The 99,119-nt window shown below is 51.2% G+C and carries 90 protein-coding genes and 1 tRNA gene; 24 read left to right on the top strand and 67 right to left on the bottom strand.

Annotated features, from left to right (window positions below; translation table 11 throughout):
- Positions 1–228: 228 nt before the first annotated feature.
- Both DFR60_RS26615 and DFR60_RS26610 read right to left on the bottom strand, forming a co-directional pair.
- Complete coding sequence (locus DFR60_RS26615) at positions 229–795, bottom strand: ATPase (RefSeq protein ID WP_110325948.1); 567 nt, start codon at positions 793–795, stop codon at positions 229–231.
- Positions 796–975 carry a hypothetical protein gene (locus DFR60_RS26610; RefSeq protein WP_002600396.1) on the bottom strand — a complete coding sequence of 60 codons (180 nt, stop codon included), beginning with the start codon at positions 973–975 and terminating at the stop codon, positions 796–798.
- A 580-nt stretch (positions 976–1,555) separates the two neighbouring features.
- Between DFR60_RS26610 and DFR60_RS26605 the strand changes: the two genes are divergently transcribed.
- The 3 genes from DFR60_RS26605 (at position 1,556) to DFR60_RS26595 (ending at position 5,139) form a co-directional block, all read left to right on the top strand.
- Positions 1,556–1,819 (top strand): CD3324 family protein, encoded by a 264-nt coding sequence (locus DFR60_RS26605; RefSeq protein ID WP_110325946.1) that lies wholly within the window; start codon positions 1,556–1,558, stop codon positions 1,817–1,819.
- Positions 1,820–2,004: 185 nt separating this feature from the next.
- Positions 2,005–3,360 (top strand): hypothetical protein, encoded by a 1,356-nt coding sequence (locus DFR60_RS26600; RefSeq protein ID WP_110325944.1) that lies wholly within the window; start codon positions 2,005–2,007, stop codon positions 3,358–3,360.
- 429 nt (positions 3,361–3,789) lie between these two features.
- Positions 3,790–5,139: an MATE family efflux transporter gene (locus DFR60_RS26595; RefSeq protein ID WP_110325942.1), complete on the top strand. Its 1,350-nt coding sequence runs from the start codon at positions 3,790–3,792 to the stop codon at positions 5,137–5,139.
- 28 nt (positions 5,140–5,167) lie between these two features.
- Here DFR60_RS26595 and DFR60_RS26590 read toward each other — a convergent pair whose 3' ends face one another.
- Both DFR60_RS26590 and DFR60_RS26585 read right to left on the bottom strand, forming a co-directional pair.
- Positions 5,168–5,716, bottom strand: a complete 549-nt coding sequence (locus tag DFR60_RS26590) for a CDP-alcohol phosphatidyltransferase family protein (protein ID WP_110325940.1) — start codon at positions 5,714–5,716, stop codon at positions 5,168–5,170.
- The gene (locus DFR60_RS26585; protein ID WP_110325938.1) at positions 5,713–6,300 is read right to left on the bottom strand and encodes a TetR/AcrR family transcriptional regulator; all 588 of its coding nucleotides are present in this window, start codon (positions 6,298–6,300) and stop codon (positions 5,713–5,715) included. The genes DFR60_RS26590 and DFR60_RS26585 overlap by 4 nt, the downstream gene beginning before the upstream one ends.
- A 159-nt stretch (positions 6,301–6,459) precedes the next feature.
- Here DFR60_RS26585 and DFR60_RS26580 point away from each other — a divergent pair, with 159 nt between their 5' ends.
- The gene (locus tag DFR60_RS26580) at positions 6,460–7,422 is read left to right on the top strand and encodes a pentapeptide repeat-containing protein (protein WP_110325936.1); all 963 of its coding nucleotides are present in this window, start codon (positions 6,460–6,462) and stop codon (positions 7,420–7,422) included.
- Between the two features lie 26 nt (positions 7,423–7,448).
- Here DFR60_RS26580 and DFR60_RS26575 read toward each other — a convergent pair whose 3' ends face one another.
- The 5 genes from DFR60_RS26575 to DFR60_RS26555 form a co-directional block, all read right to left on the bottom strand.
- Positions 7,449–7,925 carry an LURP-one-related/scramblase family protein gene (locus tag DFR60_RS26575; protein WP_110325934.1) on the bottom strand — a complete coding sequence of 159 codons (477 nt, stop codon included), beginning with the start codon at positions 7,923–7,925 and terminating at the stop codon, positions 7,449–7,451.
- A 57-nt stretch (positions 7,926–7,982) separates the two neighbouring features.
- Positions 7,983–8,495 carry a GNAT family N-acetyltransferase gene (locus DFR60_RS26570; RefSeq protein ID WP_110325932.1) on the bottom strand — a complete coding sequence of 171 codons (513 nt, stop codon included), beginning with the start codon at positions 8,493–8,495 and terminating at the stop codon, positions 7,983–7,985.
- A gap of 183 nt (positions 8,496–8,678) precedes the next feature.
- Positions 8,679–9,128 carry a peptide deformylase gene (gene def / locus DFR60_RS26565; protein WP_022030196.1) on the bottom strand — a complete coding sequence of 150 codons (450 nt, stop codon included), beginning with the start codon at positions 9,126–9,128 and terminating at the stop codon, positions 8,679–8,681.
- A 145-nt stretch (positions 9,129–9,273) separates the two neighbouring features.
- Positions 9,274–9,684 (bottom strand): hypothetical protein, encoded by a 411-nt coding sequence (locus tag DFR60_RS26560; RefSeq protein WP_110325930.1) that lies wholly within the window; start codon positions 9,682–9,684, stop codon positions 9,274–9,276.
- A 26-nt stretch (positions 9,685–9,710) separates the two neighbouring features.
- Positions 9,711–10,247, bottom strand: a complete 537-nt coding sequence (locus DFR60_RS26555; RefSeq protein WP_110325928.1) for an ECF transporter S component — start codon at positions 10,245–10,247, stop codon at positions 9,711–9,713.
- 272 nt (positions 10,248–10,519) lie between these two features.
- Between DFR60_RS26555 and DFR60_RS26550 the strand changes: the two genes are divergently transcribed.
- On the top strand, positions 10,520–10,996 hold the full coding sequence (locus tag DFR60_RS26550) for an SAM-dependent methyltransferase (RefSeq protein WP_110325926.1): 477 nt from the start codon (positions 10,520–10,522) through the stop codon (positions 10,994–10,996).
- 12 nt (positions 10,997–11,008) lie between these two features.
- On the top strand, positions 11,009–11,578 hold the full coding sequence (locus DFR60_RS26545) for a GNAT family N-acetyltransferase (RefSeq protein ID WP_110325924.1): 570 nt from the start codon (positions 11,009–11,011) through the stop codon (positions 11,576–11,578).
- Between the two features lie 175 nt (positions 11,579–11,753).
- Here DFR60_RS26545 and DFR60_RS26540 read toward each other — a convergent pair whose 3' ends face one another.
- Positions 11,754–12,350, bottom strand: a complete 597-nt coding sequence (locus tag DFR60_RS26540) for a uracil-DNA glycosylase family protein (protein ID WP_110325922.1) — start codon at positions 12,348–12,350, stop codon at positions 11,754–11,756.
- The gene (locus DFR60_RS26535; RefSeq protein WP_341458009.1) at positions 12,347–13,285 is read right to left on the bottom strand and encodes a helix-turn-helix transcriptional regulator; all 939 of its coding nucleotides are present in this window, start codon (positions 13,283–13,285) and stop codon (positions 12,347–12,349) included. The genes DFR60_RS26540 and DFR60_RS26535 overlap by 4 nt, the downstream gene beginning before the upstream one ends.
- 530 nt (positions 13,286–13,815) lie before the next feature.
- Between DFR60_RS26535 and DFR60_RS26530 the strand changes: the two genes are divergently transcribed.
- A complete protein-coding gene (locus tag DFR60_RS26530) occupies positions 13,816–14,616 on the top strand; it encodes a MerR family transcriptional regulator (RefSeq protein WP_110325918.1) in 801 nt (266 codons plus the stop codon).
- A gap of 134 nt (positions 14,617–14,750) precedes the next feature.
- Here the strand turns inward: DFR60_RS26530 and DFR60_RS26525 are convergent, their stop codons facing one another.
- Positions 14,751–16,607 carry an ATP-dependent nuclease gene (locus DFR60_RS26525; RefSeq protein ID WP_110325916.1) on the bottom strand — a complete coding sequence of 619 codons (1,857 nt, stop codon included), beginning with the start codon at positions 16,605–16,607 and terminating at the stop codon, positions 14,751–14,753.
- Between the two features lie 139 nt (positions 16,608–16,746).
- On the opposite strand from DFR60_RS26525, the gene DFR60_RS26520 reads away from it, so the two are divergent.
- The 3 genes from DFR60_RS26520 to DFR60_RS26510 all read left to right on the top strand — a co-directional run bounded on the left by DFR60_RS26520 (position 16,747) and on the right by DFR60_RS26510 (position 20,528).
- On the top strand, positions 16,747–18,117 hold the full coding sequence (locus DFR60_RS26520; RefSeq protein WP_110325914.1) for a citrate transporter: 1,371 nt from the start codon (positions 16,747–16,749) through the stop codon (positions 18,115–18,117).
- Positions 18,118–18,195: 78 nt separating this feature from the next.
- A complete protein-coding gene (gene asnB, locus DFR60_RS26515) occupies positions 18,196–20,046 on the top strand; it encodes an asparagine synthase (glutamine-hydrolyzing) (RefSeq protein WP_110325912.1) in 1,851 nt (616 codons plus the stop codon).
- Between the two features lie 131 nt (positions 20,047–20,177).
- Entirely contained in the window at positions 20,178–20,528 is a 351-nt protein-coding gene (locus DFR60_RS26510) for a hypothetical protein (protein WP_002600418.1), read from the top strand.
- 144 nt (positions 20,529–20,672) lie between these two features.
- Here DFR60_RS26510 and DFR60_RS26505 read toward each other — a convergent pair whose 3' ends face one another.
- The gene (locus DFR60_RS26505; RefSeq protein ID WP_110325910.1) at positions 20,673–21,968 is read right to left on the bottom strand and encodes an FAD-dependent oxidoreductase; all 1,296 of its coding nucleotides are present in this window, start codon (positions 21,966–21,968) and stop codon (positions 20,673–20,675) included.
- A gap of 207 nt (positions 21,969–22,175) precedes the next feature.
- Between DFR60_RS26505 and DFR60_RS26500 the strand changes: the two genes are divergently transcribed.
- From DFR60_RS26500 to msrB, 3 genes are all read left to right on the top strand, one after another.
- On the top strand, positions 22,176–22,970 hold the full coding sequence (locus DFR60_RS26500; protein ID WP_110325908.1) for a MerR family transcriptional regulator: 795 nt from the start codon (positions 22,176–22,178) through the stop codon (positions 22,968–22,970).
- 62 nt (positions 22,971–23,032) lie between these two features.
- Positions 23,033–23,488: a large-conductance mechanosensitive channel protein MscL gene (mscL, locus tag DFR60_RS26495; protein ID WP_110325906.1), complete on the top strand. Its 456-nt coding sequence runs from the start codon at positions 23,033–23,035 to the stop codon at positions 23,486–23,488.
- 72 nt (positions 23,489–23,560) lie between these two features.
- Positions 23,561–24,553: a peptide-methionine (R)-S-oxide reductase MsrB gene (gene msrB / locus DFR60_RS26490; protein WP_110325904.1), complete on the top strand. Its 993-nt coding sequence runs from the start codon at positions 23,561–23,563 to the stop codon at positions 24,551–24,553.
- A 180-nt stretch (positions 24,554–24,733) separates the two neighbouring features.
- On the opposite strand, the gene DFR60_RS26485 is transcribed toward msrB, so the two are convergent.
- Positions 24,734–26,431, bottom strand: a complete 1,698-nt coding sequence (locus tag DFR60_RS26485; protein WP_110325902.1) for a glycoside hydrolase family 13 protein — start codon at positions 26,429–26,431, stop codon at positions 24,734–24,736.
- 269 nt (positions 26,432–26,700) lie between these two features.
- Here DFR60_RS26485 and DFR60_RS26480 point away from each other — a divergent pair, with 269 nt between their 5' ends.
- Positions 26,701–27,900: a coenzyme F420-0:L-glutamate ligase gene (locus DFR60_RS26480; RefSeq protein WP_110325900.1), complete on the top strand. Its 1,200-nt coding sequence runs from the start codon at positions 26,701–26,703 to the stop codon at positions 27,898–27,900.
- A 143-nt stretch (positions 27,901–28,043) separates the two neighbouring features.
- Here the strand turns inward: DFR60_RS26480 and DFR60_RS26475 are convergent, their stop codons facing one another.
- The 14 genes from DFR60_RS26475 to DFR60_RS26410 form a co-directional block, all read right to left on the bottom strand.
- On the bottom strand, positions 28,044–29,177 hold the full coding sequence (locus DFR60_RS26475) for a histidine phosphatase family protein (RefSeq protein WP_110325898.1): 1,134 nt from the start codon (positions 29,175–29,177) through the stop codon (positions 28,044–28,046).
- Positions 29,178–29,251: 74 nt separating this feature from the next.
- Positions 29,252–30,082 (bottom strand): MerR family transcriptional regulator, encoded by an 831-nt coding sequence (locus DFR60_RS26470; RefSeq protein ID WP_110325896.1) that lies wholly within the window; start codon positions 30,080–30,082, stop codon positions 29,252–29,254.
- Between the two features lie 467 nt (positions 30,083–30,549).
- The gene (locus DFR60_RS26465; protein ID WP_110325894.1) at positions 30,550–31,299 is read right to left on the bottom strand and encodes an ABC transporter ATP-binding protein; all 750 of its coding nucleotides are present in this window, start codon (positions 31,297–31,299) and stop codon (positions 30,550–30,552) included.
- Between the two features lie 11 nt (positions 31,300–31,310).
- The gene (locus tag DFR60_RS26460; RefSeq protein WP_110325892.1) at positions 31,311–32,090 is read right to left on the bottom strand and encodes an ABC transporter ATP-binding protein; all 780 of its coding nucleotides are present in this window, start codon (positions 32,088–32,090) and stop codon (positions 31,311–31,313) included.
- The gene (locus DFR60_RS26455) at positions 32,066–32,863 is read right to left on the bottom strand and encodes an ABC transporter permease (protein WP_110325890.1); all 798 of its coding nucleotides are present in this window, start codon (positions 32,861–32,863) and stop codon (positions 32,066–32,068) included. Before DFR60_RS26455 ends, DFR60_RS26460 begins: the two co-directional genes overlap by 25 nt.
- 1 nt (position 32,864) lies before the next feature.
- Positions 32,865–33,650 (bottom strand): ABC transporter permease, encoded by a 786-nt coding sequence (locus DFR60_RS26450; RefSeq protein ID WP_110325889.1) that lies wholly within the window; start codon positions 33,648–33,650, stop codon positions 32,865–32,867.
- Positions 33,651–33,669: 19 nt separating this feature from the next.
- Positions 33,670–34,746, bottom strand: a complete 1,077-nt coding sequence (locus tag DFR60_RS26445; protein ID WP_110325887.1) for an ABC transporter substrate-binding protein — start codon at positions 34,744–34,746, stop codon at positions 33,670–33,672.
- A gap of 344 nt (positions 34,747–35,090) precedes the next feature.
- Entirely contained in the window at positions 35,091–37,493 is a 2,403-nt protein-coding gene (leuS, locus tag DFR60_RS26440; protein WP_110325885.1) for a leucine--tRNA ligase, read from the bottom strand.
- Positions 37,494–37,557: 64 nt separating this feature from the next.
- A complete protein-coding gene (locus DFR60_RS26435; RefSeq protein WP_110325883.1) occupies positions 37,558–39,060 on the bottom strand; it encodes a sulfatase in 1,503 nt (500 codons plus the stop codon).
- Positions 39,035–40,579 (bottom strand): response regulator transcription factor, encoded by a 1,545-nt coding sequence (locus DFR60_RS26430; RefSeq protein ID WP_110325881.1) that lies wholly within the window; start codon positions 40,577–40,579, stop codon positions 39,035–39,037. The genes DFR60_RS26435 and DFR60_RS26430 overlap by 26 nt, the downstream gene beginning before the upstream one ends.
- The gene (locus DFR60_RS26425; protein WP_110325879.1) at positions 40,557–42,392 is read right to left on the bottom strand and encodes a sensor histidine kinase; all 1,836 of its coding nucleotides are present in this window, start codon (positions 42,390–42,392) and stop codon (positions 40,557–40,559) included. Before DFR60_RS26425 ends, DFR60_RS26430 begins: the two co-directional genes overlap by 23 nt.
- 4 nt (positions 42,393–42,396) lie before the next feature.
- Complete coding sequence (locus DFR60_RS26420; protein WP_110325877.1) at positions 42,397–43,824, bottom strand: sulfatase family protein; 1,428 nt, start codon at positions 43,822–43,824, stop codon at positions 42,397–42,399.
- 149 nt (positions 43,825–43,973) lie between these two features.
- Positions 43,974–47,759: a phosphoribosylformylglycinamidine synthase gene (locus DFR60_RS26415; RefSeq protein WP_110325875.1), complete on the bottom strand. Its 3,786-nt coding sequence runs from the start codon at positions 47,757–47,759 to the stop codon at positions 43,974–43,976.
- A gap of 169 nt (positions 47,760–47,928) precedes the next feature.
- Complete coding sequence (locus DFR60_RS26410; RefSeq protein ID WP_243005190.1) at positions 47,929–48,489, bottom strand: DUF2628 domain-containing protein; 561 nt, start codon at positions 48,487–48,489, stop codon at positions 47,929–47,931.
- Between the two features lie 210 nt (positions 48,490–48,699).
- On the opposite strand from DFR60_RS26410, the gene DFR60_RS26405 reads away from it, so the two are divergent.
- Complete coding sequence (locus tag DFR60_RS26405; protein ID WP_110325870.1) at positions 48,700–49,377, top strand: FadR/GntR family transcriptional regulator; 678 nt, start codon at positions 48,700–48,702, stop codon at positions 49,375–49,377.
- Positions 49,378–49,572: 195 nt separating this feature from the next.
- Positions 49,573–50,205 (top strand): CatA-like O-acetyltransferase, encoded by a 633-nt coding sequence (locus DFR60_RS26400; RefSeq protein ID WP_110325957.1) that lies wholly within the window; start codon positions 49,573–49,575, stop codon positions 50,203–50,205.
- Here the strand turns inward: DFR60_RS26400 and DFR60_RS26395 are convergent.
- Both DFR60_RS26395 and DFR60_RS26390 read right to left on the bottom strand, forming a co-directional pair.
- Entirely contained in the window at positions 50,172–51,428 is a 1,257-nt protein-coding gene (locus tag DFR60_RS26395) for a 6-phosphofructokinase (protein ID WP_110325868.1), read from the bottom strand. The genes DFR60_RS26400 and DFR60_RS26395 overlap by 34 nt on opposite strands.
- Positions 51,429–51,612: 184 nt before the next feature.
- A complete protein-coding gene (locus DFR60_RS26390; RefSeq protein WP_002600444.1) occupies positions 51,613–51,864 on the bottom strand; it encodes a hypothetical protein in 252 nt (83 codons plus the stop codon).
- 154 nt (positions 51,865–52,018) lie between these two features.
- On the opposite strand from DFR60_RS26390, the gene DFR60_RS26385 reads away from it, so the two are divergent.
- On the top strand, positions 52,019–52,630 hold the full coding sequence (locus tag DFR60_RS26385) for a hypothetical protein (RefSeq protein ID WP_110325866.1): 612 nt from the start codon (positions 52,019–52,021) through the stop codon (positions 52,628–52,630).
- Entirely contained in the window at positions 52,627–52,800 is a 174-nt protein-coding gene (locus DFR60_RS30575) for a hypothetical protein (protein ID WP_002600446.1), read from the top strand. The genes DFR60_RS26385 and DFR60_RS30575 overlap by 4 nt, the downstream gene beginning before the upstream one ends.
- A gap of 15 nt (positions 52,801–52,815) precedes the next feature.
- On the opposite strand, the gene DFR60_RS26380 is transcribed toward DFR60_RS30575, so the two are convergent.
- Together DFR60_RS26380 and DFR60_RS26375 are read right to left on the bottom strand one after the other, a co-directional pair.
- A complete protein-coding gene (locus DFR60_RS26380; RefSeq protein WP_110325864.1) occupies positions 52,816–53,430 on the bottom strand; it encodes a histidine phosphatase family protein in 615 nt (204 codons plus the stop codon).
- Complete coding sequence (locus tag DFR60_RS26375) at positions 53,427–54,023, bottom strand: sigma-70 domain-containing protein (protein WP_110325862.1); 597 nt, start codon at positions 54,021–54,023, stop codon at positions 53,427–53,429. The genes DFR60_RS26380 and DFR60_RS26375 overlap by 4 nt, the downstream gene beginning before the upstream one ends.
- Before the next feature lie 275 nt (positions 54,024–54,298).
- Here DFR60_RS26375 and DFR60_RS26365 point away from each other — a divergent pair, with 275 nt between their 5' ends.
- Positions 54,299–55,174: a LysR family transcriptional regulator gene (locus tag DFR60_RS26365; protein WP_110325859.1), complete on the top strand. Its 876-nt coding sequence runs from the start codon at positions 54,299–54,301 to the stop codon at positions 55,172–55,174.
- Positions 55,175–55,315: 141 nt separating this feature from the next.
- On the opposite strand, the gene DFR60_RS26360 is transcribed toward DFR60_RS26365, so the two are convergent.
- From DFR60_RS26360 to DFR60_RS26315, 11 genes are all read right to left on the bottom strand, one after another.
- Positions 55,316–55,825 (bottom strand): GNAT family N-acetyltransferase, encoded by a 510-nt coding sequence (locus DFR60_RS26360; protein ID WP_110325857.1) that lies wholly within the window; start codon positions 55,823–55,825, stop codon positions 55,316–55,318.
- The gene (locus DFR60_RS26355; RefSeq protein ID WP_110325855.1) at positions 55,822–58,200 is read right to left on the bottom strand and encodes an ATP-dependent DNA helicase; all 2,379 of its coding nucleotides are present in this window, start codon (positions 58,198–58,200) and stop codon (positions 55,822–55,824) included. Before DFR60_RS26355 ends, DFR60_RS26360 begins: the two co-directional genes overlap by 4 nt.
- Complete coding sequence (locus DFR60_RS30570) at positions 58,176–58,328, bottom strand: hypothetical protein (RefSeq protein ID WP_167437741.1); 153 nt, start codon at positions 58,326–58,328, stop codon at positions 58,176–58,178. The genes DFR60_RS26355 and DFR60_RS30570 overlap by 25 nt, the downstream gene beginning before the upstream one ends.
- A gap of 44 nt (positions 58,329–58,372) precedes the next feature.
- A complete protein-coding gene (locus DFR60_RS26350; protein WP_002600452.1) occupies positions 58,373–58,615 on the bottom strand; it encodes an HPr family phosphocarrier protein in 243 nt (80 codons plus the stop codon).
- A gap of 327 nt (positions 58,616–58,942) precedes the next feature.
- Entirely contained in the window at positions 58,943–59,464 is a 522-nt protein-coding gene (locus DFR60_RS26345) for a metallophosphoesterase (RefSeq protein WP_110325853.1), read from the bottom strand.
- 95 nt (positions 59,465–59,559) lie between these two features.
- Positions 59,560–59,901, bottom strand: a complete 342-nt coding sequence (locus tag DFR60_RS26340; protein ID WP_002600454.1) for a hypothetical protein — start codon at positions 59,899–59,901, stop codon at positions 59,560–59,562.
- A 191-nt stretch (positions 59,902–60,092) separates the two neighbouring features.
- Positions 60,093–60,163, bottom strand: a tRNA-Trp gene (locus DFR60_RS26335).
- Between the two features lie 163 nt (positions 60,164–60,326).
- Entirely contained in the window at positions 60,327–62,387 is a 2,061-nt protein-coding gene (locus DFR60_RS26330; protein WP_110325851.1) for a methyl-accepting chemotaxis protein, read from the bottom strand.
- 121 nt (positions 62,388–62,508) lie between these two features.
- Positions 62,509–64,410, bottom strand: a complete 1,902-nt coding sequence (locus tag DFR60_RS26325; RefSeq protein WP_110325849.1) for an ABC transporter ATP-binding protein — start codon at positions 64,408–64,410, stop codon at positions 62,509–62,511.
- Entirely contained in the window at positions 64,407–66,185 is a 1,779-nt protein-coding gene (locus tag DFR60_RS26320) for an ABC transporter ATP-binding protein (protein WP_110325847.1), read from the bottom strand. Before DFR60_RS26320 ends, DFR60_RS26325 begins: the two co-directional genes overlap by 4 nt.
- Before the next feature lie 2 nt (positions 66,186–66,187).
- The gene (locus DFR60_RS26315; RefSeq protein WP_110325845.1) at positions 66,188–66,631 is read right to left on the bottom strand and encodes a MarR family winged helix-turn-helix transcriptional regulator; all 444 of its coding nucleotides are present in this window, start codon (positions 66,629–66,631) and stop codon (positions 66,188–66,190) included.
- Positions 66,632–66,784: 153 nt separating this feature from the next.
- Between DFR60_RS26315 and DFR60_RS26310 the strand changes: the two genes are divergently transcribed.
- Entirely contained in the window at positions 66,785–67,675 is an 891-nt protein-coding gene (locus DFR60_RS26310; RefSeq protein ID WP_110325843.1) for a LysR family transcriptional regulator, read from the top strand.
- 139 nt (positions 67,676–67,814) lie between these two features.
- Here DFR60_RS26310 and DFR60_RS26305 read toward each other — a convergent pair whose 3' ends face one another.
- From DFR60_RS26305 to DFR60_RS26220, 18 genes are all read right to left on the bottom strand, one after another.
- Entirely contained in the window at positions 67,815–68,255 is a 441-nt protein-coding gene (locus DFR60_RS26305; protein ID WP_110325841.1) for a GNAT family N-acetyltransferase, read from the bottom strand.
- A gap of 15 nt (positions 68,256–68,270) precedes the next feature.
- Positions 68,271–68,843, bottom strand: coding sequence for a DUF6434 domain-containing protein (locus tag DFR60_RS26300; RefSeq protein WP_110325839.1), 573 nt, complete (start codon positions 68,841–68,843; stop codon positions 68,271–68,273).
- Positions 68,840–69,316 carry a metallophosphoesterase family protein gene (locus tag DFR60_RS26295; RefSeq protein ID WP_110325837.1) on the bottom strand — a complete coding sequence of 159 codons (477 nt, stop codon included), beginning with the start codon at positions 69,314–69,316 and terminating at the stop codon, positions 68,840–68,842. Before DFR60_RS26295 ends, DFR60_RS26300 begins: the two co-directional genes overlap by 4 nt.
- Before the next feature lie 94 nt (positions 69,317–69,410).
- Complete coding sequence (gene radA, locus DFR60_RS26290; protein WP_110325835.1) at positions 69,411–70,814, bottom strand: DNA repair protein RadA; 1,404 nt, start codon at positions 70,812–70,814, stop codon at positions 69,411–69,413.
- A 227-nt stretch (positions 70,815–71,041) separates the two neighbouring features.
- The gene (locus tag DFR60_RS26285; protein WP_002600463.1) at positions 71,042–71,455 is read right to left on the bottom strand and encodes a hypothetical protein; all 414 of its coding nucleotides are present in this window, start codon (positions 71,453–71,455) and stop codon (positions 71,042–71,044) included.
- Between the two features lie 99 nt (positions 71,456–71,554).
- Entirely contained in the window at positions 71,555–74,005 is a 2,451-nt protein-coding gene (locus DFR60_RS26280) for an ATP-dependent Clp protease ATP-binding subunit (protein WP_110325833.1), read from the bottom strand.
- Positions 74,006–74,019: 14 nt separating this feature from the next.
- Positions 74,020–75,054 carry an ATP--guanido phosphotransferase gene (locus DFR60_RS26275; RefSeq protein ID WP_110325831.1) on the bottom strand — a complete coding sequence of 345 codons (1,035 nt, stop codon included), beginning with the start codon at positions 75,052–75,054 and terminating at the stop codon, positions 74,020–74,022.
- Positions 75,047–75,622, bottom strand: coding sequence for a UvrB/UvrC motif-containing protein (locus tag DFR60_RS26270; protein ID WP_110325830.1), 576 nt, complete (start codon positions 75,620–75,622; stop codon positions 75,047–75,049). The genes DFR60_RS26275 and DFR60_RS26270 overlap by 8 nt, the downstream gene beginning before the upstream one ends.
- 320 nt (positions 75,623–75,942) lie before the next feature.
- Positions 75,943–76,329, bottom strand: a complete 387-nt coding sequence (locus tag DFR60_RS26265; RefSeq protein WP_038256689.1) for a GntR family transcriptional regulator — start codon at positions 76,327–76,329, stop codon at positions 75,943–75,945.
- 168 nt (positions 76,330–76,497) lie between these two features.
- Positions 76,498–78,663, bottom strand: a complete 2,166-nt coding sequence (locus DFR60_RS26260; RefSeq protein ID WP_110325828.1) for a cadherin-like beta sandwich domain-containing protein — start codon at positions 78,661–78,663, stop codon at positions 76,498–76,500.
- Positions 78,664–78,683: 20 nt separating this feature from the next.
- Positions 78,684–80,798: an SH3 domain-containing protein gene (locus tag DFR60_RS26255; RefSeq protein WP_110325826.1), complete on the bottom strand. Its 2,115-nt coding sequence runs from the start codon at positions 80,796–80,798 to the stop codon at positions 78,684–78,686.
- 251 nt (positions 80,799–81,049) lie between these two features.
- A complete protein-coding gene (locus DFR60_RS26250) occupies positions 81,050–82,462 on the bottom strand; it encodes an oxaloacetate decarboxylase subunit alpha (RefSeq protein ID WP_110325824.1) in 1,413 nt (470 codons plus the stop codon).
- 24 nt (positions 82,463–82,486) lie between these two features.
- Positions 82,487–83,632, bottom strand: a complete 1,146-nt coding sequence (locus DFR60_RS26245) for a sodium ion-translocating decarboxylase subunit beta (protein ID WP_110325822.1) — start codon at positions 83,630–83,632, stop codon at positions 82,487–82,489.
- A 48-nt stretch (positions 83,633–83,680) separates the two neighbouring features.
- Complete coding sequence (locus tag DFR60_RS26240) at positions 83,681–84,058, bottom strand: biotin/lipoyl-containing protein (protein WP_110325820.1); 378 nt, start codon at positions 84,056–84,058, stop codon at positions 83,681–83,683.
- A gap of 20 nt (positions 84,059–84,078) precedes the next feature.
- The gene (locus tag DFR60_RS26235; protein WP_110325818.1) at positions 84,079–84,852 is read right to left on the bottom strand and encodes an OadG family protein; all 774 of its coding nucleotides are present in this window, start codon (positions 84,850–84,852) and stop codon (positions 84,079–84,081) included.
- 17 nt (positions 84,853–84,869) lie between these two features.
- Complete coding sequence (locus DFR60_RS26230) at positions 84,870–86,324, bottom strand: acyl-CoA carboxylase subunit beta (protein WP_110325816.1); 1,455 nt, start codon at positions 86,322–86,324, stop codon at positions 84,870–84,872.
- 272 nt (positions 86,325–86,596) lie between these two features.
- Positions 86,597–87,217: a hypothetical protein gene (locus DFR60_RS26225; protein ID WP_110325814.1), complete on the bottom strand. Its 621-nt coding sequence runs from the start codon at positions 87,215–87,217 to the stop codon at positions 86,597–86,599.
- Positions 87,218–87,329: 112 nt separating this feature from the next.
- A complete protein-coding gene (locus DFR60_RS26220) occupies positions 87,330–88,175 on the bottom strand; it encodes a YitT family protein (protein WP_110325955.1) in 846 nt (281 codons plus the stop codon).
- A gap of 176 nt (positions 88,176–88,351) precedes the next feature.
- Between DFR60_RS26220 and DFR60_RS26215 the strand changes: the two genes are divergently transcribed.
- Positions 88,352–89,983 (top strand): potassium/proton antiporter, encoded by a 1,632-nt coding sequence (locus DFR60_RS26215; RefSeq protein ID WP_110325812.1) that lies wholly within the window; start codon positions 88,352–88,354, stop codon positions 89,981–89,983.
- Positions 89,984–89,994: 11 nt separating this feature from the next.
- Here the strand turns inward: DFR60_RS26215 and DFR60_RS26210 are convergent, their stop codons facing one another.
- Together DFR60_RS26210 and DFR60_RS26205 are read right to left on the bottom strand one after the other, a co-directional pair.
- Positions 89,995–90,846 (bottom strand): tyrosine-protein phosphatase, encoded by an 852-nt coding sequence (locus DFR60_RS26210; protein ID WP_110325810.1) that lies wholly within the window; start codon positions 90,844–90,846, stop codon positions 89,995–89,997.
- Between the two features lie 117 nt (positions 90,847–90,963).
- Positions 90,964–92,235, bottom strand: a complete 1,272-nt coding sequence (locus tag DFR60_RS26205) for a D-alanyl-D-alanine carboxypeptidase family protein (protein WP_110325808.1) — start codon at positions 92,233–92,235, stop codon at positions 90,964–90,966.
- Positions 92,236–92,394: 159 nt separating this feature from the next.
- On the opposite strand from DFR60_RS26205, the gene DFR60_RS26200 reads away from it, so the two are divergent.
- On the top strand, positions 92,395–93,675 hold the full coding sequence (locus DFR60_RS26200; RefSeq protein ID WP_110325806.1) for a DNA polymerase Y family protein: 1,281 nt from the start codon (positions 92,395–92,397) through the stop codon (positions 93,673–93,675).
- A gap of 31 nt (positions 93,676–93,706) precedes the next feature.
- On the opposite strand, the gene DFR60_RS26195 is transcribed toward DFR60_RS26200, so the two are convergent.
- Complete coding sequence (locus DFR60_RS26195; RefSeq protein ID WP_110325804.1) at positions 93,707–94,582, bottom strand: YitT family protein; 876 nt, start codon at positions 94,580–94,582, stop codon at positions 93,707–93,709.
- Positions 94,583–94,630: 48 nt separating this feature from the next.
- On the bottom strand, positions 94,631–94,942 hold the full coding sequence (locus DFR60_RS26190; RefSeq protein ID WP_243005189.1) for a U-box domain-containing protein 56: 312 nt from the start codon (positions 94,940–94,942) through the stop codon (positions 94,631–94,633).
- 48 nt (positions 94,943–94,990) lie between these two features.
- Between DFR60_RS26190 and DFR60_RS26185 the strand changes: the two genes are divergently transcribed.
- Positions 94,991–95,884 carry an RluA family pseudouridine synthase gene (locus DFR60_RS26185; protein ID WP_110325802.1) on the top strand — a complete coding sequence of 298 codons (894 nt, stop codon included), beginning with the start codon at positions 94,991–94,993 and terminating at the stop codon, positions 95,882–95,884.
- Here the strand turns inward: DFR60_RS26185 and DFR60_RS26180 are convergent.
- Positions 95,878–97,305, bottom strand: coding sequence for an RsmF rRNA methyltransferase first C-terminal domain-containing protein (locus DFR60_RS26180; RefSeq protein WP_207659577.1), 1,428 nt, complete (start codon positions 97,303–97,305; stop codon positions 95,878–95,880). The genes DFR60_RS26185 and DFR60_RS26180 overlap by 7 nt on opposite strands.
- A 207-nt stretch (positions 97,306–97,512) precedes the next feature.
- Here DFR60_RS26180 and DFR60_RS26175 point away from each other — a divergent pair, with 207 nt between their 5' ends.
- Positions 97,513–98,091 carry a hypothetical protein gene (locus DFR60_RS26175; RefSeq protein ID WP_110325801.1) on the top strand — a complete coding sequence of 193 codons (579 nt, stop codon included), beginning with the start codon at positions 97,513–97,515 and terminating at the stop codon, positions 98,089–98,091.
- Between the two features lie 132 nt (positions 98,092–98,223).
- Here DFR60_RS26175 and DFR60_RS26170 read toward each other — a convergent pair whose 3' ends face one another.
- Entirely contained in the window at positions 98,224–98,709 is a 486-nt protein-coding gene (locus DFR60_RS26170) for a DUF6465 family protein (protein WP_110325799.1), read from the bottom strand.
- Positions 98,710–99,119 lie beyond the last annotated feature (410 nt).

The following is a 99,119-nucleotide window of genomic DNA, read 5'->3' as shown; positions in this document are numbered from 1 at the left end:
TACCGGATCACAGATATCCAGACAATCTGAAAGAAACAGTGGTAATCTTCCCTGTTTTAGGCTATAATATTTCTCGGTAATGTTATTCATGGTAGTTTAATTTTACCACAAAAAGAAGAACGCCTCCAGGTTTCATACCTGAAAGCGTTCTTTTTTTGGACTTTTTTCACAGCCCCTTTTTACTCTCAATTATACTTAACAGATCACTTAAACCATAATTGCTTCAAGTTAGTGACACCCTTTCTGCCATTTTATATACCAATCAGGGGTATTCTTTGACACTCTGACAATCTCCCCGCTTTTATATATTGCAAACCGGCGAAATTCATTTGTGTTGTCATATAATGCAGCCAAGTCACACAAATCAATTATTTCGTGAAGATTTCTCAAGCTTTCTCCAAATCTCTTCTCAACATCCTTGTCTGGTATCCCATGCCCTCCCATTTTCACTCGCTCTGCAATTCTCTGCTTTGCGATCTCTGGAGAATCAACCCCAACATAGTGTAATTCTATTCCATATCCCAACTGTTTGGCCCTGTGTATTGTACTCAATATAGTATGTCCGCACAGAGTAGTCTCCTGGTTAAACGTAATCCCTTCCTGCAAGTAAGAATTTAATCGTTCAATTGCAATTCTGCCTGCTTTCATTAAATCCACAGTATTTCTCCAATCACCAAAACCTCTCAATATTTCATCCGTATTGATCCGCGGCATCGTATCCTGATAGTGTGTAGTCCTGTATAAAGTTGATTTCCCTGCCCCGTTTACACCAGCATATAAAATGTATTTTTTCATTTAGAACCTCTTTTGAGCTATTACTTTCTTTTGCTTTCTCTGCAAAATAAAATCACTTAACATAGAAAAAAAATCCTGCTCTTCTTCTGTCTCTGCATTTAAAACCAACTCCATAGTTTCGTCTATATCCATATCCTTACATTCCTCGTATAATTTCTTTGCAGCTTCGGCCTTCGACATAAATTTTTCCTCCTTGTTCTAAAAAACAGAAGTAACGCTGAAAGTCAAATTTATCGGCCTTTCAGCCCTTCCATCCACACCATCAAATTTGATGGTGATATCCTCTCGGGTTCTATATTTCACTATATTCACGCCACTGCGCAAGCGGCGAATCGGAAGTATGTCATTACATTACATGTTAATGCACCTGTAATGTTTATTATACAAGAAAAAGTGTTAAAAGAAAAGGCATAAAGTTTTTTCTTCCCCTCTGTTTTCTTTGCATTTCATGCTTAATACCGTACTCACAAGACCCGTTCACCGCTTGTATATCCCCTTCTAAAATGATATACTGGAAACACTTAGCGAAGCATCTTTAAGCTAAGCGCGTATCTTGAAATGGTCTTAAAGGTGTGTTTCGGCAGGAAACACAGCAGTTTTCTGAAAAGGGTGATAATCATGTGCAGAAACAAAAAGAAAAACAACGATGTATTGCTCCATGCAAAGCCGGCAGAATCAGCGACATTTGCATGGAGTAGCTGCAGTCGCTGATCAAGTACGGCTTTGCTGCCTGACAATAAAAAACAGGGAGTGAAGCGCTATGAAATATATCAATGCGGCCGCGGTTCTTCCCGCCTCGCTGGTGGAAGAGCTGCAGAATTACATTCAGTCCGGATATCTCTACGTTCCGGCCAGGGAAGACCAGCACAGGGCCTGGGGCGAACGGAACGGAGGCCGGGAGAAACTGAGAAAACGCAACAAGGATATTCTTGATGCATGGCAGAATGGAGTGTCCATGGAGACGCTGGCGGACCAGTACTGCCTCTCTATACATGCCATACGAAAGATCATTTATCAGAAATAACGATCACTCGCACGCTCTGCGCACGAGTCACCGTGACAATCATGGAAGGACTGCGGAAAACAGTCCTTCTTTTTTTGTACAAAACAGTACAGAAGCGACTGGTAGATTGAGATTTCACGGAATTTCGGGTATCCTTAACAGGAAGGATAAATAGAAAAAAACAGAAAGAAAAGAGGTTGTTACAGATGAACACTTACGAGACTGCACGGATGGGATATGGGGAAGCCGATATCACACCGGATACTGTTGTTGAACTGGTCGGATTTTTCCGTCCGGACAATCACTCAAGGGGCATCCGCGACCCCTTGAAGCTCCAGACCATGGTCTGGGAATACGGGGGAGAAACGGCCTGTCTTATTACCCTGGACAGCCTTGGTTTTACCGTCCATTTGTCCAATGTCCTGCGGGGTCTCATTGCAGACCTGCTTCATACGGGAACCGATCACGTCATGACTGCATTTTCTCATACACATTCCGCCCCGAACGCCGCAGAGGAGCCGGAATACTTTGATTTCGTATGCCGCAGGGCACAGAGTGCTGTAAAAGACGCTCTGAGCAGTCTGTCTCCTGCCTTGGCTTCATGGGGCATCGGAGAAAATACTGTGGGATTGAACCGCAGAACGGATTCCACCGACTTCGACAACCGGCTTGGAATCCTGTCTATCACCGCACCGGAAAATGAATCTCCCAGGGTGCTGCTGCTGCGGGTCACTGCCCATGCCAACATTCTCTCCAGCGACAATTATCTCATATCAGCCGACTACTTTGGCATTACAAGAGAGCGGTTGGAAGCGCGCTTCGGCTGCAAAATCATGATGATGCAGGGCGCCTCCGGAGACGTACGGCCTCGTTTTCATCAGGAAAACACAGAGTATCTGGAGATTCACGGTTACGAGGCGGCGGAGAAGGGATTTTCAGAAGAGTATCAGAAAATATACCGGCTTCAGAGCCAAAAGGCCCTGGAGCAGACGGCTGAGGCTATCTGCCAGGCAGTGTCAGCCGTTCTTCCCACAATGGAAGCAGAGCCTGTCACTCATTTGACCATGAAGTCGGTTTTCAGCCATTTTACAGCGGATGTCCCCTCCCTGACACAGGCGGAGCGGATTGCCGATGAGGCGCTTAAGGAGGCCGGCATCGATGGAACCGACTGGCTCCGGGAAGTGAAACGCCTTGACGGCGAGGGGATTTCACAACAGTTTTCAGAGGTTGAAATACAGTACTTCTCCCTCAATGACGGCTGTCTGTGTGGGATTGCCAATGAAGCCATGTGCAGGATTTCCATTGACGCCATGGAGGCGGCCGAAACGCCGCTGCTCTTTTTAAACGGCTATACCAATGGATGTAACAGTTACTTACCGACGGCTGAGGAGTACGAAAAAGGCGGCTATGAGGTGCTCTGGTCGAATCTCGTGTATTTTCCATACCACGGCCGGGTCATGCCCTTTAACCGCGATACGGCCGGACAGCTTGTTGAGGAGGTGGTTCAAAACTGGAAAACGAAAGTTCCGGAACGGACTGCGGCGGCTGGAAGCGAGGGCTGAACGGTGTTACAGTTCACTCCCCACCAGGGGCACCGCGGTCCGGTTCGGCCGTGCAGGCTTCCTCAGCCTTTCCTGTGACTTTGCAGGGTATTAGAAGTTCTTAACGTGCAAAATTTTTCGTTCAGGTGAAATTCCCACTTGTCTGAGCGCAGCGAGTTTGGGAATTTCACCTGGTTTTTAGAAAAATTCTGCACGTTTAGAACTTCTTATGCCCGAAACCGGAACTGGAAAGGCTGAGGAAGCCTGCACGGCCGAACCGGACCGCGGTGCCCCTGGTGGGGAGTGGACTGTAACCTGAACGGTTACGTATGTGGATAGAAGACGCTAAAAACTGATTCCATTCCCGCTGTTTCTGTAGTAGAATAAAGGATGGCGCCTTGCGCACTACTGATACAAAACATTAATCAATGACTATGGAGCGGATTTACTATGGAAAAAAGCACGTCTTCGACCCTGATGACAGAGGGGTCTATCTGGAAAAAAATTATCGCATTTGCTGTTCCCTTATTTCTCGGGAACCTTTTTCAACAGCTTTACAATACAGCCGATTCCCTGATTGTCGGCAATTTTCTGGGAAGCAATGCCCTCGCTGCCGTCAGCTCTTCCGGCAACTTAATCTTCCTCATGGTCGGTTTCTTCAACGGAATCGCAATCGGAGCCGGTGTGGTCATCGCCCGGTATTACGGTGCCGGGCGGCACGGTGACGTGCAGAAGGCCGTTCACACCACCATTGCCTTCGGCCTTGCCGCAGGGGCGGTGCTGACTGTGATCGGTGTGGTACTGGCGCCGATTATTCTGGTCTGGATGGGAACCCCGGCCGATGTACTTCCGGAATCCACCGTCTATTTCCGCACGTATTTTGCAGGCTCTCTGTCCTTCGTCATGTACAACGTGTTTGTCGGCATCCTGCAGTCCGTGGGTGACAGCCGCCATCCGCTGGTTTATCTCATTATATCGTCTCTCATCAACATCGTGCTGGATCTTGTGCTGGTTGGAATCTTTCATTTTGGAGTGGGAGCCGCGGCGTTTGCCACCATTATCTCCCAGTTTGTCAGCGCGTTTCTCTGTCTGCGCCGGCTCATGAGAAGTCCGGAGGAATACCGGGTCTGCTTAAAGAACATCCGGTTTGACACAGGACTCCTGCGGCAGATCATCGCAAACGGTCTCCCGGCCGGTTTTCAGAACTCCGTTATTTCTCTGGCTAACGTGGTAGTCCAGTCCAATATCAACCGTTTCGGGAAAATGGCGATGGCGGGATGCGGCGCCTATTCGAAGATCGAAGGCTTTGGATTCCTGCCGATCACCTGCTTTGCCATGGCCCTGACCACGTTCGTGAGCCAGAATCTCGGCGCCGGACAGTATGAGCGGGCGAAAAAGGGGGCCAGCTTTGGCATTCTCTGCTCCATCATCACCGCGGAGCTCGTCGGCATTTTCATCTATGCCTTCTCGCCCCTGCTCATCTCCGCCTTTAACAATGATCCGCAGGTTATCATAAATGGAACGGCCCAGGCCCGCACGGTGACCCTGTTCTATTTTCTTCTGGCATTTTCCCACTGTATCGCGGGAATTCTCCGCGGCGCCGGAAAATCCACGGTTCCCATGCTGGTTATGATGGTCTGCTGGTGCATCATCCGGGTGACGTACATCACCGTAACCGTTCACTTTGTTCCGGATATCCGCGTAGTATTCTGGGCCTATCCGCTGACCTGGTTCTTAAGCTCGGTCGTCTTTCTCCGTTATTTCCTGAAGGGCAGCTGGGTGCATGGCTTTGAGCGCTAGTGCCTCCCGGCGCGAATACCAGAGCGTGTCACATTTTTCGAAACACAGGTATGTACAGGATGAGTGTCGCAGCCATGACCACGGCGCAGACAGCAATCAGTGCATTCGCCGCCGCGGCCGGGATATGTGGCACGAGAATGAGTACAAACATGACGACAAACAGCAGCGCCGTGCACACTTTTCCAAACCACATGGCGCCGTCAAGCTTCTTGCCCTCTCTCAGCTTCACCAGGCCCATAACCGCCATGAATCCCTCCTTGAGGACAAAGAGTACCACCAGAACTGCCATATACGGATAGCGGGTCCACAGGCATAAGAGAATGGCCCCGTGCGTCATCTTATCGGCAAACGGGTCCAGAAATTTGCCGAATTCCGTGATCATATTGAATTTTCGGGCAACCAGTCCATCAAACATATCCGTGATGGACGATATTCCCATGACAGCCGCCGCGGCGTAATAGCCGCGGTCCGTCTCCGCATGGAGATAGAGATATACAAAGACCGGGATCATCAGAAGCCGGAAGTATCCCATAAGGTTTGGAATGGATAACAGTTCCTTTCTCGTATATTTTTTCATTTTGCATCACTCCTATCCGGCGATTTCTCATCGCCAGCCAGTAAATTTTGTAGAGACCTTCGAATCATGCGCTCCATCTCACAGGGGCTTCTCTCCGGTTCCTCAAAAAGCCATTTCATCATAATATTCCATAAGCCTCCCATGTTAAAAAACAGACAGTACTCCAGCTCTTCTCCGCTCATGGTTTCTTTCCAGTACGATTGCAGCCGGCCGTAAATTTCGGGCCAGTACGTGTTGGACACCTCGATGAGACAACAGATCTTATCGTCCCTGCATACAGACCGCAGAAATTTCTTATGCTCTTTCCAGAACGAAAAATACACCTCTGTGATGTGCGCCGCAAAATAGGCGGTATCCCGTTCCAGATACCGGACATATTCCCTGCACTGGCTTTCACAGCAGCTTCGAAACAGGTCTTCCTTCGAGGAATAATTTCTATAAAATGTCCGCCTTGATAAATCCGCCCGCCTGCATATTTCCACCACAGTAATCTCTTCGAATTTCTTTTCCTCCATCAGAGCCGCCAGCGCGTCCATCAGCCACGTCCGGGACTGCCAGACAATCGGATTACCCGTTTCCTTCATCTCTCCACCTTCATTTCTCTGATTCTTTTTACCGGACTATTTTCAGGGTGGCACACTGGCCCCCCTGATGTAGCACTTGCCCGCAGGGCCTTGACGCTGTCAGATACCCGCATTATACTATGGAATACTATCCGTTACAAGTACAGGAGGCTGAATGACATGGAACCAATCCACGAAAATTTCTCGTACCGGCACGCGGTATCCGGTGGGGCAGCCCCGGTCCCGGCCCTCATTTCCCACAGGAGGGAACGTCTGGCCGCGGACTGTTCCCGCTGCTGCGGCCTGTGCTGCACGGCACTCTATTTTTCCAAAGCGGAGGGATTCCCTGACGATAAGGAAGCCGGGATTCCCTGCGCCCACTTATGTGAAGATTTCTCCTGCGAGGTTCACAGTTCTCTGTCCGGACGCCGCCTGAAGGGATGCATCAATTACGACTGCTTCGGGGCGGGGCAGACGGCCACAGAAATCGTATTTCAGGGGAAGAGCTGGCGGCAGCTTCCTGATCCGGAGGAAATGTTCCGCGTCTTCTTCCTTGAATTAAAGCTGCACGAGGCCATGTGGTATCTGGAGGAAGCCGCAATACTGCGCCCCGCATCCGCACTGCGCCCCCGTATCCATGCCGCGCTGACCGGCTTAGAGAAGCTGGCAGACGGTTCCCGGCAGGACCTCACGGAAGACGGGATCCACGATAGGATCACTGCGGCCAACGATCTGTTGAAGGAGACGATCCGCCTGACGCTCGATTATGCGGCTTCTCAGAAGCTGCCTTCGAAAAAGGGAGGCATTTCGCGGTCTGCCCGCAGCCACTCCGCCTCTTCCCATAAAACGCCCGGGACGAATGGTGCCGGGCCATTGCGTTTCCTTGGATATCATTTTCAGGGGGCAGACTTAAGTGCCATGGATTTTTCTTCTTCCTTTCTCATTGCGGCCGACTTGAGGGGATGCCGTCTCTTCGGAACGTGCTTTCTGGGAACCGACCTGCGGGATGCCAATCTTAAAGGCGCCGATTTAAGGGATGCCTTTTTCCTTACGCAGATGCAGATAAATGCCGCAAAAGGCAGCCGGGATACCCGTCTGCCTTCCTGGTTAAAGATGCCTGATCACTGGGAATCCGGCAGATAAATTGTGACATTTCCTGTTACAATAAGTCAGTCCTGTCCGCCGGAACATTTCGCCGCGTCAATGGCGAGTACGATCATCAGACAGAGGAGCGCGTCCTCTTCCTTTACAATATCGAGAACATACGTGTCTGAAAAGTGGAGAAATTCTTTACTGGCCGTCATGATCAGACTGCCTGCGCTGTCTTTTACACGATAGTCCCATTCCAGCCAGTCTCCATCCACCGTCCAGCCGTTACAGTCCAGCGTGAATTTGGGCTTTAAAAAGGTCAGTTCCTTGCGGATTTCTCCGATCTCCTGTCCGTTTATGTACATCAGAAATTTAGGCAGAAAGGTGAGCACTCTCTCCTGTACGGTTCCGATATGGTTATCGAAACGGTCATAGATTTCCAGCAAATGGCCCCAGCTTAATTTTCCCTTTACCGTATAGACCGTATTTCCACTCTCGTCATAGATGTCGTAACTGTCAAACCAGGAAAACAGCCGCTGTTTAAATAGTAATTGCATGATCATTCCTCCCTGCTATGAGCACTCAGCGGTTTGACCGCTTCGTGCAGTGCTGTTTTATGCCCCTTCATTTTGGGGGATAAATTTTGCCATGTAATACTCATCCGCGTAGACGCCGCCGACACGCATAGAGTTCTTTCTGAGCCCTTCGATTACAAAACCGCTTTTTTCATAGAGATGGACAGCGGCTTTATTTTCCTTTCTCACGGTCAGCTCCAGGCGGGTGATTTCCTGGGATACGGCCCATGCATCCAGGCGTTTGAACATCTCTGTGCCGATGCCCCGGCCGCGGTATCCGGCCCGGATTCCGACTACCACATATGCCGCGTGGCGGATTCGGCGGTAGCGGCCCCGCTCAGCTGTCAGCACGCCCGCCATCGTCTCCCCTTCCCTGGCAATCAGGAAGAAATCGCCTGCTGCCAGAGACTCCCGGATCATGGCCGCGGCGGCCTCCGGGTCATTTTTCCGTTCCCCAGGTTCCAGCATCATCATATCGGTCTCTAAATCCAGGGACCGCATCATTTCCACATATTCCCGGGCATCCTCCGGTCTGATCTGACGGTATTCCATCGATCCGTCCCCTCCATTTCCGCCATAAAGGCAGTCGTCCAATTCCTGTCTGTTTGTTCCCACAGGCAGTCGTCAGATGGACCCGCTGGCGAGCCATCTGACTCGTTGCCTGCGGATCCATCTGACGACTGCCGCGAGGGTCAAAAAGCCCGCTGCCTGCGGCGCTTTTTGACTTGGCACGGGTCACAGCCACTCCGTCACCTTATCGACGAAGCAGACTCCGTCTAAATGATCCAGCTCGTGGCAGAAACATTTGGCCATCTCATCGATTCCGGTCAGAGTAACCTCTTCTCCATTTTCATCCAGCGCCTTCACGATTACGGTCTGGGGCCGAATGGTCCTTCCGTATTTCTCCGGAAAGCTTAGGCAGCCTTCGATGCAGTCCTGTTCCCCTGTCTGTTCCACAATCACGGGATTTACCAGCTTCATGAGCCCGGTTCCCATATCGATGACGACAAGGCGTTTTAAAATTCCTACCTGGTTCGCTGCAATTGCAGCTCCGTTAGGCGTCGCATGAAGCGTATCTGTCATATCGTTAAGGATTTCCCGGATCCGGTCATCCACCTCTTTCACTTCTTTGCATTTCTTTCTCAGTATCTCGTCTCCGTCGTAACGCATGTTTAATACTGCCATGATTCCACTCTCCTGCATTTATATTTTATTCGCTGCGGTATCACCCATTTCAGGACGGCGCTCCTTTACATACTGAACGGCCGTGGTTTTTCCCACGGCCATACAGCCCTGCAGCGATAGAATTACTGCCATATACCGTTCCTCCCTACAGCCAGATATCTCTTCCGTTCCATGTCACACACTCTGCATCTCCATCGTCGAGGCACCAGCCCAAAAGGCTGGCCACAAATCCAGGCGTAACAGGAAAATCTTCCATAACCGGCTCGTCGGCTTTCTCTGTATCCTGGCCTGCGTCAGGCTTCTTCCCGGCGCCCAGTTTCGGAATCCGGTACCGCTGCCAGCAGCCGCTCGTCGTTCTGTTCTTAAATACTCTTCCGATGGATACCAGATACCGCCGCTCCCCATGCTGTTCCGTGGGATAGAGCACAATCAGTCCTTTATCCTCCGACGCGATATGCAGTACGGGTCTGTCATAATCATCATCCCGCTTTACCCACCAGTAATAGGTACTGTCCCCATAGACTAATGTTCTTTTATGCTTCTTTGCAATTGCCACAAAAAACCTCCCGGAATTTCTCCGCGCTATTCCAGCCGCTTTTCCTCCTGCTCCATCTGGCGGCGGCACACAGCCAGGACGGGATACAGAATGACGGCCAGAATAAGGCCTCCAAGGCCCTGAATCAAATTCGACGGCACGCTGGCCAGGGCCGCTGCCATTCCATAAAAACAGGTTTCATAAAGCCAGTACCCGCAGGCTACAAACACCATGTCAGTCAGCCCTCCGATCACCACACCGGCGGTCCGTTTTCCGGCCGTCGCTGAAAGTCTCTGAAATACAAGGCCGCAGCAAAAAGCGGTCAGCCCCTTAATCAGAAAGGTGGCCGGCACGTACAGCAGATATCCGCCCAGGAAATCCGCCAGCGCGGAACCAATTCCTGCGGCCAGGAGTCCCTGAACCGGTCCAAGAAAGATTCCCGAAAGAATTACCAGCGCATCTCCCGGATGGATATATCCGTTCGTACCTGGTGTCGGAATCCGGATCACCATCGTCGCTGTACATACCAGCGCCATAAACAGCGCCGTCATTACCATTTTTCTGGTATTATTGTTCGTTTTCATACAAAGTCTCCCTTCCGGTTTTCAATGATAATGCACTTACTATAAACCGAAATTGGACTGTTTCAAATATCCAGTTTTTAACTTTTTAGCAATACCAGTTTTATTTTCCAGCCACACGCCTGCTCCACCACCGTTTTATTGTATCATAAACACAAAATTCGTGAAAGACCTCTGCGAATTTTATAATTTTTTTAAAAGGGGTTGAAGTATAAAAAACACTTGCTACAATTAAGATAACGGCGCCGTAATAAAACGAAAAAGGACAAAAAAGCATGAACAATCTCATAGTAAAGCCTGTCGGCAAAGTTGTATTTCAGAATGAAATGCCACTCATTTTATTGGAAAAGCCTTATCGTTCCGCCCTGGAGGGACTGGATGGCTTCAGCCATATTCAGATCTTCTGGTGGTTCGACGCCTGTGACAATGAAGCTTCCCGCAGTGTGCTTAAGGTCAGCTCTCCCTACCGCAATTCGCCGGAGACGCTGGGCACCTTTGCCACCCGCTCCCCGGAACGCCCTAACCCTGTCGCGCTCTCAACGGCGCAGATTCTTCGAATCGATCCGGCGGCCGGCATCATCGGACTCAGCCATATCGACGCACGTGACAACACACCGGTCATCGACTTGAAGCCCTATACTCCCAGCCTCGATCGGGTGACACAGCCCTGTGTGCCCGACTGGTGCGCTTCCTGGCCGAAAAGCCTGGAGGAATCGGCTGATTTCGACTGGTCTGGCGTATTTACATTCTGAGAGGAGGCGGCCATGAGTTTAAAAGACTATCTGATCAAAAAACCGGTTTTTGAAACAGAACGGCTGATTTTAAGGGAACTCAGGCCGGAGGATACTGACGATTTGCGGGAGTGGATGAGCGATCCCGGCCTGTACCTCTATTGGGGAAAGCGACCCGGCAGACACGATTTAAATCCGGAACTGCTTTTCACAGCCGCCAATCAGAAACCAACGAAAAGCTTCCACTGGGGCACCGCGAACAAGAAAGACAATAAGGTAATTGGGGAATTCTGGGTCTACTTAATCGAGAACGACCGGATGGCCAAGGTCTCCTACCGCCTCTCGCCTGCCTGTCAGGGAAATGGCCTCATGACGGAAGCCCTGAAAAGCGTGGTGGATTTCTGCTTCACGCGCACGGAACTTCAGAGGCTCTGGACCGATGTGGACGTAAGAAACACCGCCTCCTGCAAAACGCTGGAAAAGGCCGGCTTCACACGGGAGGGCTGCATCCGGCAGGGAAAAATGGTCTCTTCCTGGTGCGATTACTATTTATACGGTCTGCTGAAAACGGACCTTCTCCCGGAACACGCCAGTCAGGCGTAACCCGATCTAATCCGATTACCGGACTCGCGCGCCGGGGCATGGCCGCTTCAGCAGCCATATTCCCTTAGGGCGTGGATTGAAACAACTAACAGTACGGGCTTTCCTGTCAAACAACCAATGCCTGCGTCATACCTCCGCGTTTTAACTCTGCGGTACGGTATGATGCAGGCATATCCTATTCTTTGATTATGGAAAGCATGACAGAAATATCTTCAGCCGCCATTTCGGCTTTTGACTTTTCAATTAAAATATTTTGCCCGGTCATAATGTAGGAAGGCATAATCCGGATACCCTGATACCATATTTCACTCTTTCGTATCTTATAGGTAGATACCGACGGAATCACATTTTTCCCAGTGGCCTTTTTACTTATCATGTTAAAGGCCTTTTTCGCCACATCCCCCATCAGCATGATCACTTTCACATGAGGAAAGAGAGACAGCTCCCACTCCAGATACGGCAGACTTTTTTCGATGGTGCTTCTCTCAATGGCCGGGGCCGTCTTGGGCATTTTCACTGCATTTGTAAGGTAAATCCCCTGCTCCAGCAGTTCTCCCGCACCATTCACCTGTGCTCCGGCCTTCTGAAACAGCGGAATTGCCGTCGATAAATAGGACGCCCCGTCACCGCCGTAAAAGTCATCCGCCGGGTTTGGTGGCACCACCTCATTAATCAAAACCGCCCGGATTTGCTCGGGCTTCACCTCTAAATCCTGAAATACAAATGCCTCTTGATTACCATTTCTTTTTTCCATTTCTTCTCTGATATTCATCGATTCTCCTCATAGTGCTGCAGTGCAGACTTCAGTCTCTTTTCCACCTCTCGCTTCAAAGAAAGCGGACTCAACACGGTAACTTTATCTCCAAAGGACATCAGGAAGCCGTACAACCACTCATTGTCCGGCATAACCGCCCGGACAGTAAGTTCCCCGTCACATTCCGTAACCACCCGGTCATCGAACACGTCATACACTCTGGAGGCCGCTTCCTTCGGAAAACGCAGAACCACAGAGACAGGCTCTCTTTCCTTCTCCCATCGTGTCAGATCCGGCTCTGTTCCTTCCGGTATGCGATCAAACAGGATCCCCGTCAGCACAATCTCCTTGATCCGCGATAAACGGAACAGCCGGAAATCTTCTCTGACCAGGCACCACGCATACAGATACCACGCCTTGTCCTTATAGATCAGCCTGTACGGATGGCAGTCCCGTTCACTGGCTATTCCATTGGAGCCATAGTACTTAAAATGGATCTGCCGTCTCGCCATAACCGCCTGTTTCAGCACGTTAAAATCCATCCGTTCCCTCTCCGGGTCGCTTCCCCAGCGGGAAACATCCACTTCGATCCAGCTCGTATCCGCCATCTGAAACGCAGCCCTCAGTTTCGATAAGACCGTCTCCATATCAGAATTCTGAACCGCCGCCAGACTCTGCAGGCCGAACAGAATATCCCTCATCTCCTCTTCCGAAAGCAGCGATTTCTCCAGCACAAATCGGTCCAGCAAACGAATTCCCCCGCTTCGCCCCGCCACCGAATAGACAGGCACCCCCGCCCCGCTGATCCTATCAATATCCCGGTAAATCGTCCGCACCGACACCTCAAACTTCTCCGCCAGCTCCAGCGCAGTGGCCTGTCCCTTTTCCATCAGGTAGTATATAATTTTGAACAGCCGGCTCTCTATCATTGCTATCACCTCGTTTTTCATCATATCAGATAAAACCTGACATGCTTTGTCAGCAATATTATGATTGTACACTTTTGATTAATTATTTTATCTTTTGCTTTTATCTTTTGCTTTTATCTTTTGTTTTTTATCTTTTGCTTTTTATCTCTTGTTTTTTATCTTTTGCTTTTTATCTTTTCTAAATTCAAGATTTTTCTTAATCCGCGGTGTGTCCGTTCTGCCCCGGCAGACTCCGTTTTCTGTGACGTTTGCAGGCTGTTAGAAGCTGTTAATGCGTGGGGTTTTTCGTTCTGCCGCAAAGTGCGGTTGTCTGAGCGCAGCGAGTTCCGAACTTTGCGGCAGGCTTTTAGAAAAATCCCACACATTTACAGCTTCTTACTGCCGAAACAGGAACAGAAAGCGGAGTCTGCCGGGGCGGAACGGACACACTGCGGATTAAGAAAAATTTCCCCTTGACCTTATCACAGTGGGAAGGTGTACAATACACTCAGAACCGGTTTTGCACCTGACAACGCGATATCAGCACAACACCATTTCACTTTTGGGAGGTCCCTATGTTTACCATTGGAGAATTTTCAAAATTCTGCTGCATTTCCACAAGGATGCTGCGCCATTATGACCGCATCGGCCTGCTGCATCCGGCCGCCACGGACGCACAGAACGGGTACCGCTATTATGACAGCAGCCAGATTCCCACATTTCAGCGAATCGAGACGCTGAAGCGATACGGCTTCTCACTGGCCGAAATCAAACGGCTGCTGACGCTTACGGAGGCAGAGTTGAATATCCAGATTCTGCTTCAGTACGAGCGCGTAAAAGAGCAGACGGCCAGCCTGACAGAGACGCTCACCTGCATGGAACGGGATATCTCCCATTTTAAGGAGGGCATAACCATGAATCGGAACTACAACATCATTGTCATGAACGCACCGGAGCAGCGCGTCTTCTCCGTTAAACGCACCATTGCCATCAAGGCCCAGGACATTCACGGGCTCATCTCTGACCTCATGGCCCAGGCTAAGGTACGCGGCCTGCACCGCGCGGGTCCCTGTCAGCTGGTCTACATGGGAAATGAATTCAACGAAGACAGGATGGAGGTGGAAGCACAGCTTCAGGTAGCGGAAGCGCATCCGGACACGAAGCTTCTGCCGGAATCCCTCTGTGTCGCCGCGATCCACCAGGGGCCGCTGGAGGAGGTACACACCGGGTATCAGGCGATCTGTCAATATCTGGATGAGCATCCGGAATACCAGCTTACCGGAATCAGCATTGAGCGGTATCTAAAGGACGAGAATATGGTCTCTTCTGCAGAAGAACTGGAGACTGCTATCCTGTTTCCGGTAGAAAAAGCGTAGTCCGTTTCCATCATCAATATCAAAAAATGCGGGCCGGAAAATCCTGTCATATTTTCCGGCCCGCTTTCTTTAAATTTTTCCTAACTTTTATCGGTTGTCAGTTCTTATTTCCATGGTGGCCCGGGCCTCGTGCCTTAAGCGTCCACTTTCCTGCTGTCAAAATAGACAAACCGGTCGATGGCCTCCAAAATGTCCTTAAAATCCTCTCTCGGCGCCAGCTCCATGTACTTTCTCAGAATCTCCGTCTCCCGTTTCTTATACGGGCCATAGAAGATATCATAGAGGTTGTGGCCTCTCATATAGATCTTAAACTCTTCCATATGCGCCTTCAGTTCTTCCACAGATGAGAGCGTCCCTCCCAGCACCTCTGTCAGATGGCGGCCTGACTGCAGGCGGTATAAATACTCCTGCCATTTGGAAAAGAGCGTCTCATAGAATGCCTCCTCGCTCTTCACAATTCCAAGCTCTGCCATAATCTTTGGATTTAAGAAGTAATTTTCAAAGGAATAGTACTTAAGAATCAGCACATTTCTCCTCGTAACCTTCGGCAGCTTATCGACATCCTCCAGGCTCCGCTCGTCGTAGTACCGGCAGAGCTGGCCCGCCAGTTCCTCCGGGTTCTTTCCGTCGCCGTCGCGGATCATCAGAAACTGATCCCGCAAATACACCTGATTCATGTATTTTAAGTTGGCGTACGTCTTGATATTGGTACAGCTGTTGGTGGTGATAATCGAAATCCGGGACAGATTGCCGTTAGCATCATGAATCTCCGAATAATACTTTTCCAGCAATAGCGGCAGCCGGCTCTTATCCTGTTTTCCCTCCACGATAAAGACGAAGCTCACGTTCAGGAAATCATTGGCCCCATAACCGAGATCGTCTAAAATGGCGTCGATATCCGTGCGTTTGCGCACCACGGAATAGTCTTCCTCGTCCAGGACCACCTGGCGAATCTGGCGGCTGGTAAAGTTAAACAGCATATTCGGCGAATGGGTCGTGAAGATCACCTGATTCTTCTTCGACAGCTGGTACAGGATCTCACTGGATATCTTCTGCAAATGAGGATGAAGGAAAATCTCGGGATCTTCCACAATGATCACGCTGGGGATCCGCTTCTCATCGTCCGTGTACGTCTGAAGCAGCGACAGCATATAGATGCTCTTCATGCCCCCGCTGAGATTTTCGATGGGATTCAGCCGCCCGTGTTCTTCGTGGTACGTCTCCGCCGTCACATGAAACATCTCATCCGGATTGCAGTTCAAGGTGAACTTGATTTCCTCGAATCCGCCGTTCTTTCTGTAATTGGCGTTGACCTTTTCCGTAAACTCTTTTAAATTAAGCTGATACATCTTATATTCCAGAAGCTTGGACGTCTCGTAAAGCTTTAATTCTTCCGGTTTTTTCTGATTGATCAGACCGATGCATTTGAAACACTGGTTGCACTCCTTTGCCGCATCGAACATGCAGACGTGGGCGCGCAGTCTGATCAGCTGCTCATCCTCCTGAAACATGAACAGATCATCCTGAAACTGTTTTAGCTGACGCTCGGTATCGATATAATAAATCCTGGGAAATACCTCCTGGATATACCGGTTGTTCTTCTTATATCCATCGAAAAGGCGTGACTCCCCCTTCCAGTTTACCACAAATGTAAATGACAGGGCTTCCTCCTCATACGACGGCAGCTTTGCACAGAAATCCCGGCGCCACGCATCATACCGCTTGTACTGACTCACAATTCCCGCCCGGTGGAACATATGAAGATCTTCCTCTGTAAAACTCAGGGTGATGGATATCTCAATATTCTGTTTTCTTTCATTAAAGTCGCTCTCCCGTATCTGGTAAGAACCGGCCACCGCACGGATGGCATCCAGCACCGAGGTCTTCCCCGTGTTGTTCTTTCCCACCAGAATCAGGGCATTTTCGATACCATGAATCTCCATCTCACGGATGGATTTAAAATTCCTGATGTGGACTGATGTGATCTGCATATGTGTTCTCCTTTAGGTTTAAGTATAGGAGATGCCAGGGCAAATTTCAAGCTTCCGCTGAAAATTTCGCAACTATTGAGCACTGGCTCTTCCCACGCTTCATACTATGGATTATATTCTAAATTCAGGAGTGGTTCTTATGTTCGATTCTGCCGTAGTGCTGACCCCTCTGCACTATGTTTATCTAATCGGTGTTCTTGTAATTCTCGCTGTCATGGTCCTGCGAAAAGACACTCCCGCCGTCTGTATCGCCTTTTTATTTCTCCTCGGAACCATCGGTCTTGGTTCCATAACAGGCGGAATCATGACCGTATTTAATTCTATTCTGTTCGCAGCGAAAGAATTCATGGAAGTCATAGCCACCATCGCCCTGGTAACGGCTCTGTCCAAATGCTTAAAAGACTTAGGCAGCGACTACCTGATGATGGTACCCATGTCGAAAATCATGAAGACCCCCTCCGTCACATGGTGGATTCTCGGAATCACCATGCTGCTCTTCTCCCTCTTCCTCTGGCCGTCACCTTCTGTGGCTTTAGTCGGCGCGATTATGCTGCCATTTGCAGTCAAGGCCGGTTTAAAACCGCTCGCCGCGGCCATGGCTATGAACCTTTTCGGTCACGGAATTGCTTTAAGCTATGATTTCGTCATCCAGGGTGCGCCTGCCGTTTCCGCCGGCGCCGCCGGAATCTCCACTTCCGATATTCTCACTCAGGGGCGTCCCGTTTTCTGGGTCATGGGAATTGTCACCGTAACCGCCGCATATCTTTTAAACCGTAAGAGTATGGCAGCCACCGAGACCGTGTCCGCAGAGGCCCTGCCTGAGGAGCGGAAGAAAGTGACGAAAGCGGCCATCGCCATCGCGGTCCTCACTCCCGCGGCCTTTCTCGCCGATATTCTTCTGATGCTGGCCTTCGACTTAAAGGGCGGAGACGCCACCAGCATGGTTTCCGGCACCGCCGTACTGGTGATGTGTGCCGGCGCAGTCGCCGGATTTGGCAGACAGTCGCTGGAAAAGGTGACCGATTACGTGACAGGCGGCTTCCTCTTCGCCATTAAGATCTTCGCCCCCGTCATTATCATCGGCGCCTTCTTCTTCCTTGGCGGCAGCGGCATTACCACGATCATGGGCGATCAGTACCAGAGCGGCATCATGAATGACTGGGCTGTCTGGCTGGCTCACAATGCGCCCTTAAACAAATATATGGCAGCCCTTATCCAGATGGTCGTAGGAAGTCTGACCGGTCTCGACGGTTCCGGTTTCTCCGGCCTTCCCTTAACAGGCTCCCTGGCCCATACCTTCGGCACCGCCGTCGGCGCTTCGGTACCGGTACTGGCTTCTCTCGGGCAGATCTCCGCGATCTTCGTGGGAGGCGGTACCATCGTTCCCTGGGGACTTATCCCTGTGGCCGCCATCTGCAACGTCAGCCCCTTAGATCTGGCCCGTAAGAATCTTCCGCCGGTCTTAATCGGCTTTCTCTTTGCCTTTTTAACCGGCTGCCTTCTGCTGTAGCAGTAACAGTAACGGAAATACGTATCCTGAATCATGCACTTTTGAATCACGCATCTTAATGAAATGGAGGAATCTGCCATGTGTGGAATTGCAGGCTTTTATAACCCGCATCACAATTACTTAGAAGAGGAGGCCCGTTACCGGGATATCTTAAAAGGCATGGCCGCGGTGCAAAGACACCGCGGCCCCGACGATTCCGGTGTCTGCCTGAGCAAACATGCCGGTCTCTCCCACGCCCGTCTGTCCATCATAGACCTAGTCAGCGGGCATCAGCCCATGGAAAAGGAGGTCGGAGGCCGCACATATTCCATCGCCTACAACGGGGAGCTTTATAACACGGAGGAGCTGCGGACAGAACTGCGCGCGCAGGGACACTCTTTCGCCACCACCAGTGACACAGAGGTGATTCTCACCGGATGTATCGAATACGGCCCCGACTTTGTCAAGCGGCTGAACGGCATCTTTGCCATCGCCTTTTACGACGCCTTACACGATCGTGTCATCCTGTTCCGCGACCGGGCGGGTGTAAAGCCGCTCTTCTACACGGTCCGCGGCGACGAGATTCTGTTCGCATCGGAACTGAAAGGAATCCTGGCCGTTCCCGGCATCCGACCGGAACTGGACCGGAAGGGACTGAATGAGGTCTTCTCCATCGGTCCCGCCAGAACTTATGGCTGTGGTGTATTTGCCGGTATGGAGGAAGTTCTCCCCGGCCATTTTCTCATCTGTTCCCCAGAGGGCGTCTCTTCCCACTGTTACTGGAAATTAGTGAGCCTTCCTCATGAGGACAGCTATGAAAAGACCATTGAGAAGACGGCCTTTCTCGTTCAGGACTCTATCAAACGCCAGATGGTGTCCGATGTTCCCATCTGTACCTTTCTCTCCGGTGGAGTGGATTCCAGCCTGGTTTCCGCCGTCTGCGCCGCGGAACTTAAAAAGCAGGGAAAAAAACTGACCACGTTTTCCTTTGATTTTGTGAACAATGATAAGTATTTCAAGGCCAATTCCTTCCAGCCATCTCAAGACCGCCCGTTTGTGGACCGGATGGTGGAATTTCTGGACTCCGACCACCACTATCTGGAATGCGGCAACACCGATCAGGCTGACCGTCTCTGTGATTCGGTGCTGGCCCACGATCTGCCCGCCATGGGGGACATCGATTCGTCCATGCTGCATTTCTGCTCTCTGGTCAAGGAGTATAACAAGGTCGCCCTGACCGGCGAATGCGCCGATGAAATATTCGGCGGCTATCCCTGGTTCCACAAGGAGGAATGCTTCCGAGCCCACACCTTCCCATGGACGATGGACTTAGAGGCGAGAAAAATCCTTCTGAAAGATGATTTTCTCGATTACCTGCAGATGGACGAATACGTCAAAGAAACGTATGAGAGGTCTGTCGCGGAGACTCCCACCCTGTCCGAAGACTCGCCCACAGAGGCGCGCCGCCGGGAGATCTCTTACTTAAATCTTCGCTGGTTCATGCAGACTCTTTTAAACCGTATGGACCGCGCCAGCATGTATTCCAGTCTGGAAGCCAGGGTGCCGTTTGCCGACCACAGGATTATGGAATACGTCTGGAATGTACCCTGGGACATGAAGACAAGGGATGGCCTGGTCAAAAACCTTCTGCGTCAGTCCGGGAAAGGCCTTCTGCCCGACGATATCCTGTTCCGCAGGAAATCGCCCTATCCGAAGACTTACGACACGAATTACGAAAAACTCCTCACCAGCCGTGTCCGCGAAGTCATGAACGATTCGTCCTCGCCTGTCATGCAGTTTCTGGACAGAAAAAAACTGGAAACGTTTCTTAAAAATCCTTCCGATTACGGAAAACCATGGTACGGCCAGCTGATGGCGGGTCCGCAGATGCTGGCCTATATACTTCAGATCGATTACTGGATGAATATCTATAAGATTTCCCTGGTTTAAGATTCTGGCCGCATACAGTTTATATACATTTAATAACTTTGGTGATTATTTTCCGACAAATTATATTGTAAAATGAAATATTCATGTTATAATATTTTTAGATGTTTTTACACTTAGAAAAGGGGAATAATATGTTTGGTTCATCAAAAGGAGCAACAACAGAAGCATTAGAAAAACTGGTTCAGAAGGGCAAATGGGATAAGATTAAGAAAAGTTATTTAAATTCTGATTCAGAGACAAAGGTACATTTAGCAGAAGCATGTGCTTCAGCCGTGGGCGACGATTCCAGCAATGTATTGATGGCACTCCTCGACTCACCCGAAGATGAAGTGAAAGTGGCTGCACTTAAATCTCTCGCAAAGGTCGGCAACGATCACTGTGTGAGCCGTATTCAGCAGATGATCGCTTCCGTACCGGCTGACAAAACCGCACTTCGCGGAGAAATCCAGAATACGCTTCAGGCACTTCGCGGAAAACAGTAGAGCAGATAACGGCAAAACTGGCAACAGCAAAACTGGTAACAGCAAAACAGCGGCCACATTAATTGTGTGCCGCTGTTTTCTATTGCTGCATTAGAACGTATTTTGTTATAATTCATTACTTCCCGCCATGCTGTTTCGGAAATTTTACGCCTGCTCCATCTCCTCCGTCACGCTCTGCATCTCCTTCGTATCACCGATAAGAATCGCTCCAGTCAATCTGCCATTCGCATAATACCGGGTCTTATATATCTTCTTTTCCGGGTCTTCCTCGTGCTTCACCGTATACTCAATTTCGGAATTCTTTCCCACGTCGCCCACGGCAAAAAGGGAAGTCTCCATACCGTTAAAGGTAAGTGCTGCGGGTACGGTGTGGTAAACAAGGCCGTCGCCGGCCGCATTGGCGCCCGCTGTCCTGCCCATCTCCACCGCCTGCGGCCAGATCGCGTAGTTGATTCCCTCATATTCGGCGCAGTCTCCGCATGCGTATACGGACGGAACGGTGGTCTCCATAAACGCATTGACCTTGATGGCTCTTCCGATCTCCGCTCCCGCGTCTTTTGCCACACCGACATTTGCACGGACACCGGCAGATACTACTACCAGCTCAGCCGGAACCACGGTGCCGTCGCCCAGACGCACTCCCGTCACATCCTTCTCTCCCTCGATCGCTTCAATCTTCACATTTAAATGGATGGCGATTCCTGCATTCTGAATCAGATCCTTCAGGAATTCACCGGCTCCCGCATCCAGCTGACGGCCCATCAGCTGCGGTGCCAGTTCCAGAACCGTCACCTCCAGGCCCGCCTTTTTCAGTTCCCAGGCTGCTTCCAGTCCCAGAACACCACCCCCGATTACCACGGCGTGCTTCGTCTGAGGAAGAAGGGCACCTACTTTTTCCGTATCGGTGATTCTCCGGATCGCTATAACCTGCGGCTTCTCATGACCTGGAATCGGTGGAATAAAGCATTCCGAACCCAGGGCGTAAATCAGTTTATCATATTTTAAACGGATTCCGTCCGAAAAGGTCACTTCTCTGGTCTCCGGATCGATCTTCTCCGCCGTCTTTCCTGTCAGGGTTAAAATCCGGTTTTCCTCATACCACGGTGCGTTGTGAACCAGAAGCTGTTCCCTGTTATTCTCTCCCAGCATGGATTTCGTCAGCATGGGACGGCTGTAGGGCAGTATCTCCTCGTTCGTCGCCATCACGATGGAGGCTGTGGAATTCCGTTCTCTTATGGCTTCTGCCGCGTTTAACCCCGCCGCGCCGCCTCCCAGGATCAGAAATATCTCTTCCGTGTCTCTGTGGAAGGACTTCTCCTCCTCCGTAAATGGGACGAAATTCTCCGGTCCCACTCCGCATACGGGACATACGCTTACCCCATCTTCAAATACCGCGCCGCATACCAGACATTTTACCAGTTTCTTTTTTGTTTCACCCATGTGAATACCCCTTTCCGACTCTCATAGTATCATTTCCTATTTTTGTTAAAATCAGTATTAATTACTATTATTGTAATAATATCACATTTATCTTCCTTTTACAAGACTAACTCCGTAAAAATTTTGTAAATGTAGACAGAAAACTGTAAGGTCCCCTCCCGTGCTGTTTGTGCTAAAATATCAGGGAATGGAAGAGGGGATCATATTATGAAGCAGTATACAATTGGAGACGTGTCGAAAAGACTGGGCATCAGCCGCGACTCGCTCCGTTTTTATGAAAAAAAGGGCATCATCGCTCCGCAGAAGCTGGCAAACGGCTACCGGTGCTACAGCTATGAGGATACGAGAAAGCTTCTCGACATCATGTTCTACCGGAGGCTGAACTTCAGCATTGAGGATATCAACCGAATTCTTCATCAGAGTTCCTTTGGTTCTTATTATACCATGATTCAGGAAAAAATAGCAGAGGAAGAACGGGAAGTGGAACGGCACCAGCGTTCTTTGATCCATCTAAAGTATCTTACTCAGCTTTATAAGAATATTGACGATTATTTAAATGATTATGACATACGTCCGCTCCGCCGCTATTACAAGGTTGATGAGAGTCTCATTGACAAGCTGGCCGTTCATGATTTATGCTATATCTATCAGGAATATCAACTCAGGGAAGGCATGCCGGGTCAGGTGGATGAATACTACTTATTCGCCGCAGATACCGCTGCCATCATCGGACTGGAGGAACAGTTATCCGGCCGCCTCTTTATTCAGCATGAGCGGTGCGTCTATACGGTTATCGCATCCGCCAGCCGCATTCCGGACACCCGTTCCATCATGAAGGCGGTCTGCTGGGCCAGAGATCAGGGATATAAGCTGGAAGGTACGGCCTACGGCGGATTTCTGCTGAGCTGCGCGGTCGATGAGATGCAGACAGCAGTGCCGGAGGAGGCCGACGTCAGCCAGCCGGTTTATTACATCGAACTGTATCTGCCGTTAAAGGAGTAACAGCCGTAAACCGACGTCCTTTCCTCAGATGATTTTCCACGAAAGAGAAGGAGGATTTAATCATGAGTAAGGGAAAGGGAGTCATGCAGGAATTCAAGGCGTTTATTCTGAAAGGGAATATCATCGATATGGCGGTCGGCGTCATCATAGGCGGGGCGTTCAGTAAGATCGTTACCTCTCTGGTAAACGATATTCTGATGCCGCTTTTGGGCGCAGTTACGGGAGGCGCTGATTTTGATACCTTTAAAATTGTTCTCAGCCCGGCTGTAAAAGATGCGGCAGGCGAAATTATTAAGGCCGAAGCTGCCGTCCGCTACGGGCTTTTCTTACAGAATATTCTGGATTTCCTGATTATCGGCGCCTGTATGTTCTTTATGATCAAGGCGGTAGCCATGATCAGTTCCCGTCTCCGTCACGAGGAAGAAAAAAAGGAAGAAGCTGCACCGGCCGGTCCGACGCAGGAAGAACTGCTGGCGGAAATCCGCGATCTGTTGAAAGCACAGCAGAATGCCGAGTAGTATTGCCTGCGGGAATAAAGACTGTCCGATCAGGGAATCGTAAGAAACAGCATCGGAAAGGAGGCTGCCGATTTGAATCAGCATAAAACCATTTACCTGGCAGGCGGTTGTTTCTGGGGTATGGAAGAATACATGTCCAGACTGGACGGCGTCTGCGAAACAGAGGTCGGATACGGAAACAGCCTGGTGGAATATCCCACTTACGAACAGGTCTGCACCGGCACTACCGGCGCCGCGGAGACGGTTAAACTCATTTACCGGCCGGAGGAGACGGAACTTTCGACTCTGCTGGAGGCATATTTCGCAGTCATCGACCCTACTATCTTAAACCGGCAGGGAAACGACCGCGGAACCCAGTACCGCACCGGAATCTATTACGAAGATCCGGCGGACCGGGAACTCATCTTAGCCGCTATTTCCAGACAGCAGAGAAAGTATACCGTCCCGGTCGTAACCGAGGTGCTTCCGCTTGACAATTTCTATCCTGCAGAGCAGTATCATCAGGATTATTTAAAGAAGAATCCGGGCGGCTACTGCCATATTGACGTCAGAAAAGCGGATGTATTTAACGAGGAGGAACGGCTTCGCAGGGACCACGATTCCAGCGAAGGCCCGCGAAAAGAGCGCAGCTATACGGTCCCCTCGCCGGAAGAACTGAAAAGCAGGCTGACGCCGCTTCAGTTTGAGGTTACACAGAATCAGGCGACAGAACATCCCTATCGGAATGAGTATTTCAATCATTTCGAGCGGGGACTGTACGTGGACATCGTTACGGGGGAACCTCTCTTCTCCTCCTCTGATAAGTTTGACTCCGGATGCGGCTGGCCCAGCTTCTCGAGGCCTGTCAAATCCCTTTCGGTAAAGGAGCTCAAAGATCAAAGCCATCACATGGAACGGACGGAAGTCCGAAGCCGGGCGGGAGACAGCCACCTGGGCCATGTCTTCGACGACGGCCCCATCGACAGGGGCGGACTGCGGTACTGTATCAACAGCGCGGCGCTTCGCTTCATTCCGTATGAGGAGATGGAAAAAGAGGGCTACCGGGATTATATGGATTTCGTCTGAGACCATCAGAGATGCCCCTGGCCGGCCAGGTAACCGAGCCTAAAACGATTAGAATCATTCATGCAAGCATAAATAAAAGAACCGGGAGCACCAGCCCGGCCTCCATAATTCGGACGGTCGGAAACAGGTGCTCCCGGTTCTTTTTCGTTATTAACTGTTTCTTATTTCTATTTTTCTAAACTATGCTTCTTCCCGCAAAACGACTGCTCCGCAGCTCCTCAGACAAAGTGTGCCGTCATTCTCCAGGGTACTGAGCGTCCCCTCCGGAGCACTGTCATCATTCGTCAGGAGAACCGTGTAATTCTTCTCCGGAAGCTTAAGCCTCTTCTCTTCTTTTCCGAAATTGGCGGCGATAAATATCCGCTCTCCGCTCTCGCTTTCCCGATAGAAAGCAAAGACATCCTCGTCCGCCTCAAATGCCGGAACGAACCTGCCAAAGATCAGCGTCTCCCGGTACGCTTCCAATTTTCTAAGAGCAATCAGCTTCTTATAGAAATGAAGGACTGAATCCTCGTCTTTTAACTGGTCCTCCACGTTGATCCCCGTATAATTGGGATTCACCTTCAGCCAGGGCTTTCCCGTCGTAAATCCGGCTTCCTTCTCATGGCTCCACTGCATCGGTGTTCTCGCGTTATCGCGGCTGTAACGGATACAGGCGTCAAGTGCCTCTTCCTCTGTGCAGCCAGCCTCCAGAGCCGTCCGGTACTGGTCCTTCGTATTGATATCGTCGTAATCTTCTATGGAATCCATAGGGCAGTTTCTCATTCCGATCTCCTGTCCCTGATAGAGAAACGGAAGGCCGCGAAGAAGGATATTAACAGCCGCCAGCATCTTGATTCCTCTGGGATTCACCGCATACTCCGGCAGATACGTGGATGCGCCGCGGGGCTCATCGTGATTTTCGATGATATTGGCCAGAAAACCCACGTTCTGAACCTCCAGCTGGGATTCGATTACGGTCTTCTTCCATTCGGAAAATTTGACCGGCTTTGCGTCGTACCAGCCGTGTTCCCCTCCCGTCAGCAGATGAGCGGAGAAATCGAACATCGTCGAAAAGTGACCATTTTCTCCCACAAATTCCTTCAGTTCCTCTTCCTTCATATTAAATACTTCCGCAACCGTAAATGCCTGATACGGATCGAAGGCCTTCTGCCGCAGCTCCTCCAGCAGCTCGCCGACCCCCTCGACCTCTTCCACCATTTTGGTGCAGGAAGCCAGCCCGTCGGGACCGTCTGCGGGGAAATCCGGGAAATTCGGATCCTTTTTAATGTTGATGATGGCGTCAATCCGGAATCCGGCCACCCCTTTTTCCAGCCACCAGCGGATCATGGCAAACAGTTCTTCCTTCATCTTCGGATTATTCCAGTTTAAATCCGGCTGTTCCTTTGCAAACAGGTGCAGATAGTAGAGGTCGGTGCCCGGAACCGGCTCCCAGACGCTTCCTCCAAAATAAGACCGGTAATTGCTGGGAGCGCCGCCGTTCCTGCCCTTTTCAAAGTAGAAATAGTCCGCGTACTCGCCGTATGGATCGGCAAGCGCCTTCTGAAACCATTCATGCTGGTCGGAGCAGTGGTTGATCACCAGGTCCATAACGATCTCGATGTCCCTCTTCTTCGCCTCGGCCAGAAGCTCATCGAACTCCTCCATGGTGCCGAACTCCGGGGCAATCTTATAGTAATCGGAAATATCATACCCCTGGTCCACAAAGGGAGACTGGTAGATCGGCGATATCCATACAATATCAATACCCAGTTCCTTCAAATAATCGAGTTTCTCTATAATTCCTCTCAAATCGCCGATTCCATCCCCGTTGCTGTCGTTAAAGCTCTTGGGATAAATCTGATAGGCTATTTTCTCGTGCCACCATTTTCTTTCCATGGTCTTCCTCCTGTTGTCTCAAATGTATTGTCATTATAATACGGAGTCCCTGACATTTCTTGCAGTATACTTCCCAATTCTAACACAATTCTGCTGTCTTCTCTGCCGCCTCCCTGCAAAATCGTGCTCCGGGCCGGAGAAAGTACAAAAAATACCGTATTTTGCTAAAAAACGTTTGTATATTTATGATTTTTCTTTTATAATAGATAGGCAGTCTTTTTCTAAACAGGGGAAAATGCGAAAGATAATGATAAGGAGAAATGATGACTATGGAAGAACGTTTGATAGGGACAATTTCAAGAGGCGTACGTGCACCGATTATTCGTGAAGGAGATGACCTTGCAAAAATCGTTGTAGATTCCGTTATAGATGCTGCCGCCAGCAGCCGCTACGGCTTTGAGATTCAGGATAAAGATATCGTTGCCGTTACGGAGGCCGTCGTTGCAAGAGCACAGGGCAATTACGCCAGCATCGACAACATCGCAGCGGATGTAAAGGAGAAATTCGGTGATGAGGCAGTCGGAGTTATTTTCCCGATTTTAAGCCGTAACCGTTTCGCCATCTGCTTAAAGGGAATTGCCCGCGGCGTGAAAAAGGTCGTGCTTATGCTCTCCTATCCTTCCGATGAAGTCGGCAACCACTTAATCGACGAGGATGAGCTGGATGCAAAGGGCGTGAATCCATGGGCTGATGTGCTGAGCGAAGAGAAATACAGAGAGCTGTTCGGCTATAAAAAGCACACCTTCACCGGTGTTGACTATATCGAGTACTACAAGGACGTGATCAAAGAGCAGGGCGCAGAGGTCGAGGTCGTTCTGGCCAATGACTGCCGCACCATCTTAAAGTATACGGACAATGTGATCTGCTGTGACATCCACACCAGAGCGAGAAGCAAACGCCGCCTTCTGGCTGCAGGAGCTAAAAAGGTCTGCTGTCTCGATGACATCATGACCGCGTCCATCGACGGAAGCGGATACAATGAGAACTACGGACTCCTCGGTTCCAACAAGGCAACGGAAGAGACTGTCAAGCTGTTCCCGCGCGACTGCCAGCCATTCGTTGACAGAGTTCATCAGATGATGATGGAGCGCACCGGCAAGCACGTGGAAGTGATGATCTACGGCGACGGCGCATTCAAGGATCCGGTCGGAAAGATCTGGGAGCTTGCTGATCCGGTCGTTTCACCGGCTTACACGGAAGGTCTGGAAGGACAGCCTAACGAGCTGAAGTTAAAATACCTGGCGGATAACGATTTCGCCGATTTAAGCGGTGAAGAGTTAAAGAAGGCCATCTCTGAGAGAATCCGTACAAAGGATGACAATCTGGTGGGCGACATGGCTTCCCAGGGTACCACCCCAAGACGTTTAACGGATTTAATCGGTTCCTTATGTGACTTAACCTCCGGTTCCGGAGATAAGGGAACACCGATCATCTTCATTCAGGGATATTTTGATAATTACACAAAGTAAGGAAATGTCTTAGCGCCTACATGTGTTGTGCATGTGTTTTTGACTTCCGCAGCAGTTGCCGGAGGGACATACCAGCTTGTCCTTCCGGTTCCTTTTTTCTTCCGTCTCATCTGTTATTTACGATCCTTCCGTTCTGCTTCCTCTCATTCTTCTGGTTTCTCCCGTTTTTCTGTTTTCTCCGTATCTTCCTTCTGACGAGCTCCAAACCGATAAGGTTTATCCACAACCAGCAGTTCCTCTCCGCCTATGCAGTCAGTTCCCAGGAAATCCAGCCTCACAATATAAGGCATATAATCGATCATCCGAAAAAAGCTGTCTCCATTATAATCAGGAGCGTAATGGTTTAACATGACGCTGAGCGCCGTCCCGTGGGTCCCCAGAAGCACGTTCCGCCCGGCCGACGACGAGAGAATCTCATTCAGCGCCTCCATGTTTCTCCGCTGGACCATCTCCAGGGATTCGCCGCCCTCCTCGTGCCAGTAAAATTCAGACCATCGCTTTGCAATCAGCTCCCATGTATTGCATCCACTTCCACTCATACGTTCCCGCAGACGCTCGTCCGTCACGATCTCAAGCCCATGACGCGCCGCACATTCCCGAATCGTATCCACACTCCGCCTGTAAGGGCTGCAAAATGCCCGGCTTAACGGAATATTCTTTAACGTCTCCGTCACCTTCCGGCTGTCCAGGATCCCTTCCTCGGTCAGAGGCCTGGTCCGCTCCTCGTCCCAGTCATGGCGCGGCTGTGCATGGCGCACAAAATAGACACGAGTCGTTTTTTCTGCAAGTTCCCCCAACACTTGAGTTTCCCGCCTTACCCAAGGATTGACAGGCGCCCCGCTCTTTAAAAGCACCCGGTTCCTTTCCAACGCCTCGCGGACCGGAATCCATTCTGGTGTAAACTCCTGATCCTGCTCGTAGCGGTCGAGATTCTGAGTACCCGGCAAGGCCGCTGAAAGGCTGCACAGATAATACGCAGAGGTCATTTGGAAAAATGCCTCCTGATCGAAGGTATCTCTGTTCTGTTCACAGACCTCTCCCAGCAACCGTTTTACAACACACCCGCGATACCCGGTCTCCTCATCGATTTCTCTGGACAGGACCTCCTCATCGGTCTCTCCCTCTTCTCTTTTGCCCCCCGGAAACTTATAATCTCCCCGGTTTGTCTTCACCATCAGAAGCCTTTCCTCCCGAAAAATAACCGCCCTGACGGCATATCTCGTATGAACCCTGGCACTCTCCGGTATTTCCGTTCCCAGTGTCATCTGAAACACCATAGCTCGTTCCCTCTCTCCCTTGCTTATTTACTGCAATTATACACGAAACAGTAAATTCCGGGAAGTCTGAACGCTCATATATTTTTTACCACCACTACCGCTATGGCCGATCCAAAGACAAGCACGAACCAGATCGCCGTCAGCCACAATGGCCATTGGATTTCCAGCATTCGGTTGAATGGGATTACGAAGAGGCTGGCAAGACAGATCTGATTCAATCCCACAATCTGTTTTTCATACCGCAGGCGTCTGTTTTCGGCGCGCTTCACCAGCCTCTCTCCCCGCTTTCTCTTCTCCGTCTCCTCCTCCACATGTCCGGCTGCGGCGGCCTGCAATACAGAGGCCGCCAGAGCCAGCACAGTAACGGCCAATGTCCAGACGGTCATGACTGTCTCGGAAACCGGTATTCTTAAGACCGAGTTCACCGGGAAAAATATCAGCGACGCGATTCCGCACATGGCAAAGAACCAGACAATCCGTCTCAGCTTTATCACAGGTTCTGTTCTGTCTTTCTTCATCCGTTCCGCCCCTTTCCTCTCTATAAATTTCATCTGCAGATCAAATAGTCCCGTATCAAGCGTCTGAAAATCCCAGTCCCTCTTCTTTAATTCCAGGCAGACCAGTTTCATCCGGTTCAATGCGGCCTCCTCCTCTTTCAGCTGATACTCCCGCTCCTTAAGGATCTGTGAAAGAGACCGTTTCCCCTGCTGAAACTGCCGGATATCGGAAACCGTGACTCCCAGCATCCGGAGATATTTGATTTTCTCCAGCACCTCCCTGTCTTCCTCTGTATATTCCCGGTAATTGTTCTCACCGCGTGCCGGTGACAAAAGCCCTTCTTTTTCGTAAAAGCGGATGTTCGCCTTCGTAACTCCCACCTGCCGCTCCATATCCTTAATTGTCATTGTCTTTCGCCTCCTTTTCTCTTACATTATAAGGGTTCAACAAGGTTTAATGTCAATAGAAAGTTTGCAGGTCATGATCCAACCAAATAGATGAAACAACTTGGCAGATTCGGCATTAGGATTTAGAGTATAAAAAACAAGAATATTCGCATTAGTGCAAAAAGGCACACTAAAATAATGCTTTAAAAAACAAATCTGTAGAAGGAGGAAACACTTATGAGCAATTTAATGCAGCAGCTCGAGAGTCCTGAATTCTATAAAAAAGTATTTCCGGGTATCAGAAACCGAAAGAGATGAATTAGACTGCCCTTATGCTGCCTACACATTTAACCCGGATGGAAGCCTGTGGTTTTGGTGTGTTGCCCGCAAATATCTTTGAGAGCAGCAGGAGGCCCGGTGAGGGGCAGTTGCCATTGTGCCCCCTCCGGGCATCCTATTTCTCTCAGCTTTTCTTTAAGCAGAAGCATTTACCACCACTTAATCAGGTCCGTCACTTCATTTCTCAAATCCACAAAATCCTTCGCCGCAATATCCCGCGGCCTTGGGAGATCATTTCGAATCTCTTTCTTAATACTGGTAGGCTTATTGGTAAGCACCAGAATCCGCTCCCCTAAATAAACCGCCTCTTCAATATTATGGGTAATAAAGATAACCGTAGTTCCGTTCCTCTTCCAGAGATTTAAGAGCTCGTCCTCCAGCTTGAATCTCAGTTCGATATCCAGCTGCCCGTACGGCTCATCCATCAGCAGCAGCTCCGGCTCCGTGGCAAACGCCCTGGCGATTACCACCCTCTGCAGCATACTGGCAGAGAGCTGATCCGGATAGTACTTCCGGTATTTTGTAAGGCCTACCACCTCTAAATATTCATTTACCTTTCGGTCCGTGGTTTCCTGATCTGTGTGCTTAATCTCCAGGCCAAACCGCACATTCTCCTCCACCGTCAGCCATGGCATGGTGGAATACTCCTGAAAAATGTATGCGACGCTGTGTTTATTCAAATCCACAGGCTCATTGTTAATCAGGATCTCTCCGCTTGTAGGCTGGTAAAGCTTCGTCAGGCTGTTTAAAAAGGTCGTCTTGCCGCAGCCGGTAGGACCGACAATACACAGGAACTCCCCTTTCTTCACATCAAAAGAGATATGATCCAGCACGAGGAGGTCATCGAACTTCTTCGTCAAATTCATTACCTTTACTTTTGTTTCCCTTTTTTCTTCCATGAGCGCCTCCTTTACAGCGATTTATCCATATTTTCCGTAATCTCCTGGCGGAGGCGGAGAAATTCAGGGTCCACGTAGCTTCTCGGATGCGGCATATCGATGATGTATTCCTTCTTAATGGTGGATGGACAGTTTGTCATCAGAATAATCCGGTCTGCCAGAAATAAGGCCTCTTCGATGTTATTTGTGACAAAGATAACCGTGCGTTTTTCCTTCTGCCAGATCCTCTGCAGCTCTTCTTCCATCATATAACGGGTCTGAGCGTCGAGATGGCCGAAGGGCTCATCCATGAGCATCAGGTCGGGATTGTTGCTGTAGGCCCTGGCGATTCCGACACGCTGACGCATGCCACCGGACAGCTGGGAGGGATAGCTCTTTTCAAATCCCTTTAATCCAACCAGGTCGATATAATGATCTGCCGTCTTCTTCCGCTCATCCTTGCTTAAGCCACGCACCCTGGGTCCAAACTCTACATTTCCCATGACGGTAAGCCACGGAAAGAGCGCCGTCTTCTGGTACACAACGCCGCGTTCCGGCGCCGGTTTTCCCACTTTTTTGCCGTGATCGATGACCTCACCGGAGGTAGGGGTGTCGAGGCCTGCCAGGATATTGAGCAGCGTAGTCTTCCCGCACTGTCCCGGTCCGAAAAGCACCAGGAATTCATTTTCACGGACAGAAAAGTCAACATCCTTCAGCACGTGGTTCTTTCCGGAGCCATCGTAGCTGTCAAACTCCCTGGAAACGTGGCCGCACCGAAGCACCTCATTTACAGTCCCTGCTGCTGATTCCATATGCACAACCTCCCTTCCAGTTTTGCCATGGCTGTTGCCAGAACGTATCCAACAAGGCCGATGGCCAGCATTCCTACCATGATCTGAACGGTGTTTCCGTTTGTCATTCCCATGACGATAAGCCAGCCAACGCCCTCATCCGAACGCACCATTTCCGCACCGACGACGGCCGACCAGCCTGCCGTGATAGCGATCTGAAGCCCTGCGAAAATGTAAGGTATAGACGAGGGAAGAACCACCCGGAAGAACACCTGGCGTTCCGAGGCTCCCAGCATTCTGGCAGCTCCTAAAAGGACAGAGTCCACATTTTTCGTTCCGTCATACGTATTGACCGTAATGAAGCAGAAGCAGCCCAGGAAAATGATGAAAAACTTACTCTGATCGCCCAGTCCGAACCACAGGATGGACATGGGAATCCATGCCAGAGGCGGAATGGGGCGGATAAACTCAAAGATTGGTTTAATGATGGCTTCCACAGTTTTCGAATAACCCATGGACACGCCTAACGCAATGCCGGCAATTGTCGCAAAGAAGAATGCAACACCCACGCGGTAGAGACTTACGCCGATATGCACCAGCATGGTATGCTTTCCGATCGGTACCGTAAAGCTCTCGAAAAATTTCCATAGAATTTCCGACGCAGGAGGGAGAAACATCTTCGCATTGGTAAACCGGGCCACGGCTTCCCATACGATAAGCAGGGAGGCAAATGCCACGACCGTCATGACGGCGGCCATATTTTTCTTTAAAAAACGGCTGGATGCGCTTTCCATTCTATTTTCCTCCCTTGACGAATTTATTCTGCAGCTTTTCCAGGATAAAGGAAAGCAGATAACCGATCACACCGATGGTGATCATTCCCACGATGATGACATCGGGGCGTCCCAGCATCCTGGCCACCTGAATCATGTAGCCTAACCCTCTCGTCGCTGCTAAGAGCTCAGCTGCCACCAGAGCTACCCAGGAAGAACCGAGTGCCAGCCTTAAGCCCGTAAAAATCATGGGAAGAGCCGTCGGTATTGCAACCTTAAACAGCATCTGCCGGTTGGATGCACCAAACGTCCTGGCTACCCATAAATGAACCTGGCTCGTTCTCTTGATTCCGGCGTAGGAGTTAATGGTTGCACTGATAAACGCCGCAAAAAAGATAATTCCTACCTTTGACCAGTAACCGATTCCCAGCCAGAGAATCATCAGCGGAATCCACGCAAGCGCCGGAATCGGCCGGATTACATCGAACAGCGGTTTGGCAAACATCTCGAATTTACGGCTCCAGGCCATGGCAATTCCCAGCGGCACTCCGATCACCACTCCCACCACGTATCCTCCAAGAGCAATCTTCATACTGGCCGCGATATGCTGGAGAAGGGTCGCTCCATCCGGATTGACCCCTCCTGTCAGCTTGTAGATAAACGTGTCCAGTACCTTTGCCGGGCTTGGAAGCATCATGGGAGAAATCAGATGCAGAATATCGGTTGCCATTTCCCAGATAAACAGGACGGTGATAACCGAGCACACCGACAGAATCCGGTACTTATACTTTGCAGCAATTTCTTTCATCTGCGTTCCCTCACTTTCTCTAATTTACCCCTTTGACAAACTCCGGATCGATGTTGCTGTCAAACTTGTCCATCAGCTCCGGTTCCAGCTGTCCTAAGCCTATGTAGAATTCTCCCAGTTCCCTTGCGAAATTGCCTAAAGTACGGTCTTTCCAGTCAGCCGCGGTGATAAACTGCACACGTCCCAAGTCGCTGACACAGCTCTCCCTGCTGGCCTCTGCTCCCGCATCCTTTAAGAAATCCACCATCAAATCAGCCGCCATGTCGGGATCTTCATTTAACGCCTTGCAGGCTTCCACAACACAGTCCATATATTTCTGAACCAGCTCCGTTTTTCCTTCCACTGCTTTTCGATTGGCTACAACCATGTCCACGTAGCGGGTTCCTAAATCGGCGAGATTTCCTACCTGTACCATGCCGTCATCCACAGCTTCAAAGAACGTCGGTACGTTTAAGGCTACCGCGTCACACTGGTTTGCTAAAAGTGCCTGGTAGGCCTGTGCCGTATCCATATTTACAATATTCACATCGGTGATACCCAGTCCCAGTTTTTCCAGCCATTTTAATGTGGTAAAATGCTGAGCCGTGCCGATCGGAAGAAGAATCGTCATTCCCTTCACCGTCTCCGGGCTTCCGAGGACATTGGGATACGATGGATTGTAGCCTTTTTCCTGCGCTGCCGGTGAATCCGGTTTTACGAAGACTCCCAGGCCGTCTGTCGACTCTAAGACTTCCCCGATAATCATCATGTCATAGTTTGCCACACCAGTGACGGCCGCGGCGCCCATGGAGCCCACATCCCACAAGTCGGCGGCCAGCGCCTCATTCATGGGAGCACCTGTTGCAAACATGATGGTATCCATTTTAAATCCGGCCTTCTCGTCCAGCTTATTCTTCCTGATGTACTCTGTCGGAAGGCTTGTGATAAACGGCATCATCGCCACACGAAGCACCGGCAGATCCCCTGACGCCTCCGCCTTTGCATCCTTTCCTCCAGCAGTGCTGCTCTGGCTGCTGCCCGCGCTTCCACAGGCTGTCAGTGCAAGTGCAAGGCTGAGGGCCATAGTTGAACGTAATACTTTTTTCCATTGTCTCATATCGATTCCTCCTGGTATTTCACGAGCTTCTTACTTTGGCTCGTTATAATAGGTCCTTACTGTCAATTGGAAAACACATGAACACTCGACTTGCCGCAACCAACTCATAAGTTATCCGTGTTTTCCTCTTATGAGCCCATTATATCCCGGCTGCCGGGGGCTGATTTTTCTATTATTTTACTTTTCTTTTGCATTTCAGGTCAAACGAGCATACGGACTGAAAATCACTTTTTAAATTCTTACTTTTGTTTCTATATTTTGACTTTTATACGCGAGGCACAGAAAAACGGGTAAAGAGAGTGACATTCTTTACCCGTTTTCCGTGAATGGATATTACTTTTTATTTATTTTATAACCAGATTCACGATCTTATTAGGAACGTAAATCTCTTTTACTATCGTCTTTCCTTCCAACAGCGGCACGATCTTTTCATCCTTCACCGCAATGGCAAATGCCTCTTCCTTATCACAGTTTGCAGGCAGAGCCACCACGCTTCTGAGCTTTCCGTTAACCTGCACGCCAACTTCCACGGTTGAATCCATGGTCTTTGCCTCGTCGTATACCGGCCATTTCGCCATGGAGAGGAATCCCGTTCCGCCCAGACTTTCCCAGATCTCCTCGCACACATGCGGAGCGATCGGGCATAACAGCTTGATATAGATGATAAGCTCGTCCTTCGTGATCTGCCCCTTCGCATAAATGTCGTTCAGCAGGCCCATGAGTGCAGCTATCGCTGTGTTGAACTTCATTTCCTCCAGGTCGTTTGACACCTTCTTGATCGTCTTATGGAACGCGGTCTCCAGTTCCGGTGTCGCGCCCTCTCCGCTGGCAATCTCACACAGTCCGGCAACACGCTCCAGGAAACGCTTACAGCCCTTTACGGAGCTGTCGCTCCACGGTGTGGCCGCGCCGTAATCGCCCATGAACAGGACATACGTACGCAGAACATCCGCACCGAACTCTTCCACAACGTCCAGCGGATCCACGACGTTCCCCTTGGATTTGCTCATCTTGTCCCCGTCCGGTCCGAGTATCAGACCCTGAGCGGTACGCTTCGCATAGGGCTCTTCCGTGTTCACCATTCCCATATCGTACAGGAAATGGTGCCAGAAACGGGAATAGATCATATGGCGTGTTACGTGCTCCATGCCTCCGTTATACCAGTCAACAGGCATCCAGTATTTTAACTTCTCTGGATCGGCCAGGGCCTCCTGATTATGAGGGTCGATATATCTTAAGAAGTACCAGGAAGATCCGGCCCACTGAGGCATGGTATCCGTCTCGCGCTTCGCGGCTCCCTTACACTTCGGGCAGGTGCAGTTTACGAAGGATTCGATTCCGGCAAGCGGCGACTCTCCCTCCTGGCCCGGCTCGAAATTATCCACCTTCGGAAGGCGGAGCGGCAGCTCCTCATAAGGAACCGGAACGACGCCGCAGTCAGGGCAGTGAACGATCGGAATCGGCTCTCCCCAGTATCTCTGACGGTTAAACGCCCAGTCCTTCATCTTATACTGAACACCAGCTTCACCGACACCCAGCTTCTCCAGCTCCTTCACCATACGGGCGATGGAGTCTTTTTTATTCGTCAGCCCGTTTAAGAAATCGGAATTGATCATCTTGCCGTCGCCGGCGTACGCGGCCTCGGTAATATCGCCGCCCTCGATTACCGGCACGATGTCGATGCCGAACTTCCTGGCAAATTCATAGTCACGGTCGTCATGGGCCGGTACAGCCATAATCGCGCCGGTGCCGTATCCCATCATAACATAGTCCGCAATATAGATCGGAATCTTCTTGCCGGTCAGCGGATGAACCGCGTTTAGTCCGTCGATACAGACTCCCGTCTTCTCTTTTACCAGCTGGGTACGCTCGAACTCCGTCTTCTTCGCACACTCTTCTCTGTATGCCTTAATCGCATCCATATTGGCGATCTCATCCGCGTACTTGTCGATCATCGGATGCTCCGGCGCAATGACCATGAAGGTGACGCCAAACAGCGTGTCCGGACGTGTCGTATAGATGCGGAAGGACTCGTCCTTGTCTGCAAGGCTGAAATCCACGAATGCGCCTTCCGACTTGCCGATCCAATTCACCTGCTGCTGCTTGATATTCGGCAGGTAATCCACGGTATCCAGGCCATTTAAGAGCTTGTCCGCGTATTCCGTGATTCTTAAGAACCACACCGATTTGGACTTCTGAACGATGTCGCTGTGGCAGATATCGCACTTTCCGCCCTGGCTGTCCTCGTTGGATAAAACGACCTTACAGGAAGGACAGTAGTTGACAAGAGCCGTGTCGCGGAACACGAGGCCCTTTTCAAACATCTTTAAGAAAATCCACTGGGTCCATTTATAATAATCTTCATCCGTCGTGTCGACAACTCTCGACCAGTCGAAGGAGAATCCCACTTTTTTCAGCTGATTGGAAAATCTGGCAATGTTGTCATCTGTAATCTTTCTCGGGTGCACGCCTGTCTTGATCGCGTAGTTCTCTGTCGGGAGTCCAAAGGCGTCAAATCCAATTGGGAATAAGACGTTATATCCCTCCATCCGGCGCTTTCTCGAAATGACTTCCAGGCTTGAATACGCCTTGATGTGGCCGACGTGCATACCGGCTCCGCTCGGGTACGGGAATTCGACCAGACCGTAAAATTTCGGTCTCTCGTCGTTGTCCACAGCCTGAAAGATACCGGCCTCGTCCCATTTTTTCTGCCATTTGGGTTCTATCTTTTTAAAATCGTGCTTCATAATCTGCCTCCATTTTTTTGCTGATACGACCATTATATAGATTCCTTCCATAAAATGCAAGGTTTTACTTTTTTAAGCCGTATCTCATAAAAATTTCCTCCGGGCAGCCGTTTTCCTTCATCCGTTCCGCCATGAGCGCCGCCATATACCGCTCTGCCTCTTCATCGTGTATCGGATGCTCCTGGCCTGGATCATTCTCCAGATCAAACAGCATGGTATCGTACTTCGCCTGGCCTGTTTCCTTCTCGTATGGAATTTTTAAGACCGGAAGCCCCTTGGTAAAGGACAGGCCTTCTGACAGAGTCATCTTCTCCAGTTCCTCATTTTCAATAAACGCTCTGCGGCCGCCGTGGCGGGTCGGCATCAGCGTATACTGATAAATCCCGATATCAGTATCCACAGGACTCCTCATATAGACATACCTCCCGTCGGTACAGTTAATCTGCCCTCCGAAAATGCCGTACAGCGCCGCTTTTCTCACCGCTTTCCCACCGTCTGCAAGCACCGGCTGGAGCGGAACTCCCTCCATGTCCTCCGGCAGCCGGAGCCCAAACTGAGCGAGAATCGTCGCCGGCAGATCGATGGTCTGAACCAGGCTGTCCGCGTGAATTCCCCTGGACCCCGTCACCGGATCCCAGATAAACAGCGGGATTCTGGCCACTTCATTGTAGAAGGGGCAGTGGCATTTGGCCCACTGACCGTGCTCAGCCAGCAGAAAACCGTGATCCGTGTTTACAATGACCATGGTGTCCTTCCACATGCCATACTCGTCCAGCAGGTCCAGCACCTCTCCCAGCTTCTCGTCACACATGGTCAGCAGCGCAGCGTACTCCGCCCTCAGGTGAAGAATCTCTTCCGGCGTGTCCCGCTCATCCACCTTCCGGTAATCCGGCCAGTCATAGACGCCGCCGTTATAGGAATCCGGAAACAGCTTCTTAAACTTTTCCTGGGAGAAAAACGGCTCATGAGGGTCGAAGGTCTCAATCTGTAAATACCACTGATCTGCCCCGTGATTTGTCCGGATAAAACTGCATCCGGCTTCAAACGTCAGGCTCTGCGGCTGTTTTTCCTCGGTCTCCATATAAGAACGGTTGACAAAATCCTGCGGAACCCAATTGTGTTCCCAGTTATCTGCCACCCCGTCACAGCGGTTTCTGTATCCTTCCGGAATCTGATCTGGGGAAACAACGCCCTTCCAGGCATCCCCCTCCTGCCCCCGAAAGCCTTCCCACGTTCGGTATCTGGTATGGTAGGTGGCGCCCCCATCCTCAAAATAGTGGTAATGGTCCGTCACCATATGGGAATGAATTCCGCTGTGATTTAAAAGCTCCGGCATGGAATCATCGAATGGTTCCAGCGGCCCCCAGCTCCTGTGCAGAAAATTATACCGCCCCGTGTGAAGCTCCCGCCTGGCCGGCATACAGGGAAGACTCCCCGCGTAGCAGTTGTCAAATGTGACGGAATGCTCCGCCAGCCTGTTGAAGTTGGGCGTGGCCGCCAGGTTCCCTCCATAAGGATTCAGCATATTCCGGTTCAATGAATCAAACATTACCATGATTACCCGCATCTTTTTCTTCTCCTCTCCTGTATTCATAGGGATTGACCCCGTAGCGCTTCTTAAAAGTCGTTGAGAAATAACTGACATTCGGATATCCCACCGATTCCGCGATCTTCTGGACGCGCTCCGGCGTATGGGACAGCAGATAAGCCGCCTTCTGAAGCCTTGTCTCAGAGAGAAATGTGCTGTAGGTACAGCCTGTCTCCTCCTTAAAAATTCTCGACAAATACTCCGTATTTAAATGAACCTCCCTGGACACGCTCTCCAGGCTGATCGGTTCGCTGTAATGGTGTCTCACGTAGTCCACGGCTGCAGCCACCCCCTTTGACAGATTTCTCTCGTCCATTTCCTGATAGGCCAGCGCGTTCCGGATAAATTCCGTCACCTTTTTGCAGCTTTCCGCATAGCTGACAGACTCGCTTACCGCCCGCTTCTCCTCCAGAAGCATGTGGTGCATCAGCTTTGCATCCTCGCCGGCAAAGCGCATATAGGCCATCTCCATGGCGTCGCAGCAGAAAGCGGCAAACATACAGACCGGAAATACACCCTCCTGCTTCGCATGATCCAGCACCGCCTCCATGGTCTGGTAGAATTCCTGACCGGACACCTCGTAGAGCTCGCGCCGCGTCTTCCGGTATCCGCTCTCCCATCGCTTCACGAGGCTGCGAATCTCGCTTCCCGCCATCTCCGCCGGCCAGACCTTCTCTTTTTCCATATAATAACCGCGGCTTAAGCTGCAGGCTGCCTCGATAATCGCGTCCGCCACATGGGCCAGACTGCCCGTCACCGTGCTGATTCCCGCCATACAACGGTTTTTCTGTACGATAGCTGTCCCATACTCATGCAGCAGCTGGATTTTCTGCAGTTCCGTCCGGTCACGCTCCAGATTCCCCACAATCACGTACGTAAGCCTGTCGTATTCGAATCCCACCACATGGTGAACCTCCGGATTCTCCGGAAGGATGAATTCCTCCAGCACCTCTTTTTTCCACACGGCCACGGCAAACAGCCCCTCATCACGCCACCGGATATTGCATGCCTTAAGTTTCTTTACATCCTCTTCCCCCAGAGTCCTTCCCTCCCGCAGAATATCGCCGATAATGGAATGCTGGCGGCCGGTACTCTCCGTCTCTGCCCCGCCTCTGGATACCTCCTGCTTAGTCACCCGTTTTTTTAACCGTTCCAGAACCTCCTTAAACGACTGATTGTTCATCTCCGTCTTAAGCAGGTAGTCGTCTCCGCCCTGCCGTATAGCCTCCCTGGCCAGATCGAATTCGGCAAAGGCGGTCAAAAGGACCACAACCGTCTCCGGCGAGATCTCCTTAATCCGCTTTAAAAGCTCAAGACCTCCCATAACCGGCATCTTGATATCCGTAAAAACCACGTCCGGTTCATTTTCCTGAAACAGAGCGAGTGCCTGCTCTCCGTTATGGGCGCAGCCGGTCAGCTGGCACTCCGGGTTCTGCCCGATACAGAACTGAAGCCACTCGCATATCATTCTCTCGTCATCTACTATCAGTATTTTCATATTTTACCCCTTGCATCTCCTTAAGCACCACGGGAAACTTCATGGTAACCGAGGTGCCGATTCCCGGCTCGCTTTCCACCGTAAGCCCGTACTCTTCTCCAAAATTAATCTTGATCCGGTTTAATACATTGAGAATGCCGATGGATCTTCCGGACTGGTATTCCCGTTCTCCAAACTGCGCCGTCATCCGGGCAAGCTCCTTCTCGTCAAGCCCCACGCCGTCGTCGGAGACGGTGATCAGCAGGGCTCCCTCCGACACAACGGATTCCACGATAATAAGCCCCGCCTCCTCCTTTGCCTCGATTCCATGGAAGATGGCATTCTCTACAATCGGCTGTATAATCAGCGCAGGAACGAGGCACTGCTCCGTCTCCGCCCCCATCTCGCACTCATAATGGACCTTGTCCCCATACCGGATCTGCTGCAGCGTCAGGTATTTTTCCGTGCTCTCAAACTCCTCCTTCAGGGTGATGAAATCCGTGTCCACAGACAGCGTCTTCTTCAGAAGATCGGTAAAGGCCGCCATCATCAGAACTGCCTGGTCATTCTTTTTCAATTCGATCATGCACTGAATCGAAAACAGCGTATTATAGAGGAAATGCGGATTGATCTGCGCTCTTAAGAAATCCATCTCCGACTTGCGCTTCTGCATCTCATTGTCCCGAATGTCCTCCAAAAGCTTCTTAATCTCAGCTGCCATCTCGTTAAAGCTGTCCTTCAGCTGATTAACCTCCTCGTATCCCCGGATGTCGCTGATCACGTCAAAATCTCCCTGCTTCACCCGGTCCATCAGGCGGCAGAGCTTCAGAATCGGCTTCGATATCCGTTCCGACATATAACAGGCCGCTCCCGTTCCGGCCAGGAGACAGCCGCTTACAATCACCAGGAGAAGCACCAGCGCCTGGTTTAAAGGCTGCAGTATAACGGCGCACGGCATCTCTTCCACAATCGTCCAGCCGGTCTGGGGATCATAGTAGTTGGACAGCAGATAGTCCTGTCCCAGCTTTTTGATAATGTGGTACTCATTCTCCCCGTAAAGCCGTCTGAAATTATCAACTCCGATAAAGTTCTTTCCAAGCAGGGATTTCTCCCGGCTGGAGACAATGTTGCCCTTCTTATCGAAAATATAGAGGTTGCTCCGGTCTTCGGCCGTTCCGTATAAGTCTTCCAGATATTTTTCATCCACATTGACGAGAATCGTTCCCGTTTCCCCGCCGTCCGTTCCGGCCACCCGGCGAAAGGCTGCGAATACGTACCGCTCTTCCCTGCTCGATAAATCAAACTTCTCCCGGAAGCTGCTGATAAACACGATATCATTTTCCGCGTCGTAGCTACGCTTATACCAGAGCTGGCTCTCCAGCCCGTCAAAATCGTAGTTGTCCCGCCCCCTGGAGGCGTAACGGAATCCATTATCTCCCAGGATCACCACGTCGTAGGCCACCCCCACATCGTGAAATACCCTGTCGTAATTCTCCTTCACCCCGTCTAAGTAGCGTCCGGCCTGCTCCATCTCTTCCTCTGAGAGGCCGTTCTCATTTAAGCATCTCTGCACCTCTTCATCATACCGGTATAGATTGGATATGGTAATGGTACTGTTTTTTATGGTGTTGGAACGCTCTGAAATCTGTTTTAATACATCCAGACGGCTCTGGCCGATCTGATCCATCATCAGCCGTTTTACTCCCAGAAACAGAAAGCTGATAATCAGGATGGACAGGACGGCAAAAGTAACGCCGTATCCTAAATACAACTGAGTCTTCAGTTTCCCGGACGCCTGTTTGAATTTCTCCCAATACTTTTTTATCTCGCTCACCCGCTCATTCTTTTAACTTTTCTTTGATGTAATCGTCGCAGCTGTGGGATACCTCCCCCTTGCTCCAGAGTCCGGCAAGGCCGATCTGGCCGGAGCCGAACACGGGCTCCTTAGCCCCGTCGATTTCCGGATTGACGTAATTGATAAACCACTGTTCCAGCTCGTAATTCATCGTTCTTCCGATCTCCTCATCCTTCTCGTTCCCCGCCAGAAGCAGGTTTCTCCGCTCTCCCGGATCTTCCTGCAGATCGTACAGCTCATTGGGGCCGTAAGGATACCGTTTTATAAACTTATATCTGGTCCCGCGGATCATACGGTTGGGACCGTACTCATCCATCACCACAATGGATTCTCCCTGATGAAATTCCTGCCCCAGCAGCGCCGGAAGGAAGCTTTTTCCCGGAAGCTTCTCCCCACGATCCGTTCCCTCGATACCAACATAGTCGAGCAGTGTCGGCATAAAGTCATATGCGGACAAGAGCGAGGAATTCACCATCCCCGGCTCGATCACCCCTGGCTGGCTCATAATCATCGGAACCTTAACGGAAGATTCGTACATATTGATTGGGAAGGTACCGTTTCCCTTTCCCCAGAAGCCGTGATGGCCGCAGCTGAACCCATTATCGCTGCCAAAGATCACCAGGGTCTCTTCCCGGATCCCCAGTTTGTCAAGCTGCTCCAGGATTCGTCCAATATTATAGTCCATGGCGGTAGCAGCGGCATAATATCCGATCTGATTCGCCCTCAAGTCCTGTAAGACTTCCTTCGTCAGATAAATACTGTCGGGATGCTCTTTCTCCATGGGACAGGACAAAAAACGGCAATTCTCATATAAATCGGTGTATTCTTTCGGATGGTTGTTAAGCCAGGGCGCGTGAGGCGCCGTATAGCCCACGTGAAGATAGAAAGGCTGCTTTCCCGCATGCTCTTTCAGAAAAGAAATGGCGTCATCCGTGATGACATCCGTGACATAACCAGGTTCATAGACCAGACGGCCCTCTCTGTAAAAAGGAGCACCATAATAAGGGCCTCCGCCAGATTTGTGCGCAAACCAGTGTGTAAAACTCTTTTGAGGTACAGAACTCTTCCCCAGATGCCATTTGCCGGACAGGCCGCACACGTATCCTTCCTGTGCCAGGATATCGGTATAGGCAGTCTGACCTGCAAGATATTCTATATCCTCCTGCTTTTTATTATCGTCGCGAATCCAGTCGTGAACGCCGTGCTGAGACGGAATTCTCCCCGTCAGAAGTGACGCCCGCGCCGGAGAGCATACCGGCGATGCGCAGAAGAAGTTCTCGAAACGCATGCCTTCCGCTGCCAGCTTATCCAGGTTCGGTGTGATAATCTCCTCATTGCCGGAGCAGCCCATGGCCCATGCTCCCTGATCGTCAGATAATAAAAAAACAATATTTGGTTTTTTTGTACTCATTTTTGTTCTCCTTACTATTACTTGTGGTAATAGCTGCGGCAAGTCGAACATTTATCTTTAGTATAGCGAATTGTTTTTTAAATGTAAAGCAAAACAGGAGCAGAAAAATCGCTGTCAGCCATTTTTCTGCTCCCATCCCTGTTATTCTCTTATTTAAAATACTTCACACCGGATTCGAATATCTTCAAATCCTGCTCCCCATAAATATTCATGGCAACTGCCTCGCCCCGTCTCTCGGAGTGAGCCATCTTGCCCAAAATTCTGCCATCCGGGCTTGTGATGCCCTCGATCGCCATATAGGAACCGTTCGGGTTCCAGAACTCGTCCATCGTCGGATTCCCGTTCTCGTCCACGTACTGCGTCGCTACCTGGCCGTTCTCGAACAGCTTTTTAATCCAATCATCATTGGCCACAAAACGGCCCTCGCCGTGAGATGCCGGATTGCAGTATACGCCGCCAAGCTCGGCTCCCTGTAACCACGGAGACTTGTTCGTCACTACTTTCGTATAAACCATCTTGGAAATGTGGCGTCCGATAGTGTTCATAGCCAGAGTCGGAGAATCATTTCTCTGCGCCGTGATGGTTCCTTCCGGCACGAGACCCAGCTTGATCAGCGCCTGGAAGCCGTTGCAGATGCCCAGCATCAGGCCGTCGCGCTCATTTAACAGCTTTTCGATCTCTTCCCTGATCACCGCGTTGCGGAATACGGTTGCGAAGAATTTCGCGGACCCCTCCGGCTCGTCGCCAGCGGAGAAGCCGCCCGGGAACATGACGATCTGGGCTTTTGCGATCTCTTCTCTGTACGCTTCCACGGACTCTCTGATGTCATCGGCACTCATATTCTTAAATACCTTTGTCACCACATTTGCACCGGCCCGCTCAAATGCCTTCCGGCTGTCGTACTCGCAGTTGGTACCCGGGAATACCGGAATAAATACGTTCGGTTTTGCAACCTTATTCCTGCAGACATAGATGTCCTTTGTATCGTAGAGCGCTTCCGTCACAGGCGTATCTGCAACACCCGATCTGGTCGGGAACACATTTTCCAGAGTCTCTGTCCATGCGTTCAGCGCCTCGTCCATGGTGATGGCCGTGCTGCCGTATTCCAGGACTCCGCGGTCCGTCACTTCGCCGATGACTGTGTAGGAGATAGACAGCTCACTTACCTTTCCGTCCGGAACCTCGCAGACGATGGAGCCCCAGTCCGGAGCGAAGAAATCTCTTGGGTCCACATTGTGCTCGATCTTAACGCCCAGCTTATTGCCGAACGCCATCTTTGCCACGGATTCAGCCAAACCATGGCCTTCCACCGCATACGCGGAAATGACTCTGCCCGCAGTAATCTCATGATAAAGCTTCTCATACCCATCCATGAGCTGCTCATAAACAGGTAAATCATACTGGTCTTTCTCTATATGGAACACAACAATCTTACTGCCTGCCTTCTTAAACTCCGGAGTGATGATGTGCTTCTGATCGGCAATATCCACAGCAAAGGATACCAGTGTCGGCGGAACGTCAATCTCATTGAAGGTTCCGGACATGCTGTCCTTTCCGCCGATGGATGGAAGTCCGAAGCCCAGCTGAGCCTCGTATGCTCCAAGCAGAGCGGAGAACGGCTGGCTCCAGCGGGAGGCCTCCTCCGTCATCCGGCGGAAGTACTCCTGGAAGGTAAAACGGATCTTCTTATAGTCACCGCCTGCGGCCACGATCTTGGCTACAGAGGAAACAACTGCATAAACAGCGCCGTGATACGGGCTCCAGCTGGATAAATACGGATCAAAGCCGTAGCTCATCATCGTCACCGTATCTGTCTTTCCGGAAAGTACCGGAAGCTTCGCCACCATTACTTGCGTCTCTGTCAGCTGGTATTTACCGCCGTAAGGCATGAACACGCTGCCCGCACCGATGGAACCGTCGAACATCTCTACCAGCCCCTTCTGAGAGCAGACATTTAAATCGGAAAGCACATTCATCCACTCACCCCGGACGTCAGAAATCTCCTTCCTGTCAAACGCTCTGCCTTCCTTTCCTTCCGCCAAACCGGAGTGGGAAGCGCTTACCCTGTTCGGGACTTTCACAACGACGGAAGCCTCCTGATGAGCTCCGTTCGTATCCAGGAATGCGCGGCTGATATCCACGATATTTCTGCCTCTCCAGTTCATCACCAGACGCGGCTCCCCGGTCACCACGGCAACCTCGATGGCCTCTAAGTTCTCCTCCGCAGCGTAGGCTAAAAACTGTTTTACGTCCTTCGGATCGATGACGACAGCCATACGCTCCTGGCTCTCGGAGATGGCGATCTCTGTTCCATCCAGACCGGCATACTTCTTCGGAACCTTGTCTAAATCAATCTGTAAGCCGTCAGCCAGCTCGCCGATGGCAACGGATACTCCGCCTGCGCCGAAATCGTTGCATTTCTTAATAATGCTGCTGACTTCCGCACGGCGGAACAGTCTCTGAATCTTTCGCTCTGTAGGCGCATTTCCCTTCTGAACCTCAGCGCCGCAGGTCTCGATGGACGCCTCCGTATGTACCTTGGAGGAACCGGTAGCGCCGCCGCAGCCGTCACGTCCGGTACGTCCGCCCAGTAAAATGATGATATCGCCCGGATCAGATGTCTCGCGGATAACATTTTTACGTGGAGCTGCGCCCATGACGGCGCCAATCTCCATGCGCTTTGCCACGTAGTTGGGATGGTAAATTTCTTTTACATATCCGGTGGCAAGACCGATCTGGTTGCCGTAGGAGCTGTATCCGCTGGCCGCCCCGGTCACGATCTTCCTCTGAGGAAGCTTGCCCTTTAACGTCTCATTTAACGGTTTTGTCGGATCGGCGGCCCCCGTCACACGCATAGCCTGGTATACATACGTACGCCCGGACAGCGGATCACGGATAGCTCCGCCAAGACAGGTGGCAGCGCCGCCGAACGGCTCGATCTCCGTCGGATGGTTGTGTGTCTCATTCTTGAAATTGACGAGCCACTCCTCCTCTTTTCCATCGATTTCCACAGGCACCACGATGCTGCAGGCGTTGATCTCGTCGGATACTTCCAGATCATCCAGTTTGCCCTCCATGCGCAGCTTCTTCATGGCCATCAGCGCCAGGTCCATCAGACAGACGAACTTGCCGCTCTTTCCCTTTAACACCACCTCACGGTCGGCTAAGTACTTCTGGTACGTCGTTTCGATCGGAACCCGGTAATCGCCCTCTGTAAATGTCACATCCTTCAGTTCCGTCTGGAATGTGGTATGGCGGCAGTGATCGGACCAGTACGTATCCAGGACGCGGATCTCCGTCATGGACGGGTCTCTCTTCTCCTCGTCCCTGAAATAGTTCTGAATATGCTTAAAATCCTTAAATGTCATGGCAAGGTTCAGGGAATCGTACAACTCCTTTAACACGCCCTCTTCAAAGTTCTGGAACCCGTCGAATATGATAACGTCGGCCGGAGTCTCAAACACGGTTAAAAGCGTCTCCGGCTTTGTCTCATCCGTTTCTCTGGAATCCACCGGATTGATGCAGAAGGACTTGATATCCGCGGCTTCCGCCTCTGTCACGGTTCCGGAAATCACATAGGTGGTAGCCGATTTGATCACCGGCTCCTCGTCTTCCTTCAAAAGCTTCACACACTGCTCCGCAGAATCGGCCCTCTGATCGAACTGGCCCGGCAGGTACTCCACTGCAAACACCACGTCATTGTCATTTCTCGGAAATGTCTCCTCGTAGACCTCGTCCACCGGCGGCTCGGAAAAAATTGTCTCAAGCGCTGTCGTATAAGTCTCATCGGATAAATTCTCGATGTCATAGCGAATCAGAACACGTACATCCGTCACGGTTTCTATCCCAAGATAGCTGGCAATCTCCTCCTTAAGCTCATGGGCCTTTACGGCATAGGCCGGTTTCTTCTCTACATACACTCTTCTTACGCTCATAATTTCCTCCTTGGAAAATATCATTAAGTTCCAATCTTTATGTTTCATCGGGACACACTGCACCCTTTACTTCTCGTTGATATAATAATACCACAAAATATATCAATTAGAAAAATTAATATATCTTATGGTATTAATTATCATATCTTATATTTATTTATACAACATTTTATACAGCCTGCAGAAGAAAAGAAATCAGCCAGGTGATCGCCCACTGCAGCACCAGGCTCGCTGCCCACAGAATGACCATCCCTTTTATACTGGTTCCTCCGGCTTTCTGAAGAGAATCCATGAGTGCATCCTTCTGGATGGCACGCCTTCCGCGGCATCCCTGTTCATCGAGAATGGCGTTTATGTGGCGGCTGTAGAGCCAGTCCCCCAGCAGCCCGAACACGATCATGGATAAGACAAACAGACCGGCCGCCGCACTCATGAACACCAGCGCGTTGTCCGCCGTCAGCATCGTGTTCTCCAGGACGGACAACACCATCGTATAAATCACATTAAAGCCCATAATAGCCGCCGCTGCCTTCCACATTTTGCGGTAGGCAAACCATAACGCGGTAAACAGCGCCGCACACCAGTTAAAGCTCCAGCCTTTCTCATGAACCCGCTCGAACTTTCTCAGATAAACGGCGCTCTTTTTTCCGACACACGTCATGATATCTGAGACGAGATACTCACCGATCCTTACGTCGGTCATGCGTTCCCCATTCACTTCTGTCTTCACCTCTCCTTACGTCCGCCGCATCACTCAAACGGCATTTTCCATAATCTGTTTTATTATAGCATGCTTTAGTGGAAATGGTTTACTTTTTTTACATTTGAAGTTGCCCGACAATCATAGTATAATATAGAAACAGGAAAGGCTGAAAATCTGCAACCAGAATTTAGAAAACAGAAAACAAAATCGCTTAACCACAGAAAGGCATAACCGCTCATGACTGCTCAGAATAAAATGCTCTCTCAGAACACCGCAGAAAACATCCGCTCAATGATCACAATCGAAAAACGTTTCGCCCCGGGGGACCGGCTCCCCAACGAACAGGATCTGGCGGACGAGCTTCATGTCAGCAGGACCACCCTGCGTGAAGCCGTAAAGATTCTGGCCGCGTACCGCGTTCTGGAGATCCGCCGGGGGATCGGCACCTTTGTCACGGAGGAAGCATTAAATGAAACACAGGATTTTGAACAGCTGGCCGATGTGAAAGCCAATGCAAAGGACTTGTATGAGATGCGGCTCATCTTCGAACCGGAAGCCGCCGCCCTTGCCGCCCTGCGCGGAACAGAAGGCGAGATCAGACGGATCCTGGAGATCGGGGAACATATCGAACAGGAGATTCTCTCAAACCGGGACCGGACTGACGATGAACACGCATTTCACCGCGCAATCGCCCAGGCCACACATAATGAATTTATGAATAAGCTGATGCCTGTCCTCTATCAGGCCATCTCAAAGGGCGTCGTCCTGTCCGAAAAAAATGAGCAGGTAAAAAATCACACCATGGAGGACCACCGCATGATCATGGAATTTCTGGAACAGAGAAATCCGGAAGGCGCCAGAAGTGCAATGAAAATCCACATACTTCACGCAATAAAAGAATTGAATATAGAGTAAAAAGAAAAATCAGATATCTGCGCATCTATCCGCCGGACATCTGATTTTTTAAATTGATAGTAGCATTCAGTCATACTATGTCTTATTGACATCATATATCTTTCGATCTATAATCACATTAACCCCTGCATTTATGCAGGAGACCCGCAGCTATATCTCATATCAATCACTCAAGACAAAAGGAGGAAAACCATGATGGAACTCATCGACTTAACCACCTGGGACCGTGCTCTTCACTACCAGATTTTCCGAAACAGCGCCCAGCCGCAATACTGTGTCAGTTTTGAACTGGATATCACCAATTTTCTCACCGCAATCCGGGAAAAGGGGTATTCCTTTACCTTTTCCTTCGTCTACGCCGTTGCGGACTGTGCCAACCGAATCAAAGAATTCCGCTGCCGCTTTATGGACGGCCAGCCAGTTATATTTGACCGGATCCACACGTCCTTCACGTATCTGAATCCGGATACGGAGCTTTTTAAGGTTGTAAATGTCGGGATGAAAGATACCCTGGAGGAATACGTCGCCCTGGCGAAGCGCACGGAGCAGAATCAGAAGGAATATTTCACCGGCCCCATGGGGAATGATATCTTCCAGTTCTCCGCATTTCCATGGGTATCCTTTACCCACATTTCCCACACCGATTCCGGCAGCAGGGACAATGCCACACCGCTGTTCGACTGGGGAAGGTATTTCGAACGGGACGGAAGGACACTGCTTCCTTTCTCGGTACAGGTGCACCACTCCTTTGTGGATGGCGTTCACATCGGTAAGCTGGCAAAGCTTCTGCAGAACTACCTGGACTGTTTTTGTTCCACGTCTGTGTAATACAGATGCCTTGGCAGCCCATCTACCATGATCGGCGTCAGCTCCGCCTGAATGAGCGGCTTGATATAGCTTACGAACTCCTCGGTCACGTAGTCGCCTGCCTCATTAATCCACTCCCTCGGCACCTTTTTCTCCACATTTGCCACCTTATGGACGTCGTAGATATCGGTCACACAGATATACGGGTCGTCTGAGACGCGCTTTAAGATAATCATCTTGCCTGTCTCCCCTTCGAACGCCGCTTTGACGGCTGCGCCGCCCACCTGGAACGCCTCGGTAATATCAACCCGTGACACGATATGGGAGGCGCAGCGCTGGAGGGAGTTAAACTCGATGGCCCTCGTCTTGCATCCGACTTCCCGTGAAATCTTCTCGGCAAGATAACGTGCGGTCCCGGTCAGCTGCCTGTGGCCAAAGGCATCCACGTAATCGATGGTGTCGGTCAGCTCACAGACGTAGCGTCCATCCGCCATCTTCACACCCTCTGAAATCGCAACTACCACGGATTTTTTCCGCTTGTGCAGCTCTTCCACCTTTTTCATGAAGTTCTCCACATCAAAGGGAATCTCAGGTAGAAAGATCATATCCGGCCCCTCGCAGTCCTCACACTTGGCAAGGGCGGCCGCGCCCGTGAGCCAGCCGGCGTTGCGGCCCATGATTTCCAAAAGCGTCACGTTCTGCTGGTCATATACCAGGCCGTCACGGATTACCTCCTTCGTGATAGAGCCTATGTATTTTGCGGCGCTGCCATATCCCGGCGTATGGTCCGTCGCGGCTAAATCATTGTCAATGGTCTTCGGCACGCCCATAAACCGGATCCTGCTGCCGTTTAAGATGGAGTAATCAGAGAGTTTTTTTATCGTATCCATGGAGTCATTGCCGCCGATATAGAAGAAGTATTCCACCTCCAGTTTATCCAGAATGGAAAAGATCTTTTTATAGATCTCCTGGTCTTCACAGATCTCCGGCAGTTTGTAACGGCAGGAGCCTAAATAGGCGGAGGGAGTTCTCTTTAACAGTTCAATATCCAGATCATTTTTGATGTGTTGCGACAGATCCACGTACCGTTCTTCCAGCAGTCCCTGAATGCCGTGCAGCATCCCGAACACCTTTTTCGCTCCCCTGTCCTTTGCTGTCTTATAGACGCCTGCAAGACTGGAATTAATGACCGCTGTGGGTCCGCCTGACTGGCCGACAATTACATTTCCTCTTACTTCTTTCATCTCCGCAATCCTCCATGACCATGATTATTTTTTGTTTTTGTAAGTACTTACAATTCCTACGCTCCTATCATAATATAGAGAAATTGTAAAAGTCAACTGTAGATATTTTATTCACAAATTTTCATTGTTTTACAATGAATACAAGCCATTTTTCGACCTCATGCAAAGAAAAAAGCAGGGCGTTTTACGCGCTCTGCTCTTCCACTGCGGTCACATTCGACTCCAGCATTTCTTTCAATTCTTCCATTCCGATTCCCTGTTCTGTGAGCAGGCCGCGGATTGTTTTAAACTCCTCCAGTTCGATCTGTTCATTTAATGCTTTTTCCTTTTCTTTTAAGGTAACGAGGCAGTTCTCATACTGTTTGATGCTCTCTCTTACCTCATTTAACTGATCCTGTAATTTTTCCACCGGTGATTTTCTTACGCCTCTCGCCATATTGAAAACGCTCCTTTTCTTTCCTGTTATAGGTTGTATCATTCTTTTTTAGTATATGTAAAAAAGTGGGAACTTATTCCATAAATAACAAATATCCATTACTTCTCCGTTCCAATATGATATAATGAAAAAACAAACGAAAAAGGAGATCTCTATGGAAAAAATACGATCCATAAGAACTGTGCTGGCGTTCAGTCTTGTTTTTCTGTTAGCCGGATGTTCCGGGAAACAGGACGGCGCCATGACAATTCAGAAGGCTGAGCTGACGGAAAAGGAACAGCAGACTGTCGCCTTGATTGAGACCGGACGCAGTGTAAAATTATATGATTATAAAACGGAACCCGGGATTTCTTCTCTTCTCTTTTCCGTCGAAACGCTGAACGAACAGGGGCAGTGGGAAACCGTCGCTTCCTCGGTTTTCAGCCAGTCCGGGCAGGAAGATGACCGCGTCGCCATTCTGTTTTCCGATGACTCCATTACCTTTTCCTGCGGGGAGGGCCGGTACGAAGTCATGCTCGGTTCCAACCATTATAAAAATACTGCGGATTCCTGGCTGACAGAGACTTCCCCCATCCGGACAGATGAAAAAATCCCCCTCGGTATCGTGGCATACACCGACTCCGATTCCGTCATCTTTCCAAATACAGACGACTATGAGGAACCGGAAAAGCTGGCTGGCAGACAGTATAAAGAAGTCAAAGCCGTCACCCTCCAGTTCTCCGGTAAGACACTCCCCGGAACCGAAAAAGAAAGGAATACACCATGAATATGAAAAAAACAGCATTTAAAACCCTCGCGCTGATCTTTACCGTGCTGACCCTTTTGGGCTCTCTCTACGTCCTGCTGCAGAGAGGCCAGGTAAGCCCCGGATATGCGGTGATTCCCATGCTGTTTGCAATACTCTTTATCCAATTGTCTCATTCCGTGCCCCGGTAAACGTACAGAGTGCCGCTACCTCTTACAGAGATGCGTGGTGTCGTTCACCTCCAGCAGCATATAATCCTGGGTGATGGGATTGTAGTTCACGGTAGTAATGCTGGCGTTATCTACTATAATCTCCGCTTCTTCCGGATGGTTTCTCATTAAATAGGCGACAATATAAGCCATGGTCGCACCGTGGGACACGACCGCGATGTCTTCCCGGCCGTTTGTCATCTCCATGACGGCTTCGATGGCCCCTGCTACCCGTTCCATGGCCTCCATCTGGGTTTCACCGCCGGGCGGCGCCACATCCACCGGATTGATGGACCAGCGCTCATACTCTGCCGGATACTGTTCCTTTATCTCGTCCCAGGTCATGCCTTCCCATTTGCCGAATTCCACCTCGATGAGTCCCGGGACCAGATAAGTCTCCACCTGCTGGCGGTCGCCGATCATCCGCGCCGTCTCCACCGCCCGCATCAGCGTGCTGGAAAATATCTTTGTCACCGGCCGGCTGTCCATCCCCTCCGCCACAAGCTTCGCCTGGGCTCTTCCCGTGTCATTTAAGGGTATGTCGTGACTGCCCTGAATCTTTCCCTGGATATTCCAGTCCGTCTGTCCATGGCGTATCAGATATAGTTTCATTCCTCTTCATCCTCCGCAGCCTCGGTAATTTCTATTCCTTCCACTTCTGCCAGTTCTTCCAGATCCGCGTTTTCCGCGTTCATGCTCATGGCATCCATGGCCATCTTCATGATGTCCTTCACTTCATCCACAGACATCTTCATCTTATCCGCCAGCTCTTCCACCGCAGCCTCACGCCCCAGCTCTCTGGCAAGCGCCTGGGATACGGTCTGCAGTACGTTGACTCTGGCAGCCAGTTCCTCTCCGGTCTGCTCCGCGGACTCTTCCTCCTCCACAGCCAGATCAAGCGCTTCCTTCATCCGTGCCGTCAAAAAACCCTCGAAATCACCGTCTCCCGGATTGGTTAAGAATTCCGTCACGGCCATGGTCAGCGCCATGTTCGCCTCGGCGACCAGGTCCGTCAAAAGTACTCCCTTTCCGTCATACGCTTTCGCACAGGTTAAGGCGGCTTCCAGATTCCCCTCGATGAGGCGCTTCTTCGCCCCCTCATTCCCGGCCGCGGCGTCATTTAACAGCTGCGTGTTCTCCTCCTGTGTACAGGGAGTGATCGCTTTCATTTCTTCCAGGTACATCTGATAAAAATCGTCATGCATAAATCTTACTCTCCTTCTGACTGCTAAGTTGTAACGGTTCAGACGGCTCATCTTCTTGACCGATAAACCGGTCAAGAAGCATCGGATATCCATCCGATGTAAAAATCAGTGCAAAAACGGTCTTATAAGCAAGCTTAACGCCCGCCTTTACACTGATTTTTCCGCCGTCTGAACTGTTACACCAAGTTACCATAATCTGGTATTTTTGTCAATTTCCTTTACAAATCCATCGCATTTGTGATAGAATGTCCTTAGATTTATAAGGAGGACTAATAATGGATATTAATTATGAATTGTATAAAGTATTTTACCATGTTGCTGCCACACTGAGCTTCTCCGAAGCGTCGAAACAGCTGTTTATTTCACAGTCGGCGGTCAGCCAGTCCATCAAAGTGCTGGAGAAAAAGCTGAATCAGACGCTCTTCATCCGGAGCACGAAAAAAGTCCAACTTACCCCGGAAGGCGAGATTCTCTTAAAACACGTGGAACCCGCCATCAATTTGATTCAAAAAGGGGAAAATCAGCTTCTGGAGGCCAACACCCTAAACGGCGGCCAGCTGCGCATCGGCGCCAGCGACACCATCTGCCGTTACTATCTGATTCCGTACTTAAACCGCTTCCACAAGGCTTACCCCAATGTTCATATAAAAGTCACCAACCAGACCTCCATCGAGTGTGCCCACTTACTGGAGAACGGACAGGTTGATTTCATCATCACCAACTATCCCAACTCGGGCCTCTCCAATTCACAGAACGTCCGGGTAATCAATGAATTTCACGACGTCTTCGTCGCCAATCAGGAGTATTTCCCGCTGAAGGGCGAGACGGTCAGCCTGCAGAAGCTGCAGACATACCCCATCCTGATGCTGGACAGAAAGAGCACCACCAGCGAATTCCTGCACCATATGTTCCAGCGGGAACAGCTGGACCTGGTTCCGGAGATCGAGTTAAGCAGCAACGATCTGCTGATCGATCTGGCACGAATCGGCCTGGGAATCGCCTTTGTTCCCGATTTCTGCATCCCGGAAAGCGACAAAGACTTATTCATCGTCAAACTCACGGAAAAGATGCCCGCACGTCAGATGATCGTCGCCTATAATGAAAGCCTTCCCGTTTCCCAGGCTTCCAAACAGTTTATGGACATGATGTAAGCGCCCCGGCGGAGCGTCAGTTCACGGCCCCTTTGTCAGTCCCTGCCGTCCGGCCTGCTCTGGCGGCAGGGACTGACAAAGGGGCGGTGAACTGTAACTCGGAAAGTGATTTTCACACACGCTTCGGCAGGGACCGCCCGGTCAGTGCCGGTTGTATGCCATCAGAGAATTCCCCCACATCTCCTCCCGGTAAGGAAAGTCTTCCTTTCGATACTCCTCTTCCCGGAATCCCACCTTTTCGTAGCAGTGCTTCGCGCCTGGATTGCAGTCGAATACCTTGAGCGTCACCCGCTTCATACCGAGCAGCTCCACGGCGTACGTTACGGCCATGGACACCATCTGCTGCCCCACGCCGCGTCCTCTCACCTCCGGTGCCAGGACAATGTATCCCATATGGACGCTGTCCGCCTCATAATCCGCAGCAGCCATCTTAAAGCTTCCGACCGGTTTCCCGTCTTCATCCAGGGCCGTAAAGCCCCATGCACGGGGATCGCGCTCCAGCTCCGCGTAATAGGCGTCCATCTGCCCGTCCGTCAGCGGAAAGGTAAATCCGTCGCGGCACCACATGCGCATCTGCCTCTCATCGGAGAACCATTTCATTACTTCCCTGCCGTCTTCCCTCTTGCAGGGCCGAAGTCTCAGTTTCATCATAGCTTTTGTCTCTCCCTTTCTTCCCAGAATTCTGTCACAATCCCGGACACGCTGTTTAAGTTCACGGCGTAATAGCCATCCCATTCCCTGGGGAACAGGGCCTGATAGTCCGGTTTTAAAAATCGGTCGTCCAGCAGGGCGATCACGCCCTCATCCGACACGGTTCGGATCACCCGCCCGGCCGCCTGCATCACCTTGTTCATACCGGGATACTGATACGCGTAGTCGAAGCCCTTCTGCTCCTTCTCATCGAAATATCCCTTAAGGATCTCCTGCTCCGTGCACACCATGGGAAGCCCTGTCCCCACGATAATCGCCCCGATGAGCCGTCCTTCCTTTAAATCGATCCCCTCCGAAAACACGCCGCCCATCACACACAGACCCACGAAGGAATCCTCCCTGTCCTCCTGAAACTCCTCCAGAAAAACCTCCCGCTCCTGTTCTGTCATGTGGGACGACTGGGCGAGCCATGCGAACTCCTTCCCACTCTCATCCATCCCGGCAAGCAGTTGTTCCACCTCCCGCATATATTGATAGGATGGCAGAAATACCATATAGTTACCCGCATGGGCCGAGACAATCCTCCGGATATACTCGACGATCTTCTTGAATTCCCGCTCATTTCTTCTCGTGTAGCGGCTGCTGACGTCATTTGCCGCCAGCAGGAGCCGTTTGTCCCGGTCGAAGGGGGATTCCGCGTACACGGCGTACTCCTCCTGATTCCCGCTCAGCAACTCCTTGTAATACTGGACAGGCAGCAATGTGGCAGAGAAAAACACGGTGCTGTTGCCCTTATCCAGGCACTCTTTCAAGTTTTTCGCCGGATTCATATTGAAAAGCCGGAGCATGAAGCGTCCGTCCGATAAAAATTCCGTATAGATCCGGTAATTCTCATCCACCCGGTCATAGGTGTTCAGCAGATCCCGTAGCGCAAAGTAAAAATCCAGCACCAGATCGCGGTCCTCAAATTCCGGAAAGCTGTCCATGAATTTCTCCATCTCACCGAACAGCGACATGACGGCAGTCATAAACAGTTTGATATCCGTCAGGATCGTGTAGCCCTCGCATTCCCGCTTCATCTCCAGCAGCTGCTTGTTGCACCGGTCTAAAAGCCCGGCCAGCTTCTGGTCCTTCGGTTTCACGATCTTTTTAATAAGAAGAAAGTCCTCCTTATACACCACCGCGCTGTACATCTCCCTCGCCCTGGGCACGAGATTGTGCGCCTCATCCACAAGGAACAGATAGTCTCCCGATATTCCCTCGGAAAAATACCGTTTCAGCCTGATATTGGGGTCAAATACATAGTTGTAGTCGCAGATGATACCGTCGACCCAGTTGCTGATATCGAGGCAGAATTCGAAGGGACATACCCGATGCTGCTCCGCATACTTTAAGACCGTCTCCCTGGTGATCCCCGCTTCCTGGTGAATCACGTCAAACACCGCATCCCCCACCCGGTCGAAATGGCCTTTGGCATAGGGACAGGCGTCCGGATTGCACTCCGGCTTCTCCAGGAAGCAGAGCTTCTCCTTTGCCGTAATCGTGACCGTGCTGAAGTACAGGCCGCCTTTCCGCAGAATCTCATACGTCTCCTCCGCCACTCCGCGCGTGATGGTCTTCGCCGTCAGATAAAACAGCTTGTCCCCAAGGCCCTCGCCGATGGCTTTTAACGCCGGATAGACGGTGGACAGCGTCTTTCCAATTCCGGTGGGCGCCTGAATAAACAGATTCTTCTTACGCGCAATGCTGCGGTAGACCGATACTGCCAGCTCCTTCTGCCCCTTCCGGTAGGGATAAGGAAATTCCAGCTCCTTAATGGACTCATCCCGCCGCAGGCCGTGGTGGTATAAGTAATCGGCCCACTTCACGTACTCGTGGATCAGTCCGGCAAACCAGTTTTCCAGCTCCTCAAAGCTTTTCTCCGACTGGAAACGCTTGATCTCTTCCGTCTCGATATTACAGTAGGTCAGCTGCATTACGGCCCCGGTCAGCTGATGATCGAAGCAGTAGAAATAGCCGTAGCACATGGCCTGAGCCATGTGGACCTCGATGGGTTCGTTCAGATAATAGAGATCCATGTAGACGCCCTTGATCTCGTCGATGGTGACGCCCGATGGCGCCTCTATAATGCCGTCGGCCCGGCCCTCCACCAGGATCTCAAACTGCTCTTCCTCCACCAGATGCTTTAATACAACCTCCGCGTGGTAATCCGCCCCCATGCGCCGCTGGATCTTCCGGTGTATCCGGCTTCCCTCCTGCATGGCCGTCTTCTCTGCCCCTGCTGTCCGCCTGTTGTCCAGGTCACCGGAACGCATCACGAATTCCACCAGGTTGCGGACCGATATTTTAATTACTTTCTTTTCCCCGTCAGCCATTCCGGTACCCTCCTTTCCTGAACGAAGTTCTTAAACCAGCCTGTGACAGCCATCATAACCACTGCCGCTGCTGCCAGCCCCACCCCGCATCGCGGCCGGCAGACAGAAAAAGGGAACTGTGTCCCCATGGATCACAATTCCCTTTCCTGTCGCTTGTCGAGTGTCCTGCTGCTTATGCCGCATGAATCCTGCTCGGTGCTTTTTCCAATAAGTATGTTTCGAATTCTACATTCTCTCCGTTGAACTCCACGGTAAGAGCCTTCGTTAAATCAAGGCTCAACACACCTAATATAGACTTTGCGTCGATGGTCACTCTATTGTAATATACGTCTATATCGAAATCACATTTTGTAGCAGCAGCAACAAACTCTTTTGCTTCGGCAACGCCTGGTAACATAATCTTATACTGTTTCATAATCATGACTCCTTCTCAAAATAAACAGTTAAAAAGTTGTTGAAACATTTATATCACTTCTGACGCAATTTGTCAAATTACGTTTCATGAATAGAAATGTCACCTTTTCTTGTGCATTTTGCTTTGTTTGAAGGATGTCTGTGATTTACCACTATGCACTTTTGCAATCACCAAATACTAATGTCGGGAATGATTCTCATTTATAACTTTGTACGTCATCTATTTTTACAGAAATACCCTATTATTTTCATATAAAACGACCAGAGGGTTCGTGCCTTCCCGCACAACTGTCCGCATTACAGGGACATGCCGGTAAAAAACGCTCCTCTACCTGTTTTGATCCAGGATCGCCTGCTTCACCGATTCGAAGGGGACAGGCGCATAACCAATCCGCTCCACACAGGCGCAGAAGCTTCTGGCGGATACGTCCTGGTACATGGGATTCCCATGTACATGACCGAAGATATTGGCATAAGGGCTGTTGATATTCACATACACAGGCTCATGGGACAGGATGTAAAAATCCTCCAGCACGGCAGGCAGAAAATACACCTCATCGAAGCCAAAGTCCAGCCAGTCCCTGGTCGTGAACATCCGGTCATGATTACCTGCTATTAGTATCTTTCTCCCGTTCAGGCGGTTAGCAATCTCCTTAATCTCTTCCCTGCTTAAGTAGCAGGCAAAATCCCCAAGATGGTACACCGTGTCCTCCGCTCCGGCCACACGGTTCCAGTTCTCGATCATCTGTTCATTCATTTCTCTTCCGTCCTGAAAGGGTCTTCCCTCATATCTGAGGATGGCCCCCGAATCACCAAAGTGTGTGTCAGAAATCAGATAGATATCTCCCATAATTCCTCCCGGCTGTTTTTTGCAAATACGAATTCGTTTAGTATATCATATTCCCCAGGGGATTAACAGCAACCGATTCCGGGCACTTCACAGTCTCAAAAAGCCCACGGGTGATGTTCCGGCAGGCACTCGTCACAGAGCAGCTCTCCGTTCACCGTCGCTCCGTTCGACAATCCCCGGATCGGATCAGGCTTCTCCCGGTCCGTGGTCCAGCCATGACACTTCGCGCACTGGCCGCAGTTCATCGTCAGCGGATCCAGATAAATCGTGCTGGTTGACTGCCATTCCGCCTTATGCTGATCATCCAGCACAATCTCCTGCTCCGGCAGTTTGCCCCATGCCAGCTTCCAGAACTTCTCTTTCCCCTTGTGGTCGCTGACCTCTTCTTCATCCACTTCAACCAGATAACTGATCTTGTATAGTATCGCTTTTTTCATATAGGCACCTCATCATAAAGTGGTCTTCAGCCCGAACATATATTCTTTTTAAAATTATAACACATCCGGTATTCAAAGGGAAGCATAAAGAATGCGTATGCCGCTCTTACTCCGCAAAAAAGAAAAGCCGGAACTCCTTACTGATCAAGGACTTTCCAGCTTTTTCTTATCCGTTCACGCTTTTTACTGAGCAGGGGAAGAGGGGCTCGAACCCCCATTTACGGTTTTGGAGACCGTTGCTCTACCATTGAACTATTCCCCTATGGCTTGTTTCATTCATGTTTCATCTGAACACTATGAGAGTATAGCATACCTGTTTTTAAATTGCAACAGTTTTTTATAAAAAATACAAAAATTCGAAAGTTTATCCAGACACGGGGGATTGCCTACCGGCAATCCCCCGTGTTAAGGCTGAATCTCAAGGCTTATTTATCCAGCTGAAATCTGGAGACATAGTCCTTCAGCAGCTGCGCCTGACTCGACAATTCCTCGCTGGCCGCTGCGCTCTCCTCCGCCGTCGCCGAGTTGGTCTGCACCACAGAGGCAATCTGCGTGATGTTCCTGGTAATCTCGGTAATGGAGCGGGACTGTTCCGCCGATGCCTTCGATATCCGGTCGACCGTATCGGTCATCTTCACGGATTCCTGGGCCACGGTTTCCAGCGCCTGGGCCGCTGTGTCGGCGATCCCTGCCCCGTGCTTCACGGATCTGACCGACTTTTCGACCAGTTCCGCAGTGCTCTTCGACGCCTCGGCGCTCTTTCCGGCCAGACTGCGGATCTCCTCCGCCACTACGGCAAAGCCCCTGCCCGCGTCACCGGCCCTTGCAGCTTCCACGGCAGCGTTCAGCGCCAGCAGATTCGTCTGAAACGCGATGTCTTCAATAACCCTGATGATCTCCCCGATCTCGCCGGAATTCTTCCGGATCTCGTCCATGGCCGCAATCAGCTTCTTCATCTGCTGGTTCTGCTCCAGAATCTCACCGCCCAGTTCCTTCGACTTATCGCTGGCCGCCTTCGCATTCCCCGCATTATGATCCACCTGGTTGGAGACCTCATGAATGGCCGCGGCCAGATTCTCGATGGCTCCCGCCTGCTCAGCCGCTCCCTGGGAGAGGGACTGGGCTCCGAAGGAAAGCTGTGCCGCCCCTTCGGATACCTGATCGGCGCTCTCGTAGATCCGCCCCAGTGTATCATTTAAGGAAGCGGAGATTTCCTCCAGCGCCTCCTTGATCTTCCCGAATTCTCCCTCATAGACACCGTCTACCGTAAGGCACAGGTTTCCGTCAGAGAGTTCAGCGAGGACCGTTGTCGCATTGGAGATCATGTCCTTGAGAGACTGGATGGTCCCCCTCACACTGGCCGCCAGCAGGCCGATCTCATCGTCGCTGTCGTTCTTCAGATCCACGCTGAAATCTCCCCTGGAAAAGCCCTCCACCTTGACCGCAATGTCGTAAAGCGGAGAAAGAAGTTTTCTTACCAGCCTGATCACTATGACCATAACCGCAATCAGTATGAGAACTGAGATCACCACCATGACCGCGATCAGCTGATTCCTGGGGGCGTTGATCTCCTCCACCGGTATGCTGCCGACTGTGGCCCATCCCGTCGCTTCGCTCTTCGCAAAGATAGAGTAATACTTTTTTCCTTCATATGTATACGTTAAGGCGCCGGTATACTGGTTCCGGATGCCGTCTATGTATTCCTGGCTCAGGTTATCCACCTCATCCACCGCCCTGTTAATAAGGCTGGCATCGAAGCTGTATACCAGGGACTCATCGCCCGTAACCAGTTCCAGCGTGCCTCCCTTACCAATTCTGATATCCTGGAGCAGCTGTGAAAAATGGTCCTGGAACACGTCAAATCCAACGTATCCGATAATACTGCTGCCATCCATAGAAAGAACCGGAGCCACGACAGAGATAACCATCTTTCCGGTAACCGGATCGTGAAACGGATCCGTCACGACCGGCCCCATCGTCTCCAATACCTGTTCGTCCCAGTCAATACCGGCCAGATCGGCGGCCCACGCCTCTCCGGTCTGCATCAGATACGTGTCGTTGCCGATACCGGCCAGCCATACGGCTTGAACTCCGTCGGAAACCATGGTGTCGTAGGCACGCTCCAGCAGCGTAACCGCCGCCTCTTTCCCCGGCGCCCCGGCAATCTGCTCCGCGGTCGGCGCCTCTTCCAGCAGCCGGCGGAGCTCTTCATTATAGCTTAAGATTCCCACAGCGCTCTTCTTGCCGTTAAAGAACTCATCTACCGTGTCCACCGCATTCTTCGTCTGGCCCTCGGTCACCTGATAGCTCAGGTTGGTAACCGCCAGCGCGGCGATATAGCAGGTAACAAAAATCAGGACTGCCAGCGCCGGGAACAGGATGCTGATCAGGCACTTATTAATCTTTCCGGATACGGTCGCCCTTTTTTCCTTTCTCCCCGTCTTTTCCGGCGCGTGATTCTTTGCTTTTTCAACATTTTCGATCATTTTGCCCCCTCCTTACTGACCATTATAATACTTAAAGGTATAACGGGCAAATGATTTGTAAAAAAGTTCCGGCATTATGCCAGATACAGCCCAGATATGCCAGGCGCCGGGTTCAGGCCGCTTATCCGATCGCATTTCCGGTATACAGCTGGTAGTACCGGCCTCTTTCCCCGATCAGTTCCTCATGGGTCCCCCGTTCGATAATTCTGCCCTGTTCCAGGACCATGATGCAGTCTGAATTGCGCACGGTAGACAGCCTGTGGGCGATCACAAATGTGGTTCTTCCCTTCATGAGCCGGTCCATGCCTTCCTGCACCAGCGTTTCGGTGCGCGTATCGATGGAGGAGGTGGCCTCGTCGAGAATCAGCACAGGCGGGTCTGCAACCGCGGCTCTGGCAATGGAAAGAAGCTGACGCTGGCCCTGGCTTAGGTTTGCCCCGTCTCCGGTCAGCATGGTATCATAGCCGTCCGGAAGTCGTTTGATAAAGCCATGGGCGTTGGCCAGCTTCGCGGCCGCGATACACTCCTCATCCGTCGCATCAAGGCGTCCGTACCGGATGTTATCGACAACGCTTCCAGTAAATAAGTGGGTATCCTGAAGGACCATTCCCATGGACCGCCTTAAATCCGACTTCTTGATCTTATTGATGTTGATGTTGTCATAGCGGATCTTTCCGTCCTGAATGTCATAGAACCGGTTAATCAGGTTGGTGATGGTGGTCTTTCCGGCTCCCGTGCTTCCGACGAACGCGATCTTCTGTCCCGGCGTGGCGTAAAGCCTGATGCCGTGCAGCACGATCTTGTTGTCGTCATAGCCAAAATCTACATCGTTGAACGTCACATCGCCTTCCAGTTTTGTATAGGTAACGGTCCCGTCCTTCTGATGGGGATGCTTCCACGCCCACATACCGGTTCTCTCCTTTGTTTCCGTGATGCTGCCGTCAGGCGTCATATCCGCGTTGACCAGTTCCACATAGCCGTGATCTTCCTCCGGCTCTTCGTCCAGCATTTGGAAAATACGCTCCGCTCCGGCCATGGCCATGACGATGCTGTTCATCTGCTGGCTGATCTGAGTAACAGGCTGTGTAAAGTTCTTGTTGAGCGTTAAAAATGAAACCAGAGTTCCCAGCGTCAGCCCCCAATAGCCGCCCAGCGCCATGACCGCACCTACGACTGCACAAAGCACGTAGCTGATATTTCCAAGGTTCGCATTGACAGGCATCATGATATTCGAAAACTTGTTGGCCAGATTGGCACTCTCCCGCAGTTCCTCATTGATCCTGCGGAACTGCTCCAGGCTCTTCTCCTCATGGCAGAACACCTTGACCACCTTCTGCCCATCCATCATCTCCTCGATGAAACCGTTTACGGTTCCCAGATCTTTCTGCTGCCGGATAAAATAAGCCGCCGATTTGCCGCCCAGCTTCGATGTGGCAAACAGCATGAGCCCCGTCATGATAAGCGTCACCGCGGTCAGCGGAATGTCCAGTACGATCATGCTGACCAGCGTTGTCACGATGGTGACGGCTGAACTTACCACCTGCGGAATACTCTGGCTGATCAGCTGTCTTAAGGTATCCACGTCATTGGTATAGACAGACATAATGTCGCCGTGCGCATGGGTATCGAAGTATTTCACAGGCAGCGACTCCATGTGGGTAAACAGCTCCACCCTCAGCTTTTTCATGGTTCCCTGGCTCACATTGACCATAATCCGGTTATAGCCATAGGCACACACAACGCCCAGCCCGTAGATGACTGCCAGTGACCCCAGGGCGGCGGCCAGTGATGAAAAATCCGGTGTCTGGGCACTCGTAAGGGGCACAATGTAGTCGTCGATCAGGCTCTGCATAAACAGTGTTCCGCGAAGTGTGGCCAGAGCCGCGCCCAGAATACAGACTACCACCATAAAAAACGAAAATTTATAATTTTTCAGCATATAGCCCAGGATCCGTTTCATGACATGGCCCAGCATTTTTGTATCACTCTTTTGGCCCTTCGTCCCTGTTCTCTCTTCTGTCATGCTCTCACACCATCCTTTCCTGTCTCTGCCGCAGTCAAAGGCTGGTCAAAGTCGCCGCCGCCCTTCATCTGCGTCTCATAGATTTCACAGTAAATCTCATTTGTCTTCAACAGATTCTCATGGGTATCGAATCCGCTGATCCGGCCGTCATCCAGCACCAGAATCCGGTCCGCGTCCTGCACACTGGAGATTCTCTGGGCGATCACCAGCTTGGTGGTGCCGGGGATCTTCTGCACGAAGGAATCACGGATCTTCGCGTCCGTAGCGGTATCCACCGCACTGGTGGAATCGTCCAGAATCAGTATCTTCGGCTTCTTTAACAGCGCCCGCGCTATACAGAGCCGCTGTTTCTGCCCTCCAGAGACGTTATTTCCTCCCTGTTCAATCCAGGTTTCATACTGATCTGGAAATTGTTCGATAAACTCGTCTGCACACGCCTGGCGGCACGCTTCCCTGCATTCTGCCTCGGTGGCGTCCTCTCTGCCCCAGCGCAGGTTGTCGAGAATCGTTCCCGAAAACAGGACATTTTTCTGCAGTACGACGGCCACCTGATCTCTCAGCACCTCCATGTCGTAGCGGCGGACATCATTTCCGCCTACGCGGACGACGCCTTTGTCCACATCATAGAGACGGCTGATTAAGTTCACCAGACTGGATTTTCCGCTTCCGGTACCGCCAATGATACCGATGGTCTCACCCGGCCTGATCTGTAAATCGATGTCATGAAGCGTCTCTTCCCCGCTTCCGTGCTTATAAGAAAAGCTCACATGGCTGAAGGAAATGCTTCCGTCGGGAATGCTCATAAGGGGATTCTCCGGGTTCGTCAAGTCCGCCTGCTCATCCAGCACCTGAACGATACGCCTTCCGCTGGCCGCACTCATTGTCACCATGACGAAGATCATGGACAGCATCATCAGGGACATCAGAACGCTCATAACGTAGCTAAACATGGAGGTCAGCTCTCCTGTCGTCAGTCCGCCCACGACGATGAACTTCGCACCGAACCAGGAAAGGGAGATGATACAGCCATAGACCACCAGCATCATCACCGGGTTGTTGAGAGCCAGAAGGCCCTCCGCCTTCACAAACAGGCGGTATAGATTTTCTGCGGCCCTTGTGAATTTGTTATTTTCGTGTTCTTCCCTCACAAACGCCTTGACCACGCGGATTGCGGATACATTTTCCTGCACGCTGGCGTTTAAGTCGTCGTATTTGCGGAACACTTCGTCAAAGATTTTTGTCGTCCTGGTCATGATCAGCCCCAGCGCAGCGGCCAGAGCCACAATGGCCGCCAGGAAAATCAGGCTCAGTTTTACATTGATAAAAAAGCACATGGCCATGCTGCATACCAGCATTAACGGCGCCCTCACCGCGATCCTCAGTATCATCTGGTAAGAGTTCTGTACATTGGTGACGTCGGTCGTCATTCGGGTGACCAGGCCGGCTGTACTGTACTTGTCAATGTTTGAAAATGAAAATCTCTGGATGTTTTCATACATTCCATCTCTCAAATTACAGGCAAATCCCGACGAGGCCGCTGCCACATATTTCCCCGCCAGAACACCGGACAGAAGGCTTAAAAATGCCATAATGAGCATCAGCCCTCCGTAGAAATACACCTGGCCAATGTTTCCCTGTTCGATTCCTTTATCTATGATGGAAGCCGTTATAAACGGGATCAGAACCTCCATCAGCACCTCCAGCGCGGTGAACAGCGGAGTCAGCAGCGACTCCCTTTTATACTGTTTCACCTGCTTAAGCAGTGTTTTTATCATAATTATTCCTCCTTTACACAATCTGTTTTTATGTTTGAAATCATTCTGTTCAAGGTGTATGTAAAGAGCTCCAGTTCTTCCCCGGAAAGCCCGCTGCAGAGCCGCTCCATCTGTCGTTTCAGGACGCTCTCGATCATCTCTCTGGCCCTGTACGCCTTCGCAGTCAGGGTGATCCCTTTCTTCCGGTCGTCACCGGAGACCGCCCTCATCTCGATATAACCGCCCTTCTTCAACCCCTTAAGTATGGAAGAGATTGCGGCCCTGGAAATCCCGCTTTCTGCGTGGATATCCGTGGCATACTTGGCTTGTTCCCCGCAGGAGAACAGATAATTCAGTACCCAGCCCTGTGACGGAGTAATATCCTCATCCTTCATCTCCTCCCTTCCATACTGGTCCAGGGAAATATTCAACTGTTTCAAAAGCCAGATGATATTACTCTCATACATGCCTTTTCTAACTCCTTTCTGATTATTCGGCCCCTAACTATTTCATGGTTAACAGACCGGTTACGAATGATTCTACTCGATTTTCCCTTGTAAGTGAATTCAAAAAATGTTATCATCAATAAAATACTTTTATTAATCAGAGGAGGAAAATCCATGAATACCTTTCAACTTTCCTGCTTCCTGGCTGTCGCGGAGACGCTGAGCTTCGCCAGAGCCGCGGAACAGTTAAGCATCACTCAACCGGCCGTCACGCATCAAATTCACTCCCTGGAGACAGAATTGAATGTGAAGCTCTTCGTGCGCACCACCCGCACGGTGAACCTGACCCAGGAAGGCACGCTCTTTTTAAACGACGCCAGGAACATACTCGCCCTGACCATCCGGGCCACAAAACGGTTCGAGAATCCCCTGGAACAGGAAATACAGCAGTTCTCCATCGGCTGCCACAGCTACTCCCACATGTTCCTTCTGGCCGATGTTCTCCATCTGCTGGCCGCCTCTTATCCAGCGGTGCATCCGGAGCTTCGCGTCGTACCGTTCCGGCAGCTCTACCGTCTTCTGGAGGAGGAAGAGGTGGATACGGTCATCGGATTTCAGGAGCCCGACTCCAGAAAAGTACCCGGATTCTATAAAGAACTGCGGAAGGTCACCATCTCCTGTGTCTGCTCCCAGGACAATCCCCTGTCTTCCCTGGAAACCGTGACGGTGGCGGATTTAGAAAAGGAAAAACTGGTCTTAAACGATCCGGGCAAGACGCCGGCAGCTGTCGCCCATTTCCAGGGACAGCTGATGGGCGGCCGTTCCCCTTCCGACTTCTACTTCTGTGAATCCTGTGAAGCCGAGACGGTCCTGGTGAAGGCCGGCTATGGCATCTCTGTACTCCCGGATCTGCTGATTCCCCCGGATCCCTCGCTCATCCGGATTCCCGTAGCCGGGCTGGAGCCGCTCTCCTTCGGGGCGTATTATAAGACGCTTCAGGGAAACGAGATACTAAAGAGCTTTATCCGCATCATGAAGGAGCACTTTCCATATGCCAGGTGGTAGAGAGAAGAAGGCTTTTGATTACCTCGATGTATCTTTTTATGTAACAAAAAAGCAGTATGGGAAATCGAATACAGCTTTTCCATCGATTCCACCATACTGCTTTATTCTATTGATGCCGGACAGGCCATACTTTCCCGAGTCACGTATCGATTCTGACCATTTCTTTCACGGCTTTGTTCCGGTAAACCAGATCGTTTCTCACCGTAAATCCGCGTTTTTCCCAGAATTTGTTCCCGGTTTCATTCCGGTCAAATACCACCAGAGCTACCTTGCTGATCCCCTCGTTTTCCAGAGCGTCCATCGCTTTTTGCACCAGAGCGCTTCCTATTCCCCGATTCCGTTCCTTAGCCGCCACCGCGGTATGATAGACATAGCCTCTGCGTCCGTCGTGTCCGCTTAGGATGACACCGGCTACCTCATCGCCGTTGACAGCGATAAAGCACGTATTGGGATTGCGCATCAGAAATCTGCCGATCCCCGCCTCGGAATCGTCCACATCGTTCAACCCCATTCCGGGAGTGCTCATCCACAGCCTGCGGACGTTTTCATAATCCTCTATTCTCATTTTCCTTATCTGCATGGCTCCTCCTGCCCCTTATGAAAGGGCTGATAAATCTGATTTCTCATAACAGTTATGCCCCTGAATCCCTTTTTTATAATGCCAGCACCGAATCGCCTCATCCAGGGTGCGTCCTTCATTGTCCGCGAAGAAATCCCGGATATACGTATTGTACTCGAACTGCCGGTCGATCGTTGTCTTTCCTTTCTTCTTTTCCTCCATAATCTGGCCGTAAGCATCTATAGCCTCTCTGTAGGTTTTACCGGTGTTGCTTTTCAGCCATTTCTGAAAGGACACGTTAAAGGAAAATCCACTGCCGATGGCTTTTCGGAAAAAGGCCCTGTGCTTTTCACTGCACACGAAATCAGGTTCGATCTTTTTATCCTCGCTGATCGCTCCCACCTCCGGCCTGCTCTTCGTCTTTGCAGAAACCGGGAGCACATCTCCCGTATCGAGGAAACAGGCGATTCTCTCCGTAATCTCGATCTTGCCGCCGGAGACAGGCAGCCCGTTTTCCCGGCAAAATGCCGTCAGTTCTTCCTTCAGATAATAGTAGCTTCTAAAGGTCTTCCCATCCAGGGTTCTGTTCAGCCTGGGCCGCTCACTCATATACCTGCTCCTCCCGCTTCCTCATGGGCAAATACCAGCTTTTCCACCTGGTATGCTCTGCCTTCGATGATCATTACCGCCATGGTGATGGGCTGGTGAAACCGTCTCGGACCACAGCTTCCCGGATTCAGCCAGAGCGTGCCGTCGATGACCCGTTCGTCGTAGCGGTGGGAATGGCCATACACAACCACATCGGCGCCGGATACACTTTCGTGGGAAGCCCCTTTTTTATTGTGAACCATATAAAATGACACGCCCTCCAGAGAGAAGCTCAATTCCTCCGGCAGCCCCTCCGCCCACTCCTTATCGTTATTGCCGCGCACAACATAAAGAGGCGCAAAGGCTTCCAGTTCTTTTATAATAGTTTCTCTGTTTATATCGCCGCCATGTAAAATTACATCGCACGTCTTTAATACGTCTTTTACCTGAAGCCGCAAGAGGCCATGGGTATCTGACAGAATTCCGACTCTCATACCAGCTTTCCTTTCTTTCATTATTATGGTGATTACTGATGCACTTCCATTACAGGTTTTACCGCAATGGCAGCACCCACTCTATTTATCACCCTTACAGCAGTGAAATCGCCTCCCGGATATTTTCCACTCCGACCATGCGGATTCCCTCCATCTTCCTCATCTTGTCCAGTGAGGTCTTCGGGAGTATACACGTCTCGAATCCCAGCTTCTTCGCCTCATTCACCCGCTGTTCCGCCATGGGAACGGCGCGCACCTCGCCGGCCAGGCCGACTTCACCGAAGATAATCGTTCTCGGGTTCACAGGCTTGTCCTTTAAGCTGGAGATCACGGCCATGACGATGGCCAGATCCAGGGCCGGCTCATTCATCCGCAGGCCGCCCGCAATGTTCACGTAGGCGTCATACCGGGAAAGCTCATAGTGGCACCGCTTCTCCAGCACCGCCATCAGCACGTTTACCCGGTTATAATCTGTGCCCGCAGCCGTTCTCCTGGGCATACCGAACAGCGTAGGCGTTATTAGCGCCTGCACCTCTAAAAGCACTGGCCTCGTCCCCTCTAAGGAACAGGCCACCACGGCGCCTGACGCGTCCTCCGGCCGGCCGCTCAGCATGTATTCCGACGGGTTCTTCACCTCTTCCAGCCCGCTTTCCCTCATTTCAAAGACACCGATCTCGTTGGTAGAGCCGAAACGGTTCTTCACACCGCGGATAATCCGGTAGGAGGCGCTTCTGTCCCCCTCGAAATAAAGCACCGTGTCCACCATGTGTTCCAAGACTCTCGGGCCGGCCACCACGCCTTCCTTCGTCACATGACCTACGATGAAAATGGCGATTCCCACTCCCTTTGCGATCTGGAGCAGGAGATTCGTGGATTCCCGCACCTGTCCCACGCTGCCGGGAGCCGAGGTCACCTCTTCCCGAAACATGGTTTGAATGGAGTCAATGATCACCACATCCGGCTTCTCCCCGGAGATGGCACCCTCGATCGTATCGAGATTCGTCTCACAGAGAAATTTCAGTTCCCCTGTCACAGTTCCGATCCGGTTGGCCCTCAGCTTGATCTGCTTTAACGATTCCTCGCCCGAAATATAGAGCACCTTCTGTCCCGACGCGGCCAGATTCCTGCACACCTGCAGGAGCAGAGTAGACTTGCCGATTCCCGGGTCTCCGCCCACCAGTACGAGGGATCCCCTCACCACACCGCCGCCCAGAACCCGGTCCAGTTCCTCATATCCGGTCTGCATGCGGTCCTGTTCATCCAGCGATATCTCCGATAGGTAGGAAGGCTTGATCTTTGACAAGCCGCCTTCCCCTGCGCCTCCCTGGCCATTCCCATAGGAAGCTCCAAGACCTCTCTTCGCCGCCGGTTCCTTCTTCGCTGTCAGCTCTTCCACAAAAGTATTCCACTGCCTGCATCCGGGACACTGTCCCAGCCATTTCGGCGATTCGTATCCGCATTCTTTGCAGAAAAATGATGTCGCTTTCGCTTTTGCCATGCTGCTCCTTTCCTACGAGTACTCTCGGAAACTCCCTGTGCTCAGATTTGTGAGATGATTTTTCGTCAGATGTACTCAAATTTACGAGGCGTACACGGCGTGTACGTTGAATAAATTTGTGTGCATCTGGCGGAAAATCAGCCACAAAGATGAGCGCAGGGGAGTTTCCAAGAGTGCTCATAAAAAAGAGGCTGGTAAACCGCCAGCCTCTTTCTGCCATTCTGATTTTATCTTCTTACGACTTTAACAGACACAGGTTCTTCTTCGTTCAGTTCCACACTGACAGACAGCTTACCGCTCATGTTGGTCATCATGCTTCCCACTGCCGCGTCGTCCACGAATACCTCATATTCGGTATCATCCTCCAGCTGAATGGTCAGCTGTGCGTCCTTGTCTCCTTCTACGGAAAACTCCACGCCGTTGTTTGAAACGGTAAAATGTTCCACAGCGGTTCCCGGCACAGACTCATAGACGAACATGCCGTTGCGCTCCAGTTTCGTAATCTCATAAAACGTCTTTACTTTATATAAATCACCATCGTGCTCAAAATCCTGTAATTTTGACTTTGTGCTTAACTTGTAATTACCAAAACTGATTGTTCCATCCTGCTCTGTGCGGATTAATTCTTCAATTACCGGCATCTGTACGCCCTCCTAGTATTCTTGTTTACTTATCCTTTTTGCGAAGCGCTCTTTTATGATTTCGCTTGTCATCATTATACACGAAATCAAATCAAATGGCTAGTTCTTTATGAGCTCGGGAACAGAAAATTTTAACTCCGATTCTCCCTGGCTCACCAGAACTTCGTCCCCTTCTTTCACCGCTCCATCCAGAATTTCCTCTGCCAGCCTATCCTCAAGACTGCTCTGAATGGTACGTCTTAACGGCCTTGCGCCGTATTTTTCATCATATCCCTTGTTAATCAGGAACTCTTTTGCAGCTTCATCCACGGAGAGTGTGATGTTCATCTGCTCCTTCGTCCGCTTCATGATTTCCTTCAGCATAATGGTGACAATGTCCTTCATATGGCCCTTGTTAAGCGGATGGAAGACAATGATCTCATCGATACGGTTGATAAACTCCGGCTTGAATAAATGCTTTACTTCCTCCATCACACGGTCCTTCATCACCTTGTAATCCGCCTTCTCATCGGCGACCGCTCCAAAGCCCAGACGCTTCGGGGAAATGATGCTCTCCGCGCCCGCATTCGATGTCATGATAATAACCGTGTTCTTAAAATCGATCTTGCGTCCCTGCGCGTCCGTAATATGGCCGTCGTCGAGAACCTGCAGGAGGATGTTGAATACATCCGGATGCGCCTTTTCAATCTCATCGAAAAGAATGACGGAATACGGATTTCTCCGCACCTTTTCGCTGAGCTGGCCGCCCTCGTCGTAGCCCACATAGCCTGGCGGGGAACCGATCATCTTGGAGACGCTGTGCTTCTCCATGTACTCCGACATATCGACGCGGATCAGCGCGTTCTCAGTGCCGAACATGGCCTCCGCCAGCGCCTTGGACAGCTCTGTCTTTCCGACACCGGTAGGCCCTAAGAACAGGAATGAGCCAATTGGACGTTTCGGGTCCTTCAGCCCTACCCTGCCGCGGCGGATCGCCTTTGCAACGGCTGTAACCGCCTCCTCCTGGCCGATCACACGCTCGTGGAGAATGGATTCTAAGTTTTTCAGTCTCTGGCTCTCCCCTTCCTCCAGTTTTCTTACGGGAATCTTGGTCCAGCTGGAGACGACATCGGCGATCTCTTCCTCATCGACCACCTGCTTCTTGGTGTCTTTATCCTTCTGCCATTTCTCACGAATTTTATCGATCTTCTCTTTCTTCTTTTCCTGTTTCTTCTTAATGGCGCCCGCCTTCTCATACGCTTCGTCCCGGATAGCGGCTTCCTTCTGATCCTCCAGCTTCTCGATCTCTTTCTCCAGCTCCTTGATCTCGGGCGGCTCCACAAACGCGGTCAGGCGTACCTTGGAAGCTGCCTCATCGATTACGTCAATGGCCTTATCCGGCATAAACCGGTCGTTGATATATCTGGCGGAAAGCTTCACCGCGGCCGTAAGCGCCGCATCAGTGATTGTCACATGGTGGTGTGCCTCATACCGGCCTCTTAAGCCCTTTAAGATAGCTATGGCCTCCTCCTCCGACGGTTCCTCCACGGTAACCGGCTGGAAACGGCGTTCCAGGGCGGAATCCTTTTCAATATACTTGCGGTACTCCTCGATGGTAGTGGCGCCTATAAGCTGAAGCTCGCCTCTGGCCAGGGAGGGCTTTAAGATATTGGAGGCGTCAATGGCGCCCTCCGCGCCTCCCGCGCCGATGATCGTGTGGATCTCATCGATGAACAGAAGGACTTCTCCATCCTCCATCACCTCCGCGATCACCTTCTTGATTCGCTCCTCGAACTCACCACGGTACTTGGATCCGGCCACCATACCGGATAAGTCCAGCGTCAGAACGCGTTTCTCCGCAATGGTTTCCGGCACATTTCCCTCGATAATCATCTGGGCGAGGCCTTCCACCACAGCCGTCTTACCGACTCCCGGCTCACCGATCAGACACGGGTTGTTCTTCGTCCTACGGCTTAAGATCTGAATCAGACGCTTGATCTCCGTCTCGCGTCCGATCACCGGATCCAGCTTTCCTGCCCTGGCAAGCTCCGTCAGATCACGGCTGTAGCTGTCCAGTGTGGGCGTACTGCCTTTTGCCTTGGCTCCCTTTAACAGCTCCTCCTTGTTGGCCGGAGCGTCCTCTCCCATGGCCGCCAGAACGTCAATATAGAGCTTCTGGATGCTGATGCCGATGGTGTTGAGCAGCCTGGAAGCCACGCAGTCGTTGTCCCGGATAATGGAAATCAGCAGATGCTCGGTACCGATCAGTCTGGCCTTAAAACGCACCGCCTCTTTGTAGCTGTTCTCCAGCACTCTTCTGGCGCTGGGTGTATAACCGCTCTCCTCCATACGGACCGTCTGGTCCGGAGAGATGAGCTGGCTCACAAGGCTGATCACCTTCTCTTTCTTAACACCGTTCTCGGAAAGCACCCTGGCGGCCACACCGCCGCCTTCCTCCAATAGTCCAATCAGCAGATGCTCGGTTCCCACGTAGCTGTGGCCCAGCTCCTCCGCCGCCTGGACGGCCAGATTAATTGACTCTCTGGCCTTTGCTGTAAATCTGTCTATCATATCAGTCTTTCCTCCTATTCTAAATCCGGCAATTCTCCACGGATAAATTCCGCCCTCGCAATATCCAGTTCTTCCTTGCTTAACGGCCTGTCGGATATCTTCTGTAAATTCGCAGGCTGCAGGCCGAGCATGAGACGGTAGATGGAGCACGGCTCCTTCATCACAAGCAGCCCGTCCGCCGCTCCGGCCATGACCTGAGACAAAAATATCATACCGTCTCTGGCCGTAAGCCTCCTGGCATATTTTAACACACCGTAAGATTTATATACCTCGTCCTCCCGTTCCAGGCGCCGCCGCTGGAGGGACATCTTTCTGACGGTCATCTCCTGGTTGGTCAGCTGGATGGCCGCCTTCGTCACCACATCGGCGATCTCCTTTTCACTCTGTCCCAGCGTCTTCTGGTTCGATATCTCATAGAGGGAGCCAAAATTCTCCTCCCCTTCGCCGTACACGCCGCGGACTGCCGTCCCAAACCGACTCATGTCGGCTATCAAAGCCGGAAACTTCCGCCCCGAGGACAGCATTGGCAGATGCACCACCACCGAGGCCCTCATCCCGGTTCCCACATTCGTCGGAAAAGATGTCAGGTAGCCATACCGGTCGTCAAACGCATAGGGAAAGCGTTCGTTGATGTAATCATCCAGGGCATCGGCCCGCTCCCATAATTCCTCCAGATGAAGCCCGGAAGAGAGAAGCTGAAGCCGGATATGATCGTCGCCGTTTAGCAGGATGCTGGTATCCTCGTCCTCAGACAGTATGATACCCGCCGGGGCTTTTTTCTCCACCGCGGCACGGTTTATGATTCTCCGCTCCCGCAGCGCCGCCCGGTCCAGTTCCTCCAGCTCCTCCAGCATGGCGTATTCGTATTTCCTGCCTTCCACCTCCGAGAGATCCTTCAGCCCGAATTCCAGCCTGCGGACCATCTCCTCGCTCTCCTGTGTCCCCAGCATGGCAGGGAACTTATACTCTTCCCAGTTTCGCACCAGACGAATGCGGCTGCTGATGACACCCGGCCGTTTTTCGTCCGTCTTTTCAAACCATCTAAGCATTCGTCTCATGTCCTTTCTTTAATTCCCTGATCTTGTCACGGCATACCGCCGCGGTCTCATAGTCTTCAAACTGCAGCGCTTCTTTTAACTTCGCATCCAGCTCCATGATCTCCTCTTCATGTTCATAAACGGTATCTCCCGCCGTCTCGTCCCCACTGCCTTTCAAATCCGGCGTTTTATAGGAAATCTTCTGATATTTCGGCCGTTTCCCCGTATGTGCGGTGCTCCCCTGCAGCTGCTTTAAGCTCTCTTCCATCAGGGGGCCGAACACACTGTAGCAGTCGGCACATCCGAACTGGCTGTTCTTGATAAACTCATCGTAGCTGGTCTTGCAGGTCGGACAGACCACCTGGTGCAGCTTATCCGGCACCCGGCTGATATCCTCGATTCCCAGGAGTCCCGACAGCAGCTTGCCCAGCGGAAATTCTCCGTCAAAAATAGCGGAATACGGTCCAAAATCCATCTCTTTTGCACATTGGGCACAGAAATGGTGTTCCTTTTTCACGCCATTTATTACCTCTGTATACTGGATATTCGCTTCGCGAATTCCGCATCTCTCACATAACATAAGTAACCTCCATTCTTCTGGCTATTCCTTGCTGTCTGCTCCCTGCCAGGGGCTGCCGCCGTCTGGTCCGGCTCTGCCGGTTGCCTCCCGGCTCCCTGTGACTTTGCAGGGTATTAGCAGTTCTTAACGCGCAGAATTTTTCGTTCAGGGGAAATGCCCACCTGTCTGAGCGCAGCGAGTTTGGGCATTTTCACTGGTTTTTAGAAAAATCCTGCACGTTTAGAACTGCTTATGCCCGAAACCGAAACTGGGAGCCGGGAGGCAACCGGCAGAGCCGGACCAGACGGCGGCAGCCCCTGGCAGGAAGCAGACAGCAGCAGCTATTCCTCCTTCTGACCTCTGGAAAACAGCATGAAAATCTCATCCACAAGCTGGTGCACCTCGTCACAGGTAACATTCTTGCAGATCCCGCGAGCCAGCACGACGCTTAAATCTCTCCTCATCTCATCGAGGACGCGCATCTTATCCACGTCCAGGGCCACGACCGCCCCCTTGCGGCGGTCCAGCTTAACAAAGCCCTCCTGCTTTAAGACAGAGTACGCCTTATTCACCGTGTGCATATTAATTCCTATATTGTCAGCCATCTGGCGCACGGAGGGCAGGGGATCCCCTTCCTTTATCGTCTCCGTGGCAATTCCAATAATGATCTGATTCCGAAGCTGGATATAAATTGCCTCATCACTGTTAAAATCGATTTGCAATATCATATTCTCACCATCTTTCGTTATATCTGTTATACACATAATAGCACACAAGAATTGTTTTTTCAATATGTAATATATTTACATCGGACATTCTTTAAAAAGAACCGAAAGAACAGCAACAGGACTGCTTCTTTTTCCAGAAGCAGTCCTGTCCGTCATTTGTTATCTTACTTAATCGTCAAGATCCATGAATTCAAAATCATCTTCGTCTTCCATCTCCGGATACCGCACTGCCGGATCCGGTGTGGACGGCTGCGGTCTGCCCGCATGGGAGGCGTTTGGCTGCGTCCTTCCTGCCTGTCCCGGGTTAGACTGTAGTCCGCCTGTCTTAGATGCATTCTGCTGCGGTCTGCCTTCCTCTCCTGCATTCGGCTGCGGCCTTCCTGCCTGCGCTGCATTGGCCTGCAGTCTGCCTGTCTGTCCTGCATTGGCCTGCGGTCTGCCTGTCTGTCCTGCATTGGCCTGCGGTCTGCCTGTCTGTCCTGCATTCGCCTGCGGCGCTCTTCCTGCCTGCCCTGCATTAGCCTGCGGCGCTCTTCCCGCCTGTGCAGCGTTTGCCTGCGGTCTGCCAGCATGGCTCTCCTGCTGTGGTCTAACAGCCTGTCCTGGCTCCTGCGGCACACGCGCTGCTGCATTCGGCTGTGGCCGGCCCGGTGTCTGTTCTCTTGCGGTTCTCTGCGGTCCGGCTGTGTCCCGTTCTGCCTCTTCCGCCAGATGGGCCGACAGCTTCTTCTCCATGTCATCGAGGCTGTCTTCCATCTCAAAATCATCATCTTCCGGTTCTTCCTGTGCTTTCACAGGCACTTCCCTGTCCCCTTCAAACTCATCACGGCTGTAGCGGCGCACACGGCCTGCCTGGCTCTCCGGTTCTGTGAAGAAGCCCTCCGGCTCCTCATCTCTGCCGCGCCGTTCTTCCCGGAAACCTCCGTCAGAACCATTGCCGCCCCGTTTTAAAAGGACGATAATCACGATCAGAAGAATAAATGCCAGCACGCCCACACCAATTAAGATATACCGCTGCAGGTTATAATCGCGGACGAGGCTGTTGTAATCCTCTTTCATCTTGTTATAGGAATCCATGGAAACGCCGGAAGCATAATACCGCTGGATCGTCTTTTCCGTTAAATCATATCGGTAGAAGTTCTTCTCTCCATTCCAGTTCATCGCATAGAACAGACAGTACTGCGGATCGCCTTCAGACTTCGGTACCCAGCCGGTTACACGGATTCCGTCGATATCGATCTGACGTTCCTCAAAACCTTCCGGAACCGTTATACCCGCATCAAGCGGCACGATAACAATCGCCTTGGAGCTTGTCTCCACAGAGACGAACTGTGACCAGGAATCTGCTTCTGCATTATAGATGTAGAAGCCGCCGTTTCCGCCCGCATCCTGGAGATACAGAAGAGTCAGATCTTTTTCGAGACCCTTTCCAGCCATAACTTCCGTTCCCTTATAATCATAGGTGCTCGCTTCAAAGCCTTCCGGCAGTGCCGACTCATCGAAGGAAGCCGCCACCTTATATTCCGTACCGTTCACCGTCACAGCAGCATCACCAAATTCTGCGGATACGTCCGCTCCGCTGCTTCCGCCCGGTGTCGTCTCACCGCCTTCCGCTTTCGTCACTACGATTGTATAGTTCTTAACGGTCTGGCCATCCTCGGCCGTGACGTTGACCACGACCTGATTTTCTCCGGCCTTTAAGCCCTTGTCTCCCTGAAGCTTCACGCTGGCGCCTGCATTAGCCGCTACTGCGTTCACGACTAGGTCTGCGGTGCTGCCATCCACGGAAGCCGTATAGTTTTCCACCTCCGGTGAAAATTCCGGAGTCAGCTCGCCTGGTGATATCTTCAGAGACTTAAGCGCAGCATCCTTGGAGGAGGAGGCCGGAGAAGTCACCTTGACAGTGGAACCGCCCTGCTTATCCACAGTTACGATCTGGGAATCCGCATCGTAAATCTCCTGGGACGTCACGGAAATCTGTGTGTTTCCCGCCTTCAGAGCCTTAAACTTCAAGGTAAAGCTGAAGGATTTCTGATCGGCAGCGTCCGTGGTGTCCTGAAGCTTCAACGCTCCGGCTCCCCCATTCGCACCGTTTCCGCTTAGGAATTCCAGTGCGGCCGAATCGTAGGCCAACATGACGTCCGCCTTGCCCAGCGCAGAATCGCTGGTGATCTTCATCGTTACCGTCACTTCGTTGCCCACCATGACCGATGGGTCGGAAAATGCAATTCTTGTATTGGCAGCCCAGGAGACCATCTGTCCGAATGGTCCCATAACTGCCAGCATGCAGACCAGCATAAGGCCGGCCATCAGTCGTTTCAGTTTTATTTTCATAGAAATCTCCTTACTTACGTTTAGTTAGAACCATCCGGAGCGATTGAGATATTGCTTCCGCCTGGTGTTCCCGCACTGCCGCCGGAAGACGGATCCGATACGCCCGGTCCGCCGCTTACGCCAGGGCCGACTTCTCCGCCGCCCGGGCCTGCCGATGAACCGCTGCTTCCGCCGGTGCTTCCTCCGACAGAGGAGGAATACGTCGGTCCGTTATCCTGACGCACCACATGAACCACGTACTCTCTGACACTGCCGTTCTGGGCCGTTACGGCGATCCGCACATCATTGGCGCCGCTCTGCAGCTGGATTGTTCCGGAACCGTTCACGGTTGCCTTTCCATCGATGGCACTGGCATTGACCGTAATACTGGAAACGGAAGGATCGACAATTAAGTTGTACTCCAGAGTATCTCTGTTGTAGGTTGGCGTCATAACAAATCCATCCACGCTTAAATTCGACAGCTTGTTATTCGGATTGCCGTCTGTAGTCGGCTGGCTGCACGCGTTATCCGGCATGTTATTATAGACCGGTATCTTAAACTCCAGCGCAGTCTGCTTCATCTCGTCGTTATATGCCTTCGCATAGACCGCCCCCTCCGAAGCCGCGCCCTGTATATTCGTCATATACTGGTGCTTATAGAGATTATTCCCCTGTACGTTGAATTTCTTCAGATAAAATGTATCCTGTCCAACTTTTACGTAATTATTACCATAATAAAGAGCTCCGCCCAAAATTGATTTTTCAGGGGAATTCCATGGTCTTTCATAGCTGCCCGACTGAGATGCCCACCAGAGCCCTCTCTGTACGGCAGACATACTGCCTGACTGATAAGCCTCTATATTAAAGAAATTATAATAGCCTTCATAGCCTGCTTCTGTTCCGGTAATGCTTCCTCCGGTTCCGCTTGAACTCTGTTCCTGGATAATCATGGCAGCCAGAACATAAGGATTGACTCCTGACTGGGTTCCTGCGTTCATAATAATATCCACATAGTTGGTACTGCCGCTCGGTGTCACAGACCCGCTGCTGCCGTTGTTATCTGCCGAAGGGCCGTTCAGGCTGACGCCCGGGCCGTATTCCATGAGCACGCGCGGCGTGTTCGGCATGATGGAAGCGTGAGGCGATTCCTGGCTGACTCCCGGCGTACTGCCCTTGCTGGGAGCGGCGCTCTCGATCGTACCGGAGCCGCTGGAACCAGAAGAAGATCCACCTGAACCAGAAGAAGCACCTCCGGTACTAGGAAGATTAACCCCCGGCCCTCCGCCGGAAACGCCGGGACCATACGAGGAAGAATCACCGCCGCCCGGACTGCTGCTGCCTCCTCCCGGGCTGCTGCTGCCTCCCGGAGACGAGCTCCCGCCGTCTGCCGCGGTACCGGCCAGAAAGGAGCCCTTTACCATGGTCTGAAGTCCTTCCACCGTATGGCTGTTGCTGTCGTATGTATGGGTAAGGAACTGAAAAACATTCGTCTCATCCAGAAAATTTCTCGGATCCATGTAATACTTTACAATATCCTCGGATGCAGCCACCCAGGAGCTTCCGTCGAAGCCGGGCCATGTACTGCTGTCCCAGTTAAATGCGCCATCCGCGATGGATTTCCAGGAAGACATGCTGTTTGTGTGAACCAGGTTGCGTCCCACCTGACTCTCCTCTTTAACCGCCGTGTTCCAGTCCAGGTTCGTATGCTGAGCCCGGAATACCCACTTCGGGTACTGTGCATGAAGCTCACGCAGCCTCACCTTATAGCTCTCCGGGAATCTCTCCGAGTTTAAATACGCCTCGAAATCGGCGTCACTCGTGTAGGAAACCGGGAATTTTAAATAACTCTTTGAAACGTATCCGGTCGTCTCAGTTCCTCCTGAGCCCTTAACCCGGATCTGATACCATAACGCGCCGTCTGAGGCCGTCTTCTCATCTATAACCGTTACTGCCGCCCCGCTGGTCAGCTTCGTAACGATAGAATAGGTCGTACCAGGACCGCTCCTCACATTCAGCGAAGAAGCGTTAACCGTCGCCGACCTTTCCATGTATGCCATACTCTCTATGTGCGGTGAAACGGTTCCCACAAGGGAATCAATCACCAGGACACTGGCCAGTAAAGCCGCCATCTTACGAGCTTTTTTATATCTCCTCATCTGTCTCTCCCAACATGTCCTCAGTATTTTTCCAATTATACTAATTTATGTAAATTTAGCATTCAATTTATTATAATGACAAATACTGCCATGTGTCAACCTCAACACGAAAAGTTCACACAATTGGCAGTATTTGTAAGAAAATCTTCAAACTCTTGGGATGTTACAGCCAGCTAAAATCCCGGACATATATAAAAAGGATTGTGTTCTTAATCAGAACGATTAAAAACACAATCCTTTTCTATTTTACTTTATACCGGATAAGCCTTGCTCCCCTTATCCGCCACAGCCGAATCCACACCGGTCTGCTGAGCCGCTCTGTACTCGAAGAATTCCTTCGCTACAGCCGGGAACAGCGCATAGGACAGTACATCTTCATCCTGCTGCTTCCACTGCGCACACTCTTTCTCGAACTGAGGAAGCTGCGGAGCGATCAAGTCTGCCGGACGGCAGGTGATCGGTGTCTCGTCTCCGATGATCTTCTTCTGAACTTCCGCATTGAACGGTTTTACCGTCTGGCCGAACTCGCCCATAAGGATCTTCTTGGACTCTTTTGTTACCATCTTGTAACGCTCGCCGCTGATGACATTTAAAACGGCCTGAGTACCCACGATCTGAGAAGACGGGGTAACAAGCGGCGGCTCGCCGAAATCTTTTCTTACTCTCGGAACTTCCTCCAGAACCTGTCTGTACTTGTCTTCCTGGCCTGCTTCCTTCAGCTGGCTTACCAGGTTGGAAAGCATACCGCCAGGTACCTGATACTGTAAAGTCTTGATATTGACACCCAGAACCTTCGGATTTAAACGGCCGCTCTTAAGAGCCTCCTCACGGATCGGCTGGAAGTGGTCGGCGATCTCAGCCAGTAAGTTCTGATCAAAGCCTGTGTCATACGGTGTTCCGCGGAAGGTCTCAACCATAACCTCGGTAGCCGGCTGGCTGGTTCCCAGTGCCAGAGGTGACATCGCGGTATCGATGATATCGCAGCCTGCTTCTACTGCCTTTAAGTAGGTCATGGAAGCGACACCTGAGGTATAGTGGGTATGAAGATCGATCGGAAGCGCGGTGGATTCCTTTAACGCGCGTACCAGCTCGTCCGCCTGATAAGGGGTCAGAAGACCTGCCATATCCTTGATGCAGATGGAATCGGCGCCCATGTCCTCGATTCTCTTGGCTATATCTTTCCAGTAATCCAGCGTATAAGCATCGCCCAGAGTATAGCAGAGCGCAACCTGTGCGTGGCCCTTCTCCTTGTTGCATGCTTTTACCGCTGTCTGTAAGTTGCGGATATCATTTAAACAGTCGAAAATACGGATAATATCAATACCGTTTGATAAAGACTTCTGAACGAAGTACTCTACCACGTCGTCTGCATAGTGATTGTAGCCTAAAATATTCTGTCCACGGAACAGCATCTGCAGTTTCGTGTTCTTGAAGCCGTCTCTTAATTTTCTCAGTCTGATCCACGGATCTTCCTTTAAGAAACGAAGGGATGCATCAAATGTGGCTCCGCCCCAGCATTCCACAGCGTAATAGCCGACTTTGTCCATCTTATCGACAATCGGAAGCATCTGCTCGGTTGTCATTCTCGTAGCAAGCAAAGACTGGTGAGCGTCACGAAGGACAGTCTCTACAATCTTAACCGGCTTTTTCTCTATTTCTGCCATTATCTTACCTCCTAATAATCTTTATTATTTCACTCCGAAGATAGCCATGAAGGTACCGGCCGCAACCGCGGTACCGATAACGCCTGCTACGTTCGGTCCCATCGCATGCATCAGCAGGAAGTTGGTAGGATCTGCCTCAGAACCGACCTTCTGGGATACACGCGCCGCCATGGGAACTGCAGATACACCGGCAGAACCGATCAGCGGATTAACTTTTCCATGAGTCAGTGCGCACATCAGCTTTCCGAACAGCACACCGGCTGCCGTACCAACGATGAATGCTACCAGACCGAGGAATACGATCTTTAAGGTGTTCAAGTTCAAGAATGCTTCTGCACTCGTGGTTGCTCCCACGGAAGTTCCCAGCAGGATAACTACGATGTACATCAATGCGTTGCTCGCTGTCTCTGCCAGCTGCTTCACAACGCCGCTCTCTCTGAATAAGTTGCCTAACATCAGCATACCAACGAGTGGTGCTGTGGTCGGGAGGATCATACAAACAACAACGGTTACAATGATTGGGAATAAGATTCTCTCAAGCTTGGATACAGGACGTAACTGCTCCATCTTGATCTTACGTTCCTTCTCGGTAGTAAGCAGTTTCATAACCGGTGGCTGGATGATCGGAACGAGGGCCATGTAGGAGTAAGCCGCCACGGCGATCGGTCCCATTAAAGCCGTCTGTCCCAGCTTGCTCGCAAGGAAGATGGAAGTAGGGCCGTCAGCACCACCGATAATGGAGATAGCAGCCGCCGCTTTTCCGTTGAATCCTAAGAGGATAGCCAGGAAATAGGCGCTGTAGATACCAAACTGTGCAGCCGCACCGAGTAAGAAGCTCTTCGGATTGGCAATTAACGGAGCGAAATCCGTCATCGCGCCGACGCCCATGAAGATAAGCGGAGGCAGGATGCTCCATTCGTCCAGTTTAAAGAAGTACTGCAGAAGTCCGCCGCCGGAACCATCTGCACCAATTTCCTTCATAATATCCGGGTAGATATTAACAAGCAGCATTCCAAATGAAATAGGAATCAGCAGTAACGGTTCAAATCCATGTCTGATCGCAAGATACAAGAATACGAATGCAACCAGGATCATGAGCAGATTGCCGCCTGTCATATTAAAGAATGCTGTTTGATGAAGAAGATTGTTCAATGTGCTAAATATATCCATGTTAATCCCTCCATATGGAATCCGCCTCTATCTGGCGGAAGCTCTGCCTTAGTTTAATGTAGCCAGTGTTGCGCCTGCTTCTACGGAATCGCCGGTTGCTACATTAATGCTTGCAATTGTTCCATCCTGAGGAGCTACGATTTCATTTTCCATCTTCATGGCTTCAAGAATAACGATTACGTCGCCCTTCTTCACTGCCTGTCCAGGATTTGCCTTCACGCCTAAAATCTTGCCTGGCATTGGAGCCGCTACCTTTACGGATCCGGCTGCTCCGGCCGGTGCCGCTGCCTTCGGTGCTGCAGGAGCAGCCTTCGGTGCTGCCGCCGGCGCTGCCTTTGGTGCCGCTGCTGGTGCTGCGCTTCCGGTTCCTTCTTCTACGGTTACGTCATAAACATTACCATTAACTGTAATTGTATAATTCTTCATGATGATAATCCTCCTGATTATTATGCTTTTTTCCATTTCCCTGCCGGTGCACGTCTGATGGAGCGTACGACAAGACCGCTTGGGCTCGTTCCTGTAGATGCTGCAATCGCAGCTGTAATGACTGCTACCAGTTCCAGATCATCGGCCAGGTTCTCTTCCGCTGCCTGGTAAACTGCTGCCGGTGCCGGTTCTGCTGCCGCTAATGGTTCCGGATCTTCTTTCTTTCCCTTGTTCTTCATCTTCTCTTCAAAACGGTTGATGTATTTGAAGCAGCCGATGAGGAAGCTGATAAAGATCAGGACAATAAATACGGTTCCCATACCCATGGCCATATTCAGGGCGGCCTGTTCCATGTTTTCGCCTAACGTGTACTCCGGAACGAAGGAAACGCTGGTGATCGCACCTTCCCTGTCGGTCGTGATACCGAAGTCCATCTCTCTCTTCTCAAAAACCGCATGAACCGTTGCGCTGTAGCCGCTGTCAATCTCTTCTACCTCAGCCGTGTCCTCTACGGAAATCATGGCGCCAAGGTCATGCTTGACGTTCTTCCAGGAGTCCACACCCTCGGCAAGAGCTTCGCTCTGTTTTGCAGTCTGGCTTCTCACCTCGTCCAGCTGATCATCCGGAATGTTCACGTAAGAGCTTAAATATCCGGAAGCCATCTGGCTTAACTGAGCCTGAATGTTGACATCGACCTCTGAGGAAGCGGTGTCAGCCTTGCTGCAAGCAGATAATGAAAAGAGACAGGCTGCCATGCAAAGTCCTAATGCTACTCGTTTCATATTCAGTTTCATATACCTGTCACCTCATTCTAGACCGTGCCATGTTTTTTATCCGGACGATCCTCTCTCTTCGTGAATAACATCTCAAATGCAGCAATCACGCGGGCTCTCGTCTCGCTTGCATCGATGATATCATCAACATAGCCTCTCTTTGCAGCGGCCAGTGCACTGGACTGTAAAGTCTGATAGCCTTCCGCCTTCTCATTGATTAAGGAAACGCTGTCGTCTGCCTTGCCGATCTCATCCGCATACATAATCTTCGCTGCTTCCTTCGCATCCATCATGCCGATGGAAGCGTCCGGCCATGCGTAAACCATATCGGCGCCGATTGACTTGCTGTTCATCGTTAAATAAGCGGTTCCGAACGCCTGTCCGATGACAACCGTTACCTTCGGAACTGTCGCATTGGCAAATGCATACGTCAGCTTAGCCGCCGCTTTGGCGATCTTTCTCTCTGTGCATTTGCTGGCTTTATATCCCTTTACATTGACAAGAGTAAGCACCGGGATATTAAATGCATCGCAGAACTCCACGAATTCCGCAGCCTTTAAGCAGCCCTGAGAGGTTAAAACCGCATCGTACTCGGCAGTCTTCAAGCCGCTCTCATCATAGGATTCCGTGCGGTTGGCAACAGCGCCCACCGTCGTTCCGTTCATACGGATGAATCCGGTTACCATGGAAGGAGCGTAATCCTTCTTCACTTCCATGAAGAAATTATCATCAGAAATCTGTGTCAGCGCGATGGCCGTGTCTCCCACATAGTTTGCAAGGTCGGAGCACACACGGTTTAAATCGTCGTTACACTCGTCGTAGGACATGTCATCTTCGTTATTGGCCGGGAGGATGGTAACCAGGGTTCTGATACCGCTTAAAATCTCCGCCTCATCGCCTGTAAAATCTGCCAGTCCTGTTTCCTTACTCTGGAAATCAGCGGATGCCGTGTCGCATTTGCCGGTATAGTTGCCAGCCAGTGCGTTCGGGGAATTCACAAATAACTTTCCGTTCTTGCTCTCCACAAATGTGAAATCAGCCATAGCTGTGGAAACCGCCATACCGCCGCCGCAGGTTCCAAACACTGCGCTGATCTGCGGAATCACACCGGAAGCCATGGTCTGGCTTAAATAAAGCTGGCCAAATCCGTCCAGGGCGTCAGTAGCTTCCTGAAGTCTTAAGCCTGCGCAGTCGATCAGGCCAATGACCGGAGCGCCCGTCTTCATGGCCGCCGCATAAAGATTAACGATTTTTTTTGCATGCATTTCGCCGATGGAACCACCCAGTACGGATGCGTCCTGGCTGTACACATACACAAGGCATCCTTCGATGGTACCGTAACCGGTAACAACACCGTCAGCAGGGGTTTCCCTTGATGTCATGTTGAAGTCTGTGTTTCTGGCCGTGATATAGGCGCCGACTTCAACAAAACTGTTCTCATCAAGCAAAGCATTGATTCTGTTGCTTGCTGATGTCTGTGCTGAATTACTCATTTTGCAATCCTCCATTTTGTAATATTTGTACGGGCTCTGTTAAGTAATTAACAAAGATCCGTAGAATAACACCAATTTCTGCCGATTATAATTGTATAATTAATTATGACAAATTTCAAGGTTTTTTTGGAAAAAAAAGAACTGCATTCTATGGAATTTTCATAATCCATATCATGCAGTCCTAATAACTTGTCAGCATTTTTTCACAATCTTTCTTAACTTCCAGCGAAATACACAAGTTTTCGTTGTATAATTTGTAACTATTGCACACGTCATTCCCGGATGTCCATTATGCGAAATGTACCATCCTCTGTCTTTTTATAGCGGATATGGGGATTTTCCTCTCCCATGGTCACGCCATCCGCGTTCGCTTCCAGTGTCGCCGTGTCAACTCCTGCGATCGCCACCATCAAATCGTCCCCGAAGATCAGATCCGGATTCTGTTTTAAGAACTCGCTTCTGTCTGCAAAAGTCATCTTCTCTCCATCAGCGGTCTCCAGATTTAAGGGGAACGCGGCCAGATCCGCCAGAGCCACCATGTCCCTGTCCGCTACCGCTTCCTGGACCAGCTCCGCAAATGCCTCGATATCCTTATTTCCTGCCTCTGATTCTGCCGCGCTGCCGTCCTCTGCTCCCGGACCAGCTGCCGCCCGGGCTTCTTTCTCCATATCTTCCGGAGTCGTCTCTTCCTCTTTTTCTATCTCTGCGCGAAACGGCGCCGCCTCATCCTTCGCAGCCTCTGTGGCTATCGCCGCTGTCGTCTCCGTGTCTTTCGCCGCTGCCGTCTCTGCGGTTCCCACTGCCTGAGACGCGCTTTTCCCTGAACAGCCGCCCGCCGCCAGCACTGTGATGACAGCCAGCAGAACGGCCAGAATCTTTCCTCTTCTCACCATAAGTGCACACTTCCTTTCTGCGCTTCGGGCAAAGTATATACCACGCAGAAGCGGAAGTCAATAGAGTTTCCAAAACTGTAAATGTTAGTCAGTTTTCTGTAAGATTCTTCCCTTATTTATACTCCTTGTGAAGGGTAAATCCACGTCCGCGCACCTCACTGACCTGGTTAATAATCATAAATGCATTGGAGTCCAGCCCCATGACGAGTTCGTTCAGCTTCGACAGTTCCCGGCCCGATACGACCGTAAGCACCGCATAGGATGCCTTTCTCAAATGGCCTCCCTCGATCAGGAGCAGCGTCGTTCCCCGGTCCATTCGGTTCTGGATCGCCTCGCTGATGATCTCACACTGCTCGCTGATGATCTTGACCTGCATCTGGTTCTGTCCGATCATCAGCACCTTATCCAGCACCATGGTATAGAGAAGCACCAGCAGAATTCCGTACAGGATCTTCTCCTTGCCCGCAAACACCATTTGGGTAAGCAGGATCAGGCAGTCGAACACCGACATCGTCATGGAGACCGGAAGGCGGAACTTCTTATTGAGAATCAGCGGCGGTATATCCATGCCTCCGGTTGATGCCCCCGCACGGATCACCATGCCGATTCCCGCGCCGATCAAGAGTCCGGCAAAGACGGTCGCCAGCATCGTATCCCCGGTGATGGGAGAGGAACCGAACAGTCCTTCAAAAACGCCGAGTATAAACGGATAGTAAAAGGTACTGATGATCGTCGTAAATGCGAACGCTTTGCCAAGAACCGCCGCGCCCGCCACGAACATTACCACATTAAAAACGCCGACGAACGCCGCGATGGGAATTCCGAACTTATACTGGGCCACCAATGCAAGCCCCGTCGTCCCGCCGGTGATGAGGCCGTTTGGAAGGATAAAGAGGGACACGGCCAGGGCGTAGAGCGTATTTCCCGCCAGCACGGTTATTATTTTCTTCATATTCATACAGATCTGTCTTCCTTTCATCGGTAAATAACACCGCCTCCCAGTATAGCATAATCCCCGGTTTCTTAAAACCCCCGCCGTTAAGATTTCGTTTCAATTCCTCTCCGTTTTACTTTTTTCACCGTCCTCCTGTTATACTTTATAATGAAATTTTATACTCAGAAAGGAGCGAACACATGGAGTTATATTTAATTATGGCTGCATTTATCTGCATCCTGTGCATCTTTGCAGGGAGCCTGTCAACCCGCATCGGCGTCCCCTCCCTTCTCCTCTTCATCATTCTGGGCATGATGTTCGGGACAGACGGAATCTTCCGGATTCCCTTTTCCAACTATGGGCTCGCGGAGAGCATCTGTTCCGTCGCCCTGATTTTCATCATGTTTTATGGAGGATTCTGTACCAACTGGGAGGCCGCCAGGCCTGTGGCAAAAAAAGCCGTGCTGCTTTCCAGCGCCGGCGTCATACTTACCGCACTCTTAACCGGCCTTTTCTGCCATTTTATTCTGAAGACTTCTCTGCTGGAAGGACTTTTAATCGGCTCCGTACTCGGATCCACGGATGCCGCCAGCGTATTTTCCATTCTCCGCATGAAAAAGCTTAACCTTGTAGACGGCATGGCATCCATCCTCGAGGTGGAGAGCGGAAGCAACGATCCTGTCGCCTATATGCTGACTACAATCGTACTGGGCATGATGGCGGGCCACTCTTCCGCCGGCTCCGTCGCCCTCGTCTTCTCGGCGCAGGTGCTGTACGGAATCCTGTTCGGCGTGGCAGCCGGCCTGGCGGGATCGAAGCTTTTAAACTCCAAACAGCTTTTTTCCGGGGAAATGCTTCCGATTCTCACCATGGCCCTTGCAGTCTTAACCTACGGTCTGCCGGCCTCAGTCTCCGGCAATGGCTTCTTAAGCGTCTATATCGCCGGCATTATCCTGGGCAACAGCCAGATAAAAGGAAAAGTGGAACTCGTCCACTTTTTTGACGGCATCACCGGAATGATGCAGATTATTCTGTTTTTCCTGCTGGGACTCCTGTGTTTTCCTTCCAGGATCATTCCCGTACTGGTCCCTTCCGTCTGCATTATGGCCTTCATGCTTCTGATCGCGCGGCCTGCGGCCGTCTACATCATACTGCGGCCCTTTAAAGTTCCCTTCCGCCAGCAGCTGCTGATCTCCTGGGCGGGCCTGCGGGGAGCCGCCTCCATCGTTTTTGCCATCACCACGGTCCTGAGTCCGGCCGCCATGGAATACGACATCTTTCATATCGTGTTCTGCGTCTGCCTCCTGTCTGTCGCCATTCAGGGCTCTCTGCTTCCATGGATGGCGAAGAAGCTGGAAGTAATCGGTTCCACCGACGATATCTTCAAGACCTTTAACGACTATCAGGAAGACCAGTCCATCCATCTGACCGAGGTCCGTCTCCCCGAGGGACATCCCTGGATCGGACATACCTTCCAGGATATCTCCATTCCGGAGGATATGCTGGCCGTCATGGTGCTGCGGGATGGGAAGACGCTGATTCCCAACGGAAGCACGTACATCACGGCGGAGGACACCATCATCCTGAACAGTCCGGCCTATGCAGACAAAAGCGGCATGAAGCTCCGCGAAGTCCGGATCGGCCGATACCATCCATGGGTGAACAAACAGCTGTCGGAGCTTACGCTTCCCGCAGACACCCTGATCTTTCTCATACGCAGGGCCGGCCGTTCCCTCGTTCCGACGGGCCAGACCCACGTCCGCGACGGAGATGTCCTGATTCTGAATGCGCAGCCGGTAACGCACACGGCGGCGGCTTCCGCTTTCTTATAAAATCCGTTTTCTTATGAAATAAGAAACTTCCGTTTCAGTTCCGCCTGCTTCCGCTCATTTATGCCAATCCGTTCATTCAGATAGGCATCCACGGAACCGCAGGCGGTTTCCATGGCGGAAAATGCATGGCGGATATAATCCTCCGATACCGTCAAAAGCACCTTCACACACTCTGCAAGCCTCACGTCCTTCGTCTTTTCCCGCACCATGTCTGCGGTCTTCACCGCATTTTCCATCACGTAATCATTCGTCCGGAGAAAATCCCGGATAATCGTATCCCGGTCTACGGATAGGGCGGACAGCAGAAGGGCTGTTCCCACACCCACCCGGTCCTTTCCGGCGGTACAGTGCCAAAGCACCGCGCGGTCGTCTGCCTCCAGAAGGATATCGAAAAAGCGGCTGTAATACGCCGCCGCATGTTCATCCATGACGAGATTCTCATACAGCTTATCCACATAGAGCTCCGGATTCCCGCCCAGGGAAGAGGCGTGTTCCAGCATTCCGATTATGGCATCCTGCTTCGGCTTTCCCTCCTCCTCGTCCTCAAAGGTGATCCCCACCGTCTCCTCATTCAGAATCGGATTGAAAATGTTGATGACGCCATCTATCTCCGGGTCCGGCTTCTGGCTTCTCTCCACGGAGGTTCTGAAATCCACCACCGTCCCCAGACGGCACTCCCCTGTCAGACGCGTTATGTCCGCCGGCGTAGCCTCATAGAGCGCTCCGCTCCGAATCAGCCGTGCCGGTACAATCTGCTTTCCATCCATGGTACGTATGCCGCCAAGATCTCTCGTATTGGGCAGCCCCTCCAGATGGATTCTGCCTGTGTAATGTTTAGCCGTTCCGTTTAAATTCTCTTCCATTCTGTACGCCTCTTTCTTTCGTTCATTCTATCTCAATGCTCATAGTATATCACAAACGCCCCATTCCTAAAAGCCCCTGCTTAGGCTATCACGCCCCGGCAGTTCATTTGTTGCTGTTCATTCCGCAATGTCATTTACAAATGAAAATGGTGACCGGAAGAGCTGGATCACACGGTCGATGCACCACCGGAAGGTGATTTTCTCCACCTCCTCAGTGAGATAGACAGGAAATGTCTTTACGGTCTCTCCCTGCAGGCGGTACGTCACCGTTCCCACGGTCTGCCCCTTCCTAAGCGGCGCCTTTAAGCGGTCCGGAAGCTCCTCGGATACGGTCACTTCCTCGTCCTCTGCCATGAGAAGCTTTAAGCTCTTCTCCTCATCCTTCAGATTTAAATCGGCGTGAACCACCACCGGATCGCCCAGGTTTCCAGAAATGGGGACTCCATTTTCCACCGGAATTTCAGGAAATGTCTTTTCCTGGAAGACCTCCCGGTACTGATAGTGTTCCTTTCCATACCCGAACAGCTTCCTGGCATCCGACCATTTATACGTCTTATGAGGCGGCCATCCACAGCCCAGGAGCGCGATGGTAAACTCCCGCTCTCCGTCCTCTAACGCCCCCACATAGGAGTAGCCCGCTCCTCCCGTAAATCCGGTCTTGCCAGAGAATACGCCGCTCATCATGGTCAGCAGCGCATTGTGGTTCTGGCAGCCGTAGGACCGTTTCCCCTCCTGATCCGTGAAATAATAGCTCTGTGTCCCCGTAATCTTCAGAAAATCATCCTTTTTCGGCGACGTACCGATGCAGTAATTCATGATGCGGGCCAGATCCGCAGCTGTTGTGGAATGCTCCTTCATCTGGCCGTTCTCCTCCTTGCTGGCGTCCAGCCCGTTGGGTGTAATAAAATACGTGTCGCCGCATCCTAAATCCCTGGCTTTCTGATTCATCAGGGCCGCAAAGCCCTCCACGCTTCCTCCCACATGCTCCGCAATCATCACAGCCGCGTCGTTGTGGGATTCCAGCATCAGGCTGTAGAGTAAATCCTCCAGCCGGAAGGTCTGCCCCTTATACACGCCCAAATGAACTTTCGGCTGGGCCGCTGCATTCTGGGATGCCGTCACAGTGTCGGAGAGATTTCCATACTCCAGGGCTATGATGCAGGTCATGATCTTCGTCGTACTCGCCATGGGACGGGCCACTCCCGCATTTTTCCCATACAGGATTCTGCCTGTTTTCGCATCCATCAGAACAGCCGACTGCGCATACAGCCCCAGTTCATCCTTCTGATTTTGTTGTTCCTGCCCGTCCGTCTCCGCCTGCGCCGTAACCCTCCCGCATATTCCCGTGCACAGCACAAGGCACAGAATAAATAGTATGACCTGCTTCATCCTCATACCACCCTGTATGATTTTATTTTATCCTATTCCTTCTATTTTTCATTTATTCCGGTTAAGAGGTCTGGCCTTTAAGTTTCCTCTTTACTTGCGAACATATATTCGATATAATAGAAGCAGATCATTTCTTCATTTACTCAGGGAGGGAATCTTATGGAACAGAGTCCGCTTGTCTTTCATATTGATGTTAATTCCGCATTTTTAAGCTGGGAGTCAGTCTGCCGTCTGACGGAGGACCCGGAGGCGCTGGATCTCCGCACGATTCCTTCCGCGGTAGGCGGGGATGCCGCTTCCCGCCACGGCATCGTGCTGGCCAAGTCCACACCGGCAAAAAAGTATGGGGTAACCACCGGGGAACCGCTGGTCCAGGCGCTGCGAAAGTGCCCGAGTCTGTGTGTCGTCCCCTCGCGGTTCGATGTCTATATTCATTATTCCACGCTCCTGATGAACCTCTTATCCGACTACACCCCTGATATCGAAAAATTCAGCATCGACGAAGCATTTTTAGACATGAGCTCCACCATCCATCTTTTCGGAGATCCGTGGACCACGGCCAATCAGATCCGTGAACGCATCTGCCGGGAGCTGGGTTTTACCGTGAATATCGGGATTGCCCCCAATAAGCTTCTGGCCAAGATGGCCTCGGATTTCAGGAAACCCGACATGTGCCACACGCTCTTTCTCGATGAGATCCCGGAAAAGATGTGGCCGCTTCCCATCCGGGAACTGTTTTTCGTGGGCCGTTCCGCCCAGAATAAACTGGAGGGAATCGGAATCCACACCATCGGCCAGCTGGCCGCCATCAATGTGGAACTGTTAAAACCCATTCTGGGCGAAAAGTACGCCATACAGATTCACGACTATGCCTGCGGCATCGATCCTTCCCCCGTGGCGGAACGCGAGCCTATTAACAAAGGCTACGGCAACAGCACCACGCTGTCCCGCGATGTGGATGACCTCGATACGGCGTTCACCGTTCTCCTGTCTCTCTGTGAGACTGTAGGAGCCCGGCTCCGCGCAGATCACGTGATCTGTGACTGTGTCTGTGTGGAAATCAAGGACTGGGACTTTCACGTACAATCCCATCAGACGACGCTTAACAGTCCCACGGACTCCACCACAGTACTTTACGAGAACGCCTGCCGTCTGCTGAAGGAGTTCTGGGACCGCACGCCGCTCCGTTTGATCGGAGTGCGCGCAACGAAGATATCCGACGACGAATTCAGCCAGATCAGCCTGTTCGAATCGGAGCAGTCCAAGAAGATGAAGGAGATGGAAAAGGCGGTTGACCAGATCCGCAGCAAGTTCGGCACCGACATCATCAAGCGGGCCAGCTTCTTAAAGAAGGACTCCATCGTCGATCACGCCGCCAGCAAGCAAAAACATCTCTCTCATTCCGCCTTAAAGGAAGATGATAAGAATACAAAGAATTGAGCGGGAATACGAATACTTCCCGCTCTTACTGTCATATCATCTCGATTGGCTTAAATCCCTCTCCAAATACCTCATTCGAATCCGTAATAATAATAAACGCGCCCTTATCGATCTCATGGACCTCGCGTCTGATGGGAATTACCTGGCTGTTATTGCATGCACACATGACGACCTTCTTCTCATCCAGGGAGTAGGAGCCCTGTCCTTCCAAAAACGTACAGCCCCGCCCTGTGGCCTCCTCGATGGCGGCTGCCACCGCCGCCTCGCACGACGTAACGATAAGCATCAGCTTTCCGGCGCCGAGACCGTACATGATCTTGTCGATGACCATGGTAGTCACGATGGAGGAGATCATACCCAGGATTACCGCGTCCAGATTACGGAACACGAAGCCGCCGGCCGTGATGACTACGGCATCCACCACCAGAGAGATCTGGCCGATCGTCAGGTGGGGAAACAGCTTCCTGATAGCCATGACCAGGAAGTCCGTGCCGCCTGTGGAACCGCCCCGCAGGTAAACAATCGTAAGCCCCAGCCCCGAAAAGATACCGGTACAGATCGATGCATAGAACGGGTTTCCGTCATAGAAAGGAATGATGGGCATCACATAGTCCAGCACAAAGGCGAAGATCACCATACTCTTCATGGAGCGGAGCAGGAACCGTCTTCCCAGCAGCTTATAGCTGACAAGCAGGATTGGTATGTTGAGCAGGATGCTCACGATACCCATGGGAAGTCCGAATAAGTAGCGCAGAATAAGGGCGATACCAGAGACGCCGACAGGGGCGAACTCCGCGTTCACTGCGAAATTATAGATACCGATATTAAAAAGGAACGCGCCTGCGATATCGCAGAGCAGGTCGATTCCCAGGTCTTTTACTGTATACTGCTGTCTGATTCCAGTCATTTGATTCTTTCCTCCATTTCATCTCCGTGCAGCTGATACGGCCTGTCTCTAGAGGAAATAATCGTCGATCTCAAACTCCTTTTTCCCTACACGGATCCATTTGATCAGCACGCTGGTCTCTCCGTCTTCCTCCGAGCAGACTCCGCAGCCGTGAACCTCCGTCCTTCCATAGGATTGCTTAAAGACGACTTCTTTATCCATAATTCCGCGTTCTGCTATATTTTCCGCCAGATCGAGGAGCACATCCTCTACATCTTCCTCTACATGATTCTTCTCTAATTCCTGTTCCAGTGCCTCATAAAGCTCTTCGTTCATCATAATCGTCTGTCCTTTCTTCTTTTCCATAAAACAATTATACATGTTTAAAATTTCTTGTCAATCTCACCCAGTCATGATAAAATTTACCCCATGAAAACGACTATGACATACCTCATTCAACAACAGGACATGCAAAAGACCGTAGAACAGTTTCTGCTGTCATACGGTTATTCCGCGGCTCTGATCCGCCGGCTGCGCCATACGGAGCAATCCATTTTAAAGAATGGAATCCCGGTCTATACGACGTACCGGCTGAACGAGGGCGACTCCCTCGCCGTCACACTGCCCGAAGAACACGGTTCAGAAAATATTGTTTCCGTTCCCATGGATTTGGACATCCGGTACGAGGACCGTGACCTTCTCGTCGTCAATAAAGCCGCCGGCGTCCCCATCCATCCGTCCCAGGGAAATCACGATAATACGCTGGCTAATGGAATCGCCTGGTATCTGGGGGAGAAGGGAGAGGCCGCTACGTACCGGGCCATTAACCGCTTAGACCGCGATACCACCGGCCTGCTGATACTGGCGAGACACGCACTCAGCGCCTGCATGCTGTCCGATATGGTTCGAACCCATGCCATACGCAGATGTTATCTGGCTGCGGCCTCCGGTCTGGTTCCCCCGGAAGGCGTGATCGACGCCCCCATCGCCAGGACCTGCGATTCCACCATCGAGCGCTGTGTGGACTTTGAACGCGGGGATTCTGCCAGAACCCATTACCGCACGCTGTATTACAATCGTGACACCGACTGTTCCTTAGTGGAGCTACGTCTGGAGACGGGACGTACCCATCAGATCCGGGTTCACATGAAGCATATCGGCCATCCGCTGCCCGGCGATTTTCTCTACAATCCCGACTACCGCCTGATCGGCAGGCAGGCCCTCCATTCGTGGCAGCTGGATTTTATTCATCCCATCAAAAAGGAGCCCCTTCATTTCGAGGCCCCTCTTCCAGAGGATATGCGCCGGCTCTTCGGTCAGTAGACGAATACCGTCCCTCCCATCCAGCGCAGTCCCTTCGGATAATGATTTTTTAAGATTCCACCGGCCAGTTTGGAAAATCCCAGGGACCAGCCGTCCACGGTCATCAGGACCCAGCCCTTCTGTCCGTTTAAATCACAGTTTTTTGCTTCCCCGATCCTCAGCGTTTCCCCCTTCAGATAACAGACAGCCTCCATCCCATCCGCCTTCATGGAGAAACGGCGCACCGCCTCCTCTTCCTTCATGGAGAGCGCCAGGGCGTGGGATGGCTCAAAGCGGTTCTTCTTCATCGTTCCCATATGAAGGCCGGGACGCACCACCTTTAGGCCGGCCAGATCGATCATCTGAGGCGGAAGCAGATACAGCTGGTCCCCGAACAGGATATACTCTTCCCTGTCCAGGTATCGCTCCGGTTCCGTAAACAATTCCCTGCAGAAGCCTTCATACTCCTTCCACACGGCCTTGTCTTTCAAATACTTCGGAACCTTTCGTTTCCACGTCCCTTCATCCTTCCCCATCTTGCGAAGCACGGCCAGATAGTGGCCTTCCCCCTCCGATATATGGGGCCATATCCGGTAAGTTTTCCGTAGTGTTTCCATGGACAGGTTTCCCCATTCCGGCCTCCCCGGTGAAAGGCCTTCCCTGGTTCCCATATCCTCGATCTCAAATTCCGGATGGTCCGAAAGAAATGTCTCGATAGTCTGCTCGTCCTCCTCCGGAGAAAAGGTGCAGGTGGAATAGACCATGCGTCCCCCGGCCTTCAGCATCTGCGCCGCATGATCCAGAATCTGGCGCTGCCTCGCTGCGCACATGACCACATGATCTGGACTCCACTGGCTGCGGGCTTCCTCGTCCTTACGGAACATGCCTTCGCCGGAGCATGGAGCGTCCACCACTATTTTATCGAAAAACTCCGGGAAGCGCTCTGCCAGCCGTTCCGGCGTCTCATTGGCCACCACCGCATTCCGGATTCCCATGCGTTCCACGTTCTGCGAAAGGATCTTCGCCCTCGCCGGATGGATCTCATTGCTCAGCAAAAAGCCTTCTCCCAGCAGGTGTCCGGCGATCTGAGTCGTCTTGCCTCCCGGCGCCGCGCAGAGGTCCAGCACACAGTCTCCCGGCTTCGGCTCCAAAAGTTCCACCACTGCCATAGCGCTGGGCTCCTGAATGTAATACAGCCCCGCTTCATGGTACGGATGCTTTCCCGGCCGCTCCTGCGAATCGTAGTAATAACCTTCCCTCGCCCACGGAATCTTCGTTAAGTGAAACGAGGTCTTCGCTAAAAATTCCTTCGCCTCCGCCTTTCCGGGATTCAGCCGCAGTCCCTGCACCCGCTCCTTTTCATAGCTTTCCAGAAACGCCTCATATTCCGTTTCAAGAAGGCCCTTCATCTTTTTTTTAAATGCCTCCGGCAGTTCTATCATCACAATTCCTCGTTTTTCTCAAAAATTCTTTCCATCAGATTACCAGATTAGGCCTTTTCCGTCAATGTTCCGGAATAATTTTCCTTTATTTTTCCAATTTTTTCGACAAATTACACACTTTGTTTATAAATATTTTCGAACTATATGATAAAAATATATAGGAGACGTTAAAACGATTCTTCAACTAATGAACCTGCGAGGTACGACATGATATTAAACATCACCGCTTACTTTATTATTCCCGTTTACACGTTTCTTTTTGCCTGGGGAACCGATTTATTCAGGCTGAACTTCTCCGTACTGGGCAGTCTGGCTAACCGCAAGAATGCCTTTCTCTTATGGGGAATCATCGTGGGCATCTATTTTTACTATGTGCTGAGAAAAATTATTCATCACCTCCCACGCAACCGGAAGGAGACGGTTACGAGCGTCAGCGCACTGATCCTGCTGGCCTTCGCGGTCACCACGCCCTATCTTCCCGAAAACAGGCCCTTTCGGGCATTTCTCCACGTGATCTTCGCCTTCAGCGCCTCCGTGCTGCTGCTGGCCTGTCTCTACCTGATCGTGTGGAAGCTCTACTGCATGAACCGGGAAGTATACCGTCCCTACTTCATCTGTCTGAACATCATCACTGTGCTGTCGGCCATGCTCTTGTGTCTGGCCGGAATCGTCAGCAGCGCGCTGGAAATATTCTTTACCGTATCCTGTACTCTGATGCTCATCAGACTGTACCGTCGTGTTATATCATCCAGGGACGGTTACTACAGTCTGAAGCACAAAGTCTAAAAACGTCGCAGGCCGCCCGCAAGTACGCCATCTGACTCGCTGCCGGCAGAAAAATAGTGCTGTAAAAAGAACATCCTCCGCAAAAACGCGTCCATTCCTTTTACAGCACCGTATCGTGTTCTATGTATTCAATTATAACATAACCTTATACTGATCAGAACCTTCGCCGTTTACAACGTAGTAAGCAGCATGCTCTTCCGGCTTCACATAAATCTCGATTGTCTCGATGACAGCGCCCTTGTTCATGGACTCATAAGCCTTCTTTGCAGCTTCCAGAACATCTTTTGCAACGATCTGCTTTCCAGCAAACTCGATCACTACGGAAGACTTTACTTCCTTCACAGCTGCAGGCTTCTTAGCAACAGCTTTCTTTGGCGCAGCTTCCTTTTTCTCAGGTGCAGCCTTCGGCGCAGCTTCCTTCTTAGCCGGAGCAGCCTTCTTTGGTGCAGCCGCTTTCTTCTCAGCCGCCGGTTTTGCTGCCGGTGCCTTCTTAGCCTCTGACGGAGTTGCTTTCGCCGGTTTCTTTTCTGCCGTCTTGACTTCCGCTGTTTTCGTCTCTACAGCTTTCGTCTCTGCCGTCTTCGTTGCTGTCTTAGTTTCACTCTTAGTATTCATCATAATTCTCCTCCTCAAACAGATTCATCTGTTTCTACTGTTGACGTGTATAAGTTCAGCCTGCCTTCTGATGTTTATATTTTAGCTGAGTGAATTATAAAACGAAAATACCGTTTTGTCAACAAAATGACTCGCATTAACCCGGGAGTTTGACACCCCCAATCTAAAAAAACACCGCTAAGCCGCTACTGGCTTATATTTTTTTGTCAAATTTTATGTTTTTATATATAGGCTTTTTAGCTCTTTTATGGTATAATAGGGGGAGGGAGGTAATAACTTATGAAGGTAAATACATCAAAATCAAAGAATGCTGAATCTTTTTACATCAAGCAGTCCTTTATAGATGGCAACGGAAAATCTACGTCCAGAACCATCCGCAAGCTTGGAACATTGAATGAATTATTAGTGGAACA

The organism is Hungatella effluvii, from assembly GCF_003201875.1.
GTDB classification, from domain to species: domain Bacteria; phylum Bacillota; class Clostridia; order Lachnospirales; family Lachnospiraceae; genus Hungatella; species Hungatella effluvii.
This window is presented reverse-complemented; position numbering and strand designations above follow the sequence as displayed.

Coding starts and splice junctions, on each gene's coding strand:
- DFR60_RS26615 (WP_110325948.1), bottom strand. CDS start 795: ATGAAAAAATACATTTTATATGCTGGTGTAAACGGGGCAGGGAAATCA.
- DFR60_RS26610 (WP_002600396.1), bottom strand. CDS start 975: ATGTCGAAGGCCGAAGCTGCAAAGAAATTATACGAGGAATGTAAGGAT.
- DFR60_RS26605 (WP_110325946.1), top strand. CDS start 1,556: ATGAAATATATCAATGCGGCCGCGGTTCTTCCCGCCTCGCTGGTGGAA.
- DFR60_RS26600 (WP_110325944.1), top strand. CDS start 2,005: ATGAACACTTACGAGACTGCACGGATGGGATATGGGGAAGCCGATATC.
- DFR60_RS26595 (WP_110325942.1), top strand. CDS start 3,790: ATGGAAAAAAGCACGTCTTCGACCCTGATGACAGAGGGGTCTATCTGG.
- DFR60_RS26590 (WP_110325940.1), bottom strand. CDS start 5,716: ATGAAAAAATATACGAGAAAGGAACTGTTATCCATTCCAAACCTTATG.
- DFR60_RS26585 (WP_110325938.1), bottom strand. CDS start 6,300: ATGAAGGAAACGGGTAATCCGATTGTCTGGCAGTCCCGGACGTGGCTG.
- DFR60_RS26580 (WP_110325936.1), top strand. CDS start 6,460: ATGGAACCAATCCACGAAAATTTCTCGTACCGGCACGCGGTATCCGGT.
- DFR60_RS26575 (WP_110325934.1), bottom strand. CDS start 7,925: ATGCAATTACTATTTAAACAGCGGCTGTTTTCCTGGTTTGACAGTTAC.
- DFR60_RS26570 (WP_110325932.1), bottom strand. CDS start 8,495: ATGGAATACCGTCAGATCAGACCGGAGGATGCCCGGGAATATGTGGAA.
- def (WP_022030196.1), bottom strand. CDS start 9,128: ATGGCAGTATTAAACATGCGTTACGACGGAGACGAGATACTGAGAAAG.
- DFR60_RS26555 (WP_110325928.1), bottom strand. CDS start 10,247: ATGAAAACGAACAATAATACCAGAAAAATGGTAATGACGGCGCTGTTT.
- DFR60_RS26550 (WP_110325926.1), top strand. CDS start 10,520: ATGAACAATCTCATAGTAAAGCCTGTCGGCAAAGTTGTATTTCAGAAT.
- DFR60_RS26545 (WP_110325924.1), top strand. CDS start 11,009: ATGAGTTTAAAAGACTATCTGATCAAAAAACCGGTTTTTGAAACAGAA.
- DFR60_RS26540 (WP_110325922.1), bottom strand. CDS start 12,350: ATGAATATCAGAGAAGAAATGGAAAAAAGAAATGGTAATCAAGAGGCA.
- DFR60_RS26535 (WP_341458009.1), bottom strand. CDS start 13,285: ATGATGAAAAACGAGGTGATAGCAATGATAGAGAGCCGGCTGTTCAAA.
- DFR60_RS26530 (WP_110325918.1), top strand. CDS start 13,816: ATGTTTACCATTGGAGAATTTTCAAAATTCTGCTGCATTTCCACAAGG.
- DFR60_RS26525 (WP_110325916.1), bottom strand. CDS start 16,607: ATGCAGATCACATCAGTCCACATCAGGAATTTTAAATCCATCCGTGAG.
- DFR60_RS26520 (WP_110325914.1), top strand. CDS start 16,747: ATGTTCGATTCTGCCGTAGTGCTGACCCCTCTGCACTATGTTTATCTA.
- asnB (WP_110325912.1), top strand. CDS start 18,196: ATGTGTGGAATTGCAGGCTTTTATAACCCGCATCACAATTACTTAGAA.
- DFR60_RS26510 (WP_002600418.1), top strand. CDS start 20,178: ATGTTTGGTTCATCAAAAGGAGCAACAACAGAAGCATTAGAAAAACTG.
- DFR60_RS26505 (WP_110325910.1), bottom strand. CDS start 21,968: ATGGGTGAAACAAAAAAGAAACTGGTAAAATGTCTGGTATGCGGCGCG.
- DFR60_RS26500 (WP_110325908.1), top strand. CDS start 22,176: ATGAAGCAGTATACAATTGGAGACGTGTCGAAAAGACTGGGCATCAGC.
- mscL (WP_110325906.1), top strand. CDS start 23,033: ATGAGTAAGGGAAAGGGAGTCATGCAGGAATTCAAGGCGTTTATTCTG.
- DFR60_RS26485 (WP_110325902.1), bottom strand. CDS start 26,431: ATGGAAAGAAAATGGTGGCACGAGAAAATAGCCTATCAGATTTATCCC.
- DFR60_RS26480 (WP_110325900.1), top strand. CDS start 26,701: ATGGAAGAACGTTTGATAGGGACAATTTCAAGAGGCGTACGTGCACCG.
- DFR60_RS26475 (WP_110325898.1), bottom strand. CDS start 29,177: ATGGTGTTTCAGATGACACTGGGAACGGAAATACCGGAGAGTGCCAGG.
- DFR60_RS26470 (WP_110325896.1), bottom strand. CDS start 30,082: ATGACAATTAAGGATATGGAGCGGCAGGTGGGAGTTACGAAGGCGAAC.
- DFR60_RS26465 (WP_110325894.1), bottom strand. CDS start 31,299: ATGGAAGAAAAAAGGGAAACAAAAGTAAAGGTAATGAATTTGACGAAG.
- DFR60_RS26460 (WP_110325892.1), bottom strand. CDS start 32,090: ATGGAATCAGCAGCAGGGACTGTAAATGAGGTGCTTCGGTGCGGCCAC.
- DFR60_RS26455 (WP_110325890.1), bottom strand. CDS start 32,863: ATGGAAAGCGCATCCAGCCGTTTTTTAAAGAAAAATATGGCCGCCGTC.
- DFR60_RS26450 (WP_110325889.1), bottom strand. CDS start 33,650: ATGAAAGAAATTGCTGCAAAGTATAAGTACCGGATTCTGTCGGTGTGC.
- DFR60_RS26445 (WP_110325887.1), bottom strand. CDS start 34,746: ATGAGACAATGGAAAAAAGTATTACGTTCAACTATGGCCCTCAGCCTT.
- leuS (WP_110325885.1), bottom strand. CDS start 37,493: ATGAAGCACGATTTTAAAAAGATAGAACCCAAATGGCAGAAAAAATGG.
- DFR60_RS26435 (WP_110325883.1), bottom strand. CDS start 39,060: ATGCGGGTAATCATGGTAATGTTTGATTCATTGAACCGGAATATGCTG.
- DFR60_RS26430 (WP_110325881.1), bottom strand. CDS start 40,579: ATGAAAATACTGATAGTAGATGACGAGAGAATGATATGCGAGTGGCTT.
- DFR60_RS26420 (WP_110325877.1), bottom strand. CDS start 43,824: ATGAGTACAAAAAAACCAAATATTGTTTTTTTATTATCTGACGATCAG.
- DFR60_RS26415 (WP_110325875.1), bottom strand. CDS start 47,759: ATGAGCGTAAGAAGAGTGTATGTAGAGAAGAAACCGGCCTATGCCGTA.
- DFR60_RS26405 (WP_110325870.1), top strand. CDS start 48,700: ATGACTGCTCAGAATAAAATGCTCTCTCAGAACACCGCAGAAAACATC.
- DFR60_RS26400 (WP_110325957.1), top strand. CDS start 49,573: ATGGAACTCATCGACTTAACCACCTGGGACCGTGCTCTTCACTACCAG.
- DFR60_RS26395 (WP_110325868.1), bottom strand. CDS start 51,428: ATGAAAGAAGTAAGAGGAAATGTAATTGTCGGCCAGTCAGGCGGACCC.
- DFR60_RS26390 (WP_002600444.1), bottom strand. CDS start 51,864: ATGGCGAGAGGCGTAAGAAAATCACCGGTGGAAAAATTACAGGATCAG.
- DFR60_RS26385 (WP_110325866.1), top strand. CDS start 52,019: ATGGAAAAAATACGATCCATAAGAACTGTGCTGGCGTTCAGTCTTGTT.
- DFR60_RS30575 (WP_002600446.1), top strand. CDS start 52,627: ATGAATATGAAAAAAACAGCATTTAAAACCCTCGCGCTGATCTTTACC.
- DFR60_RS26380 (WP_110325864.1), bottom strand. CDS start 53,430: ATGAAACTATATCTGATACGCCATGGACAGACGGACTGGAATATCCAG.
- DFR60_RS26375 (WP_110325862.1), bottom strand. CDS start 54,023: ATGCATGACGATTTTTATCAGATGTACCTGGAAGAAATGAAAGCGATC.
- DFR60_RS26365 (WP_110325859.1), top strand. CDS start 54,299: ATGGATATTAATTATGAATTGTATAAAGTATTTTACCATGTTGCTGCC.
- DFR60_RS26360 (WP_110325857.1), bottom strand. CDS start 55,825: ATGATGAAACTGAGACTTCGGCCCTGCAAGAGGGAAGACGGCAGGGAA.
- DFR60_RS26355 (WP_110325855.1), bottom strand. CDS start 58,200: ATGGCTGACGGGGAAAAGAAAGTAATTAAAATATCGGTCCGCAACCTG.
- DFR60_RS30570 (WP_167437741.1), bottom strand. CDS start 58,328: ATGGGGACACAGTTCCCTTTTTCTGTCTGCCGGCCGCGATGCGGGGTG.
- DFR60_RS26350 (WP_002600452.1), bottom strand. CDS start 58,615: ATGAAACAGTATAAGATTATGTTACCAGGCGTTGCCGAAGCAAAAGAG.
- DFR60_RS26345 (WP_110325853.1), bottom strand. CDS start 59,464: ATGGGAGATATCTATCTGATTTCTGACACACACTTTGGTGATTCGGGG.
- DFR60_RS26340 (WP_002600454.1), bottom strand. CDS start 59,901: ATGAAAAAAGCGATACTATACAAGATCAGTTATCTGGTTGAAGTGGAT.
- DFR60_RS26330 (WP_110325851.1), bottom strand. CDS start 62,387: ATGATCGAAAATGTTGAAAAAGCAAAGAATCACGCGCCGGAAAAGACG.
- DFR60_RS26325 (WP_110325849.1), bottom strand. CDS start 64,410: ATGACAGAAGAGAGAACAGGGACGAAGGGCCAAAAGAGTGATACAAAA.
- DFR60_RS26320 (WP_110325847.1), bottom strand. CDS start 66,185: ATGATAAAAACACTGCTTAAGCAGGTGAAACAGTATAAAAGGGAGTCG.
- DFR60_RS26315 (WP_110325845.1), bottom strand. CDS start 66,631: ATGTATGAGAGTAATATCATCTGGCTTTTGAAACAGTTGAATATTTCC.
- DFR60_RS26310 (WP_110325843.1), top strand. CDS start 66,785: ATGAATACCTTTCAACTTTCCTGCTTCCTGGCTGTCGCGGAGACGCTG.
- DFR60_RS26305 (WP_110325841.1), bottom strand. CDS start 68,255: ATGCAGATAAGGAAAATGAGAATAGAGGATTATGAAAACGTCCGCAGG.
- DFR60_RS26300 (WP_110325839.1), bottom strand. CDS start 68,843: ATGAGTGAGCGGCCCAGGCTGAACAGAACCCTGGATGGGAAGACCTTT.
- DFR60_RS26295 (WP_110325837.1), bottom strand. CDS start 69,316: ATGAGAGTCGGAATTCTGTCAGATACCCATGGCCTCTTGCGGCTTCAG.
- radA (WP_110325835.1), bottom strand. CDS start 70,814: ATGGCAAAAGCGAAAGCGACATCATTTTTCTGCAAAGAATGCGGATAC.
- DFR60_RS26285 (WP_002600463.1), bottom strand. CDS start 71,455: ATGCCGGTAATTGAAGAATTAATCCGCACAGAGCAGGATGGAACAATC.
- DFR60_RS26280 (WP_110325833.1), bottom strand. CDS start 74,005: ATGATAGACAGATTTACAGCAAAGGCCAGAGAGTCAATTAATCTGGCC.
- DFR60_RS26275 (WP_110325831.1), bottom strand. CDS start 75,054: ATGCTTAGATGGTTTGAAAAGACGGACGAAAAACGGCCGGGTGTCATC.
- DFR60_RS26270 (WP_110325830.1), bottom strand. CDS start 75,622: ATGTTATGTGAGAGATGCGGAATTCGCGAAGCGAATATCCAGTATACA.
- DFR60_RS26265 (WP_038256689.1), bottom strand. CDS start 76,329: ATGATATTGCAAATCGATTTTAACAGTGATGAGGCAATTTATATCCAG.
- DFR60_RS26260 (WP_110325828.1), bottom strand. CDS start 78,663: ATGAAAATAAAACTGAAACGACTGATGGCCGGCCTTATGCTGGTCTGC.
- DFR60_RS26255 (WP_110325826.1), bottom strand. CDS start 80,798: ATGAGGAGATATAAAAAAGCTCGTAAGATGGCGGCTTTACTGGCCAGT.
- DFR60_RS26250 (WP_110325824.1), bottom strand. CDS start 82,462: ATGGCAGAAATAGAGAAAAAGCCGGTTAAGATTGTAGAGACTGTCCTT.
- DFR60_RS26245 (WP_110325822.1), bottom strand. CDS start 83,632: ATGGATATATTTAGCACATTGAACAATCTTCTTCATCAAACAGCATTC.
- DFR60_RS26240 (WP_110325820.1), bottom strand. CDS start 84,058: ATGAAGAATTATACAATTACAGTTAATGGTAATGTTTATGACGTAACC.
- DFR60_RS26235 (WP_110325818.1), bottom strand. CDS start 84,852: ATGAAACTGAATATGAAACGAGTAGCATTAGGACTTTGCATGGCAGCC.
- DFR60_RS26230 (WP_110325816.1), bottom strand. CDS start 86,324: ATGAGTAATTCAGCACAGACATCAGCAAGCAACAGAATCAATGCTTTG.
- DFR60_RS26225 (WP_110325814.1), bottom strand. CDS start 87,217: ATGGTGAGAAGAGGAAAGATTCTGGCCGTTCTGCTGGCTGTCATCACA.
- DFR60_RS26220 (WP_110325955.1), bottom strand. CDS start 88,175: ATGAATATGAAGAAAATAATAACCGTGCTGGCGGGAAATACGCTCTAC.
- DFR60_RS26215 (WP_110325812.1), top strand. CDS start 88,352: ATGGAGTTATATTTAATTATGGCTGCATTTATCTGCATCCTGTGCATC.
- DFR60_RS26210 (WP_110325810.1), bottom strand. CDS start 90,846: ATGGAAGAGAATTTAAACGGAACGGCTAAACATTACACAGGCAGAATC.
- DFR60_RS26205 (WP_110325808.1), bottom strand. CDS start 92,235: ATGAAGCAGGTCATACTATTTATTCTGTGCCTTGTGCTGTGCACGGGA.
- DFR60_RS26200 (WP_110325806.1), top strand. CDS start 92,395: ATGGAACAGAGTCCGCTTGTCTTTCATATTGATGTTAATTCCGCATTT.
- DFR60_RS26195 (WP_110325804.1), bottom strand. CDS start 94,582: ATGACTGGAATCAGACAGCAGTATACAGTAAAAGACCTGGGAATCGAC.
- DFR60_RS26190 (WP_243005189.1), bottom strand. CDS start 94,942: ATGTATAATTGTTTTATGGAAAAGAAGAAAGGACAGACGATTATGATG.
- DFR60_RS26185 (WP_110325802.1), top strand. CDS start 94,991: ATGAAAACGACTATGACATACCTCATTCAACAACAGGACATGCAAAAG.
- DFR60_RS26180 (WP_207659577.1), bottom strand. CDS start 97,305: ATGATAGAACTGCCGGAGGCATTTAAAAAAAAGATGAAGGGCCTTCTT.
- DFR60_RS26175 (WP_110325801.1), top strand. CDS start 97,513: ATGATATTAAACATCACCGCTTACTTTATTATTCCCGTTTACACGTTT.
- DFR60_RS26170 (WP_110325799.1), bottom strand. CDS start 98,709: ATGATGAATACTAAGAGTGAAACTAAGACAGCAACGAAGACGGCAGAG.